The sequence below is a fragment of the Paenibacillus sp. 276b genome, assembly GCF_900107875.1.
GTDB classification, from domain to species: domain Bacteria; phylum Bacillota; class Bacilli; order Paenibacillales; family Paenibacillaceae; genus Paenibacillus; species Paenibacillus marchantiae.
Genome location: NZ_FNRR01000001.1, coordinates 865,073 through 980,415 on the forward strand (window position 1 = coordinate 865,073; position 115,343 = coordinate 980,415).

90 protein-coding genes (2 of these 90 running past the window's edge) are annotated in these 115,343 nt (G+C 45.5%); 75 read left to right on the forward strand and 15 right to left on the reverse strand.

Annotated elements, in window-relative coordinates; all coding sequences use genetic code 11:
• The 3 genes from BLV50_RS03835 to BLV50_RS03845 form a co-directional block, all read left to right on the forward strand.
• Positions 1–1,413 carry the 3' end of a bifunctional cytochrome P450/NADPH--P450 reductase gene (locus BLV50_RS03835; RefSeq protein ID WP_090805997.1) on the forward strand. Its footprint begins 1,830 nt before the window's first position, so 1,413 of the gene's 3,243 nt are visible here — the last part of the coding sequence; the start codon falls outside the window, past its left edge; it ends in the stop codon at positions 1,411–1,413.
• 230 nt (positions 1,414–1,643) lie between these two features.
• The gene (locus BLV50_RS03840) at positions 1,644–1,958 is read left to right on the forward strand and encodes a hypothetical protein (protein ID WP_063563548.1); all 315 of its coding nucleotides are present in this window, start codon (positions 1,644–1,646) and stop codon (positions 1,956–1,958) included.
• 227 nt (positions 1,959–2,185) lie between these two features.
• Positions 2,186–3,403 carry an MFS transporter gene (locus BLV50_RS03845; RefSeq protein WP_090806000.1) on the forward strand — a complete coding sequence of 406 codons (1,218 nt, stop codon included), beginning with the start codon at positions 2,186–2,188 and terminating at the stop codon, positions 3,401–3,403.
• 108 nt (positions 3,404–3,511) lie between these two features.
• On the opposite strand, the gene BLV50_RS03850 is transcribed toward BLV50_RS03845, so the two are convergent.
• The gene (locus BLV50_RS03850) at positions 3,512–5,014 is read right to left on the reverse strand and encodes a carboxypeptidase M32 (protein ID WP_177031110.1); all 1,503 of its coding nucleotides are present in this window, start codon (positions 5,012–5,014) and stop codon (positions 3,512–3,514) included.
• 258 nt (positions 5,015–5,272) lie between these two features.
• Here BLV50_RS03850 and BLV50_RS03855 point away from each other — a divergent pair, with 258 nt between their 5' ends.
• The 8 genes from BLV50_RS03855 to BLV50_RS03890 all read left to right on the forward strand — a co-directional run bounded on the left by BLV50_RS03855 (position 5,273) and on the right by BLV50_RS03890 (position 14,610).
• Positions 5,273–6,877: an ABC transporter substrate-binding protein gene (locus BLV50_RS03855; protein ID WP_256337837.1), complete on the forward strand. Its 1,605-nt coding sequence runs from the start codon at positions 5,273–5,275 to the stop codon at positions 6,875–6,877.
• Positions 6,878–6,968: 91 nt separating this feature from the next.
• Positions 6,969–7,919, forward strand: a complete 951-nt coding sequence (locus tag BLV50_RS03860; protein ID WP_072732670.1) for an ABC transporter permease — start codon at positions 6,969–6,971, stop codon at positions 7,917–7,919.
• 16 nt (positions 7,920–7,935) lie between these two features.
• Positions 7,936–8,859, forward strand: a complete 924-nt coding sequence (locus BLV50_RS03865) for an ABC transporter permease (RefSeq protein ID WP_371121291.1) — start codon at positions 7,936–7,938, stop codon at positions 8,857–8,859.
• On the forward strand, positions 8,837–9,853 hold the full coding sequence (locus BLV50_RS03870) for an ABC transporter ATP-binding protein (RefSeq protein WP_090806005.1): 1,017 nt from the start codon (positions 8,837–8,839) through the stop codon (positions 9,851–9,853). Before BLV50_RS03865 ends, BLV50_RS03870 begins: the two co-directional genes overlap by 23 nt.
• Complete coding sequence (locus BLV50_RS03875) at positions 9,831–10,820, forward strand: ABC transporter ATP-binding protein (RefSeq protein WP_090806007.1); 990 nt, start codon at positions 9,831–9,833, stop codon at positions 10,818–10,820. Before BLV50_RS03870 ends, BLV50_RS03875 begins: the two co-directional genes overlap by 23 nt.
• Positions 10,821–10,834: 14 nt before the next feature.
• Entirely contained in the window at positions 10,835–12,088 is a 1,254-nt protein-coding gene (locus BLV50_RS03880; RefSeq protein ID WP_090806008.1) for a M20 metallopeptidase family protein, read from the forward strand.
• Positions 12,081–13,787, forward strand: a complete 1,707-nt coding sequence (locus BLV50_RS03885; RefSeq protein WP_090806009.1) for a M28 family peptidase — start codon at positions 12,081–12,083, stop codon at positions 13,785–13,787. Before BLV50_RS03880 ends, BLV50_RS03885 begins: the two co-directional genes overlap by 8 nt.
• Positions 13,788–13,845: 58 nt before the next feature.
• Positions 13,846–14,610, forward strand: a complete 765-nt coding sequence (locus tag BLV50_RS03890; RefSeq protein WP_090806012.1) for an SDR family NAD(P)-dependent oxidoreductase — start codon at positions 13,846–13,848, stop codon at positions 14,608–14,610.
• Between the two features lie 49 nt (positions 14,611–14,659).
• On the opposite strand, the gene BLV50_RS03895 is transcribed toward BLV50_RS03890, so the two are convergent.
• Positions 14,660–15,589, reverse strand: a complete 930-nt coding sequence (locus tag BLV50_RS03895) for a LysR family transcriptional regulator (RefSeq protein WP_177031111.1) — start codon at positions 15,587–15,589, stop codon at positions 14,660–14,662.
• 240 nt (positions 15,590–15,829) lie between these two features.
• On the opposite strand from BLV50_RS03895, the gene BLV50_RS03900 reads away from it, so the two are divergent.
• From BLV50_RS03900 to BLV50_RS03910, 3 genes are all read left to right on the forward strand, one after another.
• Positions 15,830–16,417 carry a TetR/AcrR family transcriptional regulator gene (locus BLV50_RS03900; protein ID WP_063563558.1) on the forward strand — a complete coding sequence of 196 codons (588 nt, stop codon included), beginning with the start codon at positions 15,830–15,832 and terminating at the stop codon, positions 16,415–16,417.
• A 63-nt stretch (positions 16,418–16,480) separates the two neighbouring features.
• A complete protein-coding gene (locus BLV50_RS03905; RefSeq protein ID WP_090807450.1) occupies positions 16,481–17,962 on the forward strand; it encodes a DHA2 family efflux MFS transporter permease subunit in 1,482 nt (493 codons plus the stop codon).
• Between the two features lie 277 nt (positions 17,963–18,239).
• Complete coding sequence (locus BLV50_RS03910) at positions 18,240–18,893, forward strand: protein kinase family protein (RefSeq protein ID WP_090806015.1); 654 nt, start codon at positions 18,240–18,242, stop codon at positions 18,891–18,893.
• 97 nt (positions 18,894–18,990) lie between these two features.
• Here BLV50_RS03910 and BLV50_RS03915 read toward each other — a convergent pair whose 3' ends face one another.
• Positions 18,991–19,971, reverse strand: a complete 981-nt coding sequence (locus BLV50_RS03915) for an alpha/beta fold hydrolase (protein WP_256337838.1) — start codon at positions 19,969–19,971, stop codon at positions 18,991–18,993.
• A 257-nt stretch (positions 19,972–20,228) separates the two neighbouring features.
• Between BLV50_RS03915 and BLV50_RS03920 the strand changes: the two genes are divergently transcribed.
• A complete protein-coding gene (locus BLV50_RS03920) occupies positions 20,229–21,200 on the forward strand; it encodes an MBL fold metallo-hydrolase (RefSeq protein WP_063563561.1) in 972 nt (323 codons plus the stop codon).
• A 65-nt stretch (positions 21,201–21,265) separates the two neighbouring features.
• Here the strand turns inward: BLV50_RS03920 and BLV50_RS03925 are convergent, their stop codons facing one another.
• Positions 21,266–21,847: a LysE family transporter gene (locus BLV50_RS03925; protein WP_090806018.1), complete on the reverse strand. Its 582-nt coding sequence runs from the start codon at positions 21,845–21,847 to the stop codon at positions 21,266–21,268.
• 134 nt (positions 21,848–21,981) lie between these two features.
• On the opposite strand from BLV50_RS03925, the gene BLV50_RS03930 reads away from it, so the two are divergent.
• The 5 genes from BLV50_RS03930 to BLV50_RS03950 all read left to right on the forward strand — a co-directional run bounded on the left by BLV50_RS03930 (position 21,982) and on the right by BLV50_RS03950 (position 26,503).
• Positions 21,982–22,536 (forward strand): helix-turn-helix domain-containing protein, encoded by a 555-nt coding sequence (locus BLV50_RS03930; protein ID WP_090806020.1) that lies wholly within the window; start codon positions 21,982–21,984, stop codon positions 22,534–22,536.
• 90 nt (positions 22,537–22,626) lie between these two features.
• The gene (locus BLV50_RS03935) at positions 22,627–23,304 is read left to right on the forward strand and encodes a response regulator transcription factor (protein ID WP_090806022.1); all 678 of its coding nucleotides are present in this window, start codon (positions 22,627–22,629) and stop codon (positions 23,302–23,304) included.
• Positions 23,301–24,392 (forward strand): sensor histidine kinase, encoded by a 1,092-nt coding sequence (locus BLV50_RS03940; RefSeq protein ID WP_218135361.1) that lies wholly within the window; start codon positions 23,301–23,303, stop codon positions 24,390–24,392. Before BLV50_RS03935 ends, BLV50_RS03940 begins: the two co-directional genes overlap by 4 nt.
• A 230-nt stretch (positions 24,393–24,622) precedes the next feature.
• Positions 24,623–25,780, forward strand: a complete 1,158-nt coding sequence (locus tag BLV50_RS03945) for an FAD-dependent oxidoreductase (RefSeq protein WP_063563565.1) — start codon at positions 24,623–24,625, stop codon at positions 25,778–25,780.
• Between the two features lie 15 nt (positions 25,781–25,795).
• Positions 25,796–26,503 carry an MBL fold metallo-hydrolase gene (locus BLV50_RS03950; RefSeq protein WP_256336137.1) on the forward strand — a complete coding sequence of 236 codons (708 nt, stop codon included), beginning with the start codon at positions 25,796–25,798 and terminating at the stop codon, positions 26,501–26,503.
• A 102-nt stretch (positions 26,504–26,605) separates the two neighbouring features.
• Here the strand turns inward: BLV50_RS03950 and BLV50_RS03955 are convergent, their stop codons facing one another.
• Positions 26,606–29,020 (reverse strand): arabinan endo-1,5-alpha-L-arabinosidase AbnB, encoded by a 2,415-nt coding sequence (locus BLV50_RS03955; RefSeq protein WP_072732680.1) that lies wholly within the window; start codon positions 29,018–29,020, stop codon positions 26,606–26,608.
• A 388-nt stretch (positions 29,021–29,408) separates the two neighbouring features.
• Between BLV50_RS03955 and BLV50_RS03960 the strand changes: the two genes are divergently transcribed.
• The 6 genes from BLV50_RS03960 (at position 29,409) to BLV50_RS03985 (ending at position 40,492) form a co-directional block, all read left to right on the forward strand.
• A complete protein-coding gene (locus BLV50_RS03960; RefSeq protein ID WP_090806026.1) occupies positions 29,409–33,260 on the forward strand; it encodes an alpha-L-arabinofuranosidase C-terminal domain-containing protein in 3,852 nt (1,283 codons plus the stop codon).
• 167 nt (positions 33,261–33,427) lie between these two features.
• Entirely contained in the window at positions 33,428–34,333 is a 906-nt protein-coding gene (locus BLV50_RS03965; protein ID WP_090806028.1) for an ABC transporter permease, read from the forward strand.
• Between the two features lie 15 nt (positions 34,334–34,348).
• The gene (locus BLV50_RS03970) at positions 34,349–35,239 is read left to right on the forward strand and encodes a carbohydrate ABC transporter permease (RefSeq protein ID WP_090806030.1); all 891 of its coding nucleotides are present in this window, start codon (positions 34,349–34,351) and stop codon (positions 35,237–35,239) included.
• Positions 35,240–35,315: 76 nt separating this feature from the next.
• Entirely contained in the window at positions 35,316–37,067 is a 1,752-nt protein-coding gene (locus BLV50_RS03975) for a sensor histidine kinase (protein WP_090807456.1), read from the forward strand.
• A 4-nt stretch (positions 37,068–37,071) separates the two neighbouring features.
• Positions 37,072–38,730: a response regulator transcription factor gene (locus BLV50_RS03980; protein ID WP_090806033.1), complete on the forward strand. Its 1,659-nt coding sequence runs from the start codon at positions 37,072–37,074 to the stop codon at positions 38,728–38,730.
• Between the two features lie 118 nt (positions 38,731–38,848).
• On the forward strand, positions 38,849–40,492 hold the full coding sequence (locus tag BLV50_RS03985) for an extracellular solute-binding protein (protein ID WP_072732684.1): 1,644 nt from the start codon (positions 38,849–38,851) through the stop codon (positions 40,490–40,492).
• Positions 40,493–40,565: 73 nt separating this feature from the next.
• Here the strand turns inward: BLV50_RS03985 and BLV50_RS03990 are convergent, their stop codons facing one another.
• Positions 40,566–42,176, reverse strand: coding sequence for a response regulator (locus tag BLV50_RS03990; protein WP_090806036.1), 1,611 nt, complete (start codon positions 42,174–42,176; stop codon positions 40,566–40,568).
• The gene (locus BLV50_RS03995; RefSeq protein ID WP_064638688.1) at positions 42,157–43,908 is read right to left on the reverse strand and encodes a sensor histidine kinase; all 1,752 of its coding nucleotides are present in this window, start codon (positions 43,906–43,908) and stop codon (positions 42,157–42,159) included. The genes BLV50_RS03990 and BLV50_RS03995 overlap by 20 nt, the downstream gene beginning before the upstream one ends.
• Positions 43,909–44,243: 335 nt before the next feature.
• On the opposite strand from BLV50_RS03995, the gene BLV50_RS04000 reads away from it, so the two are divergent.
• From BLV50_RS04000 to BLV50_RS04010, 3 genes are read left to right on the forward strand one after another with little or no spacing between them, the layout of a single operon-like run.
• Positions 44,244–45,167, forward strand: coding sequence for an ABC transporter permease (locus BLV50_RS04000; protein WP_063563576.1), 924 nt, complete (start codon positions 44,244–44,246; stop codon positions 45,165–45,167).
• Positions 45,168–45,207: 40 nt separating this feature from the next.
• Positions 45,208–46,104: a carbohydrate ABC transporter permease gene (locus BLV50_RS04005; protein WP_063563637.1), complete on the forward strand. Its 897-nt coding sequence runs from the start codon at positions 45,208–45,210 to the stop codon at positions 46,102–46,104.
• A 39-nt stretch (positions 46,105–46,143) separates the two neighbouring features.
• Positions 46,144–47,757, forward strand: coding sequence for a type 2 periplasmic-binding domain-containing protein (locus tag BLV50_RS04010; protein WP_090806038.1), 1,614 nt, complete (start codon positions 46,144–46,146; stop codon positions 47,755–47,757).
• 82 nt (positions 47,758–47,839) lie between these two features.
• Here BLV50_RS04010 and BLV50_RS04015 read toward each other — a convergent pair whose 3' ends face one another.
• Positions 47,840–48,103: a hypothetical protein gene (locus BLV50_RS04015; protein WP_063563578.1), complete on the reverse strand. Its 264-nt coding sequence runs from the start codon at positions 48,101–48,103 to the stop codon at positions 47,840–47,842.
• 233 nt (positions 48,104–48,336) lie between these two features.
• Here BLV50_RS04015 and BLV50_RS04020 point away from each other — a divergent pair, with 233 nt between their 5' ends.
• From BLV50_RS04020 to BLV50_RS04045, 6 genes are all read left to right on the forward strand, one after another.
• Positions 48,337–50,373 (forward strand): catalase, encoded by a 2,037-nt coding sequence (locus tag BLV50_RS04020; RefSeq protein WP_371129217.1) that lies wholly within the window; start codon positions 48,337–48,339, stop codon positions 50,371–50,373.
• A gap of 87 nt (positions 50,374–50,460) precedes the next feature.
• Complete coding sequence (locus BLV50_RS04025) at positions 50,461–51,219, forward strand: TrmB family transcriptional regulator (protein ID WP_064638684.1); 759 nt, start codon at positions 50,461–50,463, stop codon at positions 51,217–51,219.
• 105 nt (positions 51,220–51,324) lie between these two features.
• Entirely contained in the window at positions 51,325–52,488 is a 1,164-nt protein-coding gene (locus tag BLV50_RS04030; protein ID WP_090806041.1) for an MFS transporter, read from the forward strand.
• A 241-nt stretch (positions 52,489–52,729) separates the two neighbouring features.
• Positions 52,730–53,305 carry a sugar O-acetyltransferase gene (locus BLV50_RS04035; protein WP_177031112.1) on the forward strand — a complete coding sequence of 192 codons (576 nt, stop codon included), beginning with the start codon at positions 52,730–52,732 and terminating at the stop codon, positions 53,303–53,305.
• 41 nt (positions 53,306–53,346) lie between these two features.
• A complete protein-coding gene (locus tag BLV50_RS04040; RefSeq protein ID WP_090806043.1) occupies positions 53,347–53,934 on the forward strand; it encodes a sugar O-acetyltransferase in 588 nt (195 codons plus the stop codon).
• 117 nt (positions 53,935–54,051) lie between these two features.
• Positions 54,052–55,056, forward strand: coding sequence for an ROK family protein (locus tag BLV50_RS04045; RefSeq protein WP_090806045.1), 1,005 nt, complete (start codon positions 54,052–54,054; stop codon positions 55,054–55,056).
• 129 nt (positions 55,057–55,185) lie between these two features.
• Here the strand turns inward: BLV50_RS04045 and BLV50_RS04050 are convergent, their stop codons facing one another.
• The gene (locus BLV50_RS04050; protein ID WP_072732692.1) at positions 55,186–56,619 is read right to left on the reverse strand and encodes a glycoside hydrolase family 1 protein; all 1,434 of its coding nucleotides are present in this window, start codon (positions 56,617–56,619) and stop codon (positions 55,186–55,188) included.
• A gap of 166 nt (positions 56,620–56,785) precedes the next feature.
• On the opposite strand from BLV50_RS04050, the gene BLV50_RS04055 reads away from it, so the two are divergent.
• The 3 genes from BLV50_RS04055 (at position 56,786) to BLV50_RS04065 (ending at position 59,514) form a co-directional block, all read left to right on the forward strand.
• Positions 56,786–57,754, forward strand: a complete 969-nt coding sequence (locus tag BLV50_RS04055) for a LacI family DNA-binding transcriptional regulator (protein ID WP_090806047.1) — start codon at positions 56,786–56,788, stop codon at positions 57,752–57,754.
• Between the two features lie 81 nt (positions 57,755–57,835).
• Complete coding sequence (locus BLV50_RS04060; protein WP_090806049.1) at positions 57,836–59,044, forward strand: macrolide family glycosyltransferase; 1,209 nt, start codon at positions 57,836–57,838, stop codon at positions 59,042–59,044.
• Positions 59,045–59,220: 176 nt separating this feature from the next.
• Positions 59,221–59,514, forward strand: a complete 294-nt coding sequence (locus tag BLV50_RS04065; protein WP_090806051.1) for a DUF3817 domain-containing protein — start codon at positions 59,221–59,223, stop codon at positions 59,512–59,514.
• Positions 59,515–59,627: 113 nt separating this feature from the next.
• Here BLV50_RS04065 and BLV50_RS32655 read toward each other — a convergent pair whose 3' ends face one another.
• Positions 59,628–59,771: a hypothetical protein gene (locus BLV50_RS32655; RefSeq protein ID WP_176854328.1), complete on the reverse strand. Its 144-nt coding sequence runs from the start codon at positions 59,769–59,771 to the stop codon at positions 59,628–59,630.
• A 211-nt stretch (positions 59,772–59,982) separates the two neighbouring features.
• Here BLV50_RS32655 and BLV50_RS04070 point away from each other — a divergent pair, with 211 nt between their 5' ends.
• Positions 59,983–60,291: a thioredoxin family protein gene (locus BLV50_RS04070; protein WP_306454171.1), complete on the forward strand. Its 309-nt coding sequence runs from the start codon at positions 59,983–59,985 to the stop codon at positions 60,289–60,291.
• 121 nt (positions 60,292–60,412) lie between these two features.
• Positions 60,413–61,261 (forward strand): methyltransferase domain-containing protein, encoded by an 849-nt coding sequence (locus tag BLV50_RS04075; RefSeq protein WP_176854330.1) that lies wholly within the window; start codon positions 60,413–60,415, stop codon positions 61,259–61,261.
• 3 nt (positions 61,262–61,264) lie between these two features.
• Here BLV50_RS04075 and BLV50_RS04080 read toward each other — a convergent pair whose 3' ends face one another.
• Positions 61,265–66,349 carry a DUF11 domain-containing protein gene (locus tag BLV50_RS04080; protein ID WP_090806055.1) on the reverse strand — a complete coding sequence of 1,695 codons (5,085 nt, stop codon included), beginning with the start codon at positions 66,347–66,349 and terminating at the stop codon, positions 61,265–61,267.
• 181 nt (positions 66,350–66,530) lie between these two features.
• Here BLV50_RS04080 and BLV50_RS04085 point away from each other — a divergent pair, with 181 nt between their 5' ends.
• The 5 genes from BLV50_RS04085 to BLV50_RS04105 all read left to right on the forward strand — a co-directional run bounded on the left by BLV50_RS04085 (position 66,531) and on the right by BLV50_RS04105 (position 72,652).
• Entirely contained in the window at positions 66,531–67,553 is a 1,023-nt protein-coding gene (locus BLV50_RS04085) for a LacI family DNA-binding transcriptional regulator (RefSeq protein ID WP_063563590.1), read from the forward strand.
• Between the two features lie 198 nt (positions 67,554–67,751).
• Entirely contained in the window at positions 67,752–68,663 is a 912-nt protein-coding gene (locus BLV50_RS04090) for an ABC transporter permease (protein WP_052016450.1), read from the forward strand.
• 15 nt (positions 68,664–68,678) lie between these two features.
• A complete protein-coding gene (locus BLV50_RS04095) occupies positions 68,679–69,566 on the forward strand; it encodes a carbohydrate ABC transporter permease (RefSeq protein WP_063563591.1) in 888 nt (295 codons plus the stop codon).
• 70 nt (positions 69,567–69,636) lie between these two features.
• Positions 69,637–71,280, forward strand: coding sequence for a type 2 periplasmic-binding domain-containing protein (locus BLV50_RS04100; protein ID WP_072732697.1), 1,644 nt, complete (start codon positions 69,637–69,639; stop codon positions 71,278–71,280).
• A 22-nt stretch (positions 71,281–71,302) separates the two neighbouring features.
• A complete protein-coding gene (locus BLV50_RS04105) occupies positions 71,303–72,652 on the forward strand; it encodes a glycoside hydrolase family 30 protein (RefSeq protein WP_090806058.1) in 1,350 nt (449 codons plus the stop codon).
• Between the two features lie 79 nt (positions 72,653–72,731).
• Here BLV50_RS04105 and BLV50_RS04110 read toward each other — a convergent pair whose 3' ends face one another.
• The gene (locus BLV50_RS04110; RefSeq protein WP_090806060.1) at positions 72,732–73,130 is read right to left on the reverse strand and encodes a hypothetical protein; all 399 of its coding nucleotides are present in this window, start codon (positions 73,128–73,130) and stop codon (positions 72,732–72,734) included.
• A gap of 222 nt (positions 73,131–73,352) precedes the next feature.
• On the opposite strand from BLV50_RS04110, the gene BLV50_RS04115 reads away from it, so the two are divergent.
• Entirely contained in the window at positions 73,353–74,462 is a 1,110-nt protein-coding gene (locus tag BLV50_RS04115; protein ID WP_090806062.1) for a glycosyltransferase family protein, read from the forward strand.
• Positions 74,463–74,490: 28 nt separating this feature from the next.
• Positions 74,491–75,564 (forward strand): glycosyltransferase WbsX family protein, encoded by a 1,074-nt coding sequence (locus BLV50_RS04120; protein ID WP_090806064.1) that lies wholly within the window; start codon positions 74,491–74,493, stop codon positions 75,562–75,564.
• 68 nt (positions 75,565–75,632) lie between these two features.
• Here the strand turns inward: BLV50_RS04120 and BLV50_RS04125 are convergent, their stop codons facing one another.
• Positions 75,633–76,457 carry an AraC family transcriptional regulator gene (locus BLV50_RS04125; protein ID WP_090806066.1) on the reverse strand — a complete coding sequence of 275 codons (825 nt, stop codon included), beginning with the start codon at positions 76,455–76,457 and terminating at the stop codon, positions 75,633–75,635.
• A 130-nt stretch (positions 76,458–76,587) separates the two neighbouring features.
• Here BLV50_RS04125 and BLV50_RS04130 point away from each other — a divergent pair, with 130 nt between their 5' ends.
• Positions 76,588–78,048 (forward strand): alpha-L-fucosidase, encoded by a 1,461-nt coding sequence (locus BLV50_RS04130; RefSeq protein ID WP_371129230.1) that lies wholly within the window; start codon positions 76,588–76,590, stop codon positions 78,046–78,048.
• Between the two features lie 78 nt (positions 78,049–78,126).
• Here BLV50_RS04130 and BLV50_RS04135 read toward each other — a convergent pair whose 3' ends face one another.
• The gene (locus BLV50_RS04135; protein ID WP_177031113.1) at positions 78,127–79,062 is read right to left on the reverse strand and encodes a carbohydrate deacetylase; all 936 of its coding nucleotides are present in this window, start codon (positions 79,060–79,062) and stop codon (positions 78,127–78,129) included.
• A 259-nt stretch (positions 79,063–79,321) separates the two neighbouring features.
• Here BLV50_RS04135 and BLV50_RS04140 point away from each other — a divergent pair, with 259 nt between their 5' ends.
• From BLV50_RS04140 to BLV50_RS04160, 5 genes are all read left to right on the forward strand, one after another.
• Positions 79,322–80,560, forward strand: a complete 1,239-nt coding sequence (locus BLV50_RS04140) for an RICIN domain-containing protein (protein WP_063563599.1) — start codon at positions 79,322–79,324, stop codon at positions 80,558–80,560.
• A gap of 130 nt (positions 80,561–80,690) precedes the next feature.
• Complete coding sequence (locus BLV50_RS04145; protein WP_090806071.1) at positions 80,691–82,370, forward strand: exosporium glycoprotein BclB-related protein; 1,680 nt, start codon at positions 80,691–80,693, stop codon at positions 82,368–82,370.
• 329 nt (positions 82,371–82,699) lie between these two features.
• A complete protein-coding gene (locus BLV50_RS04150) occupies positions 82,700–83,446 on the forward strand; it encodes a helix-turn-helix transcriptional regulator (protein WP_256336139.1) in 747 nt (248 codons plus the stop codon).
• A 76-nt stretch (positions 83,447–83,522) separates the two neighbouring features.
• Positions 83,523–84,752, forward strand: coding sequence for a multidrug efflux MFS transporter (locus BLV50_RS04155; protein ID WP_072732703.1), 1,230 nt, complete (start codon positions 83,523–83,525; stop codon positions 84,750–84,752).
• On the forward strand, positions 84,724–85,317 hold the full coding sequence (locus tag BLV50_RS04160) for a hydrolase (RefSeq protein ID WP_072732704.1): 594 nt from the start codon (positions 84,724–84,726) through the stop codon (positions 85,315–85,317). Before BLV50_RS04155 ends, BLV50_RS04160 begins: the two co-directional genes overlap by 29 nt.
• Before the next feature lie 115 nt (positions 85,318–85,432).
• On the opposite strand, the gene ytaF is transcribed toward BLV50_RS04160, so the two are convergent.
• Positions 85,433–86,056, reverse strand: coding sequence for a sporulation membrane protein YtaF (gene ytaF, locus BLV50_RS04165; RefSeq protein WP_063565214.1), 624 nt, complete (start codon positions 86,054–86,056; stop codon positions 85,433–85,435).
• A gap of 165 nt (positions 86,057–86,221) precedes the next feature.
• On the opposite strand from ytaF, the gene BLV50_RS04170 reads away from it, so the two are divergent.
• From BLV50_RS04170 to BLV50_RS04275, 22 genes are all read left to right on the forward strand, one after another.
• Positions 86,222–86,881, forward strand: a complete 660-nt coding sequence (locus BLV50_RS04170) for a DUF1232 domain-containing protein (RefSeq protein ID WP_090806073.1) — start codon at positions 86,222–86,224, stop codon at positions 86,879–86,881.
• Between the two features lie 653 nt (positions 86,882–87,534).
• Positions 87,535–92,733 (forward strand): S8 family peptidase, encoded by a 5,199-nt coding sequence (locus BLV50_RS04175; RefSeq protein WP_090806075.1) that lies wholly within the window; start codon positions 87,535–87,537, stop codon positions 92,731–92,733.
• Positions 92,734–92,960: 227 nt separating this feature from the next.
• The gene (locus BLV50_RS04180) at positions 92,961–93,719 is read left to right on the forward strand and encodes a YheC/YheD family protein (RefSeq protein ID WP_063565212.1); all 759 of its coding nucleotides are present in this window, start codon (positions 92,961–92,963) and stop codon (positions 93,717–93,719) included.
• 239 nt (positions 93,720–93,958) lie between these two features.
• Complete coding sequence (locus tag BLV50_RS04185) at positions 93,959–94,963, forward strand: Gfo/Idh/MocA family protein (protein WP_256337841.1); 1,005 nt, start codon at positions 93,959–93,961, stop codon at positions 94,961–94,963.
• An 18-nt stretch (positions 94,964–94,981) separates the two neighbouring features.
• Complete coding sequence (locus tag BLV50_RS04190) at positions 94,982–95,905, forward strand: helix-turn-helix transcriptional regulator (protein ID WP_256337842.1); 924 nt, start codon at positions 94,982–94,984, stop codon at positions 95,903–95,905.
• 12 nt (positions 95,906–95,917) lie between these two features.
• Positions 95,918–97,015, forward strand: coding sequence for a Gfo/Idh/MocA family protein (locus BLV50_RS04195; protein ID WP_072732707.1), 1,098 nt, complete (start codon positions 95,918–95,920; stop codon positions 97,013–97,015).
• A 286-nt stretch (positions 97,016–97,301) separates the two neighbouring features.
• Entirely contained in the window at positions 97,302–98,051 is a 750-nt protein-coding gene (locus BLV50_RS04200) for a FadR/GntR family transcriptional regulator (RefSeq protein ID WP_063565209.1), read from the forward strand.
• A complete protein-coding gene (locus tag BLV50_RS04205; protein WP_090806081.1) occupies positions 98,051–99,244 on the forward strand; it encodes a M20 metallopeptidase family protein in 1,194 nt (397 codons plus the stop codon). Before BLV50_RS04200 ends, BLV50_RS04205 begins: the two co-directional genes overlap by 1 nt.
• 14 nt (positions 99,245–99,258) lie before the next feature.
• Positions 99,259–100,818, forward strand: coding sequence for an ABC transporter substrate-binding protein (locus BLV50_RS04210; protein WP_072732708.1), 1,560 nt, complete (start codon positions 99,259–99,261; stop codon positions 100,816–100,818).
• A gap of 99 nt (positions 100,819–100,917) precedes the next feature.
• Complete coding sequence (locus BLV50_RS04215) at positions 100,918–101,835, forward strand: ABC transporter permease (RefSeq protein ID WP_063565206.1); 918 nt, start codon at positions 100,918–100,920, stop codon at positions 101,833–101,835.
• A gap of 39 nt (positions 101,836–101,874) precedes the next feature.
• The gene (locus BLV50_RS04220) at positions 101,875–102,780 is read left to right on the forward strand and encodes an ABC transporter permease (protein ID WP_371121424.1); all 906 of its coding nucleotides are present in this window, start codon (positions 101,875–101,877) and stop codon (positions 102,778–102,780) included.
• Between the two features lie 26 nt (positions 102,781–102,806).
• On the forward strand, positions 102,807–104,864 hold the full coding sequence (locus tag BLV50_RS04225; RefSeq protein WP_090807466.1) for an alpha/beta hydrolase family protein: 2,058 nt from the start codon (positions 102,807–102,809) through the stop codon (positions 104,862–104,864).
• Positions 104,845–105,201, forward strand: coding sequence for a hypothetical protein (locus tag BLV50_RS04230; protein WP_072732709.1), 357 nt, complete (start codon positions 104,845–104,847; stop codon positions 105,199–105,201). Before BLV50_RS04225 ends, BLV50_RS04230 begins: the two co-directional genes overlap by 20 nt.
• 189 nt (positions 105,202–105,390) lie before the next feature.
• Positions 105,391–105,996: a pentapeptide repeat-containing protein gene (locus tag BLV50_RS04235; RefSeq protein ID WP_063565203.1), complete on the forward strand. Its 606-nt coding sequence runs from the start codon at positions 105,391–105,393 to the stop codon at positions 105,994–105,996.
• A 194-nt stretch (positions 105,997–106,190) separates the two neighbouring features.
• Positions 106,191–106,574 (forward strand): hypothetical protein, encoded by a 384-nt coding sequence (locus BLV50_RS04240; RefSeq protein ID WP_072732710.1) that lies wholly within the window; start codon positions 106,191–106,193, stop codon positions 106,572–106,574.
• 156 nt (positions 106,575–106,730) lie between these two features.
• Complete coding sequence (locus tag BLV50_RS04245) at positions 106,731–107,126, forward strand: VOC family protein (RefSeq protein ID WP_072732711.1); 396 nt, start codon at positions 106,731–106,733, stop codon at positions 107,124–107,126.
• 284 nt (positions 107,127–107,410) lie between these two features.
• Positions 107,411–109,111, forward strand: coding sequence for an NAD-dependent malic enzyme (locus BLV50_RS04250; protein WP_090806083.1), 1,701 nt, complete (start codon positions 107,411–107,413; stop codon positions 109,109–109,111).
• A gap of 541 nt (positions 109,112–109,652) precedes the next feature.
• A complete protein-coding gene (gene abc-f / locus BLV50_RS04255) occupies positions 109,653–111,131 on the forward strand; it encodes a ribosomal protection-like ABC-F family protein (protein WP_090806084.1) in 1,479 nt (492 codons plus the stop codon).
• A 223-nt stretch (positions 111,132–111,354) separates the two neighbouring features.
• Positions 111,355–111,921 (forward strand): TetR/AcrR family transcriptional regulator, encoded by a 567-nt coding sequence (locus tag BLV50_RS04260; protein ID WP_090806086.1) that lies wholly within the window; start codon positions 111,355–111,357, stop codon positions 111,919–111,921.
• Positions 111,922–112,275: 354 nt separating this feature from the next.
• Positions 112,276–113,430 carry a glycosyltransferase family 2 protein gene (locus tag BLV50_RS04265; protein ID WP_090806088.1) on the forward strand — a complete coding sequence of 385 codons (1,155 nt, stop codon included), beginning with the start codon at positions 112,276–112,278 and terminating at the stop codon, positions 113,428–113,430.
• A 33-nt stretch (positions 113,431–113,463) separates the two neighbouring features.
• Positions 113,464–114,744: an aminotransferase class III-fold pyridoxal phosphate-dependent enzyme gene (locus BLV50_RS04270; RefSeq protein WP_090806090.1), complete on the forward strand. Its 1,281-nt coding sequence runs from the start codon at positions 113,464–113,466 to the stop codon at positions 114,742–114,744.
• A 60-nt stretch (positions 114,745–114,804) separates the two neighbouring features.
• Positions 114,805–115,343, forward strand: partial view of a zinc-dependent alcohol dehydrogenase gene (locus BLV50_RS04275; protein ID WP_063565196.1) — the 5' portion only. It continues 493 nt past the right edge of the window; the window shows 539 of its 1,032 coding nt (coding positions 1–539); its start codon is at positions 114,805–114,807; its stop codon lies beyond the right edge, outside the window.

Genomic DNA, 115,343 nt, shown 5'->3' on the forward strand with positions numbered 1-115,343 from the left:
TTGGGAGGCAACAGGCTGTTACCTCGGGGAGAAGCCGATGCAGGCGGGGATATGGAGAAACAAGTGGAAGAGTGGCAGCGGATGTTGTGGCCCCAAATGTTAAAAGCGTTGGGGATTAGCGAGGAATCTATGGAGCACTCCTCACGAAGTACAATTCAAATGGAATTTGTTCGCGAGAAAGCCGATCTGCCACTTGCACAAACCTACAATGCCAGCTATGCCACTATAGTGGTAAATGAAGAGCTTCAGGCCATGGATAGTGGGCGGAGTACACGTCATATTGAGATGCTGCTGCCTAAAGGCATGACCTATAAAGAAGGCGATCATCTTGGCGTATTGCCCCTAAATGCAGATGAAATCGTGAATCGCATCTTGCATCGTTTTGGATTAAAATGGGACGTTCAGATCCAATTAACTTCGAACGAGACACAGTTGACACATCTTCCTCTGAACCGTCCTGTCAAAGTGAATGAATTGCTCCGTTCCTGCGTTGAGCTGCAAGCACCTGTTACAAGAACGCAGCTGCGGGAGTTAGCTAACAATACGGTGTGCCCACCTCATAAGCGTGAGCTGGAGGCGATGCTCGAAGAGAACAACTACAGGGAACATATACTTGAAAACAGAACTACCATGCTGGAACTGCTGGAAAAGTATGAGGCCTGTAAACTGCCGTTCGAAAGATTTCTTGAACTGCTGTCTCCACTCAAACCCAGGTATTACTCTATATCCAGCTCTCCACACTTTAATGCCAAGCAGGCGAGCATCACAGTGTCCGTTGTGAAAGAGCCTGCTTGGAGCGGCAACGGTGAATTCCGTGGTGTGGCTTCATCCTATCTGGCAGACTGCCAGACGGGAGAGAGTATTTCGATGTTTGTACGTACGCCAGAACCCGGATTTGAGCTGTCAGAAGAGCCGGATGTTCCAATTATTATGGTGGGTCCAGGGACGGGTGTTGCACCGTTCAGAGGTTTCCTCCAGGCCAGATCTGTACTAAAAGAGAGAGGATTGCCACTGAGTGAAGCACATTTGTTCTTTGGTTGCAGGAATGATTCGGATTTCATATATCGTCAAGAACTTGAACAATACGAACAGGCAGGCATCGTCAAGCTGCACACAGCTTTTTCACGTGTGGAGGATAAGCCCAAAACGTATGTGCAGCATCTGATGAATCAGGAGTGGGGGCAGTTGCTCCATTTGCTTGATGAAAAAGGGAGAATCTACGTATGTGGTGACGGAAGCCAAATGGCTCCCGCCGTCGAAGAGACTTTGAGGCAAGCATACCAGAAGGCGAAAGGTGCAACCCTTCAGGAGGCAAAAGATTGGCTCAATCAGCTCCAGGCGGAGGGCCGTTACGTTCAGGACGTGTGGGCATGTAAAAGACCCGTTGAATCGGCTAAAGCTCCTGTATGTTGAGACACGTTAAGATGGAGGCGGCGATAAGCCGCCTTTTTCTTATGTTGTTGGATGATGTGAGAAGAGAAAAGATCAGTATGTGTTCACATTAACTAAGTTATATACTTAAAAATCAAATAATAGTTCACACATTTTACATCAAATATTTTCACTATATGACAAATATTACATTTTAATAGAAGCCTGTCTTATATGATAGAACTGTACTCCAAAACGAAAGGAAGATGAAGATGAAAAAGAAACTTATGGTCGGTCTTTTAACTGTCGTTGCATGTTTCACGCTAGGCTCTACATCTTTTGCAGCTAGTGTACCTTCAACTTCAACAAGTAGTTTACCAGAAAGTACACAAGTAGTTCCTTACGCACAAAAGTATATAACCTGGCAGACCATTCTACCCAAATCTCAATTCCCAACGCTTGGTGATATCCCGGTGACAGCAAGTTATAATGTTGATCCGTACAGGGGAATACTTACATTAAAATCAGTCGATGGTCAGACAGGCTATACGTGGACTGTTACCTATGAGGGCTATGTCACCTATTAATCAATTAATCATTGAATAATGCTACCTATCCGAAAAACAGCCGCTGATCTGGAGTTTCTCATCCAGATCGGCGGCTGTTTTAATTTGGCTGATACGATCTATTGACAAAGAAAAATTTTTGAAGCAATATAATAAATGAACTTTATAAAGTATATAAATAAAGAAGTTTAATCAGCATTATTGTGTTTCATTTACTTTTAATTTATATGCAGGGAAGGGATCTACTTATGGCAACTTGGTTTCTTATCATTATCTACCTTGCGTTTATCAGTCTGGGGATTCCGGACTCCCTACTAGGTTCAGCCTGGCCCGTCATGTGGCCTGAACTTGGCGCTTCGTTTGGGTCAGCAGGAATTCTGTCAATGGTTGTTGCAGCGGGAACCATCGTTTCAAGCTTGGCCAGTGGCACGGTTATTCAAAAATGGGGAACAGGCAAGGTTACGTTAATTAGCTGTTGTCTGACTGCCGGAGCACTCCTTGGATTTTCCTTCGCACCTTCATTGGTATGGCTCGTCATTCTTGCCATTCCTCTGGGTCTTGGAGCTGGAGCCGTTGATGCTGCGCTGAATAATTATGTAGCAGAGCACTACAAGGCACACCATATGAACTGGCTGCACTGTTTCTGGGGTGTGGGCGCGACGACAGGGCCTATCATTATGTCGTATTACATTGCGGAACATCATTCCTGGAGAAGCGGGTATACAGCTGTAGCCGTCGTCCAGTGCTGTCTCGTCCTGATTTTGTTTGCCACGTTGCCGTTGTGGAAGCGTGTTGCTGCAAGTCGGGAGAGTACAAGTATGAACAACGAATCAGATCTTGTGCAAGCGGACAACACGTTAGTACAGAGTGAGAACAGACCCGAACGGAATGTATTGAAGATTAAGGGAGTCAAAAACTCACTGATTGCATTTCTGTTTTATTGTGGCGTGGAGACGACGGTCGGTTTATGGGGAGCCAGCTATCTGGTAGGAGCAAGAAACATCTCGGCGGAAACGGCTGCAGGATGGATCTCCTTATACTACGGTGGTATTACGATAGGCAGATTGATAACAGGCTTTATCACGTTAAAAATAAAAAATCGAGTGTTAATTCTGGCGGGTCAAGTGACCGCCATTGTGGGTGGAATCATTTTATTGCTTCCATTATCGATTTCGTTTGCACTGGCTGGATTTATGCTAATTGGATTGGGGCTTGCACCCATCTATCCCGGACTTCTGCATGAAACTCCAACTCGATTCGGCAAAGCGAATTCTGCCCGATTGATGGGATACCAAATGGCACTGGCGTACACAGGAACGACTTTGCTTCCTCCGCTTTTTGGCGTTCTCGCTGCGAAAACCAATATCGGATTTTTCCCGCTGGTTGTACTTGTTTTCCTTATCCTGATGCTGGTCAGCTCGGAGCAAGTGAATCGTATTTTGAAGAAAAGGATTTTAAATGGGTAGAGCTGGTAGGGGGCAACAATCCATACAACATTCCATTTAAAAAATGATACACAAAAAAAGCGAGGAACTACTCTCGCTTTTTTTGTTGTGTGCAGAATCACAGAATCATTACAGTTCATATAGCTGCTCGTATTTATCCGTTAAGTAACGAATCAATGGAGCGGTATCAATACTTTTTCCGGTGATGGACTTGATTAGCTCGTCCGCCGATCTTGATTTACCAAATTGATGAATATGAGTTGTTAGCCATCCGGTAATTGTCTCAATATGATCTGATTCAATCAAATGATCATAATCGGGAAGTTCACGGCGGATGACTTTGTGTATTTGTGCTGCATAGACAAACCCGAGTGTATAGGAAGGGAATAATCCAAATCCTGCGCTCCAGTGTCCATCCTGTAATATGCCTTCCAGATGAGTCGGGGGACGAATCCCCAGATATTCCTCATATTTATCATTCCATGCTTCAGGCAATCCTTCGTAATCCACTTCTCCAGCAATAATGGCTTGCTCCAACTCATATCGAATAATGAGATGCAGGTTGTAGGTAAGTTCATCGGCCTCAAAACGGTTAAACGTTGGTTTTACTGCGTTTAAAGCAAAATAAAAGTCATCCAAACTCACATGGCCAAACGTTTCAGGTTTGATTTTTTGCAAAATAAAATAGTTGTTTTCCCAGAAGCCTTTATGTCTGCCAATGAATTTCTCGAAAAAGATCGATTGGGATTCATGAATGCCGTACGAAGTGAAGATCCCAAGTCCAGTATGTATCAGGTTGGGGTCAATATTCTGTGTATAGAGCGAGTGGCCTCCTTCATGTAAAGCACTCCACAAGGAAACGCGAACGTCATTTTCAACAAATTTGGCTGCGAGACGTGCATCGTAAGGATTGATGGCAGAACTGAACGGGTGCACGGTTGCACCGAATTGCCCGGCATCAAAGTCGTAGCGAATGGCTTGTAACAGCTCGATCCCAAGCTGCCGCTGCTGTTCAAGTGGGAAAGGATGGTTGAATATGGATGTGTCCGGTTGTTTAGCGGAAGAGGTGACACGACGGATCAGCGGTATTAGAGCGGATTTCAGCTCACTGAAAATGCGATCCAACGTTACCGTATCCAGGTCAGGATCAAACTGCTGCACGAGTGGGTCATATGCATGCTGCTCGTATCCCCAGTATCCGGCAAACTTCAAGCTTGCATTGAAGATCTGTTTCAAATGCGGAGCGAAAATGGAAAAATCATTGGCAGCTCTGGCTTCCAGCCAAGCGGCGTTTGCAAGACCTTGCTGCTGTACAAATGCCTGATATTCCTCTATCGGAATGGCACTCCAGCGTTTATACGTTTTCCAATGCTCTGCAATAATTCGCTTGGATAGCTCATCAAGTTCCTCTTGTTGTGCTGCTTCCTCTAATCGCAAACCGAATTCAGCATCGGTCTGTAACTTGAATAGTTCTCCGGCCAATGTTGCTTTGGCTCGTGCGGCGTAGGATGCGCCCTTTCGAGGTGCCCCTGTGCGAGCATCCCAGGCAAGCAGGGTTTGTACCTGTTTATAATGTTCAACCTTCTCGATATGTGCCGCAAGTGCAGCATCCAAGCGTTGTATCGTTGTCATGTTCGTGACTCCTTCCAGATAAAGGATGAAATTTAAGTTGTATATTACCATCGGAATAGTTGGAAGTACAGAGAATCACGCTTTTTCGTAGATTACAAAAAATGAATCAACACATTACGATTGCTTATTTTACAAAAGTCATCTGTTCCCTTAGCCTGAAAATACCAATTTTCACTAATCCGACATGAACACTTGTATATCATTCAGGACAGTGAAATTGGATTTAACATTATGCATGAGAGCGAGAGGGGTTACATGATGAGAAAACATACCAAGCCTGCTTTAATGATGATTCTGGCATTCCTGCTTCTGGCAGGTTGCGCTTCAGGTGGAGAAGGCCAGCAGAATACACAGGCCTCTTCAACAACCGGTGAAACTCCGGTGCAGCAGACATCGGCTGAAGGAAAGACAGGCGGCACGCTGAACATTGGCTATCCAACACAACCGGTCACACTGGATGCACATGTGTCTTCCAATACAGCGGTTAAGGATATTTCACGCGAGATCTACGAGCAGCTGGTAACGTTGGATAAAGATGCACAGGTTATTCCGCTGCTGGCTGAATCCTATGAGATCAGCGACGACAAGTTATCCTATACATTTCATCTGCGCCAAGGTGTGAAGTTTCATAATGGCAAGGAACTGCAAGCGGAGGACGTTGTCGCTTCCCTGAATCGCTGGATCAAACTGTCGAGTCATGGTAAAGCGAACTTTGTGGGTGCCGAGGCCAAAGAAACGGACCCGTATACTGTCGTACTTCAATTGAAAACACCTTTTCTGCTAACACTGCAACTTCTAGCTGATCCGATTCCCGCAGCGGCGATCTATCCGAAAGAAGTGGTTGATGAAGCAGATGATAAAGGTATCAAATCATTCATCGGTACAGGTCCGTTTCAATTGGAGGAGTGGAAGCAGGATCAATATATTCATTTGAAAAAATATGACGATTACTCCGCCCGGACCGAGCCGAGTGATGGAGCAGGCGGCAAAAAGGAAGCGTTGGTCGATGACCTGTACTTCCGCTTCGTAACAGACGAGTCAACCCGCCTTGCCGGGATTACTTCCGGGGAATACGACATTGCGCTGAATATCTCTGTGGATAATGAACAGCAGATTGCGGACAATCCCGACTTGCAAACCTTTCTCAGTCCGGGAGGCATGATTGGATATTTCTATAACAGTAATGACGGCTTGTTCAAGAACGTCAAACTTCGGCAGGCTGTCAATGCCGTTCAGAATGTGGATGACATACTGACATCGGCATTCCGTGATCCACAATTTTATGTGAAGACATCCTCTCTGGTTCTACCCGAATATCCGAATTGGTATTCAGAAGCAGGTAAGGAATCGTACAGCCAGGCTAACGCGGATAAAGCAAAGCAATTGCTTCAAGAAGCAGGCTATAACGGCGAAGAAATCAAAATTTTCACGACGAGAGATTATGTGGATCAATATAACGTAGCCGTTGTTTTGCAGCAGGAGCTGGAGTCGATTGGCGTCAAGGTTAAGCTGGATGTCTATGATTGGCCTACGTTGCAAGAAAAACTCGGGACAGGCACAGGGTGGGATATCTACCCGATGAGTTATGCATTCCGGCCTACGTTCTACCAGTATGCGTTTTGGGGAGGCGGTGCAGGGCTGCTAAAAAGCGAGAAACTGAGCGAGCTACTTCAAGGAATCCGGACGTCCGATTCAGTAGAGGCCGCAAGGCCGCTCATTGACGAATTGCAGCAATTTGTATGGACCGAAGTTCCATTCTCTCAGATCGGGCATACCAAACAGGTTACAGCGCTATCGAAAAATATCAGTGGTTTCCAGAACATTTTGGGCCCGATCTTCTGGAATACAACCAATAACAAGTAGTTATAAGGAAGGCAACGGATGAAAAGGCGTAGAATCGCTTCCACAGGAATACGCCTTTCCGTTTGCCATTGGAAAGTGAGGTGGCCCTCATATGGGTGGATATATTGTTCGTCGGTTATTGTCCTTGATACCTGTCCTTTTTGTGGTGGCAATCGTTGTGTTCTCTATCATTCATGTCACACCTGGTGATCCCGCTGCGATTCTACTGGGTGAAGAGGCGAGCAAAGCCGATATCGATGAGCTAAGAAGCAAGCTGGGGTTGGACAGACCAATCTATGAGCAATTCGGCATTTGGTTGCTGGGGCTGTTATCCGGCAATTTGGGGGAGTCCATCTTTCTGGACAAGCCTGTGACAGAGGCTTTTTTTGAACGACTGGCGCCTACATTGTCCCTTGCGATCATTGCCCAGGTGATTGGTGTGTTTCTTGCCTTGTTCCTCGGCATTACAGCGGTCAAGCGAAGAGGGACCATCGTGGACCAATCGGTGATGGGTTTCTCCATGCTGGGCATCTCCATTCCGAGTTTTCTGTTGGGTTCACTGCTGGTCATGTTCTTTAGCGTGAAGCTGCGCTGGCTTCCCGTTGCAGGGTATCAACCGTTAAGTGAGGGGCTATGGCAGCATATCAAATACCTGTTGCTCCCTGGCATCGTGCTCGGCATCATTCAGGCAGCGCTCATTACCCGAATGACAAGATCCTCCGTCCTGGATGTGATGTCCGGCAATTTTATCAAAACCGCCAAAGCCAAGGGTGTCAGAGAAAAAACGATCGTATATACACATGCGTTACGCGTTGCATTCATCCCTATTCTCACAGTTATTGGTGAATCGTTCGGTGGGCTCGTTACTGGTGCTGCGGTTATAGAAACGCTATTCAATATCCCGGGAGTGGGGCAGCTCATCGTCAATTCGATTAGTCGAAGAGATTACTCGGTTATTCAGGGCTCTGTGCTGCTAGTCACGGTAGCTTATGTGTTTGTAAATCTAATCGTTGATTTGTTGTATGGTTTGGTCGATCCACGAGTTCGATTAAGCAAGAAATGAAGGGGGTGGAGACAACTTGATAACCAATCCGGATACCACCATCGCTACGTCAGGACTTCACAAAAGGAAGAACAGGCGCATCGTATTCAGACGCTTTATGCATAATCAGTTGTTAACCACAGGGGCGGGAATTCTGCTTGTTGTTGTGCTTCTGGTAATCATGGGGCCGATACTTACACCATACGGGCCGTTACAGATTGATCCGGTGAATCGACTCAAAGGCCCCAACGGGCAGCACATATTTGGCACAGATAACTTTGGACGTGATGTATTCACTCGCGCCGTATACGGTTTGCGTATTTCAGTTGCGGTTGGTTTTGCTGTTACGGTTGTATCTTCATTGATCGGCATGATTGTTGGGCTGTTATCTGCAAGTTATTCGGTACTGGATCATATCTTTATGCGCATCTGTGATGGTTTGTTTGCTTTTCCGTCCATTTTGCTTGCCATCTCCATTATGGCGGCTCTTGGCCCGAATCCAGGCAATGTCATTATCGCTCTAAGTATTATCTTCATTCCATCGATGGCCCGAATTATTCGTTCCAAGGCGCTGGTCATTCGGGAATTAACTTATATCGAAGCATTACATGCACAGGGAGCAGGCAGCTGGCGCATCATCTGGATTCATATGGCGCCCAATACGCTGTCTCCGCTCATAATCCAATCCAGCTTTATTTTTGCCGTATCGATCTTGACGGAAGCTTCTCTAAGTTTTCTTGGAGCAGGTATTCCTTCCCCGTCCCCAAGTCTCGGGAATATGCTTTTTGACGGGAAAACGGTGATTTACAACGCTTGGTGGATGACTGTCTTCCCAGGCATTTTCCTGGTGCTCGTTGTACTGGGTCTGAACCTGTTCGGCGATGGCCTTAGAGATCTGCTCGACCCACATGCGAATAAGGTGAAAAGGGGGAGACGTCGTGGGAAAACAACCGCTGCTTGAGGTGAAGGACCTGAAAGTGTCCATTTCAACCGAAAAAGGAACCATTCACCCGGTGGAAGGTGTTTCCTTCCACGTCCTTGCCGGGGAGACGTTGGGCATCGTAGGTGAGTCCGGCTGCGGGAAAAGCGTAACCGCCGAATCCATTCTTAGACTGTTTGATGAAGATTACGTGGATTACTCGGGTGAAGTCCTCTACGAAGGTACCGATCTCTTAAGCTTGTCCAAAAGACAAATGGAACGAATACGTGGCAATGAACTCTCCATGATCTTTCAAGACCCCATGTCTTCCCTGAATCCGGTTCAGACGATTGGCAAACAAATTGCCGAGAGCTTGAAGCTGCATCAAGGCATGAATGGCAGACAGGCGCGTCTGGCTGCCGTGGACCTGCTGCGTATGACAGGTATTCCCTCACCGGAGAAGAGGGTGGATGAACATCCGCATGAAATCTCCGGAGGGATGCGACAGAGGGTCATGATTGCCATGGCGCTTGCCTGTAATCCGAAACTGCTTATTGCAGATGAACCGACGACGGCACTGGATGTGACGATTCAGGCGCAAATCCTAGAGCTGATTGAAAGTCTGCAAGCGAAGACGGGACTTGGTGTCATCCTGATTACACATGATCTGGGTGTAGTCGCGGAGACGTGTACAAGAGTGGCTGTCATGTATCTTGGACAGGTCGTGGAGGAGGCAAGCGTGGACGATTTATTTTTCAATCCCCAGCATCCGTATACGTCAGGTTTAATGAAATCCATTCCTCGTATTGATGGCGAACAGCACAGCAAGCTTCACGTCATTGAGGGAATGGTACCCGCGCTGCATCAGGTTCCAACAGGCTGCCGATTCGCTCCAAGATGCGCTTATGCGGATGAACAATGCTTACGGGCAGCGCCTTCCTTAAAACAGGTGGACGAGAACCATTCGGTACGCTGCTGGTATCCCGGAATAGCAACGATTCAGGAGGAGACACATGAACTCGAAATCATTGGTTGAGTCGAAGCCGCTGCTACAGGTTAGCAATCTGAACAAACATTTCCCTGTTCGATCTTCTTTTGGCAGAACCAAGGGGCAAGTCAAGGCCGTCAACGGGGTATCCTTTGACATCCACACAGGACAAACCTTTGGCCTGGTGGGCGAATCCGGCTGCGGTAAAAGCACACTCGGTCGGTCGATTCTCAGACTTGTTGAGCCAACATCAGGGGAAGCATTTTATGAGGGCACGGATATTCTGGGGTTAAGCAAAAAAGAACTGCGAAGCTACAGGCAGCATATGCAGATGGTATTTCAGGACCCGTACACCTCGTTGGACCCTCGTAAACGCATCGGATACTCCATTGAAGAGCCGCTATTAATCCACAAGAAGGGCAACAAACGGGACAGAATGGAAACAGCTATGTCGTTGCTGCGCAAAGTTGGATTCAGTGAAGAACATTACGAGCGGTTTCCCCATGAATTTTCAGGTGGTCAGCGTCAAAGGCTGGGCATCGCCAAAGCGTTGGCCCTTGGGCCGAAGCTCATTATATGTGATGAACCGGTATCAGCGCTGGACGTATCGATTCAGTCCCAGGTCATTAATTTACTGGAAGAGGTTCAGGAGGAACTTGGTATTTCTTATTTATTTATTGCACATGACCTTAGCGTTGTACGCCATATTGCAGATCGCATCGGTGTGATGTATTTGGGAGAGATGGTGGAGCAGGGGCCAGCGGAAGCTTTGTTCGCCGATCCTCTGCATCCCTATACCAAATCATTATTGTCTGCGGTACCGATCCCGAATCCCCGTGCCAAAAGGGAAAGAGTTGTATTAAGCGGTGAGATTCCATCGCCACTTCATCCGCCTTCCGGCTGTGTTTTTCATACCCGATGCCCATACGTTATGGAGACATGCCGACAGGTCGTTCCACAGAAAAGATTTGTCGCTCCTGACCGTGAAGTGCAGTGTCATTTATACGATGAATAGAGGAGGAATGAAACATGAGTTTTCGTAGTTCAGCCGAAAAGTGGAAGGACGAGGCTATACGGCTTCGCCGCCATATTCACCAGAATCCTGAGCTTGGTCACCAGGAGTTTGAAACAGCCAAGCTGGTTGCTCAATTTTTGGAGGATGCTGGTCTCGAAGTAGAGACGGGTGTAGGCGGCACAGGGGTTGTTGGGCTTTTGAAAGGTGGACGCGAGGGAAGAACCATTGGAATTCGTGCCGATATGGATGCGCTGCCTATTGAAGAGAAGACAGGATTGCCGTTTGCCAGCGTTCGCGAAGGGGTGATGCATGCTTGCGGGCATGATGTGCATACCGCCATTCTTCTTGGAACAGCAGCGGCATTAAGTGAGCACAGGGATGAGCTTCTGGGAACAGTGAAGTTTATATTCCAGCCTGCAGAGGAAGTTCAGGGAGGCGCAACAGATCTGATTGCTGCAGGTGTTTTGCATAATCCGGAAGTGAATGCGATCATTGCGCTCCACGTGTGGCCGGATTTGCCTGCTGGCAAGATTGGTTTGAGAAAAGGGGCCATGCTGGCAGCGGCAGATGCTTTTGATATTCGAGTGACGGGAAAAGGTGGACATGCTGCCTATCCACATCGAACCATCGATCCGGTCATCATTGCTGCCCAGATTATAACTGCGTTGCAAACGGTAGTATCCCGAAACCTGTCTCCACTTGATTCTTCCGTCATCTCGATTACGAAACTGCAAAGCAATAGCAATGCGTATAACGTTATCGCTGGGGAGGTTCAACTCAGAGGTACCATTCGTACGCACAATCCTGAGACGCGTGAAGCTGTGCCCGTATATATGAAGCGCCTCATTGAGGCCATTGCCGAAGGGTTCGGTGGTAAAGCGGAATTTGATTACTACCGCGGCGGTTCTCCTGTAATAAACGATGATCATATCGTCGATGTGATTGAACAGGCAGCGGAAGATACTATTGGCCGGGAGGCCGTGGTGTATCTGAAGGAGCCATCCATGGGCGCCGAAGATTTTGGTGCGTATCTCGAATTTGTGCCGGGTGCCATATTCCGACTCGGCACAATAACAGAAGAAGATGCCCGTTCAGAGCTTCCCCTTCACAGTGATTCCATTATTTTTGATGAGCAAGCGATTGTTACAGGAATATCGGTTCTTGGAGAAACAGCCATCCGTTATTTGAACCAGAGCAGTGATGATGAATCAAGGGTTGCCCTGGGTGTTGCAGCAGGCAATGAGGAGAGAGGGAATCGACATGACTGAGTTGAAGCAACAGTCGGAGGTGCACTCCATACTGCATGAGATCGACCGTGATCTCCTGCTTGAATATAACAGACAGATTGCGAAGGAGATTCGTTTGTCGGGTTCCGAAGAGGAACTACGGGCTTTCCATTATATTAAGGAACAGCTTGAGGATTTTGGGTTGACCACCGAGCTTACGTTTAACAAAGCCTACATCAGTATCCCTGTCAGAGCAGAACTTAAGGTCGGCGGCATTTCTTTTGCAGCTATTACGCACTCCATGTCAGCCCAGACGGAACAGTTGAGCACGCTTTTGAGATTCATAGAGCTAAAGGATTCAGACCAGACCGACTGCGCCAATCAAGTGACAGGTCATGCGGTGGTCGTTCACGGACTTGCGAATGGGCCCACGATTTATCGTTTGCAACAGTTGGGTGCAGTAGCTGTCATATTTATCAATAGTGGTGCGTATACGCATGAAATGATCGTTTCCACCGTGTGGGGAAATCCGACACCGGAGTATGATGGCTATCCGTCCATTCCTGTTCTGTCGGTCAACCATTCGGATGGGGAGCAGATCAAGTCGTTAATAGTCCCGAAAGAAAGAGAGACTCTAGAGATTACGTTGACCGCGGAAGTGCGCACAGACTGGGTGAACATTCCGACCTTGATTGCTGAGATAAAGGGGACGGAAGAACCTGAATCCTTTGTGCTGTTTAGCGGACATGTGGATTCATGGCATTATGGGGCGATGGATAACGGCTCCGCCAATGCCGTCATGGTGGAGACGGCACGGGTATTATCATTGCATCGTAACGCGCTGCGGCGCTCCGTTCGGTTCGCATTTTGGTCAGGCCATTCCCACGGCAGATATGCCGGCTCTGCATTATACAGCGATCTTCATTGGGAAGATTTGCACGAAAACGGGGTGCTTCATATCAATATTGATTCCGTGGGCGCCAAGGGAGCGAGTCACCTCGGTGCAGCCAATACAATGTCAGAGACACGGACACTATGTGCTGATGCCATACGCACCGTAACGGATGAACCTTTTCGCGGTTCTCCGTTTGGAAGGTCGGGAGATCAGTCTTTCTGGGGTGCTGGACTTCCGTCTGCTTTTATGGGGCTGTCCTATCAGCCTGAGGGCTGGTTTGGCTGGTGGTGGCATACGACAGAGGATACGCTGGACAAAATTGACGGAGATTATCTGGCCCGTGATTGCAAAGTGTACGTAGCTGCCGTCTATAATGCTGCCTCTGCTCCCATTATTCCAATTGATCAGAGACAGGCAATCCGAACCCTTTCCGAACGAATGGGCTATTATAGAGAGCTTATCGGAGACAAGCTTGATCTTTCGCGCTTAACAAGCAGGGTCCAGCAGCTACAGAAAGCCACGGATCATTTCTATAACCGGATAGGTTCCTCGTCCCTCCCGGATGCTTCTGTTACAGAAGCGAACCGAACGATATTGTCACTTAGCAGATGGCTGGTTCCCATTAATTATGTTCGAGGCAGCCGGTATGATCATGACGCCGCAGGCAGTCATTCACTTGTGCCTGCGCTGTCAGACATCGAGCTTCTGGCGGTAGCCGAAGAAGGAAGTGAAGCCTTTTTCAGACTCCAAACATCACTTATACGTCAGGTGAATCGAATTGGCTATGAGATAAAGCAGGCAGAGCGACTTGTCGTGGAGGCCGAAAAGAATCTCGTTTGGAATTAACCCAAGGTGAAGCAGCCTGTTTACAGCAAGAACATCATGGTATAGAGGAGCGACAGTCATGCCGGAACGAACATTTGCAGGGAAAAAGGTAGTCATTACCGGAGCGGCAGGTGTATTTGGCCAATGGATTGCACAAGCATACGCCGCCGAAGGCGCAAGCCTTTATTTGTCCGATATCCGCGAGGATGCCCTAAGGAATACAGTAGATAAGCTGAAGCAGGAGGGAGTGGATGTTCACTGGCATGTAACGAATCTTGTGGATGAAAAGTCCATTAATGAATTGGTTCAAGTGGTCGAACAGCAATGGAAAGCGCCGGATATCGTCATCAATAATGCGGGAATATATCCATACCGCACACTCATGAACATGACGCTTCAACATTGGAATGAGACGATGGATCTAAATCTGGCAGCACCATTTCTGCTTATTCAGCATTTTGCCAAACAGATGATTGCGAGCGAGGTCGAAGGTTCCTTCATTAATATAAGTTCTGGGGCAGCTTCCACCGCAGGTGTCGGCATGGGGAATTATTCGGTTTCGAAAGTAGGAATCGAGATGCTGACCAAAACCTTTGCCCTGGAGTTGTCCCCCTATCGCATTCGGGTAAATGCGGTTGTGCCGGGTTATGCACCCGGCAGCGAGGTTAGTGTGATGACGAAGGAGCATACAGAACATATGATCAACATTACACCGCTAGGCCGGACATCAGGTCCGGATGACGCTCCTCAAGCGATATTGTATCTGACCTCTGAGCAGGCTTCATTTATTACAGGCAGCATATTAACGGTAGATGGTGGACGCACGGCAGGCAGACTCAAGTAATAGTTTGCGCCCTAAAAAAGAAAATAGAATGGCAGCTGGTGAGTCAATTTTATGGCATAGCCAGCTGGGAAGGGAGTTCAAATTCAGGAACATATAAATTGCTCTGAAGCAGCGCAGCTCGAATGTCTAGCATCAGCTTTTCGCTCGCGGAACCAAGCGGTATATTTCGCTTACGCAAAATGCCTGCAATGGGCCCAACCTTGAGATCGGCAATTTTTTGGATAACAGTACCGGTAATGGCTGGGCAGATTGTTGCAATCGGAGCAATGGTTATGCCTAATTTGGCTTGTACATAATACTTGTGAGACCGGATATTACTTATTTCGATTCCCTGATAATCGCTGTCGATTTTCTCGGCCAATAACTGCTCAATGCGGATGCGAATCGGGCAATTAGGGGGTGTGAATAGGAATTGTTGTCCTTTCAGATCTGCCAAATGGATTTCATCATCCTGAGCAAATGGATGTGAATCATACAACAGCAATGCCATCGGTTCAAAAAGCAGCGGTTGAAACTCGGTTTCCATACTCGTCTCAGGAGAAGGGCAGACGGCAAAGTCAAGCTGCTCATCAATTAGCAGTTCATTAAGAAGCTTGCTATCCCCGATGCGCACGCTGAGCTTAATCTTCGGATTCTGTTTTACAAAAGAAGATAGAATAGTAGGAAGCCGATGGCTGGCTGTTGGCTCGGATACTCCAATTCGTACAAACCCCGCTTGTCCCTGTTGAATGTCGGTGATCGTATTTGTCAAATACTCGTATTCCTTCAGAAGCTGATCGGCTCTAGCGTAAAATATTTTCCCCGCTTCCGTCAATTTAATCTTTTTGCCTCTATCCAGTAATTTCATACCCAGATCGGCCTCAAGTTTCTGCATATGCAGTGTAATTGCGGGTTGTGAATACTGCAAAGCTTCTGCTGCCTGTTGAAAGCTCCCGAGCTTTACAATCGTTTGAAAGGTCTTGATCATTCGCATTTCCATGGCAAACACCTTTCTATTCATTATTGTAATGATCAGTATATCATGGTTAATGCATACTATCCAAATAGGATATTATGTTTTTAAAATGTTATCAAGGATAATTTGCTCCTGTTCTTTCCGTGCACTGAATTGATAGCGCTATCACGAAAATTGGCCGAAATATAAGGGTTGACAGTGTTTTTCGAAACGGTTTTAATTATATAGACCGATTGTTATAATTCATTTAAGGATGTGGCTTTATTGAGTGAAAAGTCTAATGCTAGAGAACTAATCGTCAGCACAGCAGCCAGACTGTTTTTTTCACAAGGATATCATGCGACCGGTCTAAATCAGATTATTAAGGAGAGCAGTACGCCAAAAGGCTCGTTATATCATTATTTCCCACATGGCAAAGAAGAGCTCGCTCATGAGTGCATTCAAAAAGCCAATGAAAACATTCTGCAGAAGTTTGAAGAAGTGTTTGCTGCTCATGATAATACGGGGGATGCCATTCAGCAATTTATTCATGATCTAGCCATTGAAACGGAGGCGGCAGGTTTTACGGGTTTTCTTCCATTTAGTTTCTGGGCGGCCGTGGAGACCTCGTGCATCAGTCAACAATTGCGAATTGCCTGTCAGGACGTGTTTGCAGGATGGCAGCAAATCATTACGAAACATCTGATTTTGGATGGCATAGGTGAAAAGAAAGCACAAGAGATGGGACTACTCGTCATTTCCTTAATGGAGGGCGCATTAATTATCAGCCTGACCAACCAGGACAAACAGCCTTTGCTGACGGCTGCTGATTATTTGTCCGTTGTGGCGAAGAATGCAAAAGAGAAGCAATAAGCTTCGTAAAGAGAAATAGAAATCGTCAGATTGTTTGAGGAGGATGGGATCGTGGAGGCTTCCATGAAGGCTGGTTCTGTACAGGATCAACAAGAAACAAAACAATATAAAGTATTTCCGATTTTATTCGCCATGTTACTTAGCGGCTTTATTGGTCTGTTCGGTGAAACGGCACTAAATGTGGCATTGACACCGCTTATGGGCTTGCTCGAAGTTGGACCTACTACCATTCAGTGGTTAACTACAGGTTATTTGCTCGTTTTGGGTATTTTGGTGCCGGTTTCCGGTATGCTGTTACAATGGTTTTCGACGAGACAGTTGTTCACGACTTCTCTGATTTTTTCGATTGCAGGAACGATAGTTGCTGCTATTGCACCGAGCTTTGAAATTCTGTTGGTGGCGCGGGTATTGCAAGCTATAGGTACAGCTCTGTTACTGCCACTAATGTTCAACACTATATTGGTTATCTTCCCGATTGAAAAGCGTGGCGCTGCCATGGGATTGATCGGTTTGGTTATCATGTTTGCACCAGCAAGTGGACCGAGTATCTCGGGTCTGATTCTGGCCAATCTGAGCTGGCACTGGATTTTCTGGATCTCCTTGCCGTTCTTCATTATTTCATTGGTATGCGGCTTGCTGTTCTTACCGAATATCTCGAAGCTGACCAAGCCCAAAATTGATGTTCTTTCCATTGTGCTCTCCACACTTGGTTTTGGTGGTATCGTGTACGGATTCAGTAGTGCAGGAGGACATGGGGAAAGTGGCGGTGGCTGGACCAGTCCTATCGTTGTAGCCACACTGGTTATTGGAGTATTATCTTTGCTGCTGTTCAGCATCCGTCAATTGAGAATGAAACAGCCGATGATGGATCTGCGGGCATTTAAATATCCAATGTTTACAGTCGGCTTGATTCTGATCTTCCTTTGTATGATGATGATGTTGTCATCCATGCTGATTCTGCCGATGTACCTGCAACAAGGTATGGCGGTCACGGCTCTGACTGCCGGTCTGGTTCTGCTGCCGGGCAGCTTGCTGAATGGATTCTTGTCCCCGGTTATGGGGCGTCTGTTTGACAAATTCGGTCCGAAGTGGCTTGTGATTATCGGTCTTGCGATCGTAACTGTTGTACTCTTCTTGTACACTGGAATCACTCCGACAACGACTCTGGGCAAGATTATTACGCTGCATATCTTCATGATGATCGGGATTTCAATGATCATGATGCCTGCACAAACCAACGGCTTGAATCAATTGCCACCTGATTTCTATCCTCACGGAACGGCGATTATGAATACATTGCAGCAGGTATCCGGAGCTATTGGTACAGCTGTTGCGGTAAGTATACTGAGCGCAGGTCAGACCCGCTTCTTGAGCGGTGTGACGGATCCTGAGAGCCCAGAGAATCAGTTGGCAGGTTTCACATCCGGTGTACAAAATGCATTTATTTTCGCACTGGTACTTGCTATCATTGGTCTGATCACTTCACTCTTCGTAAAACGAGTTAAGGTCGGTGCTCAGCAGGGCCAACAAGGTCCTATGCATTAATTAAAAGTCATATAAGAAATGAAACGATGCTCTCTCTTCAATAGAGGGCATCGTTTTTTTGTACCTTGACATGAAACGGGTTCCATCCATTAGAGTGAAAATAAACCTGCCAGTCGAAAAGAATAAATCTCGATGTTGGAAGCAAATAGTTCATGTTCTGGTGAAATTGTATATGTTCATATGGAATTTTAAAGATAATATAGAGAGTAGATTAATGAATGATAACGGATAGAGGAAAACGTTTTAGAGTGTATTTTATAATCAAGGAGACGTCTTTATGAGAATCGTTAAATCAATTCCTGCGAATATTGAACAATTGCTAGATCGTTATGAGAAAAATGGTCATCTGACCATGCAAGCTTCACTAATGGGAAAGCAGTCGGTTGTTTATCGTTTACAAGAGTACTGCCTTAAGGTATATACGCCTCGTGGAAAAGTGGATGGAGAATTGGAATGTGAGGCGCTCTTGTCATTGCAAAACAACCTTCATGTTCCCGAACTGTATGCGTATGCTCCTGGGAATTTTGTGCTGACAGAATGGATCGAAGGATTCAATCTGAGACAATATCGGGCAACGTATGGACACATACCGCACAATCTAATATATGATATGTTTTCAACAGAACTTCAGCAGATTCAGGCAGGTTATCGTGATTGGGATGTCATTCGATATGAGAATTTGCTATGGACTGACATAGGGGAGGTCAAACGAACTGATTTTTGGCTATGTGAACCTGTTAGTTGCCTGCGGATTCGAGAGCGATTACAACAAGAGATTATTCGAAAGATTGAGCGGATATACAGCGGTGATGGAGCTGACCTGGGGGAGATCGTGCATTATTTTGATCGACACGGTCTCACGACCACGGAGGTCCAAGAGGCATTAGCACATTTCAGATCGCTAACACCGAGGATGGCACTAGCACAGTAACGGCACTAACGAAATAAAAACCCTGACGATTACCAGAATCGTTAGGGTTTTATTTTGAAACGAATTGTACTGCTTGTTTAGCGTTTGTTCAGGGAATCTACTTCTTGACCAGTTCCAATATTTCATTGGCAACAAGATCCGGGTGATATTGATGAATATAATGCTCGGTATCCTTAACAGTTACATGTTTGGAATGTTCCGACCAGGACGTAAATTCAGCTTGGGTTTTATCCCATATCGGCTCACTGGCTCCGAAGTAATCTGCTGTCAGTATGGTAAGCGGAAACGGGAAGGGCTTTTTGTTGTCGACGACAACCTTGGCATTGGCTGTCATTTCACGCAACTCATCCACGGTGTTGGCATTCCCATAGTTAAGCAATAGAGCCGTGGTATCTATTTTCTTCAGATCATCTGGTACAAACTTCAGGCCGTTGCGATTGGCATTGGAAGCTTCCACAACAGCGTCAGACTGTAAAGTCAACCGAAACAAACCCGTTTTGATCCGGAATTGGTTCATGAAGCCACCAATCACACTTGCTATATCGTCAGTGTCATTGGCGTAATATTCCGGACTTCCCCCATCCAACATGACAATACCTTGAACTTCATCCGGATATTTTTGCGCAAACCGGAGTGTTTCCAGCGAACCGAGGGAGTGCCCCACCAGAACGTATGGTGGCTTTTGCCCAGATACCCCTAATAACTCGTGCAATTCATCTGCCACGGTATCGACATCGCGTTTCTTATCGGTCATATCGCTATAACCATAACCAAAGCGATCGTAAACCGCGAATTTCGTGTAGGGTGCAAGTTTTTCGTAGAGCGGATAAAAGTCTACATAAGGATCAGCTGTGCCCCACCCGGATGCAAGGACAACTGTTGCATCTCCTTGACCACCCGTATATAAATGCATATTGTCACCATGTATGCTGTAGAGCTTGCCAGGCGGAATAAATGTTTTCTGATCCTGACGGGTACTCACTTGTTGATAGATCAAGCCCGTAACCAGAAGGAGAAGTAAAGCCACTGCTCCGAATATAAACGTCTTAAATAATCTTCTGCGAAATTTTTTCATCATCTCTCACATACTCTCTCTGTATTTTCTCTATCATATATGCCCAATCTTATTGGAGAGAAAACAGAGTCTTAATTCCACCTTAATTTTCGAATTGCTCCATTGAAATGAAGTTAATTGAAATATTACATTCAGATAACCGAAGGCGAATTGATTATAAACGAGCAATGATTTAATATAAAGGCTAATATTGCTCCTGTTTTACTCAAGATTGAATGATCGCTCGAATGATTGATTATAGAGAACAGAAGGTATGAATAATGACAAAATACGAAAATCAGGTTCCGACATCCGCAGGTATGAGCTTCAGCTCCCTCGTGAGCATGTTGAAAGATTCCATGCGGAAAAGTATAGAGCGAAGACCTGCGGGTAACATTCCCGTAGAAAAATATGAACCAGCGGAATCGTTAAATGTATCCGATCATCCGCAGGTAACATGGTTCGGTCATTCGGCTTTTTTGCTTGAGATCGAAGGACACAGATTGCTCTTTGATCCAATGCTGGGCAACCGTCCATCTCCTGTATCTTGGGCGGGTACGAAACGATACAGCACTAACCTGCCAATTCAACCCGAGGACTTTCCAGCCTTGGATGCGATCATTATATCGCATGACCACTATGATCATCTGGACTATTCCTCTATCCGCAGATTGAAAAATAAAACACAGCGGTTTATCGTCCCACTTGGCGTGCGTCGAAGACTAATTCAACTGGGTGTGCCCTCGGAACAGATTACCGAACATAACTGGTGGGATGAGCTATCCTTCAAAGGTCTGACATTAGCCTGCACGCCGGCGCGGCATTTCTCGGGCAGAGGGTTGTTGGACCGCAATTCGACACTGTGGTGTTCGTGGGTTATTGCTGGACAAGAAACGAAGGTTTTCTTTAGCGGCGACAGCGGATACGGTCCTCATTTTAAGGAAATCGGCAGTAAGTATGGACCCTTTGACCTGACCCTGATGGAATGCGGACAATATGATGAGCGTTGGTCCAACATTCATATGATGCCGGAAGAAACGGTACAGGCTCATTTGGATGTAAGGGGAGGGCTGCTCATCCCGATTCATTGGGCAGCATTTACTTTGGCCTATCATGCCTGGAACGAGCCGATTGAACGGATCACCAAGGCTGCACATGCCCTGAATGTCACCATTGCAACACCCAAAATCGGTGAGAAGGTTGTGCTGCATACGGGAGCTTACCCAAGCCAACCGTGGTGGAGATCAAACTGAGGTAATTTGAAATAAACATAAAAGCGTCCAGCTCATTAGATGGGAGGGCGCTTTTTCTCTTGCATTTATTTTAAAATCGATAGGGCGCTATAGATGAGCAAAACACCCATTAGAATATTAAAAGGACGTTCATATTTCAATAAAAAGCTCTGAAATAACATACCGCATAACCCCCAAGTCATATTGGCACTAATGCCAATGATGGTTAGAAGTAACGAAAATACGATCATATGAACATGAGAGTCTCCGAGAGGCATAACAAATACCGAGATGGCCGTAAGACCATACAGAATGACTTTGGGGTTGATGAATTGCAGGGTGAAGCCAAAGAGAAACGTAAAACGATTGACCTTTGGATCTTTGGCATTTGCAGGTTTACTTCGCATGATTTTGATCGCCAAATAGATCATGTATACACACCCCAACATGTTCAGGGCCGGTTTGATCCTAGGGATGTATTGATGCAGAATAAGGTTGAAATAACTAGACAGGAACATAATAAGCAGGCAGCCAGCTGCTACGCCGGCAATAAACGGAATAATTTTTTTGAATCCCTCGTTTCTTGCGTGAGTCATGGCGATGATGTTATTGGGACCCGGTGTGAATGAAGCAACGATTGCGTAAGTCAGTAACGGAATGATATTCATAAGTCCTCCACATTTCATTCTTGTTGTATGTTATATTTAACTGAAACGTGCGATATAACGTACGTTCTTTATAATTGTACAATATGTACGCTATATAGCACAATATAATCTTTTAAAACAGAGGTGACAGTATATTGAAAAACATTAATGTTGTTCTGGCTCAGAATTTGAAGCAACTTAGGGAACAAAGAAAGCTTAGTTTGGACAAGGTTGCTGAGATGTCTGGAATTAGCAAGACGATGCTGGGTCAGATAGAACGTGGTGAATCCAACCCTACAATAGCGACGGTATGGAAAATTGCGAATGGCCTGAAAATTTCGTTCACTGCCTTAATCCACGAGCCAAAGTCGGACACTACAGTTGTAACGGGCAGTGATGTTCAAGCATTGATGGAGGATGAGGGAAAGATTCGGATATATCCCCATTTTCCCTTCGAAGAGGGGCGCCGTTTTGAAATGTACATGATGGAAATGGATGAAGAGTCTTCTTTGAATGCTGAACCACATATAGAAGGAGCAGAGGAATTTATTACAGTTTTTGAAGGGGAAGTTACGATTCGGGTTGGTGCAGAGGATTATACGGTAAAACAAGGGGAGTCGATCCGTTTTCGCGCGGACAAACCCCATGGCTATAAAAATTCGGGTGCCTCTGCGAATAAATTAAGCATGGTCATCCATTATTCAAAATGAGATGGTCATACGAATAGATTCTACGCTATTTATATTTTGTTTAAATTCGTGTCGTACGATCTTCCTGAATGAGTGAAAGGGGGTCCGGTAATGAATCAAATTCTAATTGTCGATGATGATGTTTATATCCGCGAACTTGTAAGTACGATCCTGAAACAGGAGGGATTTCTTACAATTGAAGCGGTTGATGGACATGATGCGCTGCAAAAAGTAGCAGAAGTGAATCCAAGCCTTTGCATTATAGATATTATGATGCCAAATATGGACGGTTTTGAATTGTGTCGCGAGCTTCGGCGCTATCATGAGGATATTCCGATTTTAATGCTAACTGCGAAGGAGGATATCACTCAAAAAGTCAAAGGATTTGAAATGGGTACGGATGATTACCTCACCAAACCGTTTGAACCTGCTGAACTGATAGCCCGTACGAAGGCATTGCTGAAGCGTTATAAAATAAATGCCGCCCAATCGGTTACCGTTGGACGAATCACGCTAGACAGAAGCAGTTATGCTGTCATTATGGAGGGGAATACTCATACGATTCCTATGAAAGAGTTTGAATTGTTATTTAAGCTTGCGGGTAATGCCAATAAAACACTCTCCCGTAATCAGTTGATTGAGGATTTATGGGGGTATGATTTTGAAGGAAATGAACGCACACTGGATGTACATATCAATCGGTTGAGAGAACGTTATCAACCGGAGACGGCAGGTTTCAAGATTACAACCATTCGAGGATTGGGTTATCGATTGGAGGAGACACCTTGAAGAAAGAAGGGGCTTTCAATCGAGCGGAGATGGATATGTTTATAAGGCGAACGATTTTCTTCCTGGTGCTCTTCTGTGTATCTCTATGTGTTGGATATGTGCTAATGCAGTGGATCTATAAGGTGACTGGGAATCCCCCGGAACTGATTGCCCATCTTCTTACTGCGATTGTTGGCTTGGCTCTTATGCCGTTGGTAGGTTACGTGTGGGCATGGATCCGTGGCGAAGAACGGAAGGATCGCAGATTCATTTTCAATAAACAACGTACAGAATTGCTTGAAGCGATGAGCAGGATTGCCAAGGGAGATTTCAATGTATCTGTGAAGATGGAGGTCGAACAGGGCCCGTATCAGGAGGTGGTGGACAGCGTAAATACCATGGCTAGAGAACTTGGCTCGGTGGAAAAGATGCGCCAGGATTTTATATCCAATGTATCTCACGAGATCCAGTCCCCGCTCGCTTCCATCAGTGGGTATGCCTCGTTGCTGAAAAATAAAAGTGTGAATCCGGAGCAAATCGTATTATATGCAGATATTATTGAAACGGAGAGTAAGCGATTATCCAAGCTGAGTGGTAATTTGTTGCGTCTTTCCGCATTGGAGTCCGATTATACTTCCATGGAGAAGAAAGCTTATCGTTTGGACAGACAACTTGAGAACATCCTTCTTATGCTGGAACCCCAATGGGCTGAAAAACAAATTCAATTGGATGTATCTATGCCTGTGACCACGATTATAGGGAACGAGGATTTGCTAAGTCAGGTGTGGATCAATCTGCTGCACAATGCAATCAAATTCACACCAGAAGAAGGAACTATTGGGGTAAAACTTGATTGTCATCAAGATGAGGTCGTATGTGCAATCACGGACAATGGCGTGGGCATCTCACCAGAAGATCAGCTGCACATTTTTGAACGGTTTTTCAAGGCGGATAAAGCTCGAACCCGTTCCCGGGGAGGCAATGGACTTGGGCTGTCTCTTGTCCAAAAAATTGTGATGATGCATGGCGGACAAGTTACTGCCAAAAGTGAGCTGGGACAGGGATCGGAATTTGTTGTGAGTTTACCCCTGATCACTGAAAAATCCTGAAATTAGATTGAATGTGTGGAATTTGGGATCGGATTTAGTGGAGCATCAGTCGTTTAACGACTGGTGCTTTTTTGGTTTTTCGTCAGATCTTCAGATGTGAAACATTCTGACGAGAAGATGAATATGCTAATTTCTTTATCCATTTAAATTCCGTTTAACTTCAAGCGCTAAGATAAGTTTGTGAACAGGAAACAACATGAAATTAAATAATAAATCTAGGAGTGATTGCTATGAGTAATCAACATAAACGTATCGCTATTATTGGAGCGGGTCCTGGCGGACTCACTTTGGCAAGAATTTTGCAGCAGGCTGGTTACAGTCCTGTCGTGTATGAAAGTGATCCATATCCTGCATTTCGCGAACAAGGAGGTACACTTGATTTGGATCAGGAGAGCGGTCAAAAAGCATTACAGATGGCCGGACTACTCGATCAGTTCCATGCCATTTGCCGTTTTGAAGGACAGGCATTAAAACTTTCGAATAAAAGAGGAAACATTCTGCTTGATGCCCAGGGAGACCTTGATCCTACAGAACATGACCGTCCTGAAATTGACCGTTCCGTGCTGCGGACGATGCTGCTTGACTCGCTGCAGCCGAATTCCATTCAATGGGGGTATAAATTGTTGAAGGCTGTACCGCTTGATCAGGGAAAACATGAACTGCGGTTTGAAAATGGGTTTACCGAAACCGTTGATCTGGTCATTGCAGCAGATGGTGCTTTTTCCAAAGTTCGTCCATTGGTCAGTGATGCAACCGCAGAATATTCGGGTGTGAGCATGATTGAACTTAACATCCTGAATGCCGCAGCCCAGTTTCCCGAACTTGCAGCATTTAATGGGATGGGAAGTATGTATGCCTTGGGCGATCACAAAGGAATTATGGCACAGCTGAATGGTGACAAACGGATTCGGGTTTACCTGGGTTTCCAGGTGGAACGAGATTGGCTGGAACAGAGCAATATTCCTTTTGAGAACTTGGAAGAAGCGAAGAAAGAGATATTGCCGTTATTTGAAGATTGGGACGAACAACTGAAGAGTTATATCCGATGTGCTAACGGGGCAATCACACCCAGACGAATATATATGCTGCCTGTCCCTCACCAGTGGGAACATAAATCTGGCGTTACACTGATAGGCGATGCCGCCCACCTGATGTCTCCCTTTGCGGGAGCAGGGGCCAATCTGGCGATGCTGGATGCTGCCGAGCTTGCCAATTCCATTATAAATCATGCTGATCTTGACAAAGCCGTGCAGGAATATGAAACCAAGATGTTTGAGTACGCGGCGGAAACGGCAACCGTTACCCAGTCCAACATGGAATTGTTTTTCTCGGACAATGCCATTGAAGCATTATGTGAACTAATGAATGAACTCACAATCCAAGCGTAAAAGGAGATCATAAAAATGAAAAAATCAGGTGTAATTTCTCTCGAACTCGGTATTGAGCTTCCGCAAGGCATGTGGACATTCACGCCTTCGCTGTTATATTCGGAAGATGAATTAATTCTTGTGGACACAGGCGTGGCGGGAATGGTGCAAGAAGTATCCTCCAAGTTGAAGGAAGCTGGATATTCCATTGAACAGTTAACAGGTATTCTGCTCACGCATCAGGACCCGGATCATATTGGCAATCTAACCGAAATCATCAAGACCTATCCGGGTAAAAAGGTGTATGCACATGCTGCTGATCGTCCTTATATCGATGGAGAGCTTCCCCTTCTAAAACAAATGCCTCCAACAGTGCAGCTCAAAACGTCCCATTTCCCTTTAGTGTCTGGAGCTGTCGTTACAGATACTGTTGAAGATGGCGACGAATTGGCATTCGGTGGCGGAGTCATTGTTATTGAGACGCCAGGACATACACCTGGGCATATCAGTTTGTACCAACCTGCTTCCAAAACATTAATTGCTGGTGATGCCATGTTAATTCGCGGGGGACAACTGCAAGGACCTAACCCCGTGCAGACACCGGATTTGAAGCAAGCTTACGAATCGCTAAGCAAATTTGCTGCATATGACATCGAAAAAATCCTCTGTTATCACGGTGGTTGGTATGAAGGGAATGTAAACGAACGAATTGCGGAAATTGCAGCAGCCGGACCACAGGAATAAATACAGAAGATTTAAATGATAATACCAATAAAACAGCCTGAGAAATCGGCTGCTTTATTGGTATTTGTTTTATAGATCCAACACCTCCGGCAGGTATCCTGATTAAGGCTTTTCTTTTGCCTGACGCTGAATTTCTGTAGAGGTTAACGCTTTATCATATACTTTTACGTTATCCATTGAGCCTTTATAGAAAGGATCAGCTGTATAGCGGCTTTTGCCCAAATAAGCTTCCGTCACTTGCAGATCCTTCGGGTTAAACGTGATTTCCGTGCTGCTTGCTACAGCTTTTCCATTCACGTACAACGTGCCGGTATTTTCCTGAAGGGTAACAGCGACATGCACCCATTGATTGGAGGGCAGCGGTTCAGCAGCAATCAGGCTCTGATCCCGTCCCTGATCATGAATGGTGAATTGCATAGCTCCGTTATGCTGGGCGGGAGTAAGGAACATATGTCGGGTCAAACCATTTCCAAAGTCGAAAATTCGCTGCCAGGCTCCGCCGCCACTCCAGTTGACCCATGCACTAAAGGTAAAATCATTCGTATCGGTAATGATTCCGGGCAGCTGGATGTAGCTGTCGGTTCCATTAAAAGCAGCAGCCTGATTCTTGCTGCTAATAGCAGAAGTCACCACATTAAAGGCTTGTCCATGATATTTATTTTTGCTGAAATCCTGTGCGATTTTGGCAAGTTTCTTTTGTTCAAAAGTATATTCTCCAAGCAAAGGACTAACCGCTTGCTGTGGAATGATAACGTTAAACGTTTTGGAGCTTACCGCACTACCTTTGCGAATCGTTGCCGTTAATGCCACCTTGGCATCTCCCTTACCCGTGCGAGGACGATTCACTACTCCGGTAGCGGACAGCGCAGAGGTGTTGGAAGATTTCCACGTAATCTCAGTATCACGAGTTCCCTTGATCGGGAGGGACAGGTTGAAGAATACGTTCCCTGTGTCGCCGATACTCAGATCCTTTTTCACCGCATTAACAATATCCTGATCCTTCATTGCAGCCATCTGACTTCCCCAGATTGCCACGCCAGACGAGGAGAGAGCGCTAAAGGTCAGAACCGTCTTTTGGGAATATGGCTCCCATTCATGAGTGAAGACTCCTTTATACAGAACATTATTCGATGTGATTTGCACCTGATTGTCTTCTTTAAGACTCCAAGTTCCCGTCACCGCACCACTAATCTGCCCATCTGCTGTGAACTGAACGGTCTGTGAAGATTTGATCTCGGCCGTGATTTCCTTCCCGTGATTCACCCATTTGTACTGACCAGCAATATCCTGGGTTTTCAATGCGGCAGTATCCTCTTCTAAGCCCGCATAGCGATATGGAGAAACAACAGGCCACCCTTCCGAGTTCATATGCATCTCATGGACGCGGACTTCATGCTCTTCGCCGCGTCCTGGAAAGCGGGAATGGAAGATCAGAAATTGTTTTCCCGTTTCAGCGTCAACATAAGCGGAGTTATGTCCTGGTGATACATAGCCGATACCTTGACCTGTGCCGGGGTCACCGATCTGTCTTTGAAACAGGAAGTTTCCTAGTAATTTGACGCCAAAAGGCTCGATCGAACGGTCGTCAAACAAGGGTTTGTCCTTGTCCGCCTTGACGTTGATCATATCGTTTCCTTCAGCATCGAGGAAAGGGCCGTCCGGTGTTTTGGAGCGAGCTACGCGAATGTTATATCCCCCGTCAGCACCCAATCCGCCATAGGACAGATACAGATAATAATAGTCGGTTTCGGGATTATAGAGCATATAAGGTGCTTCAATTCGGCTGTGATTGCCTCCGGTCAGTTTTTTGCCATACCCCTGATTAGGGAGAGGTTTCCCCGTCGTTTCGTCCATCTCCAGAATGAAAATCCCCCCGGAATAGGAACCGTATACCATCCAGAGCTTGCCGTTTTTATCGAAAAATACATCAGGGTCGACCACATTCGGATGTATGGTTGCATCGTATATGGTGCCATCCTCACTAATCTCATCCCACATGCCGGATTTGAGCAGAATACCCTGATCCTTATAAGGGCCCTCAATGTTATCTGCCACAGCAACACCTAACGCAGAGCGGGGAGAGTCCCCTTTGCACGCATTGTAGTACATATAAAATTTTCCATCCGCCAACTGGATGACGTCTGCTGCCCATAATGTATCGGTCTGCGCCCATTGTAGGGCTTCAGCGAATTCCTTGGTTACATTAGGGACAACAGGGTTGTCATCCGTAACCCCGGAGGCGACCGAATCCCAATTCATCAAATCTTTGGACTTTGCCACTTGAAGATGTGAACCAAAAATATAAAAGGTATCACCCACCTTAATAACGGAAGGGTCATGAACGGAAACATTCCTGAATGCTGGAACCGCATTCTCAATGGATGTGGAAACTTGCGGGTTGGAACGGATTGCCCCCGGACTATCCGCGAATACGGAGACAGGAGCCAAAGCTGTTGTCGTAAGTAATGCAGAGCTCAGTAAAGAAATGTTAAGTACGCTTACCCAATAACGTTTCATACGTTTCCCCTTTCCCAATACCTGAAATGAAAAATAACTCTATTCATTGCCGCAAACGTTATTTGGTCTGACAGCCCTCCTTTTGGTTCTCATAAATTATCAAGCGCTTTCATTTGTTATATTATCAATCAATTTATATATTTGTAAACCATAAATATCAGGGTTAGGGTGACTTTAGGATGGAGAGGGAGATAAGCAAAAGGTCGATGTATTCGAAATAATTCCTATGATATAACGGATTTTTTGTAATTTTGGGATTGAAATCTTTACTCGGAATAAGATACTATACGATTAGATCATGTGTTTATATATTTATCAATCAATTTATATTTATACGAATTAAAGAAAGCTTATCTACGATAATTTACGCTACATAGGAGGAATGAACATGAATACATTTCATAATCAACTAATTGCACACTACAAGTTTGAAGATGCAGCCGACATTGGCAAGGATAGTTCAGGAAATGGGCACGTTGGAGGCGCCGCAGGAGAGAAAATACCCGACATTTCCGAATTGAATGGCAGATGGGCGGTTACTTTTACTGGAGGATCGAACGGAACATCCTATTTGGAATTGCCTTCGAATTTGCTGCAAAATGTAAGCGACAACACTGGAGTAACTGTTGCATCATGGGTCCATTTGGGCAAGGGATCGAACGTGTGGGAGCGGATTTTCGACTTCGGCAAAGGAGAAAAGGGCCCCTATTTATTTCTGACTCGTCAGATGCGGGGCACGTTATATGCAGGTGATGATCTGGTTGTAGACCCGGGACGTGGATTTGCCAGTGGTGAATGGATGCATGTTGCTTTGTCAGTAGCAGGCAGTCAGGGCGGCACACGCAGCAGCGCGGGTCCGGTTGTATATGTGAATGGAGAGAAAGTAGCGGATGGCTCCATCAGTCAGACGTCTAGTGGCAACTATGCCAAGCTGCGCAGATGGTTTGATTCGTTCGTAGATCCTGCGAATTATAGCCGCAATTATATTGGACGTTCTCAGTACGCGGCAGATGTGGATTTTGCAGGCTCACTGTCTGATTTTCGGATTTATCAGGCGGCTCTGTCCATGGATGAAGTGATCGAAGTCATGTGCGAGTCCCTGACGGATGAAGAGATTGTGAAGCTGGCAGGAGATAAATATTTGTCTGCTCCAGCCCGGATTATTACCAAAGATGTGTCATTGCCTGTAGATTTGCTGGGGGGCAAGGTAAACGTTCAATGGAAATCAAGTCAGCCAGAAGTTCTGTCAGCGAATGGACAAGTTCAACCCCTGAGCTCAGCACAGGAGATTCGTTTGAACGCACTTTTAACCAAAGGTGGAAATACGCTGAACAAAAGTTTTGATGTGTCCGTTGTGCCAGAACATCTTCCGCCTTATACCGTTACAATCCATGGGGACCAGCATGTGGCGGATATTAGTGAAGTGATGTACGGCCTGTTCTACGAGGATATCAACAATGCAGCAGATGGGGGAATCTATGCGGAGTTAGTTCAGAACCGTTCGTTCGAATCCTTTGCATTCGATACGTACTCGCATGACTCTGGCGAATGTGGTTGTTCGACAGGCCGGAACCGTGATCCTTTGTTTGCCTGGTCAGGGGATACCGAGAAAATGATCGTACAGCATACCGATGGAATAAACACTCATCTTAACGTAGAAGACCTGGAAGTGAACGCTTATTATGTAACGGTTCAGACGGGTGCGACCATTCGAAATCGCGGATTCTCGGATTCCAATGAGCATTGTGCCATGTCCATCAAGAAAGGAGAGGCATATGATTTTACCGTCTGGGCCAAGGCAGTATCCGCAGGAACGATTACGGTTCAATTGCAGGACGGGAACGGTGATGCCATCAGTGATTCAGTTACGCTGCAAGTTGAAGGCGGTAACACATGGAAGAAGTACGGGATCGCCTATTCCGATACCCGTGTCCTTGTGGCCAATGGCGAGATCAGCGGTCATGCAACTGGCAGCCATGTATTGACTCACTCCAGCTCTCCCCATATCACCCATTCAAACGTGACCCTGACCGGAACGGAGACCGCGCTTGGGCAATTGGCACTTACCTTTGAAGGAGACATTTCCATCGACATGGTGTCGTTGACTCCGCAGGATGTATGGGGAGCCGATCCGAAAGAGCAGGGAGTATCCGCTTCAGCACATACCAACTACACCGGGAATCCGAACTATCGGCTTAGGAAAGATCTGGTTCAAGCCCTTGTTGATCTGCATCCGAAGTTTCTGCGTTTTCCGGGGGGATGCATTTCCGAAGGTTCGTTTATTTGGGACAATGTGTATGACTGGAAGGATTCGGTGGGAGCGGTGGAGCTTCGCAAAGAGAACTATAACGTCTGGGGTTACATGATGACGATGGGTCTCGGCTATATGGAGTATTTCCAACTGGCAGAAGATTTGAATGCTGCTCCGGTGCCGGTCATGGCCTGTGGCGTTCTGTGTCAGGCTCGTTCGGATTATGCACACCCGGCGGGTGGCGCTTTGAGGGATTACTATATCCGAAACTTTACAGACCTGATCGATTTCGCGCTCAGCACGGATATTGAACATAATGAATGGGCTGCCATTCGAAGCAGCATGGGACATCCTGAACCATTCGATCTACGTTATCTTGGCGTAGGTAATGAGAACTGGGGAACCGAATTTTTTGCCAACTTTGAAGTATTCAAGACGTCAATTGATGAGTATATGAAACGTAATTATCCTGATCATGAGCTTTATATCATTTCGACAGTCGGCGCCCAGGCGGACGATGATGCGTACCAACAGGGCTGGAAATTCCTGAGCGGCAATCTGACCGGATCAGCTCAGGTTGCTTTTGCAGATGGCAGAGAGGTCATCGAGGAGACGGTCACTTGGTATGAGAACCAGGACAACTATATGGATACCATTGCGGATGAGCACTACTATCGCTCCAATGACTATTTGCTGAACAACGTGGATCGGTACAACTATTATGAGCGGGCTTATCATGAAGACGGCAGTATGGATTGGAAAGAGACATCCAAGGTATTTGTGGGAGAATATGCATCCACGGACAAAAATACACTGGCAGGTGCGATCGCAGAAGCTGCAGTCATGACTGGTTTTGAAAATAATGCGGACGTTGTTCGTCTGGCTGCCTATGCGCCGCTGTTCAACAAAGTACTGACGGATGGCACTTATCGCTGGACGCCGGACTGCATCTGGTTTGATGATGAAACGGTGTGGTACACACCGAATTACTATGTGCAGCAGCTTTTTGCCAAGTATGTGGGTGAGCAGGTGCTAGAAACTTCATTTTCAACGTACAGCAAGGGTCAACCGATGGAACTCATTCCACGAGGCGGTATCGAGATTGCGACAGGCGATGCCGATATTGTGGTGAAACGGATTACGGTCACATCGAACCAGGATGGCAGCGTGCTGTTTACAGAAGATTTCAGGGGGCGGACAGCTCTGAATGAGGCATGGAATTCGATTCCGGGATCGGCAGGATACACGCTGGAGAAGGGAAAAGGACTGATTTTGAAAGCCCAGTCAAGCGGACTGAATGGGTTATACCTACTGAACGATGAATGGTCGAATTATAAAGTGGAAGTCGAGGCTCAGCGTATAGCGGGTGAGGATGGCTTCACCATCGGTGTTGGATTGACGGATATATCACCTGAGAAAAAGGATGTCATCGAATACGCAATCGGATATGGCGGCAATGCAACGGGAGTCAAAGTATACAAACAAGGGGTAGAAGGCTACACTCTGGGTGATTATTCTTCCAGTTCCGCGGCGGGAAATCTCCGGGCAGCCAACTATGAACCGCTGGAGAACGATACGAATTATACGATTACGGTCAATTATGGTGGTGAAACAGGGAAGAATCTGATCTGCTCTTATACCGATGGTCACACGACCAGCAGAATTCTGGATTACAAGCTGGAAGCATACAACCGGGATGTATTCCATTCCGTTACGAGAGACGAGCAGCATGTGTATGTGAAACTGGTGAACGCAGATGGGGTGGATAAAGCAACCCAAATTCACCTTCAAGATCTGAACGTTACCTCTGTTGCGAAATGGATAACACTTGGTGGGGATGAAGCATTGCTACATGTGCCTAATGTGAACCAGAAGAATGATGAGAAAATTGTTCCACAAGAACAAGTGATTCATCTGCAGGAGGATTCGGTTGTTTTGCAGCTTCCTGCTCATTCGGTCAATGTATTGGTTATGGATGTCCAGAAATAATAAGTTTTAATTTTTCAATAGTAACCTCATGCAGCCTTAGAACCGCGATACTCGCGGTTTTTTGGTGTTCCGGGAAGAGAGTCAACAAAAGATACCTAAAGTAAATAGCCTACACTATTGCCGATTCCTGACGGATTCTATAATGAATTTGAAGGAGGAGACAGCTCATGCGTTCCAACTACAGACAATTTATACGAAACGTTCCGCTTCATCTCATGATATTGCCTGGATTGATCATCATTATTGTATTCGGTTACATTCCGATGGCGGGACTCTCCATTGCCTTTCAGAATTTCTCTCCCATTGCCGGATTCAAAAATATGAACTGGGTCGGCCTGGACAATTTCAGGTATCTGTTCGATCTGCCGGGGTTCGGTCAGGTCGTATGGAATACGGTATTTATTTCCGCGATGAAAATTGTGTCCGGTTTGGTCATTCCGGTACTTGTGGCCCTGCTGCTGAACGAGGTGCGCAAAACAGGTTTTAAACGAACGATTCAGACGGTCATCTATATGCCGCATTTCTTTTCCTGGGTCATTTTGGCCGGAATCATTGTGGATGTATTATCTCCCAGTACCGGGATCGTAAATATGCTGCTTAAAGCAGTAGGTGTAGAGCCGGTTCAATTCCTGGCCAGTAACGAATGGTTTCCTTACATACTCGTCATTACGGACCAATGGAAAGAATTCGGATTTGGCACGATTATATATTTGGCCGCACTGACAAACATTGATAAATCCCTGTACGAAGCATCTGTCATGGATGGAGCAGGAAGATGGAAGCAGACCTGGCATATTACGCTGCCTGGCATTCGTCCCATCGTGATTCTAATGGTTACACTGAGTCTGGGTAACGTGCTTAACGGTGGTTTTGACCAAGTGTTCAACCTCTACAATCCACTGGTCTATGAATCCGGAGACATTCTGGATACGATGATCTATCGGATCGGTCTGCAAGATGCGCAGTATTCGGTATCAACCGCATTAGGTCTCATTAAGTCAGTCGTTTCGTTTATCTTTATCGGGCTTGGTTATTTCCTAGCCTATCGATTAGCCAATTATCGGATTTTCTAGAAAGGAGGCAAGAACATGCATCACGCTTCAAGAGCCTACCGTTGGTTTCTGGGAATCAATTATGTCATCCTGACCCTTCTTGCCTTGCTATGTCTGTTTCCTATTGTGAATATTCTGGCAATTTCGTTTAGTTCGAGTGATGCAGTCAAGGCGGGGAGTGTCACATTCTGGCCGGTGGACTTCACCTTTTCTTCGTATAAATATATTCTCGAAAATCAGCAGTTTCTAAATTCATTCGGTACAAGTCTTCTCCGTGTGGTACTCGGAGTTACGACCAACCTGATCTTCACGATTCTTGTAGCCTATCCGCTCTCCAAAGAGGCAGCAAAGTTCCGTTCCAGAACGTTCTATGCGTGGATTTTTGTCTTTACCATGCTATTCAGTGGGGGACTGATTCCAGGTTATCTGATCGTCAAGGAAGCAGGCCTTTTGGATTCCATCTGGGCTCTGATATTACCGGGAGCGGTTCCGATCTTTAATGTATTGCTTATGCTGAATTTCTTCCGGGGTTTGCCGAAGGAGCTGGAAGAGGCGGCTTGGATGGATGGCGCAGGCCATTTCCGCACGCTATGGAGCATTTACCTTCCTATTTCATTGCCCAGTATCGCAACCATTACATTGTTTGCCATGGTGGGACACTGGAACGCCTGGTTTGACGGCATGATCTATATGAAAAGTCCGGAAGGTTATCCGCTAGCCACGTATTTGCAATCGATGCTTCAGCAAGTGACGATGATTCAAAGTGAGATGATGACCCTTGAAGATGCAACACTATTAAGTCAGGTGTCGGATAGAACGACCCAGGCATCTCAAATCTTTTTGTCTGTTATCCCCATTTTGCTCGTGTATCCGTTCCTGCAAAGGTATTTCGTTCATGGACTTGTTGTCGGTAGTGTAAAGGGATAAGATCGATGGAGGAAAACCAATGGGAGGAGCCGATTTCCGGCTCCTTTTTGCCGTTGAGGAGAGGAGTGAAAGGGAAATGAGATTCGCGGTGGGCACCTGGAAAAATGCATCCATCGTCGTCAAACTGATGATTGCTTTTGTGCTCGTCATCCTGCCCCTATATGGGATCAGCATTATGATCACGCATACCAGCTCCAAGCAAATGCAGACGGAAGTGGAGAAGGCGCATGAATCAAAGCTTTATTTTTACCACAATCATCTGCAATTCGAACTGGAGAGAATGAGTGGGCTTGTTACCGAATTTTCGTTCGATGAAACGATGTCCACCCTAAGTACACGAGCTGCGATTATGAGTAGATATGAGGTGACTTCCAGTCTCAATAATATCCACAACAAGCTGGGGCAGATCATGGTGACGAGTCCCTATATCAGCGATGTTGTGTATTACGTTCCGGCTCTGCATAAACGAGTAAGCGCGGTGGACGGAATTCGCAATGTAGAGGATACAGAATGGAAGGATCTGCTGGAAACTATGGGAAATCTGAATGGTGAGTTGTCTTATTCGGATAACAATCTTTATTTTCTCAAAAGCAATCCGTATAACATGAATCATGAAGAACCACCCAATTTTATATTAGGCATACGCTTGTCTGCAGAAGAACTGAAGCACAGATTACAGCAGCTCGCGGAAACAGGAGGCAGTGATATTACGCTGAGCTTCGGAGAGAAGCACAATGTCGCCATTTCCTCTTCAGACGAACCTACGTCGGCGGCATTATTGCAACGGGTATCACCGGTATCACCTGTATCCATGCAAGTGACGAGATTTCAATCCGATCCATATCTGTATTATTCGCTTTATGATCCCGATCACTCGTTCACGCTGACAGCCAGTATCCCTAATGATGTGCTCCAAGCTCCGCTGGAACAATACAACCTATGGCTGTGGACGTTGACGCTTATTTCAATTGTTATCATTATGATCTTCTCCTTTTCGATCTACAGGTCAATTCACAAGCCGTTATCTGTGCTCATTCGCGGGTTCAGAATGGCGGAGCAGGGCCAGACAAATATTCATATTCCGCAATCCAGACGCGATGAATTCGGTTATTTATACTCTCGCTTCAACCACATGATAGAGCGCTTACATATTTTGATTGATGAAAATTATGTTGCCCGGATTCGAACCAGCGAGGCAGAACTCAAACATTTGCAGTCCCAGATTCAGCCTCACTTTCTATATAACAGTCTGTTCAGCATCAAGCAAATGGCCGAGGTCGAGAATGTTGAATTAATTCAGGAATTCACCGACTATTTGGGTCAATATTTCAGGTATATGTCCAGGGATTCTCATTCCGAGGTTTCGCTAGGTGAAGAGGTGGACCATGCCTTGGTCTATGCTTCTATTCAGAAAATCCGATTTGGCTCAAGAGTCCAACTGCAACTGGAGGAACTAAGTAGGGAGTATCGAGACATCGCCATTCCCCGAGTCATTATTCAGCCAATCGTCGAGAACGTATTCGAACATGCCCTTGCCAAACGCAGTCAGGGAGGAATTCTGAAATTATCCTATCAAGTGGAACACGACAAGTTGTCCATTCGGATAGAAGATGATGGCGATCAATTAACAGATGAAATCCTGAGCAGCCTGCAAGCATCCTTTCAGGAATCTGCAAACCCGAGACATGGGGATGAAGAGATTACGGGACTAATGAATGTGAATCAACGTTTACGGATCAAGTTCGGGACGGGCTATGGTCTTTGTGCGCAGCGTAGTGAGATGGGCGGTTTATGCATGATTTTAAATATTCCATGGAGACGGGAGTAATCGTATGCAGCGCATGTTAATTGTCGATGATGAACCGGTTATTTTGGATGGTCTTTATGCGTTCTTTCAAAAAGCGGATTTTCAGGATGTGGAGATCATTAAGGCATACTCTGCCTTTGAAGCAATCGAGTGGTTGAATTCTGTCAAAATTGATATCGTGCTCAGCGACATCTGTATGCCAGGCATGGATGGTATGGAGCTGATCGAGAAGATAACGGATCGCTGGCCACGATGCAAAGTTCTATTGCTGACAGGTCATAACGAATTTGATTATGCACATCAAGCGATACGTAACCCTTGTGTCGTGGATTACCTGTTAAAGACAGAGGGCATGAGTCATATTCGCGCAGCGGTAGAGCGGGCGTTAACACAAATTTCGGAGGAAAATGATTTCCGTTACCAGCATGCCTGGTTTCGCAGCAAGCTGCCCAGAGCGCTGCCGCAGCTACAGAGACAGTTACTGCTGGATCTCCTAAAACGAACAGAAAGAAATGATATCGCCTCGCTTCAGGAAGAATTGGATGCGGTCCAGTTACCTTTCATGTCCAACGAGCCTGTAATCCCGGTCATTATACGGGTTGAGGAGTGGAACAACTATCAATCCCAGGCGGACCGGAGTTTAATTCGCTATGCGGTTGCCAACGTTGCTGAGGAGCTGCTTCAGGATAAGGCCAAGGTCAAGGCTATTGATCTGGATTATCAGGTGATCGCCTGCTTTGTTCAGCCAAAGGTGGAGCCATCGAGCTTCCATACAGGACAGCAGGAGAAGCGGGAACAGACACTGCGTTTCGTCTATGGAACGCTGGAGTCTGTGCAGCAATCCTGTGCGGATTGTCTGAATCTGTCCGTCTCCATTATGGTGAGCGAACAGGCGGTGGAGTGGATGGAGTTAAGTCAGGCGATTGCACAGCTGCGCCTGTCGATCCATGAGGGCCCTGGACTTGGGATGGAGAAGCTTCTTCGGGTCAAAGTGCAGCATGATTCGCCATACACCCCCAATATTTTGAATCAGCAGAGTGTTGCAGCTCTTCATCTGGATCAGATCAGGCAGCGCGTTACAACAGGAGACAGGGAGTGGATGGAGTCGTTTCACAAATGGACAGAGGCTTCAAAAGAAGGACTTCAAGATCCATTCTTTCGAATGAAGATCTATTCATGCGCAGGTAATGCACTGATTGAGATTCTTCATGAACTGGGCTTGTACGAATCAGCGATGGAGGAAATTGCGTTATCTCGTATGCTTTATTTTGACATCCATACGCCTTGGTCTGATCTGGTGGTTTTCTATCAATCGGCATATGAATGGATTATCTCCAAAAGAAGTGTTACACGTATCCATGATCAGTCGCAGATTCTAATTACGATTCATCATTATATCAAGCACCATCTGGAGGATGACCTATCGCTAACCCGAATTGCACAGGAGGTTTCCCTTAATCCGTCATATCTGTCCCGTTGGTACAAGCGTATTACAGGCAAAGGCATATCCGACTATATCCATGACCGGCGCATCGAGCGCAGCAAGGAATTACTTCTCGGCTCCACCTGCAAAATGCATGAAATATCCGCTAAGGTCGGATTTAGTGATCAGCATTATTTTTATCGTTTCTTCAAAAAGGCCACCGGCTGCACGCCGCAGGAATATCGGGATCAAAAAAGTTAGATCAAGTCTGAAATGGTAAATCAAAGATACCAGATGTCAACGGGGTACACTCGAAGTGATAGCGCTTTCTTACTAAAATGAAATTATACCTCACGGAGGAATAAAAAGGGGGATTCGCATGAACATGTCATTAAAGAAATTCTCATTGTTAACGTTAACCATGGTTCTGGCAACCACGCTTGCAGCCTGTTCATCGGGTACGGGTAGTGCTGAGAATGAAGCGCAACCGAACAAACAGCAGGATGCGGGAGGCCCGCTTACGAAATATGATCCACCCATCAAATTAACATCAACTATGAATGAAACAGGGAAAGAAACGCTCGCCGAAGGCGATACACACGCCAATAACATATGGACCAGAGGATACAAGGACGAGCTTGGGATCGATGTCACCTACGACTGGATTGTCCCGGATGCCAATTACAACGACAAAATGAACGTCACCCTGGCGAGTGGCGATTTGCCGGATGTATTGAAAGTAAGTGCTGTGCAGTTTGAACAGCTGCATGAAGCTGGGATGTTGGAAGATTTGACAGAGGTTTATGATAAGTATGCATCCGATCTGGTCAAGGAATTTATGTCTGCTGAGGATGGAGCAGGCTTGAAACCGGTAACCAAGGATGGGAAAATTTACGCGATGGTGAGTTTCCCAGGCTCACTTGATTCCTCAGATATGGTCTGGATTCGTCAGGACTGGCTGAAGAAAGTGGGACTGGAAGCGCCAAAGTCTATGCAGGATATCATTAAGATTGCGGAAGCCTTTACCTTTGAAGATCCTGACGGAAATGGTAAAGATGATACCTACGGTATTGCATTAAACAAGGATTTGCCAATCAACAGCTTCCTGCTCGGATATCATGGTTATCTCGAAACCTGGATCAAGGACGCATCGGGTCAGGTCGTGAATGGTACCGTTCAGCCTGAAGTGAAGGAAGGATTGCGAGAACTGCAAAATCTGTACCAGAAGGGCGTTATTGATCCTGAGTTTGGAGTGAAGGACTTTGCAAAAATGATGGAGGATGTCAACGGGGGTAAGTCAGGCATATTCTTCCTGCCACAATGGGCACCATTTCAAGTCAGCAGCATGATCAAAAAGGATAAGAATGTGGACTGGCTGCCTTATCCGGTTCAATCTATTGATGATCAGCCTGCCAAAACGCAGAACCACCTTAGCTTGGGCGGCATATTCGCCGTTCGTAAAGGATACGAGCACCCGGAAGCCTTAATCAAGCTGCTGAATTTCCAAGCAGAGAAAATGTTCGGTGAGTCAGCCAAGGAAGAGCGTGCTGCATATTTGAACGGGGTAACCGGACTCGGTTTTCAGAATGCGACCGTATCCAATCTGCCTGCCAACAAAAACGTAAAAGCACAAGATGAAGTCGAGCAGGCGCTCAAAACGGGAGATACTTCCGGATTAGAGCTCGAAGCAAAGCTATTCTACGATGATATTATGGATTACCGCAATGGAAATCTGGATAAGTGGCATATGGAACGTATTTTTGGACCGGAAAGCTCGCAGGGTGTCATTAAATATTATCGGGATAACGACCTCATTGTCATGAATGAATTTATCTACGCCCCGACGAGAACCATGAACACCAAACAGGCAACCTTGGATAAATTGCGCGCTGAGACGTTTCTGAAAATCATCTATGGCAACCTGTCTATTGACGAGTTCGATAAATTTGTTGCAAATTGGAAAAAGCTTGGCGGAGACCAGATCACTCAGGAAGTGAATGAAGTCATTAATGCGAATAAATAAGGCATAGCCAAACAGCAAATGCCACTCTGCGTGCGATACGCAGGGTGGCATTTTGTATTACAAGCGAGAAAGGTCATCCTGTTTCATGAGAGTTCTCTTTCTGCTTTTTGCGATATTCATTGGGGCTGCAGCCCATCTCTTGCTTAAACAGTTTGGTGAAGTGTGAGTAGTTGGTATAACCGACATTTCCAGCAATGGTATGCACCGATTGTGCGGTGGTCTCCAGCAAATGTTGGGCCGCCACAAGACGGGTATGGATGACATAATGGCCCAGTGAAATGCCCATTTCTTTCTTGAACAGTCTTGCTAGATAATCTGGATTCAGATAGACCATCTCCCCCAGGTTATTCCTCGTTAGATCTTCTCCATAGTGAGTGCGTATATAATGGGTAATCTCATGTACAACCGACTTGGGCTGCTCGGCAACATTCAGATATTCCGCAGCCGTATTGACCAGGTAGGCAATATAGGATTGCATGTCTTCAATAGAATGCAGAGATTGCATGAACAACTGATCATTCGTTTTGCCCATATACAGCTTGTGCACTTCGATCTCCTTACTCTTCAATTGGGCATACACAAGTTGCACCAGATCAAGACGCAACAGACTTAGAACAGCGGTGCCTACCACCTCTTTACGGACAAGTTGATGCATATAACGCCCTGTTTCATCCAGAAACGCCTGGAAGCGATTTTCATTCAACAATTTCTCCAGCAATCCCAGATCAGGCGGTGTGTAATTCAATTCAGGTCTATTATAGTTTTCCAGTAAAAAGGTTTGGTTGCGGTGTTTGATTCGTTCTTCATTCATAAGCAACAACTCGTTGATGGTATGACGAATCTGACCCAGTGGCAGAGAGAACCCGATACTACAGCAGACATCCGACTTCAGGTAATTATTAACCTCCGGGATAAACGAACCGCACATGGATTCGATCAGCTGTGCATCCGGCGCTCTGTTCCATTTTAGAATAATCATCCAGTTATGATCCTTGATCTCGGTAATGGCTTCAATGGAGAAGAGAGTGTCCTGAAACCGTTCAACCATCACATTCAAACAAGCGTAATCGAACAGGTTCTTGTCGGTCTTGCCCAGCGTATGATCATACGGAAACAGGTTAACCAGAATAGGCAGAAACAGATCTGTTGTGTCATAAGGCAGGTTTTGTTCTGTCAAAAAGGCAGAGACGTCGGCAGGGCCGGAAGGAAAGGCTTTACCGGAGATCAGCCTGCGCCAGCTATCCTCAATTAGTTTGCTCCGATTTTTCTGCCACAGTTCACCCTCATGAATGGCTTTCTCAATGAACTGCTGGTCTCGGGCTTTGGCAACCGCCTTTTGAATAATAAGCGTTAACTTGTCAAACTCAATAGGCTTCAGAAAATAATCAAAGCTTTGCAGCTCAATTGCTTTCTGGGCATAATTGAAATCGGCGTAGTTGGTCAGAAATATCGTCTGTACATTATGCGATTCGTCCCGGACCCATGCGAGTAATTCCAGCCCGCTGCCCTGGGGCATCTCAATATCACATATGAGAATTTGAACGGGATGATTTTGCAAAACCTCCTTGGCCTGCGCAATATTATAGGCTGTGAATATCGTATGAATCCCCAAGGCCTTCCAATCGATTTTCTTTTCCAAAGCCATAACTACAAAATAATCATCATCAACCAGCAATGCATTCATGGTTTGTCACCTCTCCCGAAGTATCTGAATTCAGTATCATTTTAGGCAAGGAAAGCGTGATCAGGGCGCCACTTGCATCGTTTGCAAAGGTAATATTCGCTTCATCCCGATATAACAACTCCAAACGTTGGATGGTATTCATAATGCCAATCCGGTTACCACCGGTTTGTTCCAGCGCTTCTCCACGCATCAGTGCGTCAAGAACATCCGGGCTGAATCCTGGACCTGTATCCGAAATCCGGATCAGCACATGATCGCCATTTTCCTGTCGTTGTTCCGTTACGGATAAAGTAATGCATAATTCCCGATCTCGGGAGACCCCATATTTGACGGCATTCTCGATGAATGTCTGAATGACGAGTGGTGGCACAGCGATGCCCGTGATCACATCTGGATGTTCAATGCGGTAGGAAAAAGCATCGCGGTAACGCGACTTCTGGATATCCAGAAATGTTCTCACATGTTCAATCTCATCCTTCAGAAGAACGAAATTCTCCCCACTTTGAAAGATATATCGGAAATATCGGGACGTAGCCAGGGCCATACTCTCAATTTCCTCGTACATCTGCATCTGTGCCATACTGTACATGCTCGTCAGACAGTTCAGGAAGAAATGGGGCTTAATCTGCAATTTCATATAATCCAATCGTATTTTCTGTTTCTCTAATTCCTGCTCGTAGCGATCGATCTTGAACCGTTTAATCTGGGCTACCAGTTCTTTAAACTGTGCATTGACCTGCTCCAGTTCCATAATCCGACTGCTCTTGAAGTCTGTCGCTTCGTCCCCTTCGTTAATACGCGCCAAATTTTTGGAGAATCGCTGAATGGGAACAAGCAGATTTCTCCTGAAAAACATGATGATTGCACTTAATGTGGAGGTAACAATCAGAAAAAGCAGCATAATGAGCAGCTGAGCTACCATAATTTTCTCGAATGCACCAAACTTGATGGCCATGCGCACGCTGAATGCCGCATTGGAGAAGTCGCTGCTGACAATATTATGAGACTGGAACAGATCGAGAAATGAATGTCTCACTTCTGGTATGTGATCCCCGCCGGCAGGTCCAGAAAGTTGCACTCCATTCTCGTCTACCAGAGAGGCGTATCCGTTGGCCCCCAGATTAATCTGCTGGAGAGGGGCGATCAGTTCATCTGCCGATATCAAGGCAATAAGATAACGGTTGTAGTACGGCACAATATTGATAAGATAAGAAGTGCCGTTCACGTGAATTGGTGTCCAATGGGAATAGAACTTCTCATACACACCTTTATCACGGGTTAGCGTAATGATCTGCTTCTTCACTTCTGAATAATCCGAATAGGAGATACTTATTGGAGCGCAGTTGAGGAAATATTCACTATTCTCCAAGTAATAAAAGAAATTGTACGACTGCCCGTAGTTTCGCTGTAGTTCGGCAAAGAGCAAATGTAATTTCTCGTTGGCCTTTAGGAACGGAATACTGTTCACGCCATATGTATTCATGTTGTCGAGATTCTCGTCATTGGCCAGTGTCCACCCCATGAAATGATTAATGTACGCAAAATCGTGATTAATGCGATTGATATACAGATCGGCTGCATCCTGCAAGTATTGGGTGGATTGCTGTTTGACCATGGAGATGGAAGCAATGCTGATTACGAGATCCAAGATGAGCACGACAAAGGAAATGACGAACATCATGCGGATATAATGCCGAATGGGGTAGGGTTTGATGGTGTTCAGGTTTGCCATGGAACAATGCACCACTTTCTTGATTGCTTGGTTATGAATACGCTTTAATATCTCAGGAATAGTATAAAACCTTTATTTGAAAAAAACATAAAGATTTGCATCTTTTGATTCAGAAGTCCGGATTACACACACGAAAGTCTGGATAACGATATGATTTTTGCTTGTAAGCATCTTGGTTACTTGTAAAGTTCAAGGATGGAACCATAGAAGTCCGAATAACGTCCTTAGCGGTCCGGTAAACCCAATGTGAAGCAGTTTATACTGAAGCTATTCCAGAGATGACAGGTCCTACGGGAGAGCAGCATCAGTATATTTACAGGAGGGAAGGAAGAACCATGAGGACCAATCCACTTTATATTGGAAGAACGTTGGAGAGAATCAGGCGAAACTGGGGCCTTTACGTTTTGCTTTTTCCAGCGGTTCTGTTGACACTTTTATTTGCCTACAAGCCGATGTACGGCGTATTAATCGCTTTTAAGGACTACAGTCCGGCGTTGGGAATCGGAGACAGCCCTTGGGCTGGATTCAAATACTTTGAGAAATTCTTTCATTCCTATCAATTTACCAATACGATACGTAACACACTTGTGATCAGTCTGTACAGCTTGGCTACTTTTCCGATCCCAATTATGCTTGCACTACTGGTGAACCAGATGAGAGCAGGAAGATTCAAGAGGCTTTTTCAGACAGTCTCCTATATGCCTCACTTTATTTCAACGGTAGTTATGGTTGGGTTGATGCTGATCCTGTTCTCGCCAAGTACAGGGCTCGTTGGCAATATGTATCAGCTGTTTGGAGCACAAGCACCGGACTTAATGGGTTCATCAGCTCTGTTCAGCAGTGTGTATGTATGGTCTGACGTGTGGCAGCATGTCGGTTGGGATAGCATTATCTATATTGCCGCGCTGTCTGCCGTAGACCCAAGCCTCTATGAAGCGGCCACGGTTGATGGGGCAAGTCGATGGCACAAGGTTCGTTATATTGATATTCCGATGCTGCTGCCGACTGCCATCACGCTGCTTATTCTGCGGGTAGGCGGATTACTGGGCGTAGGATTTGAGAAGGTGTATCTGATGCAGAATGACCTGAACATTCTCTCAAGTGAGATTCTGTCTACTTATGTATACAAAATCGGGTTACTGAGCAGCCAATACAGCTTCTCCTCAGCGATAAACCTGTTTAATACCGTCATTAATTTCATTTTGCTTATTCTGGTCAACCAGTTGTCCAAGAAATATAGTGAAAACAGTCTATGGTAGGGGGGAGACAAACAAGATGAGCGTTATGGAACCGGCAGCAATGACCAGAACTCCCCGTACAAAACGTCGACCACGTGTTACGGTTGCAGAAGTTGTACTGTATGCCTTTGCTGTTCTTTTTCTGATTGCTATCATTTATCCGATCTATTTTATTGTCATCGCCTCGTTCAGTGATCCTTCATCTGTGGCTAACGGACAGGTGTGGGTTTTCCCCAAAGGTTTCACGCTTGAAGGGTATAGGGAACTGCTGCGACACGAAAATATCTGGATCGGATATCGAAATACCATTCTGTATACGGTGGTGGGAACACTCTTCGGGCTTGTCGTTAATATTTCGGCGGCTTACGCATTATCGAGAAAAGATCTGGTCGGGCGCAAATTTTTCTCGCTGTTCTTTATCTTTACGATGTTCTTCAGCGGCGGCTTGATTCCAACCTTCCTGACGATCCGCGACTTCCATCTCTATAACACGTTCCTGGTGATGGTGCTTCCGTTCTCCGTCGTGGTTTTCGACATGATCGTCGCCCGGACATTTTTCCAGACCAGTATTCCGGGAGATTTATGGGAAGCTGCCCAGATCGATGGCTGTGGTAACCTGCGGTATTTTGTACTCATCGTATTGCCGCTGTCCAAAGCAATCATCGCAGTCCTTGGACTATGGATTGCTGTAGGGTATTGGAATTCATATTTTAATGCCCTGATTTATCTAAAAGATCCGAATCTGTATCCGCTGCAACTAATTTTACGTAATATCCTCATCACGAATCAGATGCAGTCCGGCATGGGTACAGGAGAAGCAGCACAAGTTGCCCTGCGTCTTGCCAATTTGATGAGGTATTCCGTTATTATCATCGCTACAATTCCGATCATGTGTGTGTATCCGTTCATCCAAAAGTATTTCAATCAGGGGGTGATGATCGGCGCAGTGAAGGAATAAGGCGGGTTGAAATTCATTACGAATCAAGGGGGTTCCCAAATGGGGAAAAAGATAGGCAAGAAGTTATTCACCAAAATGAACAGCCTGCTTCTCGTGTCGGCCATGTTGGTCAGCGTTGTTGGTTGTAGTAGTGGAAATAGTAGTGAACCTGCGGAGACTACGATTTCAAGTGATTTTAACCAGGAAGGTCTTCCGATTGTCAATAAACCGGTCACACTCAAGGTACTGACGGTTCGTTGGGGGAATATGGGAGACACTTTTACACAGAACCAATGGCTCAAGGATTTGGAGAAGGATTCCAATGTGAAGATTGAGTGGCAGGTCATGTCCTCTAATGACTGGGGGGAGCAGAAATCCATTATGCTTGCCAGTGGTACACTCCCGGACATTATCTTGGGTGACCAGGTGTTCAGCGATTCGGACATTGTAAACAACCTGAGCTATTTCCGTCCACTGGATGAGTACATTGACTCGTATATGCCCAACTTGAAGGCTGCTATGCAAGAGACGCCAGATATGAAGAAAATCAGTACGTTTCCTGATGGCAAAATCTATTCCATGCCAACAAGACTGCCTGCCCGTCCGAAGAGCCGGAACCAGCCTGTAATTAATAAGGCTTGGCTTGATAAGCTGGGGCTGAAAGCACCAACGACAACAGAAGAACTGTATCAAGTGTTGAAAGCGTTTAAGGAAAAAGATCCGAATGGAAATGGAAAAAAGGACGAAATTCCGTACACGGAAACGGGTCTGAATGTGGATTTCCTCAATCCATTTGGAATCACTGACATTAATGCCAGCAGTATGATTGTGCAGGACGGTAAACCGGTCTTCTTCCCAACGACTGACGCCTATAAAGAAGCTCTTATTTATACACACAAGCTGTATTCAGAAGGGTTGATTGATCAGGAACTGTTCACACAAGACAATACAATGACATCAGCCAAATGGCAAAATGCAGACATTCCAATCGTCGGCTTCAGCAACCAGTGGACACCCGATGCGGTATTTGGCAAGTGGAGCGACGAATATGAAGCGATTGCGCCTATTGCCGGACCTGATGGCAAACGCTATCAACCAGGTGATCCAGGCGGTATGAATCTGGCCCGTAATGAACTGCTGATTACAAGTTCATGTACTGTTCCAGAAGTAGCGGCACGCTGGGCTGATCAGTTCTATTCCAACGAAGCCAGCATTCAGAATTTCTGGGGTGCGATCGGAACTGTAATTAAGAAAAATGATGATGGCACATATACGCTGATGGACCCGCCAGCAGGCACTAGCGCCGATGCTTGGTACTGGGATCAATCCCTGCGTGATTTCGGACCCAAATATGTAAGCCCTTCCTTTGAAGAAAAAATTAAGCTTAATCCGAAGGCTGGTGACGGACTCAAGCTGCAAATTGATCAGTTGGGCAGTGCCGATGTAACGACACCTTATCCTAAGGTTATGTACAATGCTGAAGAGTTCCAGGAGCTGCCAACGCTGACAACGGATATTGACGGTTATGTAGCGACGATGCGAGCTCAGTGGGTAACCAAAGGCGGCATCGAAGACGGCTGGGATGCTTATATCAAAAAGTTGAATGATATGGGACTTGAACAGTTACTGACCATCCGTAATGATGCCTTCGAACGTTATATGAACGTCAAATAGAGTGGAGTTCAGTCACATCATTCATTGATTAAATAACAAACAGGTGCACTTCCTTATTGAAGGAGGGCACCTGTTTGTTCGTTTAAGATCTGCGTTTCAATAATAAAACGCCACTGATGCTCGATGTTTTTTTGCTATACACCACTTTAAAACCAATATCATTGTCCAGCAAACAGTTTAAGGCATTAATCAGCAATGCACCACGCACCAGTGTGAAGGTACAAGGGGATGTGTTCCCAATCACACGCACACTTCTGATTCGGCGAGCAGAACCGGGAACGAGCGGATTTCTGGACCAGTAGATCAATACCAAATCCGGTTGTGGAACAGCTTTTACACTAGCCATCCTCATCATCTCTTTTCTATTAGATTCTTTATAGTAAATGAAAAGGGAATGAGGAAGGTGCTAGACAAAGGACGCGATATTTCATAAATGGGACAATCCCCAGTTATACCCATTGATAAGTTCATGCAATTCATATTTGTAATTCACACACATGATTCGGACCAAAGTATGGTGTATCAGTCAATCATAAGTGTACTTCCAGTCCCATACATATAATGCTGGAGGTGATTGGAATGAGCAAGGAACCCATGGATGAGAACAAAAAGATAGAACAGCGAAATGCCTTTCTTCGGGATAATAACGGAAAAGAGATGTCTTCCAACGAAGGGGTTAAAATATCGGATGATAGTAACTCGCTAAAAGCGGGGGATCGCGGACCCACGCTGCTTGAAGATTTTCTGATGCGTGAGAAACTGTCTCACTTTGACCGGGAACGCATTCCGGAGAGAGTTGTGCATGCCCGGGGATATGGAGCCTACGGTGAATTTGAGTTATATGAGTCACTTGAAGAGTTAACGATGGCACATTTTCTTCAGGATCCCGGTGTGAAGACACCGCTATTCGTTCGTTTTTCCGAGGTTGCAGGCTCCAAAGGAGTGAACGAAACGAATCGGGATGTGCGTGGGTTTTCAGTGAAGTTTTATACCGAAGAAGGCAACTTTGATCTGGTCGGCAATAATATTCCGATCTTCTTCATTCAGGATGGGATCAAGTTCCCGGATTTGATTCATGCACTGAAGCCGGAACCCAATAATGAAATTCCACAAGGCTCCACTGCGCACGATACCTTCTGGGACTTCATCGCCAATAATCAGGAGTCGGCAGCGATGGTCATGTGGATTATGTCGGATCGCACGATACCGCGAAGCTTTCGAATGATGCAGGGATTTGGAGTACATACCTTCCGGCTGGTGAACAAAGAAGGCAAATCCAGATTCGTGAAATTTCATTGGAGGCCTGTACTTGGCATGCATTCTTTTGTGTGGGATGAGGCGCAGAAGCTGGGCGGTGCGGACCCGGATTTTCATCGCAGGGACCTGTGGGAGAATATCAATGCAGGTAACTTTGCTGAGTTCGAACTTGGAATACAGGTGCTGGAGGAAGCGGATGAATTCAAGTTTGATTTTGATATTTTGGATGCAACGAAATTATGGCCAGAAGAAGACATTCCGGTACGAATCATTGGCAAAATGACGATTAACCAAAATGTCGAGAATGTATTTGCGGAAACGGAACAGTCGGCTTTCCATCCTGGCAACATTGTACGTGGCATTGATTTCAGCAATGATCCACTGCTTCAAGGCCGGCTATTCTCGTATACGGATACACAATTGGCAAGGGTGGGCACGAATTATCAGGAATTGCCGATCAATCGTCCCGTGTGCCCTGTACATAACAACCAGAGAGACGGTGCTTCCCGCTACACCATTGATCGAGGAAGAGTCGCCTATCACGATAACTCTCTTGCCAATAATTCTCCCTATACTGTGCCCGGTACAAAAGGTGGGTTTGTAACGTATCCTTCCACGGTGCAAGGTCTCAAGGAACGAAAAACGGCAGCTAGTTTCCTGGATCATTTCTCACAGGCACGTTTATTCTGGAACAGCATGACTGGTGTGGAGAAGGGTCATATCATTCAGGCACTCACGTTTGAGCTTGGGAAAGTAAAAGATGTTTCGATTCGCCAACAGGTCGTCGATATGTTAGGGAATATCAGCACAGAGCTGGCAACCATTCTGGCTCGCGAGCTTGGAGTCGCTGTACCTAAGGTTTCCGAATCTACGGTGACAAAATCCTCCCCTGCGCTAAGCATGGCCAATACCGTATTTTCTCCCAAGACACTGCGCGTCGGGGTGATTGTCGGTGAAGGATTTGATGGTCCCAGCACACAATACATTTTGGATGAGTTTAAGAGCGCGGGACTTCGTCCAGTCATTGTTCATGAAAGACAAGGTGTGGTCCATGGAACGAGCGGTGTGGAGTTGAAAGTGGATGACAGCTTTTTGACCGGATCACCTTTAGTATATGATGGGTTATTCATTGTTGGAGGACAGAAGGAAGATAATTATTTTCAGAAATACACCCGATCCTATGCCATTGAAACGTACAATCATTTTAAACCGGTAGGAGCTACACCGACGGGGGAGGCACTGATCCAGCCAGTCGGTATTATCGGCAAACCTGGCGTCATTGTGGAACAACAACCAGCGGCGTTTGCAGAGCAATTCATTCAAGCAATGACCCAGCAACGCTTTTGGGATCGAACGTAATTAGGTGGGATAAACTGGACATGGGAAGTTCAGGCGTCTAAACTGTATAGAACGATACAACCAAGAAGGGATGCTCCGATCCAAACCATGTTGCAGAAATTCGGTTTTACACAATATGAAAGTCAGGTATATGAGGCCATATTTGCGCAGGATGCACCGCTCGATGCCACATCCATTGTTAATTACTCCAATGTACCCAAGGCTAAGATATACGAAGTGCTTAATCGGCTTATTGATAAGGGAATCGTCCTAACAACTATGCATGGGAAGAAAAAATTGTACATGGCGGTTGATCTTCAGTCCATTATCCTCAAAATTAGGGCTGACTTTGAGAAGGATATTGAGGAATTAAAGACATATAAAATCAAACGTACATTCACAGATGAACATATCTGGACATTGAAGGATGCATCATCCATTGCATCGAACATTGAACAGCTCATTGAGGAAGCGGATTCGTATATCCTTTTTCTGGCCTGGAACGAGCAAATGGAGAAATACCGGGAGCTTCTGGAGAGAAAAGAGGCCGAAGGGGTACATGTAGAGGTCTTGGCTGTAGGAGGACTGCAAACGTCTCTAACCCATAAATATTCGTTAATTCCGATGCTTGAGGACAGTAATCTTGAGCCCTCGCAGCTAATCATTGTTGACCATGGCTATCTCTTGTTTGCAGGAATCGAACATGATTCATGGAAGGCCATCAAGACAACGTCCAAACCGATTGTTAAAGCAATGACGGATTATTTCTATCATGACGTCGCTCTTACTCAAATTACCAAAAAATATGGTGACCAGCTGCTTCAGGACGAAGAAATCGCACGTCTGCTGGCGCGATTAATTTATTAAAACGATGGTTCCAAAGCTATTCTTTCGGAGAATAGCTTTTTTGTATTGAAATCTTCTCTTGATTAAGTTACTATCGTAGTTGTAACTTTCGAGGAGGCTTCAAAAATGAATAAAAAAGTATATGTCCTGGCAATCGCGGCATTTGTGGTTGGTACCGTTGAACTCATTTTAGGCGGGATTCTGGACTTGATTGCAACAGATCTTCATCTGACCTTGGCCAAAGCCGGGTATTTAATTTCCATCTTCTCCCTTGTCTATGCGTTATCTGCGCCTATTTTGTTAAATATGACGGCTAGATTCGAACGTAAAAAAGTATATATGTGCACTTTATTCGTTTTTCTAATCAGCAATCTCATCTCTGCGTTCAGTGCTAATTTCTATATTCTTTTGGCAGGCAGAGCATTGGGGGCTGCAACGGGCTCGCTGATTTTTGTCCTGTCTTTGACGCTCGCAGCTCGTATTGTGGAGCCCCAATATAAAGGGCGTGCTGTGGGAATAATCACGATGGGAGGAAGTGCATCACTGATTCTGGGGGTACCTCTCGGAATCTTTGTGGGTAATATCGCAGGATGGCGTGAAGTGTTTATGTTGATCGCGATTTTGACTGCAGTAGTCATGGTTGCCATTGGCATTGCCATGGATCGTGTGCAGCCGATTCCGGCAGTATCCCTGAAGAAGCAGCTTACTGCTCTATGGAACCCGAAAATGCTGGCAATCCATGTTACAACATTGCTTGTGCTCGCAGGACACTTAACGTTATATGCTTATTTCACACCATTTCTCCAGGAAGCGCTGGGAGCCAGCTCAACAATGGTCACCTTTATCTATATGATGTTTGGTATCGCTGCTGTGGCAGGGGGAGGAATCGGCGGCATATTATCAGATCGCTTGCACCCAGCCAAAGCCATTATTATCGTGCTGATACCCTTTATCATAAGCATGGCGGTTATTCCATTTAGTACCGGGTTGCCTTTAATTGCCTTCTTGATTCTGCTAAGTATCTGGAGTGCATTAAGCTGGACCGTTACACCGGTACAGAATAGTCTGATTATCAAAACCTCACCGGCAACGGCTGAAACGTTAATTAGCACCAATTCAGGCATTGCACATGCTGGTATTGCTCTGGGAACCTATATAGGTGGGATGGTTATCGATCATTCGTCCATTATGTATACAGGATGGGTGGGATCGGTTCTGATCCTTATGGGTCTGGTGTCGGCCGTTTACGCAATTAGTCGCAAGGAGCAAACTGTTCAGGCGGCTGGATAATGTGTTGATTTAAAAGTTGTCTTTGCAAACTGCTATATATTTTTTTACTTCAGCAAACCTCTGCGATCCAATAATTATTGGATCGCAGAGGTTTTTTTAATAACATTAGGCATAATATCTCTATATTCAATTTGCAAAGGAACTTGATTTATTTAGGTTATCCCATATAATTATTATAGCTTTATAAAGTATCTTAATTTAACGGTTCAAAAATTAATATAGACGTAAAGGGGAAACAATCATGAGCAGTATTACAACAAAATCGGAAAAACAAAAGATGATCGATGGTGAGCTGTACTTGGCTTCCGATCCCCAATTGTCTGAAGACAGGGAACATGCTAGAAAAATGACACGCATGTACAATCAGACTACAGAAACAGATGGTGAGCTCCGTACAAAAGTATTGAAAGAGCTATTGGGTTCAACGGGTGAACACCTGAGCATGGAACCGAACATTCATTTTGACTATGGATACAACATTCATGTTGGAGAGCATTTCTATACCAACTTTAACTGTACGATACTTGACGTATGTGAAGTGCGCATTGGGGATAACTGTTTAATGGGACCTGATGTTCACATATATACTGCTACCCATCCCTTGAATCCATTCGAACGGATAACAGGTGCAGAGTATGGTAAGCCAGTAACCATAGGAAATAATGTATGGATCGGAGGCAGGGCAGTCATTAATCCAGGGGTCACCATTGGGGACAATGTCGTTATTGCTTCCGGTGCCGTAGTCACAAAAGATGTTCCGGACAATATGATTGTTGGTGGAAATCCTGCTAGAATCATTAGAGAGATAGAGCTTTAATCTATTCATTTTGGACAGAAGAGTTGGAGGCATAAGAATTCATGACTGAAAAAGAGAAATCACAACTGGGACTACTGTATAATGCGAATTACGACAAAGAATTAATTGATGAGCGGTTGTACGCGAAGGGACTTTGTTACGAGTACAATCAGCTTCATCCAGGTAAGATCACTGAGAGAGAAGTATTGATCAAAAAGTTGCTTGGAAAAACGACGGATCGTTTCCTGATCGAGCAGCCATTTGTATGTGACTACGGCTATAACATTGAAATTGGCGAGAACTTTTATAGCAATCATAATATAGTTATGCTGGATAGAGCTAAAATCCGGTTTGGTGACAACGTTTTTGTTGCACCGAATTGTGGATTCTACACTGCTGGTCATCCTTATGATGTGGAACAACGTAACGAAGGGCTTGAAATTGTAGGTCCCATCACAGTGGGCAATAATGTATGGATTGGTGGCGGCGTGACTGTGCTTGCGGGTGTGACCATTGGAGATAACACAATCATCGGTGCAGGAAGTGTAGTTACCAGAGACATTCCTTCGGATGTAATTGCTGCGGGTAATCCATGCAGAGTGATTCGCAAAATAACGGAAGCAGACAAAACGAAGTATAGAAGAAGCTAACACAAATGTATACGAACCCTCAGAATGCCCGATGTTTTTTCATCGGGTGTTTTTAAACCCTTTGGAGATATTGTATAGTTACTACATTGGAGAAGAAACTATGGAGTAGGGGTGCTTATGAAAATAGCGAACGCGTATTTGATGAAAGAAATTAATATAAACCATGTACGCCAGGTCATGAAACGGGTAGAAACAGCAACCAAGCCACAACTGGCCTCTTTGACCAAGCTCAGTGTAGTAACCGTCAATTCACTGGTCAAAGAGTTGTGTGAACTGGGTGAACTGTTTGAGGACGAGACAGTACCTTCCAACGGGGGGAGACCTGCATTAACCTACAGATATAATTACGATTTTAGCTTGGCTTTGGTCATGTATATCAACGAAAAGCAGGGGCAGGATTTGATCACAGCCACTGTCATTAACTTAGAGGATAACATGGTGTTCAGAGAAGAATATACGATGCCCGCCTTTGACCAGACACACTTCTATGAAATCATTGGGAACGTACTGGCTCAACATGCTTCCATTAAAGTCATCGGTATCGGTATTCCGGGGCAAACCGTGAATGGGGAAATTACGGTGAGCAGTCACCGGCAGTTAGAAGGTGTCCGCATGATTGAAGATCTTGAAGCACAGTTCGGATTACCAGTCATGGTGGAAAATGATGTGAACGCTGCAATTAGCGGATATTGCGCAAAAAAAGAGTTAGACGAGGATCAGTGTGTCATCGGAATTTATTTTCCAACCAAATATCCTCCAGGCATGGGCATTTATGTGGACGGTAAAGTGATCAAAGGAAAACTTGGCATGGCCGGGGAAGTCAAATACCTTCCTATGGGAATTGATTGGTATGATACAGTGGAAAAGGAAGCGTTTATTGCAACGGTATGCAAAATGATTCAAATGGTAAATGCGATTCTTGCTCCAGACCAGGTTGTGATTTACCAGAAGATGGTTGAAGAAGATGCAGTGGTTCAAGCGTGGCAAATGTATCAAGGCGATCTGTCGATGCCATCTTATCCTGACATCATTCTGATCGATTCCTTCCAGGAAGACTTTGAAGCAGGGATGAGATGGTTAACGTTGAAATCGTTGGAACCGGACCTGGTCCAATTCAACTGAAGACGGGACTCCCATATTAATAAAAATCCCTCAGCAGAAAACAATACATCATCACATCGTATACCAATGCATGTCCTTGTTTTCTGCTGGGGGAGAGCAGGAATGTACCTGCTCCAGGTGTATCCATTCTTAGCGTTTCAGGCTTTTGCCATTACTGCCGATGACATCTTTGTACCAGTGGAACGACTTTTTGCGATACCGTTCGAGTGTTCCTGAACCATCGTCATGGCGATCAACATAGATATAACCATAACGCTTTTTCAATTGTGCTGACGAAGCACTGACCACATCAATACATCCCCAGGACGTATAACCCATAACTTCAACGCCGTCTTCAATGGCTTCCCCGACCTGAACAAGATGATCATTCAAGTACTGAATGCGATAGTCATCTTCAACTGTCTTTTCACCATCAGATCCGGTAATAAGCTCGTCCACAGCGCCCAACCCATTTTCCACAATAAAGAGTGGTTTCTGATAACGGTCATAGAACATATTCAAAACATAACGCAGTCCTTGCGGATCGATCTGCCATCCCCATTCACTTGCAGGCAAGTAAGGGTTAGGTATACCTCCAAGCAGGTTACCTTCACCTGCGACTTGTTTATCCGGATCAGCCGTTTGGCAGATACTCATGTAATAGCTGAAAGAAATGAAGTCGACGGTATGGAGCAACATGTCTTCGTCGCCATCTTCCATCTGAATCTGGATTCCATTTTCACGGAAGTAACGTTTCATGTATCCAGGATAGCGGCCTCTCACATGTACATCTCCGAAGAAATAATTGCTGTGTTCGAATTCCATCACTTTAATCATGTCATCGGGATTCGGTGTTAGTGGATAGGTCGGCATACTGAGCATCATACAACCAATCTGTGCAGTTGGAATGATCTCATGACAGAGTTTCACAGCAGAAGCGCTGGCTACAAACTCATGGTGTATTGCCTGATAAAGATCCTGCTTGCTCAATTTCTCTTTTGGTGTGTAGATCCCACCGCTCATGAATGGTGCTTCCAGAATCGAATTGATTTCGTTGAACGTGAGCCAATATTTCACTTTATTTTGATAACGTTTAAATACAGCAGTCACATAACGCTCGTAGAAGCCGACCATCTTCCGATTAACCCAGCCATCATATTCCTTGGAGAGATGGAGAGGTGTCTCGTAGTGGGAAAGGGTGACCAGTGGTTCGATTCCGTATTTAAGACACTCGTCAAAGAGATCATCATAGAATTGAAGGCCTTCTTCATTGGGTTCCAGCTCATCGCCTTTAGGGAAAATACGGGACCAGGCGATGGAAGTACGGAATACCTTGAATCCCATCTCAGCGAACAGCTTCACGTCTTCTTTATAACGGTGATAGAGGTCAATCCCGATCAGTTTCATGTTATCTTCAGTCGGTTCTTCAGTAATGGGACCCATGATACCTTTGGGAGCCACATCCTGAGTGGACAAACCTTTGCCACCTAGATTATATGCACCTTCAGCCTGGTTGGCGGCAATCGCACCACCCCACAGAAAGTTTTCAGGGAAATGAAATGATGGATGTTGAGAATGAGTCATGTGTATCGCTCCAATCGTTATGAATTCGTTGTGAATATTACATACAGCAGCACTGCATAAAAAAAGCTTAATCGTTGGAACGGGTTACACGTCAAGTTTTACTTTTTATTTATTTTGAGGCAAACTGTAAATCATCATAGAAAGTCAGCAAGAAAGGAGACTTCATGTGTCCAAGTTCGATGAAATTATGAAGCTGTCCGGCTACTCGAAGGCCACGGTGTCCAGAGTAATTAATCATTCACCACATGTGAGTGACGAGGCCCGGCAGAAAATAACGCAAATCATGAAACAGCTCAACTATATCCCGAACCGAAATGCCGTTTCGTTATCTACCGGACAGACCAAGCAAATTGGAATTGTCACATCCGCAACCAACGAAATTATTATTACGTTCATGAATCAATTCATTGATACAGCGATGGATTATGGATTCCAGACCCTGATCTATACTTCGCGTGGAGATAAAGAGATTGAATTGCAGGCGTTCGAGGATCTGCGGAGTAAACGAGTAGATGGACTGGTGATTATGACCTGTGTCAATCATCCAGACAAACTGAAAGCCTACTGCGAGTATGGTCCGATTGTATCTTGGCAGCGGATGGGAGATGACGAAATTCCGTCAGTGGCTATAGACCAGGCGCAAGGCTACAGGCTAGCTCTTGAACATCTGGTGTCCAAAGGCTATACCCGCATTGCCAATGCCTTTGGCAGAGCAGAAAGCCTGAATACTCAGAGTCGGCGGGAAGCCTATGAATCATTTATGGCAGATAAGGGTCTGCCTGTATTGCGTGAAGCTTATCAATATTCCGTGTTCAGCTCATCTGACGGAGAAGAGGCGATGCGAAGAATGGCAAGTGGGCCAGAACTTCCTCAAGCGGTGTTATGTTCGAATGATTATGCAGCAATTGGAATCTGGTCCGAAGCACGCAAACAGAATATACAAGTTCCTGAACAACTTGCTATTGTTGGTTTCGATGACATTGAGTTGTCGCGTGTGCTTGGAATAACAACCATACATAATCCAATTGCAGAACAAGCTACGCAGGCCTTTCATCGATTATGGGCCGTCCTTGGCAAGCAGGAGCTACAGCCTCAGCAATTGGAATTTCAACTGATAGAACGTGCAACCACCTAAATTTTTTTGGGGAAAAGCACATCATTGCATACGAATTCTTACACCTTTTAGAGAACGTAGCATAGCAAAGGAGGGATCGTTATGGCACGTGTTTTATTTATTAACGGTGGATCAGAGGGTCATGTCAATCCAACAATTGGCGTCGTGCAAGAGCTTATTTCACGCGGGGAAGAGGTCGTGTACTTCACTATAGAAGCTTATCGGGAACGTATGGAAAAGACGGGGGCTATAGTCCGAACCTTTGACGGTCAAAAATTCATTAAAGCCTTTGTCTCAGGTGGCAGAGATTATGTGCTCGAGCGAGTCAACGGTCTTTTACTTACGGCAGATATCGTCATTCCGAGCGTGCTTGAACAGATTAAGGGTGAACATTTTGACTACATCATCCATGATTCCATGTTTGGCTGCGGACGTTTACTTGCGCAAATTCTGAAGCTGCCTGCAATTAATTCATGCACTTCTTTTGCGCAGAATGAAGAATCTTTCGATCATTTGATGCAACACTTTTTCTTAAATGTTCCTACCGAAATCGCCCAACCTATAAACGATACACTCCATAGCCTGACGATCAGGTTACAGGAAAAATATGATGTGGAGATTGCTTCTCCCTACGAAGTGTTTTGCAATCCCGCGCCGCTTACCATCGTATATACAACAAGGGAATTTCAGCCTTATGGAGATGCATTCGACCACACGTATCATTTTGTAGGTCCGTCCATCTTCTCGCGATTAACGCATGAAGACTTCGACCTGACAGCAATTAAAGGGAAAAGACCTATTTACATTTCACTGGGTACAATTTTTAACCAAGCTCTTGATTTCTATAAGCTTTGCTTGGAAGCATTGGGGAATACCGATCATACAATCGTCATGTCTGTAGGGGATAGAACACAAATTACGGATCTGGGAGAAATTCCGGGGAATTTTATGGTTAAACGTTATGTTCCACAAATGGATGTATTGCAGTCCGCTAAATTATTTATTACACATGGCGGGATGAACAGTACCAATGAAGGTTTATATTATGGGGTTCCCCTCATTATACTCCCTCAAAGCGCCGATCAGCCGATCATCGCTGAGCAGGTTGTTAGTAGAGGAGCAGGTATCAGCTTACAAATGCAAACCTTGACTGCCAGTCAGCTGCGTGAAGCTGTGGATCATGTGTTGAGCGTTCCTTCTTTTGAGAAAGCTGCTGCGAATTTGAGGGAATCCTTTCGAAAATCAGGCGGATATCATTATGCTGTTGATGCGATTTTTGAATTTAAAACTCAACATTTCATTCACGGATAGTTCAGTCATTAATTATTCAAAATTGAAGCATTTCCGGACCTGAACCATGCGGTATACTGAACAAGACGTTTCAAGAGAAGCTGCATTATTATAGATGATGTGGCTTCAAGTTGAAACATGTTTTAACAAGTTACACATTTCACAAACTAGCCGCTGGAAAGGTGAGATTGAACAGGATGAAGACAGTGACGGGTCGATTTAGAATTGCAGGCATTTGGGAAGGTATATCATTGCTGCTGTTGATTTTTATAGCCATGCCGCTAAAATATTTAGCCGATATGTCTTCCCCAGTAATGATTATGGGTATGATTCACGGTATTCTTTTTCCGCTATATCTGATTACACTTGTGCATTTGGCAGTTGTGAAGAAGTGGAAAGCTTCACGCTGGTTCATGGGATTGGTAGCAGGCTTATTGCCTTTTGGAACATTTGTATTCGAATCCTATCTTCGCAAGAGGGATTGGAAGTAAAGATTGCTGAAAAGAACAATGACAATGACAGCAGGCGACCAACCCGGATGTTATCCGAACTGGCCGCCTGCTGATTTTCTGTACAAATTCTTTCTTGGAAAGAGTGCGAACGCTTATTTTACTGTGCCTGATTGACGATCGGATAGCAGGCTAACTCCAATATCACCAGAGGCATCAGATGCAGATGCAGGTGCATACGCGGAGAAGGAGATAACAGCAATCAGGGCAGTAAGCAGAAAAACAAATGATTTTTTCATACAATAACCTCTTTTCATATGGGATGATCTTCCAACTTCATTTTAATGCAGATAGGCTGTGTTTGAAAAGAAAATGTTTAGGTGAGTGCGAGATTTGTACAGTCAATCATTCGTGATAAACTATAGTTTAACTATAGTTGCCAACTGACCGAAAGGGATGACCCCTATGAAAGAGCTCCATACTTTAACATCCATAGAAATGATCGAAGAAATGATTAAGCAACATGAATTGGTTTTTTTGTACGTATCACGGCCAGAGTGCAGTGTATGTCACGCCTTACTCCCTAAGATTAGGGAGTTACTTGAACCGTATCCAATGGTGCACTTGGCCCACATCAATGCTAACCAAGTAGAAGAGGTGGCGTCCAGGTTTCTTATTTTCACAGTTCCCACGATGATTATGTTGGTGGAGCAGAAGGAGTATATTCGAGCCGATCGTTTTGTTCGCTTTGATCGATTGGAAGAGCAGGTACAACAAATTTATCGTATGTACACCCAGAACGGGGAATTAGAAGCATGATTATCGGCAGCTCATATATGAGCTGCTTTTTTTGCATAATATGCCATGAACATAGGGTGAACGCTTATACACGTAGTCCCACTTTGGAATAAAATACAGTATTAAATTGTATGAGGAAGAAGTGAGCGGATTGAGAATCGATTTGGGTAGCGGAAAAAATAAACACCAAAATTGTACGGGAATTGATCGAATAGCATATCCCACGACTAACATTGTTCACGATATCAATTCGCCCCTCCCGATTGATGATAACTGTGCCACATTTGTGATGTGTTCACACAGCTTGCAATATGTTGATCATTTGCAGCAGGTGATGGAGGAAATATACAGGATTAGTACACACAAAGCGATTGTCTGTATCGTAGCCCCCTATGCACATGTAACCTCACATATGGTTAATCCCCATTTCAAGCAGTTGTTTAATGAATACATGCCCCAATTCTGGACTTCTCAGGTCAATGAAATACATGATGACAAGTCACCTTTGTATAGTTCAGATCGCCTGCAGCTTCAGGAGGAGACAGTAGAATCCCCTATCGATTTCAGGTTGCTCAACATGGAGTTTTTCTATTTCCCTTCCTATCACGGTTTATACAATGAAACGGAACTGGAACTGTTACGACACTCCCAACTGAATGTAGCTTATCAGATTATGTATCATCTCCTTGTTGTAAAGCAGTCGATTTCAGATGCCGAAGTTGCTGGATACCAATCAAGCGAACTGCTGGAGGAGCCGGATTACATCAAAGAGCAAAGAATTCAATATCAGGATCAGGAAGGACTGGAGAAGCCCTTTTATCTGGAACACTTGTCTCCCACATTAGGGCAAGAGAAGCGTGAAATACCAGAGAAAAAACTCCCCTTACCGCAACGCAGTAAGAGGAGTGTAGGCACGACAGTTAACCGTCGTTTAAAGTCCGGACGCAAAAGCAATATGCGATCACCAAAGCGGAAAAAGAAAAGAGATTGAATTTTACTCTTCGGCCTCAACAACAGTGACGATAACCTTGTTGGAAGCCAGCGTAATGGGAATTAAACTGCCGTCTGGAAGAACAAAGGAAAGGGAGACTGTAGCCTGATTCATGACCTTTCCGTTGGATGGCTGATGTTTGATTATGGCTGTGTATCCAACCTCCACCGATGTTCCTGGCAGCAGATCACCCAAGGAGACTCCACTCGCCAAACTACAATTATGTTGAGCAATACCCTGTATTGTGACACTACCAGAAACCAAAGTAACGCCAGATTGCAGTTGATCCGTGAGAACCAGATTTTTGGCTGCAAATGCACTCGTATTCTGAATGAGGACCACATAATCAACGCTTTCTCCTACCTCAACAATGCTTTTGCTTGCCGTCTTCTGGACAGGAATCACAGGTGCTGAGATTGGTATGGAAGGAACGGATGGGGTGGACGGTTGTGAAGAACCAGGCGTTGTTGGTGTAGTCGGATTAACAGGTGGTAACGGCGGCGTTGGAGGCTCAGGAGGCCCGGGTGGTACTGGCGGTACTGGTGGAACTGGGAAAATCACCTGCATGAGAACGACATTGGACAGAACGTTAAATGAAACCTCGCCCAATGTATAGGAAACACTGGCCTGATTGGTGATCTGAGCCAATGTAATTCCTTGATTCACAATGACTTGGAAGGTGATAGGAATCGCGGATAAGGGTGCGATATTATCTACCTCAAATCCATTAATCGGATTGACTCCGGGTACACTCACATCTCTGATCGTAACACTGTTATTAACAAAAGTAGTTGCTTCAGGGATTCGATCCGTAAATATAATGGCACTAAACGGGACATTGTTACCATTCGTCAGCAGGAAGGAGAACGTAATCGTTTCTCCCGGGACGACCTGACTCGGCAAAGCAGATTTGACAATTTCCAGAAGAGGATCGCTGATAAAAGTAGTGACTGAATCGGACTCCACAGAATTGGAAATGACATTGCCATCAGGAAGAGTGAAATTATAATTGACTATCGCTGTGTTCACAACCTGATTATTCGATGGGAATGACAGAATATTTACCTGAAAGTTAATCGTGAATGTTTCACCTGGTGCCACTTCCCCCAATGGAATACCACTAACCGGATTATCGCTTATTTCCACTCCGTTTACGGTTAAAGATCCAGGTATAAAGAATGATTCAGGTGGAATTGGATCAATAACGGTTACATCGGCTGCAATATTGCCTGTATTTTGAACAACAAGCTGATAGAACACGGTATTTCCAAGATCTACGGCATCGGGGGTACCGGATTTAAGAATGGTAATGACAGGATTATAGACAGGAATGGAAACGACATTGGACGGCGAACTTCCACTTACTCCGTTTATGGCAAAGGTAACGGTGCCCTGATTGGTTAACGTCTGGGTCACAGGCTGCGGTGTAAGTGCATTGACGTTGACCTGGAACGTCACTGTCGTGGAGCTGCCTGCACCTATAGTGCCGATACTTACACCTGTGGAGGGATTAACCCCAGGTTGAGCTACACCATTCAGGGTGAGGCTGTCAGGCACAAAACTTGACCCAGCCGGAATCGGGTCCGTAAGAAAGACGGATGTTGCCAGCAATTCTGTAGGATTTTGAACGAGCAGCGTATACGTAATAATATCTCCTGGGGCCGCGGCGGTAACGTCAGCTGATTTGGCAAGGGACAGAACCCCTGGTTCGGACACGGGAACCGTCACCGTATTGGACAAGGATGAACCCGGAATGATCCGCCCGTCAGGAAGAGTATAGGTGTAATCTCCAGTAGCCTGATTGACAAGCTCGGGTGGAGTTGGCACGGATGTCACTGTGGCTAGAAAAGTAACCGTCACCGGAAAATTGGGCTGGATCGTTCCCAAGTTAATTCCGGTTATTGGGTTGGCACTGCTCCAACGGTTACCACTGATCAGCACACTATTCGGTACAAAAGCCTCTCCTGCCGGTAATGGGTCAACCAGGATAACGTCAGCGTTATAGTTACCGTCATTGGACACTAAAACGGTATACGCAATAATATCACCCACAACAGCAGTCGATGGGACAGCTGATTTTACCAGCGCAATGACGGGTTCAAACACCCGGACATTGACGATATTGGATAAGGCCGTTCCAGTGAATTCTCCGGTTGTAAACGTAACGGTGGCCTGGTCAACCAGAAACAGGGGAAAAGGAACCGGCGGAGCTGTTCCGACCACACTGACCTGGAACGTGACGGTTGCAGAGCCGTTGGCTGGAATTGTTCCGATAGGGACTCCTGCGCTAGGATCGACTCCTGGGAGAGATGCACCGTTCACCGTTACGCTGTCCGGAACCAGAACAGAAGCAACAGGAATAGGGTCTGTGAGACTGACATTGGTTGCGTCAACCGGATCATTATTCTGAACAACTAGCGTGTATGTGACAATATCCCCAATAACGGCTTGGAGCTCACTTGCTGTTTTGACTACGGTCAGATTGTCTGCCGAAATGGGAATAACCACTAGATTGGAACTGCTGCTGCCAGGAATAATGCGGCCGTCCGGTGGAGTGAAGGTGAAGCTGGCATTACCTTGGTTAACAATCTGAAACGAAGCCGGTAATGATGTAATTACGACTTGAAAACTGACCAGGGTCGAGCCACCTGTCGGTACGAGGCCTAGAGAAATGCCGGCATTCGGATCGGCAAGAGGGACCGGAAGGCTATTTATGAGTACACTTCCGGCAACAAAGGTGGCATCTGGCGGAATGATGTCCGTTAATGTGGTTGTTGCGCCAATATTTCCTGAATTGGTCACGGTAAACTGAAAGGTCACGGCTTCCCCGACTACAGCAAACGTAGGTGTAGCAGCCTTAGCAACGGCTATAATGGCCTGGAACACAGGAATGATGACCACATTGGAAAAGGAAACTCCGCTAAAGGTACCGCTGTCGAAGCTCACCTGGGCCTGATCTGTTAGTTGAGGTGGTGAGGGCAGGGTATTTACCTGAACACTGAAAGTGACTGTGGCTGATGCACCAGGCAAGAGAGTACCGACAGAGATACCAGAAACAGGATCTGCTGTAGGCTGGGGTACACCATTTAACGTGACACTTCCAGTTAGAAACGAGGAACCCGTTGGAATGTTATCGGTCAGTACAGCGTGGGTAATGCTGCTGGCATCCTGATTGGTAACTGTAAAGGAATAGGTAACGGTATCACCAACCACTGCATCTGTAGCAGCAGTTGATTTCACAACACTCAACATAGGTAGCGAGACAGGGATGACAACCGTGTTAGATGTAACAGATCCGGGAATTACACGGCCATCTGGTGGCTGAAAGGTATAGGAGGCTGTTCCCTGATTGACCAATTGCAATCCAGCTGGCTGACTAACAACACTTACCTGGAAAGTGACTGTAGAGGTTGCGTTGGGTGCAACCGGACCAATAGGTATTCCTGCAACAGGGTCAGAAGCTGGTTGAGAAACACCATTGACGGTTACGCTGCCCGGTACAAAGACGGAACCGTCTGGTATATTGTCTAGGACGGTTGTTGTGGCATCAATATTTCCCGTATTGGTTACGACCAACGTGTAGGTAACTGTATCTCCGACAAGAGCATTGGTTGTGTCTGCGCTTTTGACAATAGCCACATTGGGTTCATAGATGGGAACCACCACTGCATTGGAGGTAACCGCAGTATTAATAATCGGACCATCGGGTACGGTAGGGGCAGTATAACCGACTCTGGCTTGGTTAAACAACTGAGCCGGTACAGGTACGGATGTGACCAATACCTGGAAGGTCACGGTAGCGGAGGTTCCCGAGTTGAAATCTCCAATCGGAAATCCGGTTACCGGATCTGTACCCGGCAGTGAAACCCCATTGAGTGTGATGCTATTCGTTACGAAGGAGCTTCCTGCAGGAATGTTGTCAAAGAACATAACGTTCGTTGCATTAACCAATGAAGTATTAGAGATGATAATAGTATATGTTACCGTATCTCCGACGACAGCATCAGTTACGTTGGCACTTTTGACGGCATTAAGGGCAGGGAGGTTGATATCGATCTGTAATCCGTTGCCGTCAACAAGATAGCCGTCTCCATTCGTTGTAAGCTGGAAGGCAGCTTGAGTCTGTGTATTGAGCAATGTAAATCCGACGTCCACGTTCGTAATATCCCAGCCTTGACGACCACCAACGATGTTTGTACCAGGGGTTCCATTGATCTGATTCCTTGTCCCGAACGTACCAGAGGTATCGAGGTTTCCGGCATCATCATTGATCTGTGAAGCGAAGAAGTTGTCGGAGAAGTTGTTCGGACCTGACAGATTCGTCACAGTGGCAATGGTCGGTCCAAAACGAGCCTGATCCCCGGTCTTGTTCGCATCACCCTCCTGTGTACTGAATTGTGCCCGACCTGCCAGTGGACCCATGAATGGTGTGGCAAATCCATCAATAATCATGTTGACAGGACCCGAAGTGGAAAGAATGACATCGGCATTCACTCGAATGGACATGTTTCTCAAAGGCAAGGCAGCATTTTGGTACACTACCGCAAGTGTCCAGCCCGCATGGTTGGAGGTCGGATCGGGTATGGACAGTGTTCCAACTACTCCACTGGTCGTATAGGTTCCTGCTCCTCCAGCAGAGATTAGACTTGTAACGTTTGCAGAACGAACATAGGCATAGGTTGTGGGGAATCCGGAAGCGGTGGACAAGATGACTTCAAAACTGGTTGCCGGGTCCGGAAAAACACTGGTCTGACTTGCTGGAGTTGTAAACTGTACAGCATCATTGATAAAGGCGGAATTGTTCTCCGTATTGTCAATGTATGTACCCCCCCAGATTAATTCGGCATACAGGATGCTGCTGCCTGCGAGGATTTGTAGTACAGCAGAGGAGCTGTTGTTCTGAAAAAGATTCGTTGTTCCTGGTGGATATGTTCCAAACTGCTGTGTGGTATCCGTCGTAATATAAGCCCCGATGCTGTCAACTGTCCCGGGAACACCAACAGTTTCAGAGCGGCTAAGTCCAAGCGTATTGCCTGTGAAAGTCACTGCACCATTTTCATTTATCGCATACCTTTCAATAAAGGCCATTATCATCTTCCTTCCGCATAGTTAGTCTCTACACGTATACTTTCGTAGTATCTTGTACCATGCCAAAAATCGTAAATAAATGAGTAGCAAAAAAAATCAGTGAATAAGTGTTGTATTGAAAACGGTTTTATGCTAATTTAAAATATATAAAAACGTTTTTATAGCAAAGGACCAAAAAATTATGGGAAAGATTACAATTAAAGATGTTGCAAGGGAAGCCGGGGTATCCATTTCTACGGTTTCCAACGCCTTGAACGGCGTGGATGTCTTAAACCCAGAGACCAAATCACATGTCCTGAAGGTGGCAGAGCGTTTAAACTACGTTCCCAACTTGAACGGCAAGCTGCTAAAATCCGGGCAAACCAAAATGCTGGGTTTTTTCACCACAAGTGTGTCGGGTCCATACTTTTATAAGCTGGTTGAATCCATGTCTCGCGAATGCGATCGTCTGGGCTACGGGCTGAATGTGTTTGTGACCAAGGATAAGCAGGTCATTATGAGTAATATTCTGGGACGGCGTGTGGATGGCGTTATCATCTACGAAGAACTGCGGATTGATGAGCAGGATATTGTCGCTATGGAGAAAGACAAGATTAAGGCTGTGTTTCTGGATCGGGTCTATCAGAGCGATACTATGGGAAGCGTCATATTTGACTCTTATGTAGCGGGTTACGAAGCAACCAAGTATTTAATTGGACTGGGGCACAAGAAAATTGCTTACATATCCGGCGTGGACACCATGTTTGACAGTAATCAGCGTAGAGATGGATATTTGGCCGCTTTGCGTGAGTACCAGCTTCCGTTGGATGATGATTACATCTTACAGGGATATTTTGAGGAAGAGGGCACCTACAGTGCTGTAAAATCTTTTCTTCATCTGCATCCTGCCAAGCTGCCTGATGCTTTTCTTGCAGGAAATGATGTGAGTGCAATCGGCTGCATCCATGCGTTGAAGTCTCATGGCTTCGAGGTTCCTCAAGATGTAAGTGTAGTAGGCTTCGATGATATTGATATTGCCCAATATTTTTCCCCGCCATTAAGTACCGTACGAAACCAGATTGCAAGGCAGGGTATCCTGGCGATCAATCACCTGGTTCGCATGATCAAGAAGAAGGAACATGGGGTTTCACAAAAACTGGCGGGTGAACTTATCATACGGGGCTCAAGTCATGTGAAGATGGACCGGAGTGATTTTTTAACATAACTGATTCAATCATTTCCGGTCTTTTTTAATTATAGATTTGATATTAGGGGGTTTTTTTGTCATAAAATAAAAACGTTTTTATGAGGAAATGCTTAAGTTGGAGGGGAGAAAAAGAGCGTGAGTAAATTAGCCGTAGAGACGTCGTCAACCGGTAAAAAGCCTGTAAGACCGGGGGGAAGGAAGCCAATCGGACAAAGAATGAAAGAGTTCGTCATCGATTATCGAAGACAATGGGAAATTCAATCGATGATTATACCCGGCATCATTTTTATGATTATTTTTTGTTACATTCCGATATACGGATTGACGATTGCATTCAAAAATTACACCGTTATTGATACGCTGTCTAGCGCACCATGGGTCGGTTTGGAAAATTTCAGAATCATTATGTCAGACAAATACTTCTGGGATGCCGTAGTGAATACGCTGGGGATCAGCTTTTTGAAATTGGGTATCGGGTTTGTCATTCCCATTATCCTGGCGATCATGATCTATGAATTAAACAGCGGACGTTTCAAAAAGTTCGTGCAAACGATTTCATATCTACCTCACTTTCTGTCCTGGATTGTATTGGGCGGCATGCTGATCACCTGGTTTTCAACAACGGGATTGTTTAATCAGCTGCTACTCAGCTTGGGAGTGATCTCGCAACCGCAGAACATTTTGCTGGATGCAGGCAAGTATTGGTGGATTGCAGTTTTATCCGATATTTGGAAAGAGGCCGGCTGGGGAACGATTCTGTATTTGGCGATTATGTCCAAGATTGATCCTACGTATTACGAGGCAGCCAAAATTGATGGTGCAAGCCGTCTCAGACAAATTTGGAATATCACATTGCCTAACATGAAGTCAATCATTAGCCTTAATCTGATTCTTACTGTAAGCGGTTTACTTGGTTCCAATCTGGACCAGACGCTCGTTCTGATGAACTCGCAAAACCGTGACAAGGCAGAAGTTATCAATTCGTATGTATATCGTATGGGGATGTCACAGGGTGACTTTTCGTATGCTACCGCAGTTGGTCTGGGCGTCTCGATCGTGTCCGTTATTCTGTTGGTCACCGCGAACAAAATTACAAGCAAATTAAACGATAATCAATCTGTGCTGTAGAAGGAGGCATCCCGTGTGAATGGAAAGGTGGCTAAAGAAGATCTCGATAGTCGGATCTTTGATACCTTAAATATTATTTTACTCGCTATTTGTACTGTCGTTATTGTGGTTCCGCTCTGGAATGTCATTATCTCTTCTTTTAGCTCGGGCAAGGCTTTGGCGGAAGGCGGGTTCATCTTCTGGTCACCGGAGTTCTCGCTGGAGAATTATAGAGCCGTATTCAACGATTCGAACATCTGGCAAGCGTTCTTCATCTCCGTTTCCAAAACAACAATCGGAGTCGTTACACACGTATTCTTCTGTGCCATGGTCGGTTACGGTCTGAGCAAAAAGCACATACGTGGCCGTAAACTGTACGTAGCCATGGGAGTTATCACGATGTTCTTCTCTGGCGGAATGATCCCAACGTACTTATTGATCAAATCACTTGGCCTGCTCAACAGCTTCTGGGTGTACATTATTCCGGCATTGTTCAGCTTCTATGATGTCGTCATTCTGATGAATTTCTTCCGGAATGTACCGGATTCCCTGGAGGAGTCAGCCAAAATCGATGGTGCAGGAGACTGGCATATTTTCCTCAAAATCTTCATCCCGCTGTCCATGCCAGCGATGGCAACTATTGCATTGTTCAATGGAGTAGGGCAATGGAATGACTTTATGACAACTAAGTTGTACATTACCGATCAGTCGCTGTATCCGCTGCAGATGATGCTGTACGAGATTATTGTTCAGTCCCAAACGCAATCCATGCAAAATGTGGGCGGCTCGGCAGTCATTGAAACAACGACTAAAGGGGTGCAACTGGCTACGATTGTTATTACTACTCTGCCGATCATACTGATCTATCCTATCCTTCAAAGATACTTTATCTCGGGTATGATGCTGGGAGCAGTCAAGGAGTAAGAGGAATCTAAGCTTGTTCGAAAGTTCGCTCTATTCAATATTTCTCACCTAACTTTAAGGAGGAAACAATATGTTCAAGATGAATAAGGCAGCAGGCAAAAAAGGAGTTAAACTGTGCGCGGCATTGCTGACAGCGGTGATCATGATTACAGGCTGCAGTAGTGGATCAGGGGGTTCGAGCGAAGGAAACTGGGTTTCCATTGAAGATCGCTATACAGTCGATCCGGAAAAACCAGCTTGGCAGCTGGATAAAAAGGAAGAAGCTACAGACCTAACTTGGTATGTTAATGCCGACTGGTGGAACACGGATTTCGGCAAAGACATTGTAACCAAAAAGATCAAGGAAGATCTGAACATCAATATCAAATTCATTACAGGTGATGACACGAAGTTAAATACGTTCTTTGCCGGTGGAGATATGCCTGACCTGCTGACAGTATTTGACTCTAACTCTCCTGTGGTGCAAAAAGCCGCAACCTGGGCTATGCCGCTGAATGATCTTGCGGAGAAATATGATCCATACTTCAACAAAGTCGCAGCTGCCGATACCCTGAACTGGTTCCAGCAGGCTGATGGCAAGACGTATGGCTATCCAAACTACTCCAATACGCAAGCCGATTATGATAGCGGCAACATCCCAGCCAAAACGGCATTTATCATCCGTAAAGATGTATACGAAGCTTTGGGAAGTCCTGTCATGGGAACACCAGAGGAATTCGAAAGTGTGATGAAACAGATCAAGGAAAAGTTCCCAACGCTGATTCCATTTGGTTTTAACTCTATCGGTGAAGGAACAGGTTCACTCGGAGACGTGTTGCAAGACTTCATTGGCGTGCCGCTTGAAACTGCAAATGGAGAATTCTATGATCGCAATCAGGATGAAGATTATCTTACATGGCTGAAGACTTTAAATAAGGTATACAGAGACGGAAATATCAGTGATGACAGCTTTGCTGATGATGGTACGGCCTTTGAGGAAAAAGTGAAATCCGGAAAATATGCAACGATGCTGCTGGATGGTACACCTCAACAGGGAGGAAATCTGCAAATTTATCTGAGTGCCAATGAAGGCAAAGAGTATGTTGCCGTTGATGGACCACAAAGCACCAAGGGTAATGCACCGACACTTAATCAATCCGGTATTACAGGCTGGATGATCAACTTCATCTCCAAGGACGCCAAAGATCCAGCCAAAGCGATTCAAATCTTTACGTACCTGCTAAGTGAAGAAGGTCAGCTTCTGATGAACTATGGTATTGAAGGCGAGACGTATAAAAAGAATGCAGATGGTACGGTTGAGTTGATGCCAGCTGTGAAAGACCTGCAACTTCATAATGCGGACAAATTCAAGAAGGAATACCGGATGGGCGAATTCATGTTCTTTGGCCATGACCGTTACAAAGCACTGAGTGCTGATGCTTTCCCGGAAGCGATTAAACAAATGCAAGAGTGGGGCAAAGGCAAACTGAAACCACACTTCATTCTGGAGAATATTAGTCCGAATCAAGGAACACCTGAAGCACGTGCGTTGTCGGCGATCAACGCCAAGTGGAATTCAACCCTGGTAAGCATGGTACGTGCCAAAGATGATGCCTCTTTTGACAATGCGCTCGCCGCTTACAAGTCATTTTTAGGTGAAAACCGTTGGGATGATATCCTGAAGGTCCGTAGTGAGAAAATGAAACAGAATAAAGAGAAATTGGGTATCCAATAAGAGGAATGTGGAGGGAAAGCATATGACGAAATTCAAAATGTACAAATCCACGGGAGAAGATGCATTGTTTGTATCCGTGTCCCAGCATCAATTGAAATCGCAGGACTCCGCCAAGGAAACAACGACTATCCTTCTGGATGATCAGCAAACGTATCAGGAAATGGATGGTTTTGGGGCTTCTTTTACCGACTCATCTGCCTATCTGATTAACCAGGTATTAAGCGATGAGCAGAGAGCGGAAGTCATGACTCGGTTGTTCCATCCCGAGGAAGGCATTGGATTGTCGGTCATCCGCAATCCGATGGGCGCTTCAGACTATGCCAGAACGGTATACAGCTATAATGATCTGCCAGAAAATCAAACGGACCCGGAATTATCCGGGTTCAGCATTGCACATGATGAAGCGGATGTTATTCCTTTGACTCAAAAGGCTTTGGAGCTCAATCCTGAGCTGAAGCTATTCGCTTCACCTTGGAGCGCTCCGGGCTGGATGAAAACAAGCGGCTCGATGATTACAGGTCAACTGAAAAATGAGTGGTATCCGGCGTATGCGGAATACTTTGTGAAATATATCCAAGCCTACACATCACATGGATTGCCTATCCATGCAGTAACACCACAGAATGAAGCACTTTATGAACCAGGTCATTATCCCGGCATGTTGATGCCAGCTGAAGCGCAAGCAGACTTTATCAAAAATCATCTCAAGCCGGCTTTGGTCAAAAATGACATTCAGTCCAAAATCCTCTGTTATGATCACAACTGGGATCGTCCGGATTACCCGCTGACAGTACTTGATGAGGCGGCAGAAGAGGTAGATGGAGTCGCTTGGCACTGGTATGGGGGCGAAGCCTCGGCACAAACAAAGGTGTATGAAGCTGTTGCCGGTAAAGAGGTACACTTCACCGAAGGATCAGGAGGAGAATGGATCCCTCCATTCGAACAAGCTTTCTCCAATGTGATCAGAACGGGTATTGAAATTCTTCGCAATTACAGCAAATCTTTTGTGCTCTGGAATATGGCACTGGATGAGAACAACGGTCCTACCGTTCCTGGCTTCGGGAAAAGTACGTGCCGCGGCATTGTGAAGGTTAACCAGCAAACGAAAGAGCTTACCTATACACTGGACTATTATGCTCTGGCTCATTTCAGTGCATTGATTCGTCCCAAAGCCGTACGTATTGACTCGTCCTCCAATGAGGCATCCATTCGTTCCGTAGCCTTCAAAAATACGGATGGTTCGATTGCTCTCGTGCTTTTCAATGACGGAGAAGAGACAGGAAATGTGCAGGTTCAGCTAAGAGAAGAAGAACTGTTAAGTTTCCAACTCGAATCCAAAAGTGCTTTGTCCATTTTGATTAACCAAGGATAATAATAATGTTGTAGTGAAAAAAGGCGATACTCAGAGAATTAACTCTGAGTATCGCCTTTTTATATTGCATCCAGTGAGTCTATACTCTTTGGATCGCTAGATTTGGTGTTCCTCCGCTCTCATCAATAAACAGAACATATTTATTCCCACTAGTGCCTGTTAACACTAGACCCGGCTGATTCAGTATACCGGGATTATAATATAACAGTTGCTGGTTGAGTGGCAAGGCAACTGGAAGAGTCGGCTGATTCATGGCCATTAGCTGCGTCGTTGCTTTTACACTGTCTCCCGCCTCGATAACCCCACCGACACCTAGGTGATTTGTAATGGAGGAGCTATCGTTAATCTGCAAGCTGCCAGCAACCGTCTGGTCTCCGTTCACCTGCAGGTCCAATCCAATCGTTTCATTACCGTTTACCTGCAAATCCTGATTAATGGTCTGGTTTCCTGTGACAAAAATGCTATCGAATGTTGGCAATCATATCAACTCCTATCTGGTTTGATATATTTTATGAGGACAAGAACCGGATGGACACGGGGTTGTGGCACATTTAAAGACACGGGTGAAGCCCATCTTTGAGTAGTTAAACACCTAAAAATGAGGCGATAGAAACCTAGCCAAAGGCAGATGCATATTGTAGGCAATGAGAGTTAATCCGCTTCGTGATTGGAGGGTATGGTCATCAAAAAAAGGAGGCGTATGCCAGCCAAGTCCCAAAAGAATCGACGTCCTGTCCAGCATCCCAATCAGGTATACCTCAGACAAATGAACGCTACATTGAACCGAAAACTCAAATCAATCCGGCATCATCTGGTGGTACAGCAATCGGATCTGCAGCAGCATCTTATGAAAATGATTCAGGACGGCAAGGAACAGAGAATGGAAAGTAAAGACAGTGGGAAAGTTTTGGATTCTCCCCGTGTTCATTATAAACAGCTGAAGGTCCTACTGATTACTCCTGCTATGGAACGAGCAGGCTCTGCGAACTCTATTTTGATTGAACAGAGCTTGAGGCATTTGGTTCAACATGTCAATGAAATCAAAACAATTCAGTCCGTTGCAGATCATACGACAGAGCAGGATTTGGATTTGATTCTGGTACTGGATGGAGAAGATGCTTTGTCGAATCAGAATTTGGAAGCGTTGAGGATTTCCTCTGCCCAAAAGGCGATATGGTTGTCGGACCAGTCGGATGTAAAACAGATGGAATCGATCATCCCTTTTTTTGATTATGTGTTTACACAGCATTCGACCCACATTCCCTCCGATCGGCATATGGGGAATATCTCATGTCATGAAATACCTTTTCCACCGAACCCCACACTGTTCTGTCCACAGGTGGTGGGAAGAGAATATGAATCCGATGTTTATATCATTGGGGATGCACACCCTGATAGCTGCCTATTTGATCTTGCCACTCACGCGTGGTTATCGGATAAAAGAGTGCGAGTTGAAGGACAGGGGTGGGAGAGGTTCGGTGCATTTGTGCCCGTGCAACATCAGGAGATCCGGGAAAAGTTATACAACGGCGCCAAACTTGTTGTTCAGGACAACTCATCCGCTAGACGTATCATGGAAGTAGCTGCGTGCGGTACATTTCAACTTATTTTGGCTTCCTCAAGCGGTCCCGCGAACACGGATGATTTCCAACGCTATGCAACATTTGAAGAACTCATACAGAAGCTTGAACATTATTGGGACCATGTGGATCAACGAAGACTGGCTGCCTCCCAGGCACTTTCTTATATAAAGTACAATCAATCCTATCTTCATAAAAGTTTGCAACTTATGGATATTATTTTCCAATGAATATGTCTGTTAATTGGAGGAGTCCTGCTTGAAGCTTATTGCGTTACACTTACCTCAATTTCATCGAATTGCGGAGAATGACAAATGGTGGGGAGACGGATTTACAGAATGGACCAATGTAAAAAAAACAACTCCCCTTTATTCAGGCCATTTACAACCCAAGAAGCCATTGCATCAGAACTACTATGATTTAACGGACCCCAAGGTACGCAAATGGCAGGCCGAAACGGCCAAAAATCACGGGATATACGGATTCTGTTATTATCACTACTGGTTTAAAGGAAAACGATTGCTTGAAAAGCCGTTTGATGAGATTTTGCACAGCGGGGAACCGGATTTTCCTTTTTGTTTGTCATGGGCCAATGAAACCTGGACACGCAAATGGGACGGGCGCGAAGAGGATATTCTTATTTCGCAAGACTACGGGGACGAGAGCGATTGGAAAGAACATTTCGATTATCTGGTCAGAGCGTTTAAGGATAAACGATACATCTGTGTAGAGGGAAAACCACTATTTCTGATTTATAGGCCTGCAAGCATACCTCGATGCCAGGAAATGATTCATTATTGGCGTAGGCTTGCGATAGAACATGGGCTGGAAGGTATTCATTTTGTGCAGACGATCGGTGGATTTCCTACCTTTAATCGTCCCGTCTTTGACGCAAGCATGGAATTTGAGCCCCACTATACGTTTGCGCATGGTCATATGAATGGAAGAATATGGATTGAACTGGATATCAAGGGGCAGAAGCACATTGTGGTGAACTACGATAAAGTATGGTCATCCATTCTCGAAAGAACACCTCATCGAAACGGGGAAGTTGTATATCCTGGTGCATTTGTGAATTGGGACAATACGCCGCGCCGGTCGGTTGATGGACAGAGTACTGTAGGCGCAACACCTGAAAAATTCGGATTGTATTTATCTCGACAGATGACGAGAGCCCGGGAATTGAACGGGAGTGGCTTCCTGTTTGTTAACGCATGGAATGAGTGGGCGGAAGGAGCGTACCTTGAACCGGATGACGATTATGGGTACGCCTATTTGAGAGAGGTCAAAAGAGTGGTAGAGCAAGGAGAGAGAAAACGCAGCAAGTTATGACAATGGAGTTCCCTTTGTGGGGCTCCATTTGCTTTTGGGAGAGTGCAATCATGCCAGCTTATCGAAATTCATACCATGATTTGTTTGCGATACTCCGTTGGATTAAGACCTGTATGCTTTTTAAATTGCCTTGAGAAATAATATAAGTCACTAAACCCAAGGTTCTCGGCAATGGCAGTGACTGTTTTTGGCGTACTGGTCAGAAGTTCTTTTGCCTTGTCCATTTTTTTGCTGGCAATGTAGTGCATGGGTGGAACGCCGATGTGCTGTTTGAAGAAACGAATGAAATAATTGGGATGCATGTAGGCAATCTGAGCCAGATCCCGGACAGAAATATTTTCCTCAATGTTGGAATCAATATAGGCCAGTATTGCAGATATTTTCTCCATAACAGGCACATTGATATAACTAATCTGTTCCTGATCCACATGCATAATGTAGTGCGACAACAATTCTATTAATTTGCTTTTTGCCATCATATGCGCATAGACTTCATCGGATCGGGCGTAATCAAGAATGCTGTTGAATATTTCCTGTATCAGCTCGGGCCGATCCGATGAACAGAAGTGGGGGAAATTCAGAATTTGAAATAGGTTGATGCCTCCGACCTTCGCACTGAAATGACACCAGTATTTGAGAAAAGGACGATCACTGATGGCTGAATAAGACTGCGTGACCCCCTCCGGCATCAAAAAAAGCTGTCCCGGTGCAGGATAATACTCCTGATCGCCGATCTTGAGCCAGCCCTCGCCTTCACAGATCAAATAAAATTTGCTGTAATCGGGTGTGTAATCGAGGTCTCGCCAATCCGTATCGCAGCGATTGAAGTTGACCATGAACAAATCAACCTGCAGATTGGATAAGTGGTTCGTGAGCAACGTCTTATGATTCATTAACCTCAACTCCCTACAAAGGTTATTATTGTCCATCCTAAAGTTAACGTTATGCATGTCTATCTGCTCAACTAGCTACTACAATACAAGTGCAGCCGATAACGGAAGGGATGAGAACCGAATGAGAACAATGCTGGACAAAAACGAATATTTGCAACAGATCGACAAAACGATTGCTGAAGGAAAGTATAAGGACAACTGGAATTCACTTAGCGCATTCGAGGTTCCCGAGTGGTACAAGAACGCCAAGTTCGGTATTTTCATTCATTGGGGTCTTTACTCGATCCCTGCGTATGACAGTGAATGGTATTCACGAAATATGTATATTGAGGGCTCCAAAGCTTATGAACATCACCTTAGCGTTTATGGTCATCCAAAGGATTTTGGCTATAAAGATTTTATTCCGATGTTTCTTGCAGAGAAGTTTGACGCAGATGAGTGGGCCGTGCTTTTTAAAAAGGCAGGAGCCCGTTATGTGATGCCTGTAGCTGAGCACCATGATGGCTTTCAAATGTACAAAAGCTCCATCTCTCACTATAACACAGTTGAAATGGGACCCAAACGGGATCTGTTGGGTGAGATGAAGGTCGCGTATGAGAAGCAGGGACTTACCTTGTGTGTCTCGTCACACCGTGCTGAGCATTGGTTTTTCATGTCCCATGGAAAAAACTTTGATTCAGATGTCAAGGAGCCGCTCAGACGCGGTGATTTCTACTGGCCTGCCATGCCAGAACCGGATCATCAGGATTTATACGGCTCACCTCCAACGGATGAATATCTGGAAGATTGGCTGCTTCGTTGCTGTGAACTGGTGGATCAATACCAGCCGAGCGTTTTTTATTTTGATTGGTGGATCCAGACGGCAGCGTTCAAACCTTACTTGAAAAAGTTCAGCGCTTACTACTATAACAAAGGTGATGAGTGGGGCATTCCGGTAGCGATTAACTACAAACACGATGCCTTTATGCTCGGTTGTGCCGTTCCAGATGTGGAGCGTGGGCAATTCGCCGATTTGAAACCGTATTTCTGGCAAACAGATACCGCTGTAGCAAAGAATTCATGGTGTTATACAGAAAACAACAACTATAAAACAGCGGATGAGATCATCAGGGACCTCGTCGATATTGTGAGTAAAAATGGCAGCCTGCTGCTGAATGTTGGACCAAAGGCAGATGGAAGTATCCCGAATGAAGACAGGGATATTTTGCTTGCCATAGGTCAATGGCTGGACGTGAATGGGGAGGCGATTTATGACACGACATTCTGGCGGACGTATGGGGAAGGGCCGACCGAGGTGAAGGAAGGACAATTTACAGATGGAGAGACCAAGATCTTTACAAGTGAGGACATTCGTTTCACTGTAAAAGAAAGCTGCCTTTATGCCACGGTTATGGCTTACCCGGAGAACGGAATCGTTCATATTCGTTCGCTGAAAGAGAATTCTCATCATTTCCATGGACTGATCAGGGACATTCAGGTATTGGGCTTTGACGAAGAACCGGAATGGAGCAGGACGGAAGAGTCCTTGACGATAACGACAAGGAACGTGCATAGCTTCTCACCCGTCGTATTTAAATTAGAACTGGATTAAGAGATGAGATCGAAGGGCTATAACCAACAGTAATATGTACTGGTTATAGTCCTATTCTTTGTGCGATTCTGTAATGGATTACACTCGTTTACGGGTTGAAGAAGATCGACGGAGTGTTCTTCGTTTTTTGGACAAGCGATGTACTTTCGCCAAACGCTGCCGCTTCAACAAGCGCTGCCGCACATGACGAGGTCGTCTTTTTTCTACTGGTTTGAAAGGTGATGTCATTTGTATTGGTGGCAGTTCGCATGGTTCTTCCATGGTATCCATCACGGCTCTGTAGCTTATCGGCACAATACCCAGCGTCTGTATCGTTCGGGGGATTTCCTGATCGACAAATACTGCAAGCTCATGCTCGCGGATGTCCAGCCAGTTGGAAATTTCACGCAGAGCATCATCGACATATCCGGGATGACATACAATCTCGGTAATGCCATCTGGGAGCTTAGATAAATGTTGTAGCAATCGCTGTAAACCCTCATGATCTCCGTAAGTATCCAGCAGAATCGTATCCGTCATCCGAGGCACTGGCATTTCAGGGCTTGCATGCCGGACCTGAGATCGCCGAAGCGGGATGTTTTCCCGGACAGCTTTCTCCGCCATGATTTGGAATATGATGGGATCGTTTTGATGAAGCAGCTGATGGGAATCGAGATGTGTAGGGGAAAGTGACGCTTGAGCCAAAACGTTCCATTGAGCATCGAGTTCTTTGGCAATATCAGTGGAATCTCGTATTAATCCACACTGGCCTTGATGAAAAGCACCGTCAGGATTCACCAAAGAAGGCACGATAGCCGGATCGGATACGGGTCTCCCGTAAGTCAGGTTAAAATGCAATCCGATTCCGAGGTCCGGCAGCGATCGGGCTAAACTCAGTGCATGATCAAAGCCCGGCATATTCACCATCATCGAAGTACTCGTAATTCCACCAGCCTGATATGCTTGAATAATCCCCTGATTAACGCCGGGCGACAGCCCGAAATCATCCGCATTAATGATTACTTGCCTGCTCATACCGCTTACTCCTTCCTCACGTTGAGAACAAACCATTTGCCATGTCCCTAATATATTAAAGGTCACAAGGTATGAACCGTTCATTCGCACAGGCCTGATAAAATACTTCAAATGCCGTCTTGTCCATGGAATATCCTGTTCGCTGTTAGAAATAATCCAGTTGCAGACAGAATACATTTAATGTAAACGTTGTTACGGATTGAGAAAAAATGGGGTATCCCCGTTCAGAATCAGTCCGTTAATATGGGGAGGGAAAAGATTGTTGAGAAAAAGAAAAATCGTAAGTACGCTGGTGCTGTTCAGTTTCCTAATCGCTTTACTGCCTGGCACGACGACAAACGCAGCGACCAATTGGAATCTGGTGTGGAGTGACGAATTCAATGGAAGTTCTCTGAATACGTCGAATTGGTCTGCAGAGATTGGTACCGGCAGCGGCGGATGGGGAAATAATGAATTGCAGTATTATACGAATCGCACCGAGAACCTGCAAGTTACAGGTGGCAATCTGGTCATCACTGCACGCAAAGAAAATTACAATGGCAGCAGCTATACCTCCGCACGAATTAAAACCCAAGGCTTGAAGGATTTTACTTACGGGAAAGTTGAAGCACGCATCAAGCTGCCGTCCGGTCAGGGGCTGTGGCCTGCTTTTTGGATGCTGGGAAGCAACATTAATTCCGTTGGCTGGCCTAAGAGCGGAGAGATCGACATTATGGAGCGGGTCAACAACAATGCTTTTGTAAACGGTACCGTACACTGGGATGCTAACGGGCATGCCGATTATGGAAAGATATCGGAGAATCTTGATTTTTCCCAATTTCATGTCTACAGCATCGAATGGGATTCCAAATATATAAGATGGTTTGTGGATGGCAAACAGTTCAATGAGTTTTACATCGAAAATGGAACAGGCAACACGGAGGAGTTCCAACGTCCGTTTTTCCTCCTGTTGAATATGGCTGTGGGTGGGAATTGGCCTGGCAGCCCTAATAATGCGACACCTTTCCCATCACAAATGCTGGTGGATTATGTGCGGGTATATCAAGCAGCGAGTACACCGAACATTGTCAGCGGGGGTCTCTATACGATCGGTTCCAAAGCAAGCGGTAAAGTGTTGGATATTGTGGATGTATCCACGGCAAGCGGAGCCAAAGTACAACAATGGACCAACTACAGTGCGAGCAACCAAACGTTCAGGGTCGACAGCACGGGGGATGGTTTCTATAAACTCACGGCGGTTCACAGTGGAAAGGTTCTGGATGTGCCTAACTCAACAGCATCACCCGGCGTACAGCTCCAGCAATGGGATGATAATGGCTCTAACGCCCAAAGGTGGAGCATCCAGGATGCGGGTAACGGTTTCTATAAAATCATTTCCAAGGTGAATGGATTGGCGGTAGATGTTTCGAGCTCTTCAACGGCGGATGGAGCTGCAATCCAGCAATGGAATGATAACGGTACGGATGCACAAAGATGGTCGTTTAACAAATTGAATTAATTAAATTGCAATAATTTTAGGTGAATTCATCACAAAATTTGATGTTGGTAATATATTGTTGACATCAAGCAAGTGATGTTCGCCCGACCTGCGGACATTAACAGGGCTCCCAAGGAGGAGATTATGGAAGATGAAGTACAAGAAACGCAGTGTGCACGGCGGAAGCGGCTTTAGAAAAGGTGGAGGAGAATCACATCTCACAGGTATTGGGGAAGAAGCCCATTTACTCCTCAAATTGATTGGCGAATTGAAAGCTGCCATAGTACAGGTATTTGCTAATCCAACTCAGGTTAATGTTTCTGTTTTGATTGAAATTCTGCGCAAGTTGCTGGCTTTGGTTCATCATTTGAAATTAAAGAAAGGAAACAAGGCCAACTTGGAAGCTGCCTTGGAACTTTCCATTGCTTCAGCGGAGGTCATCCCATTCTCTCCAATAAGCGTAGGCACCAACTTGCAGCAATTGCTTGATACGCTGTTGTCTGTTGTTTTACAAGAATGCATCCATTCTGCGGACAAAGACCAATTGGTCATTGCCATCAGAGCAGTAGAGGTAGCTCTTGCCAACGCACTTAGAAACTCAGGAATTCCGGGTCCTGCTGGACCCGCTGGACCAGCAGGACCTGCCGGTCCGGCCGGATCTCAAGGTGTTGCTGGTCCTCAAGGAACGGTAGGTCCAGCGGGATCGCAGGGTAACCCAGGGCCTGCGGGACCCATTGGTCCGATCGGTCCGGCGGGTAGCCAAGGCCCAGCAGGTGCAGCTGGTCTGAACGGAGTTACGGGTGCAACCGGAGCCACGGGTGCAGCAGGTCCAGCAGGTGGTGCAACTGGAGCCACCGGAGTGACTGGAGCGACAGGAACTGCAGGAGCGGCAGGCGTAACGGGTGCGACCGGAGCTGTCGGTGCAGCGGGCGTTACGGGAGCCACAGGTGATCCAGGCGTAACCGGAGCTACTGGGGCCGCAGGATTGGCCGGGGTTACTGGTGTGACTGGAGCGACAGGAGTAGCTGGAGTCACCGGTGTGACTGGTGATACGGGAGCCGCAGGATTGGCCGGAGCTACTGGTGTGACTGGAGCGACAGGAGTAGCTGGAGTCACCGGTGTGACTGGTGCTACGGGAGCCGCAGGATTGGCTGGAGCCACCGGTGTGACTGGAGCGACAGGAGTAGCCGGTGTCACTGGAGTGACCGGTGATACAGGAGCGACAGGAGTAGCTGGGGTTACTGGTATAACAGGAGCTACGGGATTGGCCGGAGTAACTGGTGTTACTGGCGTAACGGGAGCTACAGGTTCGGGAGCCATCATTCCGTTTGCTTCTGGTGGTCCAGCCATTTTGACAACACTCGTTGGTGGATTGGTTGGTACTACAAGCCTGATTGGTTTCGGTAGCTCGGCAACGGGAATAAGCTTGGTCGGGGGCACCATTGATTTAACAGGGTCAGTAGTTGGCCCACTCATTAACTTTGCATTTTCAGCTCCAAGGGATGGCGTTATAACTTCCATTGCTGCGTACTTTAGCACAACCGCAGCCTTGTCATTAGTCGGTTCAACGGTAACCATCACAGCACAACTGTTCAGCTCGCCTACGCCAGACAATGCATTTACGGCTGTTCCTGGAGCTGTCGTGACGCTGGCACCTCCACTTACAGGTATTATCGCATTGGGCACCATCTCCAATGGTATAACAACCGGATTGGCTATCCCGGTGACTGCACAGACACGTCTGTTGCTGGTGTTCTCGGCGACAGCTGCCGGACTCACACTTGTGAATACCGTTGTCGGCTATGCAAGTGGTGGCTTGAATATTACTTGATTTACTAACACGCAATGAGAATAAATAAGTCAGGAAACAAGCTGAGCTCCATTTGTATTGGAGACAGCTTGTTTTTTTGTTCTTTTAGGTTTATCTTCGTCACAAACAGGATTGAATGAATCAACTGAAAAACCATTCTCAGCTGAAACCCCTGTATACTAAACATGCCACTCTTTGGAAATCCTGAACAGGTGAACCGGAAGAGCGAATGAGACAGCAAGAACGATATGTGCGTGGAGGGAACCATGAATATAGAACAGCTTTTTTTTCATATTTTATACTGCAACTCAAGGAAGCCGAATGAACTTCGGACATTTTCCAATAAAGGGGTGCGAACGCTTCAGCATCATGAACTCATTTTTATTACAGGCGGCAAAGCGGAGATTACCATTGAGAGTAAAAGACATACCATTCAGGAAGGCGTCCTGATCTACCTTCAACCGGATGTGCCTCACTTGATAGAGATTGACTTTAAGAATCCCATAAGTTTTTTTTCGGTTCACTTCAGTTATGTCCGGATCGAGCAGAATGACAATACATGGACTGTAAACGAGGACGTCGAGATGTTTCCCTTACCAGCTGTCCAGCAATTACAGGATTATTATCAATTGGAAGAAGTATTTAAACATATGGTAGACACCTGGCATACGAAACTACCGGGTTATGAGTTTAGCACCAAGTCCTTACTACAGCAATTGCTTATCGCGATCGGCCAAAATATAAAAAAGCGGCATCGTAATTATGCGACATCCTTGAAAGTGGAAAAGATTATCAACTATATGAATCAACATTTGCATCGTAAAGTCACCTTGACCGAACTATCTGAGCTCGTGCAGTTATCAGCCCCGTATTTATCAAGAGCTTTCAAAGAGATTACAGGATACTCCATAATAGAATTTTTTAACAAACTGAAGATGGATAAAGCAAAAGAGATCATTTTGGAAGGAAACAACAAAGTTAAAGAGGTGGCGCAGGTACTCGGTTACACGGATGAATTCTATTTTAGTAGGCTATTTAAACAATTGGAAGGCATGAGTCCAACGGAATTTTACAGCAAAAATGTCCATGGAGTTTAACATAATGCATGGTGCATAGCCGTTCTGATGGCTAAGATGAGGATATGATTCTGAAGCGGGAGGAAGGCTTGTTGATATGCCGCTGTGGAAAAGAAATTTGATTGTATGCTGGTTCGGAATGTTTGTGACCGGAGTAGGCATGAGTCAGATCGCACCGATTTTGCCGCTGTACATCAAGCAGCTTGGTGTGAATGACTCAGCAGCGATTGCCCAATTCTCCGGAATTGCCTTTGGCATCACGTTTATACTTTCCGCCATTTTCTCCCCCATATGGGGAGCGGCTGCCGACCGATGGGGGAGAAAACCAATGCTACTTCGAGCCAGTTTGGGGATGGCTGTAGTGGTAGGTTGTATGGGGTTCTCAACAAATGTGTATATGCTCATTGGACTTCGGCTGCTACAGGGTGTCATCACAGGATATAGCACCGCCTGTACAACGCTGATAGCGACCCAAACCGATTCCAAACATGCGGGCTATGCTTTGGGAACACTTTCAACCGCCAACATCGCAGGTTCCTTGATCGGTCCGACAATTGGTGGATTCATAGGGGTAAATTGGGGGCTCCAAAATTCGTTTTTTATAACGGGTGGGCTGATGATGATTGCCTTTATTACGACCGCTTTGTTTGTGAAAGAATCGTTCACGCGAGAGGACAAGGTGGTGCTTGGTCTTAGGGAAGTATGGCGAAAAGTGCCCGAGAAAAGTCTGACGATTAACTTGTTTGTTACTTTTTTTGTACTCACTGTGGCCTTATATTCGGTGGAGCCTATCATTACCGTATATATTACGCAGCTTTCCGGTAACACTTCGCATGTTGCTCTGTTGGCTGGAATCGTGTTCTCGGCATCAGGATTGGCCAATCTCATTGCTGCGCCAAGACTGGGTAAGCTTTCGGACCAAATAGGTGCACAGAAGGTCATATTGGTTGCTCTTCTAGCTGCCGGAATTCTCTTCATAGCACAGGCGTTTGTAACGAGTCCGTGGCAGTTGATGGGCCTGCGTTTCTTATTGGGATTGGCGGCAGCTGGGCTAATTCCTTCGGTGAATACTCTGATCAAAAAAATTACACCAGCTTCCCTGACTGGTAGAATGTTCGGTTTTAACATGTCAGCAGGATATCTGGGAGTATTCGGCGGTGCTGTTTTAGGCGGACAAGTGGCTGCCTGGATGGGAATACGATATGTGTTCTTGATTACCAGTGCATTGATATTGATTAATGCTGGCTGGGTGTATTTTAAGGTATACAAAAAACTTGAAACGATTGGGAGAGAAGATCATGGAAAACTTGAAAAAAGCAGAAGCTGAACAGCTTACAGCTGAAAAAACAGCGCTGGTCGTGATTGATTTGCAAAAGGGGATTGTGAATAGCCCGCTACAGTCTCCACATACAGGTGAGCAGGTGGTGCAGAATGCGGCCAAGTTAGCACAGGCTTTCACGGAAAAGGGAGCTTTTGTGGTGCTTGTAAAAGTCTCTTCAGTCGATGGAAAAGACATGTTGAAACCAAAGACGGATCTGGAACGGGGAGCGATTCAGTTTAGCGCAGACTGGGATCAATTCGTGCCTGAAATGACTGCCCATACTCCTTATCATACGGTTGCCAAACGTCAATGGGGTGCTTTTTTCGGTACGGATCTGGACCTCCAGTTGCGACGTCGGGGAATAGATACCATTGTATTATGTGGCGTTTCTACGTCAATCGGAGTGGATACTACAGCCAGAGAAGCTTATCAGCACGGTTATCAACAGATTTTTGTAGAAGATGCAATGACAGCTGCTACCAAGGAAGAGCATGACTACGTTTGTAAAACCATTTTCCCTAGATTGGGTCGGATTCGCTCCAGTGAAGAAGTGGTTACGGCACTGAAATAAGACGGGTAAATAACCCAGGATTCTGACAAGACAATAATCCGTTAACAAAAGGTTTAACATGCTCAAAAAGGAGACATCTGATCAGATGTCTCCTTTTTGGAATTTGCATACATGATCAGAACAAATTATTGGCTGCAATCAGCAATAAGAGAACCCCGCTGACAAGCGTTCCGAATTGTCCCAATGTGAATGAACCAATACGAACGTTTGCCGCTTTGGACCCCATCCACACGCCAAACCATACGGTAACAAAACTGCCGATCGCTGCGGTAAGGGAAATATACAAGGGGGATAAGCCCATCAGCCCTGCGCTTAAGCCATTCGTCAGTGCGTTTGTCGAAAGGGCAACACCCAGAATCAATGCTTCCAGAACTCCAATATGATTCGATTTGTCCAAATCTACCCGTTCCGGATTTTGTAAAATAGACCCGATCCCAAGGGTTTGGGAATCGGTCTCTTCGTGATCTTTCTTCTTACGGGGAACGGATAACAAGATGATACGAAAACCGATAACGAGTAGGATAAATGTCCCCAGTAGTATAGGGAAAACGCCAGGTAGCACGATCGAAATCCATTTTCCGAACAAAATGCCTGAATAACTGAACAATAAACAAACAACGGCAATCAAAAAATTCGAAAATAGGCTGATTCTGATTTTTCTGATCCCGTACGATAGTCCGACACCCAGATTGTCAAGACTCGAAGAGACGGCCAAAGCAAGAATGAGCATCCACGCCATAAAATCACCTCATGATCTGTATTCTGCTCTTAATGTATGTCGTGTTGAGATTCATGTGCCCGTCCTTGAGAAAAATGCAACAAAACGCTGCTGATGAAGAAAGAATAAAGTAAACTTTCACCACATTGTCCCATATACTAGACTATCGATCATATCTCTGGAGGGATGCTGGTGAGAGCAAATGATCAAACAAAGGATTGCCATATCGGAGATTTGATCAAGCCTCTGCTTGCCAGACGCTCTCTCTCGATGCGCAAATTCAGTACGTTGTGCGGAATGGACACGGCCACCATTTCTCGGATTCTGAACGGAAAGCAGCAACCGAAGCTCACGCATTTACAGATCTTTTCCGAACATTTGGATGTATCTCTGGATCATCTCATTGAGGCTGCAGGCTACAAAATCGATAACGCAAAAAGAGTGGCCGAGCGGGGGATTCTGGATTCGCTTGAATCGATCAAGAAGGTCCTGCAACATACGAAATTATTTGACCTCGATGTGACAACAGAGCGGATAGAACAGGAAATGATTAAGTACGAACAATATGCACGTACAGATGAAGGGCATCGAATAATATGTAAGGAGTTTGATCTAAAAATCAATCAGATAAACGGTGCAGGACCGTTCATTGAACATTTGAAGGAAATGCATATTCAATACTGTGATGAGATTACACCCGAGAACGATCGTTCTCTGATCGGTAGTGCATTGTTATATTTTATTTCGTCTGCGGATCTGATCCCGGACTATCTCTTTCCGATTGGTTATCTGGATGATGCCATCGTTGTGTATCTGGTGTTGGATCGTCTGAAACAACGAACATGACAAGGTTGGTTTGGGAGAACCCCAAAAGAACGGCGCGAAGTTTCTCGCGTCGTTCTTTTTACTATCTGAGTGAATCAGTCATAGTTATAAAGAACTGTTTGGATCAATTAAAAAGCCGTGGTATTCACATTTGCGAAAAACATATGATTAACGGAGAGTCATTAGACTTATGAAAGCATTAAAAAGGCTTATTTTCTATTATTTTCTATAAAATTGCTTGTATATCTCTTTTTATGACTCTATAATATACCATAAATATACAATTAGATTCTAAATTTTATATTATATGTAATTTTAAAAGTGTTTGTACATATTCAAGAAATCTCCTGATCTATCCAGATCAATCATACTCCCATGTAAAGTAAGCGTTCTTGCTAACGCCGGTGATTACCCTCCTTAATGAATGCGAATAAACTTCCACCCACAAGATTAATTGATCTGAAATTCACCTCTTCCATATACGCTAAATTTGGCTATCTATAATCTTTCACATGCGATGTAATTTAATAACCTGTCCTGTAAAGGAGGTGAGGCTTGATGTAAATGAACGCAACACGTCTGCCCATGTTGAGGCCGTTTCATCGTTTTCATTTTTAGAAATGGATACAGTAAATCACTGTATTACAAAAACCGGGTAAAAGGAGTGGAAAAGTTTGATAAAGATGAATCGTTTACGCAAGCCGCTGTCCATGGGCCTGTCGCTTCTCCTTGCATTATCTATCATACAACCGGTTTCAGCTGAAAACGCCGCATCGCAGAAGATTGACATGAAATCCAGTTCGGACAAAATCACTACTTCCAAAGTCAACGCCAAATTAAGCAAGGAATTTGAGAGTAATGATTATGTAACTTATCTGGTGAAAATGAAAGAACAGGTAGATACTGCCTCTGTCTCCAAACAAGCCATGCAAAAGGCAACAATCGAAAAGCAAACGGCTTCGGCAACGAAACTGTCGGTACGAAGCACCGTTGTCAGTTCTCTGCGGGAAACGGCCTCGCGATCTCAGTACACACTTGAAAGTTTTCTTGAAAAGGAACTTGACCTTGGCAAGGTCAAAGAATATAAAAGCTATTTTATCGTTAATGCACTCGCAGTAACGAGCACCAAAGAAGTCATGGAACAGATTGCACTTCTGCCTGAGGTAGATAAAATATTACCAAATGAGGAGCGTTTTCTGCAAAAAACCGAGGTCAGCAATGAAAAAGCAACCGCAGCCCCTGCGGCAGACACTACAACGATCCCGGCAAAAGAGTCGCCAGCGAAAGAAAGCGCAGCGGCTAACGATAAGAGCCTGCAGACAGAGAACGTAGAATGGAATATCGATTCTATCAACGCGCCAGCAGTCTGGGATAGAGGAATCGACGGTACAGGAATCGTTGTTGCCAACCTGGACAGCGGGGTTGATTATACCCATCCGGCTCTCCGCAGCAAATGGAGAGGGCTTGATGCTTCGGGAAATATCGTTGATCCCGAACTAAGCTGGTACGATCCCCATAGCAATGCTTCGCTTCCTGCGGATGGAGATGGTCATGGTACACATACCATGGGTACGATGGTAGGCTCCGAAGCGAACGGCACCAACAAGATTGGGGTTGCTCCAGGGGCAAAATGGATTGCCGTTCGGATTTTCAATCCGAGTACCACGGATGCCATTATACTGGATGGCGGTCAATGGCTGATTGCTCCAGTGGATGCTGAAGGAAACTTGCATCCTGAGCTTGCCCCGGATGTGGTTAACAATTCCTGGGGTGGTGGTCCAGGATTGGACGAGTGGTTCCGTCCAATGGTACAGGCTTGGCGTGATGCACAGATCTTTCCGGAATTTTCAGCCGGGAATGTGACACTGACGAATCCGGGAGGTCCAGGTTCGGTGGCGAACCCTGCGAATTATCCAGAGAGCTTCGCTACGGGAGCAACGGATATCAACGGGAATCTGGCTTCTTTTTCCCTTCTTGGTCCTTCCCCTTATGAGGAAATTAAGCCGGAAGTTTCGGCTCCAGGTGTTAACATCCGTTCCTCTGTTCCGGGCGGAGTATATGAGGGTGGCTGGAACGGCACGTCCATGGCAGGCCCGCATACCACTGCACTGGCCGCACTCCTGCTTCAAGCTAATCATTCCCTTACGGTTGATCAGTTAGAGCAGATCATTATGGATACAGCGACACCGAGAACAGACAGCCGGTATCCAAATTCGCCAAATAACGGTTACGGTCACGGCATTATCAATGCACTGGATGCTGTGGGCTCTGTCCTCGAAGGCATAGGCACGGTATCTGGCAGGGTTGTCACAGCAGGTGACGATCTGGAAGCGCCGGTCCTGGAACATACGCCTGTCAATTCTGCCTTTACGGGGCTTGATATTCCACTGACTGCACGTGTTACCGATAATGTCGGTGTAACCACAGTGGAGGCATTTGCCAAAACAACGGGCACGAGCCAATACGTATATCTGCCGATGAATCGAGTAGCTGGGGATGCCAAAGATGGAACTTATACAGCGACAATTCCGGCATTTCTAATCGAGTCACAGGGTTTGGAGTACTATATCCGGGTCAATGATTATGGCAACAACGGATTCGAGAGTGAAGTTTACAAGGTTGCTGTCTCCAATGGAGTCCAGCCTGGGTATCTGCAAGATTTTGAGGAAGACAATCTGGGCTTTACTTCGGGTGGAGTTGGCAACACTTGGGCATGGGGAGCACCAACAAGTGGACCGGGAAGTGCCTACTCTGGTGACAAAGTGATTGCAACTAATCTGACTGGGACTTATGCAGCCAACAGTAATGCTTACTTACTTGCACCACCAATTGATCTTACCCAGAGCCCTGAGGGAGCATTGTTATCCTTCAAGCACTGGTATGATTTGGAGAGCAATATCGATTTTGGCAAAGTGTACATTGCAACAGAGGATAGTGACTTCGTATTTGAAGAGGCATTGAGTTTTACAGGTGCCGGTGGAGGCTGGAAAACGCAATATATTGACTTGCGTGAATACGCCGGTCAACAGGTATTTATCAAGTTTAATCTGACCAGTGACAATTCCGTTCAGAAGGCTGGTTGGTATATCGATGACTTTTCAGTACAAGCTCCAGATGATATTGCACCGGGAGCACCAAGCGGATTGTCCGCTTCTGCCGACATACTGGGGAATGTAAACTTGTCCTGGACGGGATCGGACGATGAGGATCTGAAATCCTACAACGTATATCGTTCAACGAATTCAGGCACAGGTTATGAATTGCTCGGAAATACATCTGCAACGACATTTACGGATACGGCTACAGTAACAGATTCGACTTATTTTTATACGGTAGCCGCTCTTGATTATAGTGGCAATGAGAGTGACAAGTCGAATGAGGTATCCGTGACCGTGGAGGTCCCTGAAGATATCTTCATCGATCACTTTGATGGCAACAGTGACAATGAGTGGACTCATTCCGGCACCAAGGACGAGTGGGAACGCGGAGTACCTGTCGTTGGACCTGCCAGTGCGGTTTCTCCGCCGAATGTTTGGGCAACCGATCTGGACAGTACCTATGAGAACGGTTCTAACTATTCTCTGGTATCGCCAGTCGTGGATCTAACTCAGGTGGATCAAGCTACGCTGACGTTCAATCATTGGTATGAAATCGAAAGTGGATACGATTACGGTTATGTTGAAGCCACGAAAGACGGTGGCAACACATGGTCGGAGCTCGGTAAATTCTCTCATTCTTCAAATGGAAAACAATGGACTCCGGTATTTTACGATCTGGCAGCTTTGATGGGGAATGAAGTTCAATTCCGGTTCAGATTGACTTCAGACAGCAGTGTCGTCAAGCAAGGCTGGTACATCGATGACTTCCGCATTCTGGGTATCGCCGCTGAGACGGTTACAAAAGATACGGCAGTTGTTCTGAACAGCGACAAGCCTAAGCCGGAATATGATACTTCTTGGTACAAAATTTCAAGTACGGACAAGGCCGAATTTAATAAAACCAAACAGGAACAGCCCGAAGTACAGAAACCTGGAACAGGTTCTGTAACGCCGCAAAGTTTGCCTGCAAGTGCAACGGTCACTGTTCTGGAAACAGGACGTTCAGTGAAGACGGACCCGACGACAGGCAAATACAGCTTCACTCACGTGGCGGGTGATTACACGTTGAAGGCTGAGGCCTATGGCTATTATCCTCAAACGAAGGCGGTAACCATCACGGATGGAAGTGGAGCAACAGCCAACTTCAATCTGGAAACCATTCCTCAAGGAAAGATTGAAGGTATTGTGAGCGATGAACGGACAGGGAAACCTATCGCTGGAGCATCCGTCCTCGTGTTGGAAGATGCTCAAGTAGGTGCTGTACGCACAGGAGCAGACGGTAAATTTGCTCTGGATGTTCTGGAAGGAAGCTATACGTTATCGATCATCAAGACGGACTACTATAGCAAAACGGTAAATGTAACAGTACCTGGAAACGGTACAGTCGAAGCGAAAGTTGCCTTAAAACCATTTATCGGATTTCCTGGTAAAATCGCTTATGACGATGGAACGGCTGAAAATGCAAGAGCCTTTGTGGCCGCAGATAACGCATGGGCTGTACGTATGACGCCAGAACTAGAGACAGCACAGCTTACAGGTGCATCACTTCGATTCTGGAATACACAATGGCCTGTACCAGGTGGAACAGCATTCAAATATGCCGTCTATGATGCCTCCGGATCGGGTGGAGCGCCAGGCCGATTGCTGGCAGGACCTTTCGACGGTACGGCATTGCGCAATGATCAGTGGACAACCGTTGAATTTCCTGAGCCAGTAGTGGTGCAAGGCGATTTCTATATCGTGTATGTACAGACTGCTGTTGGAACGAGCGCACCTGGACTCGCAACCGATGAAAACGGTGTGAATGCAGGGCGGAGCTGGCAGCGTGTAGGTGGCGTATGGAGTACTGCACCAGCAGAAGAGGGTAACTATATGATTCGTGCAGTCGTGAAATATCCAGTGAATGCACCTGTACTCACACAACCGACGAGCACCTATACCAATCAGTCGACATTTGCTGTGTCTGGAACTTCTCCAGCTTCAGGAGCCCAGATCAAGGTATATAATGGAAAAGAAGTAGCGGGAACAACGACAGTGGAGAATGGAAAATTTAAGCTGAATGTTAAACTTCGTGCAGGGGTTAATGCCATTACTGCCGAGGCGGTAGTTAACGGGAAAACGACCGATCGCTCCCTTCCAGTTGTGATCATCTTGGATCAGACAGCACCTGTGTTAACTGTCCTTACACCTGAAGAAGGAAGTCGAACTAACACAGAAGTGGTTCATGTGACGGGCGATGTACAGGACCAATTCCTCGACAAAGTGACCATTAACGGACAGAAGGTGAAATTGGAGCAAGACAGAAGCTTTAATCACCGCGTACTTGTGAATGAGGGCAAGAACACGATTACAATCATTGCGACAGATATTGCAGGCAATAAAACAACCGTGACACGGACTGTTTATGTGGAAACGTCTTTGCCTGAACTGACCAATATCTCTCCGGCTGAGGATGTACGGATTGTGGCAGGAGAAACCGTAACGGTTTCGTTTGACAGTATCCCCAAATTACAGGCCTCTTTCCGGATTGAACTGCCATCCAATTTGAGCCCACAGGCTGGCGCAGAGATTCCATTGGTGGAAACGGAACCTGGTCATTATACAGGTACCTATACCACCGCTTCTTCGCTGGTGCTTGAGGGTGGAGTGATCGTGATCCGTGCTCAGGATGCAGCAGGAAACAAAGTCGAAGTGGAAGCGCCAGGACGGTTATTCGTATCTGCAGCAGAAGCTCCCGACACGAATGTGCCAGTTGACGAAAATCTGTTACCTTAATCGAAGCATCACGGAGATGCTTATAATCCAGCTTCAAATTGAAACAGAAACGATGATTTGAAAATGTAAAGTCAAAAGCCGACAAGCCCAAAGAAGAGGGGCTTGTCGGCTTTTTGTATGTAAATTCAAGAAGTATTGCCTAAGATTCGTTCAATGATATTGCATATGATGCATGAACTTAATGAAACAGCGATATGTGTTCAATATGAAGACTGGAGGAACGATCTGTGGGTATTGAGAAATCACAACCGTTAAGAAGCAAATGGCTAAAAACAAAGCAGCTTATCAATAATGATTCAATAAAACCGTTCATACCTGATACACAAAAGTTTAACAAGGTGAATCTAAAATCCATGATAGCCAGATATGGAATGTTATATATCAAGCCTGAAATAGGAACTCATGGAGTGGGCGTCATTAAGGCTGAGATGGAAAATCAACATGATTTTGCGTATCAGATGAATCAAAAACGTCTGACGTTTAATAGCTTTGATTCGTTCTATAAAAGTCTTGCACACGTTGTGAAACAGCGAAGCTATCTCATTCAAAGAGGAATACATTTGCTAAAACACAACAACAGGCGCTTTGACATCCGGGTCATGGTACAGTTAAGCCCAGAACAGCAGTGGGAAGCAACGGGGGTTATCGGTCGACTTGGACATTCCAAAAAAATAGTAACCAATTATCATAACGGCGGTCAGCCAATGGATATTCATAAGCTTCTGGAATCTCATGTGTCCGCAAAGCGCAGAAATGAACTGATTCAGGAGATGAATAAGCTGGGTGTTGGGATAGCTCGTCATATGAACAAGAAATACAAGCGATTGAAGGGAATTGGCGTGGATATTGGACTGGATCAAAGTCTGACACCCTGGGTCATTGAAGTGAATGCCAAGCCGGACCCTTATATTTTTAAACAATTAAAAGACAAGACGATGTATCGCAAGGTAATTCGGTATTTCCGCCATACGGATCATAAGCCATAAAATATCTTCAGCTTAACTTTGGACATCCTTGATTCCGAATTGTTACATGCAGAGAAAGCTTCCTATTATCACGACTTGGTGAGCAGGAAGCTTTTTTGCTTGTTTTCTTAAGAAGGTCATTCTAATTCATGTCGTAATTTTATATAGTTATTGTCGTAAGTTCCTATTAAAATTAGATCAGGTCTGTGTTAATTTATAGTTAGATGTCAGAATATCATATAGTATGGAGGTTAATCATAGTGACCATTCGAATAGGTAAAATAAGCTTATGGCACGTACATGCCTGGGATTATATTAAACAGGCTCAGGAGCACGAAGATACGGTGATGGCTGCTGTATGGGATGAAGATGCCGAGCGCGGACAGGAAGCTGCTGAACGTTTGAACGTGCCATTCTATGCTTCTCTGGAAGATATGCTAACACAGGACAACATCGATGCCGTCATTGTGGATGCACCGACACGTCTTCACGAAGAGGTGATCACTGCTGCTGCGAAAGCGGGCAAACACATTTTCACAGAAAAAGTTATCGCTTCAACGATTAAAGAAGTAAATACGATCATTTCGGATGTACAGGATAACGGAGTGAAAATGACGGTATCTTTACCGCGTTTGAACGATGGATATACATTAACGATTCAAGATGTTCTGAACCAAGGACTACTTGGTAAGGTGACTTATGTTCGTGTGCGTTTATCGCATAACGGTGCGATTGGCAATTGGCTGCCTGAGCATTTTTATCATCTGGAAGATTGTCAGGGCGGGGCATTAATTGACCTCGGTTGTCATCCGATGTATCTGACGAATCTGTTCCTGGGTCAAGAAGTGACTGGGGTTAATGCTAATTTCGGATATGTTACTGGAAAAGAAGTGGAAGATAACGCGGTTGCTACGTTATTTACGGATTCCGGAGCAATCGGTGTAGTCGAGGCTGGGTTTGTGAACAGTCATTCGCCGTTTGCGATAGAGGTTCATGGTACGGAAGGCACACTTTTATACGGAACACCAGAGGATAAGCTGCTAATCCGCACGAATGTTGGTTCAGATCAACAGAAGGAATGGACAGAGATTCCTTTGCTGGACAGAAGAGAAAGCGCATTCAGCCAGTGGGTATCCCATATTCAGAATGATACGATTGCTACCGAGAATTTGCAGACGGCTACTCAATTGACTCGCCTGATGGAGGCTGCCAACCTTTCTGCGAAGGAAGGGCGCAAAATCTCCTTGAAGGAGTTACAGGGATAGGGTTTGGGAGGTGCCGCATTGAGCCGATATCCTTTTGAGAAGATGCTTGAACGACAGGATATCCTGGAAAGATTGGATGTCTCGATCCTGTGGGGACACTACGAGATACGAGTTCTGCGATTTCATCTGACTTCTTTTCCAGCAGGCAGAATCGTTGATTTTCATAACCATGCGGAATTCGAGTTACATTTCATCCCGAGAGGGAAAGGAAAAGTCATTCTGGGGGATGAGATGCATCCGCTCTCTGAAGGCATGCTGTATTTAACGGGTCCGGGTCTTGTTCATTATCAGGAGGCGGATTCCCAAGAGGCCATGGATGAACTATGCCTGCATGTGGATATCATTGAACATCCCAGAGAGGGTGTAGATCCCGGGGAGGCAGCAGAGTCAGAGGAAACGATCGAAAAGCTTAGAACACTTCCTCTTGCTCCGGTACATGATTATCATCGCGCCATGAACTGTTTCCTGGAAGCTTATGAGGCTTGTGACCGTAAACTGATTGGATATTACACGTCCATTAAGCAGCAGGTGATCAGTATTCTGCTGAAAACCGTCCGAGCCTACGATATCGGGGGGAATCGGGCGGAGGCTCCTGTGCGAGACATGTCTGTGTACAGGTACGATTATGCCATTCAGTATATGGAGGCAAATCATCCCTCAGCAGTAACGCTGGAGAATGTAGCGGAGAAGCTGCATATTAGCAGCAGACAACTGCAACGAATCTTTTATCAGGTTCAGCCGGAAATGCCTTTCAGCCGTGTGTTGGAGGATATCCGCCTGCGCGCGGTGTGCCGCAATCTGGAAGAAAGTCATGTTTCCATCGAACAAATTGCCCTGGCTTCAGGGTTTACCAATGCTAATTATTTACATGCTGTTTTTCGCAAGCGTCTGGGGATGACCCCATCGGCTTTCCGTAAAATGAAACAACCAAACCAAAAGTGAGGGTGATTAGATATGAGTAAAACGTATCGTGTAGGGATTATTGGCTGTGGCGGGATTGCAAACGGCAAACATCTGCCAAGTTTGAGCAAGCTTGATAATGTAGAACTGGTTGCTTTCTGTGATATCGTTCAGGAACGTGCAGAAGAAGCCAAAGAAAAGTATGGTAGTTCCGAAGCACAGGTATACACGGATTATCAAGAATTACTTCAGGATGAAACGATTGATATTGTTCATGTTCTTACGCCAAATATCTCTCACGCAGAGATTTCTATCGCCGCACTGGAATCCGGAAAACATGTGATGTGTGAAAAACCAATGGCCAAGACATCTGCTGAAGCGCAAAAAATGCTTGAAGCAGCCGAACGTACGGGTAAAAAACTGACCATCGGATACAATAACCGTTTCAGAGAAGACAGCTTGTACCTGAAGCAGCTGTGTGAAGCTGGCGAACTGGGTTCGATTTACTTTGCCAAAGCACATGCGATCAGAAGAAGAGCAGTACCAACTTGGGGTGTTTTCCTTGATGAGGAAAAACAAGGCGGCGGACCGTTGATTGACATCGGTACACATGCACTTGACCTGACGCTGTGGATGATGGATAACTATCAACCGAAGGTTGTTCTGGGCACAACGTATCACGAGCTTTCACAAAGAGAAAATGCAGCGAATGCATGGGGCCCATGGGACCCGGAAAAATTCTCGGTTGAAGATTCCGCTTTCGGTATGATCGTAATGGAGAATGGCGCGACAATTATGCTGGAATCTAGCTGGGCGCTCAATTCACTGGACGTGGATGAAGCGAAATGCAGCTTGAGCGGAAGCGAAGCGGGTGCAGATATGAAGAATGGCCTGCGCATCAATGGCGAGAAATTCAGCCGTTTGTACACCAACGAAATTGAACTGAGTGCAGGCGGGGTCGCTTTCTACGATGGAAAGAGTGAAAGTGCACCGGATGTAGAGATGAGAAAATGGATTGAAGCGATCGATAAAGATCTGGAGCCGGTTGTAACTCCTAAACAGGCTTTGGTGGTTTCACAGATCCTGGAGGCACTCTATGAGTCCGCTCGTACAGGTAAAGCCGTTTACATGAACGAATCCAATCAAGCCTAAAATACATTCCAAAAACCTTTATCCTCATCAGGAGGATAAAGGTTTTTGTTCTTTTATACGCTATCCATTTGTCTATACCGTGCCTTACTTCTGTACGTATATAGAGAGAATAATCCAAATTAAAAAGATGTTTCTGTCTAATGCAGATGCATCTTTTTTTATTTGGAAAACGGGTCGAGTTGAAAACTATTTTTAAATATATTCAAAAAAAAGTATTGCATATCTGTTTAGTCGGAATTATATTAATGGTATAAGGTCTAGACCATTTACAGATCGGAGTGTTTGCATGTCCAGTACGTTTTCATTTCGTTTTGAAAAAGTATCTACCAAAAAGGTCAGTGAATTTATTAGAGAACAACTGGAAGAAGCCATCATACTCAAAGAATTAATGAGTGAAGAACAGCTTCCTTCGGAACGAGAACTGGCCGAGATTTTTAATGCAAGTCGCATTACGGTACGTGAGGCGTTATCTACGTTGGAAGACAAAGGTCTGATAGAGAAGCGCGTGGGGGCTAAGGGTGGAACGTTTGTCTTGCCTCTGACAGCCAATTCTCATAAACGCACAAGAGAAGAAATTAAACGGGATTGGGAACAGATGCTGAAAGTGTTTGAATACCGGACCATTATTGAGCCGGAAGCGGCTTTTCTGGCTGCTGAGCGGATTACCGCAGGCGAGCTGGAGCTGCTGGAAGCTTATATGGAGCAAAGCATTGAACCTCATTGTACAAGGGAATGGTTTCGGGCTCTGGATGTGAAGTTCCATCTAACCATTGCCAAGGCATCCGGGAATCCATACTGCGAGGCGGCCGTGAGACAGATCCGAACAAAAATTAATCCGGCATTGGACCTAATGCCATATGATGACCGAATCCGCTCCGTCAATCATGGGATACATATGGAGATTCTTGCAGCACTGAAAGCACATGACAGCATCAAGTCCCGGGAGACCATGAAAAGACACATCGAATTCTCGGCTGATGCGATCTATGCCCGACTGGTATCAGAATCGGATGACAAAGAAGGGAATGAGAACTAATGGACCAATCACAACTATATCAACGTGCACAAGCATTGCAGCCCCAACTCATTGCCTGGCGGAGAGATTTCCATCGCCATCCGGAAATCGGCTATGAAGAATTCAGAACGTCAGAGATCGTAGCCAAACACTTGGAAAGTCTGGGTCTTGAAGTGACGCGTAATGTCGGAAAAACCGGAGTTGTAGGCTTGTTGAGAGGAGAGACAGAGGGCCCCACTTTTGCACTTCGGGCAGATATGGACGCATTGCCTATACAAGATCAGAAGTCGGCTGAGTACAGTTCGCAAGTAGAAGGCAAGGCGCATCTGTGCGGGCATGATGCACATACAACCATTCTGATGGGAGCGGCGGAGCTGCTAACGAGCCTCGGCCGACCGAAAGCGGGTAACATCAAATTTGTGTTTCAGCCTGCGGAGGAAGGATTGGCAGGTGCACGTGCCATGATTCAGGATGGAGTACTTGAGAATCCGAAAGTGGACGCGATTGCAGGATTGCATATGACTCCGGGACAAGATACGGGTACCGTCGGGGTAAGCAAAGGTGTGGCGTTTGCCTCGGCAGACCGTCTGGTGATTCGGGTACTTGGCAAGGGTGGACATGCTGCGAGGCCGCATGAAGGTATCGATGCCATTGCCGTATCTGCTCAGGTCATCTCTGCACTACAGAACCTGGCTAGTCGTATGGTAGACCCGCTGGAGCCGGTTGTGGTAACGATCGGTAAAATAACTGGAGGCTACATGGGAACCGCCATTGCACCGGAGGTTGAGATGATCGGCACGGTTCGTACACTCTCCCCAGCCATTCGTGAACGCATGCCAGCCTTGATTGAACAGGTCGTAAGTGGTGTGTGCAGTTCGTTCGGGGCGGGTCACGAGGTCATCTATGGTGATGGCTACCCCGTTGTGGTTAACGATCTGGGTATGGTTGACCTGCTTGCGGAGACCGTTGATGGACTCGAATGGGCGAAGGGATGGAGTAGTATTCCGCCATCTACGGGTGGCGAAGATTTCGCATTCTATTGTGAACAGATTCCGGGTGTTTTCTTCCGATTGGGTTCAGGGAACGAGGAAGAGCGAACCCGTTACCCGCTTCACCATCCGATGTTCGATCTGGATGAGACGGTCATGCCTTATGGTGTAGGCATGCTGTCCGCCGTAGCGCTTGAATATTTGGCAAGACACACAACTTCTTAGGGGGAGCATGGGAAATGAAAAAAAGACAATGGACTAGCATGTGGATCACTTTATTGGCTGTAGTACTGGTACTGAGCGCTTGCGGTGGTAAGAGTACGGATAGCAATTCGGCATCCAGTGAATCTGGCAGCGGTACTGCTGCCAGCACTACACTTACAATCGCAGCTGCTACGGATATTGAGAGCTTTGACCCGCACAACAACAATAATACATCCAGTGAAGCGGTACTGGTCAACGTATTTGATTATCTGATCAAAAATGATAGTGAACAGAAGAAGGTTCCAGGTCTCGCGACTTCATGGGAGCAAGTGAATGACACCACATGGCGCTTTAAGCTCCGTGAAGGCGTGACCTTCCATAACGGTGATCCATTCACATCAGCAGATGTGAAGTATACACTGGAGCGCGTAGCTAAAGACAGCACACTGAAACAAAACAGCTACTTCAAAAACATTGTTGAAGTGAAAGCGGTCGATGAACATACGGTAGATATTATTACAGACGGACCAGATCCGTTGCTGCTTAACCGTCTGTCCAAAATGGGGGCAGGCATCTTGCCAGCAAAATATATTAAGGACAATGGGTTCGATAAATTCCTGAAACAACCGGTTGGCACAGGTCCATACAAATTCAGCAAATGGACAAAAGATGATCGCGTTGAACTGGTGAAAAATGAAAATTACTTCGATGCTGAACCGAAATGGAATGAGGTTGTATTCCGTGTCATCCCGGAAGCTTCCACACGTGTATCGGAACTGCTGGCTGGTGGTGTTGATATCGCAGCATCCATACCGTCGACAGATATTGCTCGCATTGAAGGCGAAGCAGACAAAAAGATCGTCAAAGCACCGATTCAGCGTGTACTTCAGTTGATTTTCCGCCAAACAGAGGGCAGCGTCACAGCTGATCCGAAGGTTCGGGAGGCCATTGATCTGGCGATTGACAAGCAGGGCATTGTAGACAGCATTGCCGGAGGTGCAGGTATTGTGACTCGCACATCCGTAACGCCTGGCAACTTTGGGGCAGATCCTTCGTTGTACAAAACATCGCTTTATGATCAAGAGAAGGCGAAGCAACTGTTGCAGGAAGCAGGTTATGCAGAAGGTGAAGCGGAGATGACCATCTCGGTATCCTCTCAATACAAAGAGCCTGCCGAAGTCGTGGCAGCGATGCTGGAGCAAGTGGGCTTCAAAATTAACCTGGACGTGCTGGAACCAAGTGCTTTCAGTGAACGTTACAGTTCCAAGTCATTCAAGGAAATCTTCATGATCGGAATTGGTAATTCCCTCTTTGATGCTTCAAATAACTACAATCGTTACATGTTGGAAGAGGCCAAAGGTGAGTCGGACTATAACAATCCGGAAGTGGAGAAATTGCTCCAGTCTGCGCTTATCAACATGGACCCGGCTACCAGGGAGAAAGAGTACCAGCAAGTACAGCAAATTCTTGCTGAAGATCGCCCAGCTGTGTATCTGTACCAGATGGAAGGGGTTTATGGTACCGATAGCCGTGTGAACTTCAAGCCGCGTAGTGATGAAATGTTCTATGCTGACGAGATTACACCTGCACAGTAACTTCAGACAGAACAACCTGTTATGACAACGATAAGCCGAGAACGGCAGGGACTGCACCACGTTCCTGTCGTTCTTTTTTAAAAGGAGGTGGACAGAGAAATGGGCAAATATGTACTGAAGTCACTACTGCAGGTTATACCGGTTCTGTTCATTGTTTCGTTAATCGTATTTATATTGGTCCGCGTCACGGGTGATCCGGTAGCTCTGATGCTGCCCGAAACAGCTACTGCAGAAGACCGCGCTGTATTAACGCAGGCACTCGGACTGGACCAGCCGTTATACACGCAGTATATGAAGTTCCTTGGCAGCGCCTTGCAGGGAGACTTTGGTCAATCCTTCCGTTATGGAGAACCGGCTTTACAGCTTGTACTGGAACGATTGCCGGCCAGCTTTGAACTGGCTGTTGCAGCGATGTTTTTTGCCATTGTTATGGCTGTACCGCTTGGAGTTGCCTCAGCAGTCAAACGTAATACATTTACCGATCTGATCATCTCCGGGATATCGGTCATTGGTAAAGCTATGCCAAACTTTTGGATGGGTATCATGCTCATTTTGTTATTTTCCGTGATGTGGGGAGTTTTACCTGTATCCGGCCGCGGCGGAGTATCACATCTGATATTGCCAGCCTTTACGCTAGGGGTAGGGCTTGCTGCACAAATGACTCGTCTGATTCGCTCCAGCATGCTGGAAATTCTGAGTCAGGATTACATCCGTACAGCACGGAGCAAAGGGCTTGGCCGGATGGTCGTGATTGGCAAACATGCGTTTCGCAACGGATTGATTCCGGTCGTGACGATTATGAGTTTGCAGTTCACAAGCTTAATTGGTGGAACATTGATTACGGAGACGGTATTCTCCTGGCCCGGGCTAGGTCAGTTGCTGGTTGTTGCAGTCAACACCCATGACATGGCGATTGTACAGGCCGCCGTTTTTGTCATTGCGTTTATCGTCGTTGTAACCAATATTTTGACAGATGTGGCCTACCGGCTGCTTGATCCACGCATTAAATACGATTAGAAGGAGGTGCAATCGATGACAGGCAGCAATGAAATGCCAATGCCGGGTGCAGAACAGGAACAAGAGAATGTACGTACACCAACAGGACTTCGCTATATCTGGAGACAACTGATCATCAGCAAGACCGGAATATTTGGCGCTGTGCTCGTATTGTTGGTTGTGTTAATCGCCATATGTGCACCTCTGTTAACGAGTCATGATCCTGGTGCAGTGAATCCTCTCAATCGTCTTAAACCGCCAGCTTGGCTTGATGGGGGAACGGCTGAATACTGGCTGGGTACGGATAATCTGGGCAGGGACATGTGGAGCCGAATCGTATATGGTGCGCGGGTTTCATTAATTGTAGGTATGGGAGCAGTCATCGTGTCCGGAATCATTGGTGCTATTCTTGGTCTCTTGTCCGGATTTTACGGAAAATGGCTGGATGCGGTTATTATGCGTGTGGGTGATGCATTCATGGCTATCCCTACGATTCTGTTTATGCTCGTTGTGATGGCTATTGTAGGGCCAGGGATTACGACGCTGATTTTGGTTATCGGTGTGACGAACTGGGTGCCTTTCACCCGTGTGGTCCGCAGTGAAGTGTTGAGTATCAAGGAACGGGACTTTGTACACGCTGCCAGATCAATCGGTGCCAAGAATGGGAGATTGATTCTAAAACACATTCTGCCGAATATTTTATCTTCCTTTATCGTGATCTGCGGTATGAATGTTGGGACCACGATTATTATGGAAGCTTCGCTCAGTTTCCTGGGCCTGGGCATTAAACCACCTGACATTTCCTGGGGAGGCATGCTCAGTGATGGAAGACAATATGTTGCAACAAGCTGGTGGGTGGCAACTTTCCCTGGACTAGCAATTACGCTGACGGTTCTTGGTGTCATTTTCCTGGGAGATTGGCTGCGCGATGTACTTGATCCACGTACGGATACAAACAAGAAATAAGAGGAACGGAGAAGGGAGCCATGGACATGAATAAAAAACCGATCTTGCCAGAGGACTTAGTTCATTACCGCTGGGTTAGCCAGCCTGTAATCAATCAAGATGGTCAGGTGGCATACGTTGAACAGACGATTGATCAGCAGAAAAATGAATATATTACGCAAATTCGTGGCGTTTCACTTGATGGTAGTGGGGACAAGCCGCTTACAGACGGCGTAAAGGATTCATCTCCTTCTTGGTCACCAGATGGAACACAGCTCGCTTTTTTACGATTGGAAAGTGGGGGTAAAGGGTTATGGACCCTTGCGTCAGGTGATACAAAGGCTATAAATCTCATCTCGCCTGAGCGCAAGCTTTTACAATTTGTCTGGTCCCCGGATGGGCAATATATTGCATTTACAAGCAAAGTTGTGGAAGGCAAAGATGAAGCGATAACTGACAAAACATCAAAGACAGAAAAACCATCAAAGACAAACGAATCACCTAAAGTTAAAGTAACTCCCCTGAGAGGCAAGGTCTTTGAGCGCACGACACCCAAGGCAGAAGGCTCCGGCTGGTGGGATGGTCTGTATAGCCATCTGTTTGTATATGAGATCGGAAATGGAACCATTACACAGGTAACAACCGGATCATGGAATGTTGCTGCTCCGGTATGGTCGCCAGACGGTCAGGCTATTTCCTTTATTTCCAAGCAGGTACAGGATGAGGGGCTGGATGCCGATCTGTTGTACTTTGCGGATGTACATACCGTGAATCTGGCAAGCGGTGAGCAGCGCAGAGTAACGGATTCCAGTCTTCAGGTGAGCCAGTTCGCATATTCACCCGATGGAGAGCAACTGATTCTGATCGCCAGCGACCGAGAGTACGGAAGTGGCAGTCACAACAGACTATATGAAGTGCCGAGTAGTGGAGGTATTCCAAAGCAGCTGGCACCTGATGTTGATATGCAGTTGGGGAACGCAGCACTTGGAGACATGAAATCGGCAAGCCCATCTCCGTCGCCACTGATGGATGACCATCATGCGCAACGTAAGGCATATGTACTGGGTACACAGGGTGGAAATGTGGACGTGTATCAAATCACCGAGGATGGGTATTGCCAAGCCGTGACAGGAAGCGGGGAGAAGGATGTATACCAATATACCCTGTCACCTGATGGTAAGACGCTGGTCATTGGCGTATTAACTGAGGATCACCCTGGAGAATTGTACCGTGTGGATGTTAACAGTGGTGATATGTTCAGACTCACCCGGCGAAACGATGAATTTTTGGCAGGTTTGGAAGTCAATGTACCTGAGCGTGTCGAGTTTACATCGTCGGACGGATGGCCCATTCAAGGTTGGTTGATGAAGCCGGTTATGCAGAAATCGGACACGAAAGTGCCGATGATATTACAGATTCATGGTGGACCGCACGCCATGTATACAGGCATCTTCAGCCACGAAATGCAGACACTTGCTGCACAGGGATATGCCGTTCTATGGGTAAATCCCCGGGGAAGTATGGGATACGGGCAGGAATTCGCCAGAGCTTGCCGAGGAGATTTTGCCGGGGGAGACTGTCGTGATCTGCTTGAGGCGGTGGACTATGCACTGGCAACATATGATTTTCTGGATGAAACACGTCTTGGTATTGGTGGAGGCAGTTACGGAGGCGTCATGACTAACTGGATCGTAGCTCATACCCATCGATTTAAGGCAGCAGTAACGCAGCGTTGTATATCCAATTGGTTGTCCCTGTATGGAACCAGTGATATTGGAATCTCCTATGTGGAGGGGGTAATTGGCGGCAATCCGACAGAACATGCAGACATGTTATGGGCCCGTTCTCCCCTTGCTCATGCGCACAAGATTGAAACGCCACTTCTGATTATGCATGGAGAGCAGGATTATCGTACACCGATCGCACAGGCGGAGGAGTTATATTCTACGTTAAAACGATATGGAAAAACGACCAAACTGATTCGATATCCAGGCTCCAATCACACTTTGCTCAAAAGCGGAAAACCCTGGCTTCGCGTGGATAGCTTTGAACAGGTCAATGCCTGGTTTAATCAATATCTCAAAGATGGAGAGGGCGGAGCATGACCGTGTTCAGTTATCCATTCCTGTAGCTCTGCTAGTCGAAAATGTTCTGACGAGCGGTGAACCGAGCGAATTAATCATTGATCGTTTACAGAGAAAAGAGTTCTCTTCGTTGTTATCCAAGATCAAGGAACCAACGATGGATCTCAAGGCAGATCAGGATTATATCCAGGAAGATCTGACACTGAAAGATATTCATTTGACCTTGCAAGAGACCGAGTTGCTGCAATTGTTAGTTGGCAGACAGTGGATTGTGCAAGAAGAACAAGGTAAAGACCAGAGAGACAAGGACAGAGACACATCGTTAAGTATCCCTGTTCATATCCGATTAAAGTACTAGCTAAACACATTTATGGAGCCAAAAGCCGCGATTTTCGCGGTTTTTTTATTTGAAGCAGCTCCGTTTTCTATAAAAAAGTGACTTGACTTTTGCAGACGTTTAAGCAGGTACTTGACATCCGTATGGTATATTATAAAAAGCTCTTTTAATGGTGAACACATGATAATCATACAAGATGGGGTGTACGTGATGTATCAATATAAGGATCAGGAATATGAAGCTGTACATTTTGAAGGACGCGACTTGCGTTATGGAGAACTAATCAGCTGTGTTTTCAAACAGTGTACCTTTATGAACGCTTCGATGGAAGAAATCGAGACAAGCAACTGCCGTTTTATCGAATGTGACTTTAAAGGTGCTTCCATGAATGGCTCCATCCATAGAGAATCGGCGTTTGAAAACTGCTTATTTGGTGGTGCTAATCTATTTGCTTCCAAATTCACCTCCTGCAAGATGACGGGATCGGACTTTTCCGGTGCACAAATGGATGGTATTACACTAAGTCAGGGTGATTGGTCTTATACGAATCTGAGACATACCCGGTTGGGCAAACAGGATTTGCGAGGAATTCGTTTCTTTGAAGCCGACTTTACGGACACGGATTTTACCAAAGCGGATCTGAGAGACTGTGATCTCACAAGAGCAGTTTTAAGCAGAGCCAAGCTGCAAGGGGCCGATCTTAGAGGCGCTAATCTGGAAGGAATCGATCTGAAATCATTGGATATTAAAGGCGTACGTTTGGATCGCGAACAAGCCGTTCTGTTTGTACGATCTTATGGTGCGAAAGTAGATTAATTTGAACATATACTGCTACAGTTCCTGCTAGTAATATAGAAAATTCAAAACTTTAAAAACGTCATAAACTGTATGAAGCCACCAAAAAGGTGGCTTTTTTGGCATGAATGATTTCCATTTAAAACAAATTTTGAAGGAATAAGAGATATAACCAAGGAATAGTAAACATAAGTTTCAAATAAAAGGAGGCCATTATGACGACTGCATTAATTACTATTGTTGCTGTTATTGGTTTTGGGATTATAACAGGCACAATCACTATGGTTATGATATTTAAACTGCTTCGTAACAATAAACACAAACAGCATTTTCGAAAAAGCATTTTAACGGAGGGAATACCCGCAGAGGCGGTTATTCATGATATTACACAAACTTCATCCAGTATGGATGGAAGGCCGGGAGTGCGACTGGATTTGACCGTAACCCAAGTTGACGGCCGTACCTTTCCCACGATTGTAGAGACATATATCCCGGTTACACATATTCCCCAATTTCAGAAAGGAAATGTCATTCACGTAAGATACATTGTAAACGGAAATGAACGAAAGGTTGAGGTAGAGGATGCCTATGTTCCGTGAATTTGACTGTTGAACGCAGCAAGGGGGGACATATTACATAAAATGGTTCAGGTTCTACATTGACTAGAGATATGAATTGATTTAGAATCAATTTATCTTGATAATCTAGATACTTTATTTTCGAGATAAATTGATAGAAGAATCGAGGCAGTTCATATGAAAATTAATCACTTAAACTTAACGGTAACTGACGTTATTGAGGTTCAACATTTTCTCGAAACATATTTTGGATTAACCTGTTACGTCAATGCAGGTAAATCATTTGCGGCTATGACCGACGACGATGGATTTTTATTAAACTTAATGTATGGCAAGGATATCAAATATCCAGAAACTTTCCATGTAGGGTTCCCACAAGACAGTAAGGAAGAGGTGGATAACTTGAACCAACGTCTCAAGAACGATGGAATTCAGGTAGAAAGCCCGGCTATTGTTCATGGTTCCTACACCTTTTATCTTCAGGCGCCAGGTGGAATCACACTTGAAGCATACTGTCTCATCGAAGGGGAAGATCCAACCAAAGGACCTCGTCCATCATTTGGAAAACTATAAAAATGAATTCCATTGAAGCCACGAAATTTCGTGGCTTTTTTTTGTATTCTACGATAATCTGATTATAAAATGAATTTGTTGAAAAATGACAAAGTGATAAATTTTATTTATCGAAATGAAATTGAATTTCATTCATGAAAGTTTCATGAGTTCGTTTACATACCATAGAAAATATTTTATAATTGTCATCGGAAGAACCATAACTAACCAAAAGTTATTAAGTGTTAAAAATACATTAAAAAGACGTAACGTCAAGAGACATCATGAAAGAAGGCAATTAGTAAATGAACTCATTTTTTGTGGATTCCAATGGAAACTTAAAAACCTCTTTGAAAGGTAAGGATGTTCTGTCCAATCCCATGTTGAACAAGGGTACTGCCTTTAACGAAGAAGAAAGAAGAGAGCTCAACCTGAATGGCATCTTGCCACCGATGGTTTTAAATATTGAAGAACAAGTGAGTCGAGTATATCAGCAATTGCAGAATGAATCGGATAATTTGCGGAAAAGCATCATGCTTAGTGATTTGTTCAACCGAAATATTGTACTATTCTACCGTCTAATGAAGGATCACCTTAGTGAAATGCTGCCGATTGTGTATACACCTACGGTCGGACAAGCCATCCAGGAATACAGCCATCAGTACCACAGACCGGGTGGTTTATATTTATCCATTAATGATATGGATGGACTGGAAGAAGCTTTCCGCAACAGTGGATTACATGCTGGAGATGTGGATTTGATTGTGGTGACCGACTCGGAAAGTATTCTGGGCATCGGAGACTGGGGCGTTGGCGGCATTAAAATTGCCATTGGTAAACTTGCGGTATACACAGCAGCCGTAGGCGTTGACCCAAGCCGCGTATTGCCTGTTGTGCTGGACGTTGGAACCAATAATCCCAAATTACTGAATGATCCATTGTATGTGGGCAACCGTCATGAACGGATTCGCGGGGAAAAATATGATCAATTTATCGAAGCCTTTGTGAAAGAAACAACAAAGTGGTTCCCGGATATCCTGCTTCACTGGGAAGACCTGGGCAGCGTGAATGCCAGAAATATTATACAGAAATACGGGGAAGAACTGCTTACGTTTAATGATGATATTCAGGGAACGGGTGCGGTTACACTTGCGGCGATTATGTCCGGAGTTCAAGTGACGGGTGTGCCTCTTCGTGAGCATCGTATCCTTGTATTTGGTCCAGGGGCCGCTGGTATTGGTAACGCGGATCAGATTCTTGACGCCATGATGGAAGAAGGACTTGAGAGGGAGGAAGCGGAGAACCGGTTCTGGGCTTTCGATTACCGTGGAATCCTTACTGATGAGACGGAAGGCCTATTTGAATTCCAGAAACCATATGTGCGCAAAGCTGCGGAAGTGGAAGATTGGGCATTGAATGAGCAAGGGCAGGTCAGCTTGCTGGAAGCTGTGAAACAGATCAAACCAACGATTCTGATCGGCACTTCTGGTGTAACAGGTGCCTTTAATGAACAAGTTATCAAAGAAATGGCGAAGCATGTGGAACGTCCAATCATTATGCCAATGTCCAACCCGACCTCACTTGCCGAAGCAGCACCAAGAAGTCTGATTGAATGGACGGATGGCAAAGCATTGATTGCAACAGGCAGTCCATTTGAATCTGTCATGTTTAATGACACTTTATATGAAATTGGTCAATCCAATAATGCTTTTGTGTTCCCTGGTTTGGGCCTGGGAGCGATTGTTGCAAAAGCATCAAAGTTCACCAAAAACATGTTCACCGCAGCTGCAGTAGCCGTAGCTAATTCGGTAGACTCCTCTGCTCCAGGTGCTCCACTTCTGCCAAGAGTGAAAGAGCTGCATGCTGTTTCGTACAAAGTTGCAGTGGCAGTCGCTAAGGCGGCAGTGGAAGATGGCGTTGCGCGTGTAGAGCTGAAAGACGTTGAAGAGGCGGTAAAAGCTGCCATGTGGCATCCAGTGTACAAACCGCTGTATGCGGCCGTTTAATAATTGAAATAAATTGAATACAGCGCATGGTGACTATAAATCCATGAGGGTCGGGTGTAAGATGGAGTTTAAAAGGATCGACATGATTTCTCGCCTTGACCCATGGCTGTATTCCATGTTAAGTTTCTGATATTAAATTGTGGAGCTTTTAAAGGGGGATAGAGCGATGACTGAATTAGAGGTTGTAGATGTTTATGTGAACCTGTCAACGAACATGAACACTGACATGGTTCACAACATAACTAATCAGAATCCGGCACTTTATCCTCCTATGCATAGATCATCTTGGCGTTAAATTTTTGGACGCCAGGTTTCTTTATCGTATAGTCAGGTTGATGTAACGCAAAAAAGCACCGGTGAATGGGGGCTTTTTTGCGTTTTTTCATTTGAGGATATTCTAATCACTATGACAGAAGGAATGTGTCATTCATTCAAGGGCGGACTGAAATTCTGATTATGTTCAAATATAAAGTGAGGGACCATGTCGTGGTAAATACCCCGTCGGTTAACTTTTATATTTCACATAAAAAGGATGATCTTTATGTCTTTAATCAGCGTTACCAACCTAACCTTTGCCTATGATGGCAGTTACGATAATATATTTGAAAATGTGAGTTTTCAGCTGGACTCGGATTGGAAATTGGGCTTTACCGGAAGGAACGGCAGAGGTAAAACGACATTCCTCCAACTGCTGCTTGGTAAATATGAATACAGCGGAACTATTTCTGCGAATGTCAGCTTTGAGTACTTTCCTTTTCAGGTTGAGAATAAAGGAGCTATGACCCTCGATATCATTGAAGATGCTTATCCTGAATATTTACAATGGCAGCTTGTGCGTGAGCTTAACCTGTTAAAAGTTTCGGAAGATATCCTGTATCGGCCTTTCGATTCCTTGTCTAACGGAGAACAAACGAAGGTGATGCTGGCTGCCTTGTTTCTGAAGGATAATCGATTTTTGCTCATTGATGAACCTACCAATCATCTCGATATTCATGCCAGAAAACTCGTTAGTAATTATCTTCGCAGCAAAAGTGGATTTATTCTGGTGTCACATGATCGATCCTTTTTGGATAACAGCGTAGACCACATCCTGTCCATTAATAAAAATAACATCGAGATTCAGAAAGGGAACTTCTCCGCTTGGTGGGAAAATAAACAAAGGCAAGATCAGTTTGAACTTACAAATAATGAAAAATTAATAAAGGACATCAAGCGTTTATCCGATTCTGCCAAACGGACGGGTAGATGGTCGCATGAAGTGGAAAGAACCAAAAATGGTACGAGAAATTCCGGTTCTAAGGTGGATAAAGGCTATATTGGACACAAGGCTGCCAAAATGATGAAACGTTCCAAAAATATCGAGCAGAGACAGCAATCCGCCATTCATGAGAAGTCCAAACTTCTGAAAAATATTGAGAGTGCAGAACGTCTACAGATTCATCAACTGGATTTTCACAAAAAAGAACTTGTCGAATTGGAACATGTGTCGATTGCATACGGCTCCAATATGGTATGTAAGGACGTGAATTTCACAGTTGAACAAGGGGATCGTATTGCGCTTTATGGTAAAAACGGATCGGGGAAATCAAGCATCCTTAAACTGATTTGTGATGAGAATATCCCTTATACAGGTTATTTTCGAAAGGATCACCAGCTTAAAATCTCGTATGTGTCGCAGGACACTTCGAATCTCGGCGGCCATTTATCTGACTATGCTGTCACGCAGGGAATCGATGAAAGCCTGTTTAAATCCATCCTAAGAAAGCTGGATTTTTCTAGGTTGCAATTGGAGAAGAATATCTCAACGTATAGCGCTGGCCAAAAAAAGAAAGTGCTGATTGCTAAAAGTCTCAGTGAGCAAGCTCATTTGCACATTTGGGATGAACCTCTCAATTTTGTAAATGTCATCTCTCGCATGCAAATTGAAGACTTGCTGCTGGAGTACTCCCCAACCCTTCTGTTTGTAGAGCATGACAGTGATTTTTGCGCAAATATTGCAACAAGAATTATCGAGCTATAAGCAACAGGGAAAGAAAAAAGATATAAATTCTAAGAGCCGCCGCTTGGCGGCTTTTAATTATCACATCTATCTTTGCAATACATAACCAATCATAGGTGATGCTTGTTAGTGTTCAGACATCGGAATTATGAGGAATTATGCTATAATTTTATAGTCACAGCTAATCAAATGATGGTTCATTGAATCAATTTATAGAATAAACTCCCCAAGAGGTGTAAACCCGTTGAAAAAAGAAATGACATCGATGAAGCAAACGAGACTTAATTCCATCCTGGACAAAGCAACCAAACTGCTGATTGAAAAGCCCAATGCATCCATGAATGATATCGCAGACTCTGCAAAGATCGGCATTGCGACCCTTCATCGTTACGTGGAGAGTCGCGAACAATTAATGGTTTATCTGGGCTTGCGTGCGATCGAGGTGGTCAGTGAGGCCATGAAAAACATTCAGCTGGATGAGGAAAACTGTGAAACATATATTCCTCAATTAATTGAAGTGCTTATTCCGTTAGGAGATAAAATATTTTTCCTTACCCATGATGCAGCTATACACTATAACCCTGAGATTGAGGGAGCAGATTTGAAGCTGAGAGAGCCTATACTGCATGCGGTCAGCTTGTTGCAGCAAAAGAATTATTTTCGTCAGGATGTCAATAAAAACTGGATTGTAGATGTGCTATATTCTATCCTCTTTCTGACGTGGCAGCAGGTTGTAAGTGGTGACATTGCGCGTAAATCAGCAGCTTCGCTGGTTGTGGATACGTTCTATCATGGCTTTAGGGCCAGATAAGTAGGCTCTACCTTATAACAACATACAATAATGCAATATTACACCCCATTGTGGAGTCGGTCGTGTCATTGGATACGAGACTCACTTTGGAGGTGTTTTTTTTGCGTGGAGAGCTAGCTATGGGCGCTACTTGAAAGGCGCATATTTTCTTTTCGGTACGTATTCAAATTTTAACAGAGTTCAGAATTTAAGATTTCAAACTTACAAAAAATGATATAAATTTCTAGTAGATTCAAATCATTACCAAATTAAGACAGTGAATTTGCGACAAGGAGGTCGATAATCTGCGCTGAACTCGATAACGTTTCAACTCGCTTTAGCACTCATTCCATCATATCCAACAGGAGGGATTCCATGCTTTACACCATTATTGTGCCAGTTAACCAGGACTATAACATTTTGAACCTTTTCACGGACTCATTGCTACGGACAGTAAGCCCGTCCACTCAAATCATTTTTATCAACGATGGTTCCGGTTCTGCTGTCTTACAGCATTTGGAGAAACTGAAACAAGAGGTTAAAGAAGGTGTAACAATTGAAATTCTTCAGCATGATTTTCCACTCGGTTGCGCTGTATCAATCAATAGCGCACTTCGGCGAGCAGAGGGAGATTATATTTTCTTCCTGGATTCCGATACGATTCTTCAACCGAACTGGCAATCAATGATGAAAGAGACGATGGACAGCGACATTACGATCGGTATGATTGGCGGTGTTCTGCTCTATCCGCAAACGGGAGGTGTGCAGCATTGTGGTATTGCATTTGCCGATACAATTGGTCGCCACTTATTTCTGAACGCTTCGCCTGAAGACATTCCGAAGGAAACATTTTCAGTTCAGCTTGTTGTATTCGCCATGTTCGGCATGAAGAGAGAAGTGTATGAAACGGTAGGCGAGCTGGATGAGAAGTTCTTTAACGGATATGAGGATTTTGATTATCAGATGCGAGCACGGGCAGCCGGATATGATACGGTCATTAATCCGAATATTCTCGCCTATCACTGGGAACGGAGCAGTGGCATTCATCGCAACTTTAACCGGAAAAACAATCTGGCACGTTTCTGGAAAAAGTGGGGTGGGGAAATTGAGGCCGATGTTTGGCCATTCGTATTCGGTCATCTGAAAGAACAGCTGGATAGCCAGAGTGAATATCATCATCTGCCGATCGTTGGCATTGATCTTGCAGAAGTACGCAGTGACGCGGATACGTTCTGGACCAAGCTGGAGGAAGCTGACATTGCGCCTGTTGCCGAGGTACGTGACTATTCCAACCGCTTTAACTCTAATGGAGCGATCTGGCTGCCGCAGGTTCTGGGTAAGGAGCTGATTCATAGCGAGAACCGATTATTGTTTCTGGTGGACAATTTCGCTCGGTTGCTGGAAAACCGTTACTGGATCGAGATGAGACATGCTCATCGGGCTAAAGATCTGATTATTGATCTGTATGGCAATGTCATCACTATGGATCGCATATATGATGGCTGCTGGCCAGGCTCCAAAGTTCGCTAACTCACAAACCAAGTAAACAGGGAGGAACCAAAGGTGAAATCAAAAGAGAGCACGCTTGATCGTGCCGTAAGGTTTACACGGAATCTGGAGTGGTTGGAACATGTCGAGAAGGTTATTCCGAGCGGATGCAGTACGTTAGCTAAAGCACCAGAACGATTATTTCCGGGATATACACCCGTATGCTGCGCAGAGGCACGCAATTCCCGTTTTATAGATATCGACGGAAATGAATGGCTGGATTGTGAAATGGCCATGGGTACGGCGCCATGGGGACATGCACGGCATGAAGTTCAACTAACCGTCATCCATCAGCTGAAAAAAGGGACAAGTTATTCTATTCCTGCTGACATTGAACTTGAATGCGCTGAACTGATTTTGGAACGATTTGAAGGCCGCTACCCCTCATTACGTTTCACCAAAAGCGGCGCCGATGCAGTCAGTGGAGCCGTACGTCTGGCTCGTGCGGGAAGTGGAAAAAGCAGGGTCATCGCGACGGCCTATCATGGCTGGCATGACTGGTCTGCGTATGGATACTATGGCCGCGAAACGAAAGAACGAGGCATCCCCGTGGATATCGAGCGCACAACAATCTGGATAGATAAGCCCTCACCAGAGCGTATTGAGGCCCAAATCCAATCCTCTCCCGAGGATATCGCCTGCATTGTCCTTTGTCCAAATGAATGGAAACGTGAGCCGTTGGCGCAAGTTGTATCCTTATGTCGGTCATTGGATATCATTGTCATATTTGATGAAGTCACCTCCGGCATTCGAATGGGCAAGCAAGCTACAGCTGGGGAGTATGACATCTGGCCGGATCTGCTTTGTATTTCCAAAGGCATGGCGAATGGACTGCCACTCGCAGCCGTAATGGGACCAGAACATCTGATGTCATTATCAGGACAGGTCAGATTCAGCAACGCGCATTCCAGTGAGACCACTGCGCTCGCGGCAGCGATTGCATGTGAGCGATTGATGAAAAGCGCTAAAGTATGGCCTAGCTGGCGCGAGGCCACCATTCGAATTATGGATCTGATTGAAGCTGAACTCGTACTTCTTGGATTAACCGATCAATTGGTGTTGAAGGGTACCTATGCGAGCTTCTCCATTAGCTCTATTTCGGAGGAAAACTTTCATACCGATCCGTTCCGTGAGTTCATGGTCAAAAGAATGGCCCACTTCGGAATTTTTACCAAAGGGTACTTTATTTTCTCAGATGCTCATACCCGGGATGAATTATTGTGGGTGGAGGAAGCTCTCTTGCAGACACTTTCCGACTGGAAAGAAATGCTGAAACAGGAACACCTTTTGAATTGAGATTTACGAAAACGTTTAAAATTTTATTCAAATAAGAACATCGACTAGGAGGAATATTCAATGAAAGCACTCGTATATCAGGATCTTAAACAGGTGACTTACCAGGATATTGATGAGCCAACCATACAAAAGCCAAACCAGGTAAAAATTAAAATCTATGGTTCAGGCATCTGCGGTACAGACCTGAATATTGTCAAAGGCAAAGTGCCGGCGAATAAAGGAACGATTATTGGTCATGAAGGTGTAGGTACAGTGGTTGAGGTGGGCGACGAAGTTCGTGGTTTCAAGATAGGTGATCGGGTATTGGTTGATCCCACGCAATCTTGCGGTACCTGCTCCTATTGCCGTGAAGGTCTTTTCATCTATTGCGAGAATTTTGATGACTATCAAGTAGGGATGACGACGCACGGTACATTTGCAGAATATTACGTAGGGGATGAGAAGTATATCTATGCCATCCCGGATTCCATGAGCTGGGAAACCGCTATGATGATTGAACCACTGGGATGTGTACTTCAGACGTTCATGAAAGCAGGGACTAAGCCAAGTGACTCTGTACTGGTCCTCGGTTCTGGTGCAATCGGTTCTCTGTGTCAGCT

Coding starts and splice junctions, on each gene's coding strand:
- BLV50_RS04090 (WP_052016450.1), top strand. CDS start 67,752: ATGAAAGAGTTCGTCATCGATTATCGAAGACAATGGGAAATTCAATCG.
- BLV50_RS04210 (WP_072732708.1), top strand. CDS start 99,259: ATGAAAAAAAGACAATGGACTAGCATGTGGATCACTTTATTGGCTGTA.
- BLV50_RS04025 (WP_064638684.1), top strand. CDS start 50,461: ATGTTGCAGAAATTCGGTTTTACACAATATGAAAGTCAGGTATATGAG.
- BLV50_RS03990 (WP_090806036.1), bottom strand. CDS start 42,176: ATGAATGCATTGCTGGTTGATGATGATTATTTTGTAGTTATGGCTTTG.
- BLV50_RS03965 (WP_090806028.1), top strand. CDS start 33,428: ATGCGTTCCAACTACAGACAATTTATACGAAACGTTCCGCTTCATCTC.
- BLV50_RS04100 (WP_072732697.1), top strand. CDS start 69,637: ATGTTCAAGATGAATAAGGCAGCAGGCAAAAAAGGAGTTAAACTGTGC.
- BLV50_RS04225 (WP_090807466.1), top strand. CDS start 102,807: ATGAATAAAAAACCGATCTTGCCAGAGGACTTAGTTCATTACCGCTGG.
- BLV50_RS04195 (WP_072732707.1), top strand. CDS start 95,918: ATGAGTAAAACGTATCGTGTAGGGATTATTGGCTGTGGCGGGATTGCA.
- BLV50_RS03920 (WP_063563561.1), top strand. CDS start 20,229: ATGACAAAATACGAAAATCAGGTTCCGACATCCGCAGGTATGAGCTTC.
- BLV50_RS04085 (WP_063563590.1), top strand. CDS start 66,531: ATGGGAAAGATTACAATTAAAGATGTTGCAAGGGAAGCCGGGGTATCC.
- BLV50_RS04125 (WP_090806066.1), bottom strand. CDS start 76,457: ATGAATCATAAGACGTTGCTCACGAACCACTTATCCAATCTGCAGGTT.
- BLV50_RS04035 (WP_177031112.1), top strand. CDS start 52,730: ATGAGCAGTATTACAACAAAATCGGAAAAACAAAAGATGATCGATGGT.
- BLV50_RS04005 (WP_063563637.1), top strand. CDS start 45,208: ATGACCAGAACTCCCCGTACAAAACGTCGACCACGTGTTACGGTTGCA.
- BLV50_RS03840 (WP_063563548.1), top strand. CDS start 1,644: ATGAAAAAGAAACTTATGGTCGGTCTTTTAACTGTCGTTGCATGTTTC.
- BLV50_RS03855 (WP_256337837.1), top strand. CDS start 5,273: ATGAGAAAACATACCAAGCCTGCTTTAATGATGATTCTGGCATTCCTG.
- BLV50_RS04245 (WP_072732711.1), top strand. CDS start 106,731: ATGAAAATTAATCACTTAAACTTAACGGTAACTGACGTTATTGAGGTT.
- BLV50_RS04015 (WP_063563578.1), bottom strand. CDS start 48,103: ATGGCTAGTGTAAAAGCTGTTCCACAACCGGATTTGGTATTGATCTAC.
- BLV50_RS04010 (WP_090806038.1), top strand. CDS start 46,144: ATGGGGAAAAAGATAGGCAAGAAGTTATTCACCAAAATGAACAGCCTG.
- BLV50_RS04240 (WP_072732710.1), top strand. CDS start 106,191: ATGACGACTGCATTAATTACTATTGTTGCTGTTATTGGTTTTGGGATT.
- BLV50_RS04060 (WP_090806049.1), top strand. CDS start 57,836: ATGGCACGTGTTTTATTTATTAACGGTGGATCAGAGGGTCATGTCAAT.
- BLV50_RS04155 (WP_072732703.1), top strand. CDS start 83,523: ATGCCGCTGTGGAAAAGAAATTTGATTGTATGCTGGTTCGGAATGTTT.
- BLV50_RS04130 (WP_371129230.1), top strand. CDS start 76,588: ATGCTGGACAAAAACGAATATTTGCAACAGATCGACAAAACGATTGCT.
- BLV50_RS03950 (WP_256336137.1), top strand. CDS start 25,796: ATGAAAAAATCAGGTGTAATTTCTCTCGAACTCGGTATTGAGCTTCCG.
- BLV50_RS03910 (WP_090806015.1), top strand. CDS start 18,240: ATGAGAATCGTTAAATCAATTCCTGCGAATATTGAACAATTGCTAGAT.
- BLV50_RS04220 (WP_371121424.1), top strand. CDS start 101,875: ATGCCGGGTGCAGAACAGGAACAAGAGAATGTACGTACACCAACAGGA.
- BLV50_RS04080 (WP_090806055.1), bottom strand. CDS start 66,349: ATGGCCTTTATTGAAAGGTATGCGATAAATGAAAATGGTGCAGTGACT.
- BLV50_RS03955 (WP_072732680.1), bottom strand. CDS start 29,020: ATGAAACGTTATTGGGTAAGCGTACTTAACATTTCTTTACTGAGCTCT.
- BLV50_RS03925 (WP_090806018.1), bottom strand. CDS start 21,847: ATGAATATCATTCCGTTACTGACTTACGCAATCGTTGCTTCATTCACA.
- BLV50_RS03985 (WP_072732684.1), top strand. CDS start 38,849: ATGAACATGTCATTAAAGAAATTCTCATTGTTAACGTTAACCATGGTT.
- BLV50_RS04020 (WP_371129217.1), top strand. CDS start 48,337: ATGAGCAAGGAACCCATGGATGAGAACAAAAAGATAGAACAGCGAAAT.
- BLV50_RS04160 (WP_072732704.1), top strand. CDS start 84,724: ATGGAAAACTTGAAAAAAGCAGAAGCTGAACAGCTTACAGCTGAAAAA.
- BLV50_RS04215 (WP_063565206.1), top strand. CDS start 100,918: ATGGGCAAATATGTACTGAAGTCACTACTGCAGGTTATACCGGTTCTG.
- BLV50_RS03980 (WP_090806033.1), top strand. CDS start 37,072: ATGCAGCGCATGTTAATTGTCGATGATGAACCGGTTATTTTGGATGGT.
- ytaF (WP_063565214.1), bottom strand. CDS start 86,056: ATGGCGTGGATGCTCATTCTTGCTTTGGCCGTCTCTTCGAGTCTTGAC.
- BLV50_RS04200 (WP_063565209.1), top strand. CDS start 97,302: ATGTCCAGTACGTTTTCATTTCGTTTTGAAAAAGTATCTACCAAAAAG.
- BLV50_RS03905 (WP_090807450.1), top strand. CDS start 16,481: ATGAAGGCTGGTTCTGTACAGGATCAACAAGAAACAAAACAATATAAA.
- BLV50_RS03935 (WP_090806022.1), top strand. CDS start 22,627: ATGAATCAAATTCTAATTGTCGATGATGATGTTTATATCCGCGAACTT.
- BLV50_RS03845 (WP_090806000.1), top strand. CDS start 2,186: ATGGCAACTTGGTTTCTTATCATTATCTACCTTGCGTTTATCAGTCTG.
- BLV50_RS04250 (WP_090806083.1), top strand. CDS start 107,411: ATGAACTCATTTTTTGTGGATTCCAATGGAAACTTAAAAACCTCTTTG.
- BLV50_RS03975 (WP_090807456.1), top strand. CDS start 35,316: ATGAGATTCGCGGTGGGCACCTGGAAAAATGCATCCATCGTCGTCAAA.
- BLV50_RS03850 (WP_177031110.1), bottom strand. CDS start 5,014: ATGACAACGATACAACGCTTGGATGCTGCACTTGCGGCACATATCGAG.
- BLV50_RS03945 (WP_063563565.1), top strand. CDS start 24,623: ATGAGTAATCAACATAAACGTATCGCTATTATTGGAGCGGGTCCTGGC.
- BLV50_RS03875 (WP_090806007.1), top strand. CDS start 9,831: ATGAACTCGAAATCATTGGTTGAGTCGAAGCCGCTGCTACAGGTTAGC.
- BLV50_RS03960 (WP_090806026.1), top strand. CDS start 29,409: ATGAATACATTTCATAATCAACTAATTGCACACTACAAGTTTGAAGAT.
- BLV50_RS04235 (WP_063565203.1), top strand. CDS start 105,391: ATGTATCAATATAAGGATCAGGAATATGAAGCTGTACATTTTGAAGGA.
- abc-f (WP_090806084.1), top strand. CDS start 109,653: ATGTCTTTAATCAGCGTTACCAACCTAACCTTTGCCTATGATGGCAGT.
- BLV50_RS03860 (WP_072732670.1), top strand. CDS start 6,969: ATGGGTGGATATATTGTTCGTCGGTTATTGTCCTTGATACCTGTCCTT.
- BLV50_RS04170 (WP_090806073.1), top strand. CDS start 86,222: ATGCTGGTGAGAGCAAATGATCAAACAAAGGATTGCCATATCGGAGAT.
- BLV50_RS04045 (WP_090806045.1), top strand. CDS start 54,052: ATGAAAATAGCGAACGCGTATTTGATGAAAGAAATTAATATAAACCAT.
- BLV50_RS32655 (WP_176854328.1), bottom strand. CDS start 59,771: ATGAAAAAATCATTTGTTTTTCTGCTTACTGCCCTGATTGCTGTTATC.
- BLV50_RS04070 (WP_306454171.1), top strand. CDS start 59,983: ATGATTAAGCAACATGAATTGGTTTTTTTGTACGTATCACGGCCAGAG.
- BLV50_RS04000 (WP_063563576.1), top strand. CDS start 44,244: ATGAGGACCAATCCACTTTATATTGGAAGAACGTTGGAGAGAATCAGG.
- BLV50_RS03995 (WP_064638688.1), bottom strand. CDS start 43,908: ATGGCAAACCTGAACACCATCAAACCCTACCCCATTCGGCATTATATC.
- BLV50_RS04145 (WP_090806071.1), top strand. CDS start 80,691: ATGAAGTACAAGAAACGCAGTGTGCACGGCGGAAGCGGCTTTAGAAAA.
- BLV50_RS03915 (WP_256337838.1), bottom strand. CDS start 19,971: ATGATGAAAAAATTTCGCAGAAGATTATTTAAGACGTTTATATTCGGA.
- BLV50_RS03895 (WP_177031111.1), bottom strand. CDS start 15,589: ATGGAAATGCGAATGATCAAGACCTTTCAAACGATTGTAAAGCTCGGG.
- BLV50_RS03890 (WP_090806012.1), top strand. CDS start 13,846: ATGCCGGAACGAACATTTGCAGGGAAAAAGGTAGTCATTACCGGAGCG.
- BLV50_RS03880 (WP_090806008.1), top strand. CDS start 10,835: ATGAGTTTTCGTAGTTCAGCCGAAAAGTGGAAGGACGAGGCTATACGG.
- BLV50_RS04265 (WP_090806088.1), top strand. CDS start 112,276: ATGCTTTACACCATTATTGTGCCAGTTAACCAGGACTATAACATTTTG.
- BLV50_RS04030 (WP_090806041.1), top strand. CDS start 51,325: ATGAATAAAAAAGTATATGTCCTGGCAATCGCGGCATTTGTGGTTGGT.
- BLV50_RS04230 (WP_072732709.1), top strand. CDS start 104,845: ATGGAGAGGGCGGAGCATGACCGTGTTCAGTTATCCATTCCTGTAGCT.
- BLV50_RS04050 (WP_072732692.1), bottom strand. CDS start 56,619: ATGACTCATTCTCAACATCCATCATTTCATTTCCCTGAAAACTTTCTG.
- BLV50_RS04065 (WP_090806051.1), top strand. CDS start 59,221: ATGAAGACAGTGACGGGTCGATTTAGAATTGCAGGCATTTGGGAAGGT.
- BLV50_RS03885 (WP_090806009.1), top strand. CDS start 12,081: ATGACTGAGTTGAAGCAACAGTCGGAGGTGCACTCCATACTGCATGAG.
- BLV50_RS03970 (WP_090806030.1), top strand. CDS start 34,349: ATGCATCACGCTTCAAGAGCCTACCGTTGGTTTCTGGGAATCAATTAT.
- BLV50_RS04115 (WP_090806062.1), top strand. CDS start 73,353: ATGCCAGCCAAGTCCCAAAAGAATCGACGTCCTGTCCAGCATCCCAAT.
- BLV50_RS04105 (WP_090806058.1), top strand. CDS start 71,303: ATGACGAAATTCAAAATGTACAAATCCACGGGAGAAGATGCATTGTTT.
- BLV50_RS04040 (WP_090806043.1), top strand. CDS start 53,347: ATGACTGAAAAAGAGAAATCACAACTGGGACTACTGTATAATGCGAAT.
- BLV50_RS04135 (WP_177031113.1), bottom strand. CDS start 79,062: ATGAGCAGGCAAGTAATCATTAATGCGGATGATTTCGGGCTGTCGCCC.
- BLV50_RS04205 (WP_090806081.1), top strand. CDS start 98,051: ATGGACCAATCACAACTATATCAACGTGCACAAGCATTGCAGCCCCAA.